The organism is Streptomyces sp. NPDC017890 (assembly GCF_044328675.1).
Taxonomy (GTDB): Bacteria; Actinomycetota; Actinomycetes; order Streptomycetales; family Streptomycetaceae; genus Streptomyces.
Genome location: NZ_JBIRHU010000014.1, coordinates 1 through 112,312, shown reverse-complemented (window position 1 = coordinate 112,312; position 112,312 = coordinate 1). Strand labels below are relative to the sequence as shown.

At 71.6% G+C, this 112,312-nt stretch carries 103 protein-coding genes and 5 pseudogenes (1 of these 108 cut by a window edge); 71 read left to right on the top strand and 37 right to left on the bottom strand.

The annotated features are described in order from the left end of the window. The 3 genes from ACH4F2_RS19905 to ACH4F2_RS19895 all read left to right on the top strand — a co-directional run. Window positions 1-46, top strand: the final stretch of a protein-coding gene (locus tag ACH4F2_RS19905) for a PPOX class F420-dependent oxidoreductase (protein ID WP_398134021.1). It extends 380 nt beyond the left edge of the window; 46 of the gene's 426 nt are visible here — the last part of the coding sequence; the start codon falls outside the window, past its left edge; the stop codon is at window positions 44-46. Window positions 47-330: 284 nt separating this feature from the next. After that, window positions 331-759 (top strand): VOC family protein, encoded by a 429-nt coding sequence (locus ACH4F2_RS19900; protein WP_398134020.1) that lies wholly within the window; start codon window positions 331-333, stop codon window positions 757-759. 79 nt (window positions 760-838) lie between these two features. Beyond that, window positions 839-1,969 carry a hypothetical protein gene (locus ACH4F2_RS19895; protein ID WP_398134019.1) on the top strand — a complete coding sequence of 377 codons (1,131 nt, stop codon included), beginning with the start codon at window positions 839-841 and terminating at the stop codon, window positions 1,967-1,969. Here the strand turns inward: ACH4F2_RS19895 and ACH4F2_RS19890 are convergent. Together ACH4F2_RS19890 and ACH4F2_RS19885 are read right to left on the bottom strand one after the other, a co-directional pair. Continuing rightward, window positions 1,966-3,204, bottom strand: coding sequence for an MFS transporter (locus tag ACH4F2_RS19890; protein WP_398134018.1), 1,239 nt, complete (start codon window positions 3,202-3,204; stop codon window positions 1,966-1,968). The genes ACH4F2_RS19895 and ACH4F2_RS19890 overlap by 4 nt on opposite strands. 110 nt (window positions 3,205-3,314) lie before the next feature. Further along, window positions 3,315-4,193 (bottom strand): alpha/beta fold hydrolase, encoded by an 879-nt coding sequence (locus ACH4F2_RS19885; protein ID WP_398134017.1) that lies wholly within the window; start codon window positions 4,191-4,193, stop codon window positions 3,315-3,317. 236 nt (window positions 4,194-4,429) lie between these two features. Here ACH4F2_RS19885 and ACH4F2_RS19880 point away from each other — a divergent pair, with 236 nt between their 5' ends. The 5 genes from ACH4F2_RS19880 to ACH4F2_RS19860 all read left to right on the top strand — a co-directional run bounded on the left by ACH4F2_RS19880 (window position 4,430) and on the right by ACH4F2_RS19860 (window position 8,978). Then, entirely contained in the window at window positions 4,430-6,400 is a 1,971-nt protein-coding gene (locus ACH4F2_RS19880; RefSeq protein WP_398134016.1) for a BTAD domain-containing putative transcriptional regulator, read from the top strand. A gap of 203 nt (window positions 6,401-6,603) precedes the next feature. Continuing rightward, a complete protein-coding gene (locus ACH4F2_RS19875; protein ID WP_398134015.1) occupies window positions 6,604-7,038 on the top strand; it encodes a PPC domain-containing DNA-binding protein in 435 nt (144 codons plus the stop codon). Between the two features lie 87 nt (window positions 7,039-7,125). Further along, complete coding sequence (locus ACH4F2_RS19870) at window positions 7,126-7,551, top strand: CBS domain-containing protein (RefSeq protein WP_398134014.1); 426 nt, start codon at window positions 7,126-7,128, stop codon at window positions 7,549-7,551. Between the two features lie 27 nt (window positions 7,552-7,578). Then, window positions 7,579-7,923: a DUF6343 family protein gene (locus ACH4F2_RS19865; RefSeq protein WP_398134013.1), complete on the top strand. Its 345-nt coding sequence runs from the start codon at window positions 7,579-7,581 to the stop codon at window positions 7,921-7,923. Between the two features lie 35 nt (window positions 7,924-7,958). Next, complete coding sequence (locus ACH4F2_RS19860) at window positions 7,959-8,978, top strand: RNA polymerase sigma factor RpoD/SigA (protein WP_398134012.1); 1,020 nt, start codon at window positions 7,959-7,961, stop codon at window positions 8,976-8,978. A gap of 20 nt (window positions 8,979-8,998) precedes the next feature. Here the strand turns inward: ACH4F2_RS19860 and ACH4F2_RS19855 are convergent, their stop codons facing one another. Further along, on the bottom strand, window positions 8,999-10,450 hold the full coding sequence (locus ACH4F2_RS19855; protein WP_398134011.1) for an FAD-dependent oxidoreductase: 1,452 nt from the start codon (window positions 10,448-10,450) through the stop codon (window positions 8,999-9,001). A gap of 29 nt (window positions 10,451-10,479) precedes the next feature. Next, entirely contained in the window at window positions 10,480-11,712 is a 1,233-nt protein-coding gene (locus ACH4F2_RS19850; protein ID WP_398134010.1) for a polysaccharide pyruvyl transferase family protein, read from the bottom strand. 149 nt (window positions 11,713-11,861) lie between these two features. Here ACH4F2_RS19850 and ACH4F2_RS19845 point away from each other — a divergent pair, with 149 nt between their 5' ends. After that, window positions 11,862-12,833 (top strand): TerC family protein, encoded by a 972-nt coding sequence (locus tag ACH4F2_RS19845; RefSeq protein WP_398134009.1) that lies wholly within the window; start codon window positions 11,862-11,864, stop codon window positions 12,831-12,833. A 19-nt stretch (window positions 12,834-12,852) separates the two neighbouring features. Here the strand turns inward: ACH4F2_RS19845 and ACH4F2_RS19840 are convergent, their stop codons facing one another. Next, window positions 12,853-13,056 carry a hypothetical protein gene (locus ACH4F2_RS19840; protein ID WP_398134008.1) on the bottom strand — a complete coding sequence of 68 codons (204 nt, stop codon included), beginning with the start codon at window positions 13,054-13,056 and terminating at the stop codon, window positions 12,853-12,855. Between the two features lie 142 nt (window positions 13,057-13,198). Here ACH4F2_RS19840 and ACH4F2_RS19835 point away from each other — a divergent pair, with 142 nt between their 5' ends. Then, complete coding sequence (locus tag ACH4F2_RS19835; RefSeq protein ID WP_398134007.1) at window positions 13,199-14,104, top strand: LysR family transcriptional regulator; 906 nt, start codon at window positions 13,199-13,201, stop codon at window positions 14,102-14,104. A gap of 57 nt (window positions 14,105-14,161) precedes the next feature. Here the strand turns inward: ACH4F2_RS19835 and ACH4F2_RS19830 are convergent, their stop codons facing one another. Then, the gene (locus tag ACH4F2_RS19830; protein WP_310869774.1) at window positions 14,162-14,725 is read right to left on the bottom strand and encodes an NAD(P)H-dependent oxidoreductase; all 564 of its coding nucleotides are present in this window, start codon (window positions 14,723-14,725) and stop codon (window positions 14,162-14,164) included. 146 nt (window positions 14,726-14,871) lie between these two features. On the opposite strand from ACH4F2_RS19830, the gene ACH4F2_RS19825 reads away from it, so the two are divergent. Next, window positions 14,872-15,567 (top strand): TetR/AcrR family transcriptional regulator, encoded by a 696-nt coding sequence (locus ACH4F2_RS19825; RefSeq protein ID WP_398134006.1) that lies wholly within the window; start codon window positions 14,872-14,874, stop codon window positions 15,565-15,567. Between the two features lie 73 nt (window positions 15,568-15,640). Next, window positions 15,641-16,675 (top strand): LacI family DNA-binding transcriptional regulator, encoded by a 1,035-nt coding sequence (locus tag ACH4F2_RS19820; protein WP_398134005.1) that lies wholly within the window; start codon window positions 15,641-15,643, stop codon window positions 16,673-16,675. A 16-nt stretch (window positions 16,676-16,691) separates the two neighbouring features. Here ACH4F2_RS19820 and trxA read toward each other — a convergent pair whose 3' ends face one another. After that, entirely contained in the window at window positions 16,692-17,090 is a 399-nt protein-coding gene (gene trxA, locus ACH4F2_RS19815; protein WP_398134004.1) for a thioredoxin, read from the bottom strand. A 121-nt stretch (window positions 17,091-17,211) separates the two neighbouring features. Here trxA and ACH4F2_RS19810 point away from each other — a divergent pair, with 121 nt between their 5' ends. Beyond that, window positions 17,212-18,648: a dihydrolipoyl dehydrogenase family protein gene (locus ACH4F2_RS19810; RefSeq protein WP_398134003.1), complete on the top strand. Its 1,437-nt coding sequence runs from the start codon at window positions 17,212-17,214 to the stop codon at window positions 18,646-18,648. Window positions 18,649-18,936: 288 nt separating this feature from the next. Here ACH4F2_RS19810 and ACH4F2_RS19805 read toward each other — a convergent pair whose 3' ends face one another. Then, the gene (locus ACH4F2_RS19805; protein ID WP_398134002.1) at window positions 18,937-19,593 is read right to left on the bottom strand and encodes a peptide deformylase; all 657 of its coding nucleotides are present in this window, start codon (window positions 19,591-19,593) and stop codon (window positions 18,937-18,939) included. 139 nt (window positions 19,594-19,732) lie between these two features. Between ACH4F2_RS19805 and ACH4F2_RS19800 the strand changes: the two genes are divergently transcribed. After that, window positions 19,733-21,157, top strand: a complete 1,425-nt coding sequence (locus ACH4F2_RS19800) for a PepSY-associated TM helix domain-containing protein (RefSeq protein WP_398134001.1) — start codon at window positions 19,733-19,735, stop codon at window positions 21,155-21,157. Between the two features lie 128 nt (window positions 21,158-21,285). On the opposite strand, the gene ACH4F2_RS19795 is transcribed toward ACH4F2_RS19800, so the two are convergent. Next, window positions 21,286-21,633 (bottom strand): tetratricopeptide repeat protein, encoded by a 348-nt coding sequence (locus tag ACH4F2_RS19795; RefSeq protein ID WP_398134000.1) that lies wholly within the window; start codon window positions 21,631-21,633, stop codon window positions 21,286-21,288. Window positions 21,634-21,782: 149 nt separating this feature from the next. On the opposite strand from ACH4F2_RS19795, the gene ACH4F2_RS19790 reads away from it, so the two are divergent. Then, a complete protein-coding gene (locus ACH4F2_RS19790) occupies window positions 21,783-22,748 on the top strand; it encodes a pirin family protein (protein ID WP_398133999.1) in 966 nt (321 codons plus the stop codon). Window positions 22,749-22,943: 195 nt separating this feature from the next. Here ACH4F2_RS19790 and ACH4F2_RS19785 read toward each other — a convergent pair. Further along, a pseudogene (locus tag ACH4F2_RS19785) lies at window positions 22,944-23,189 on the bottom strand (integrase core domain-containing protein); the annotation flags it as partial. A 109-nt stretch (window positions 23,190-23,298) separates the two neighbouring features. Between ACH4F2_RS19785 and ACH4F2_RS19780 the strand changes: the two are divergent. From ACH4F2_RS19780 to ACH4F2_RS19745, 8 genes and pseudogenes are all read left to right on the top strand, one after another. Next, window positions 23,299-23,727, top strand: a complete 429-nt coding sequence (locus tag ACH4F2_RS19780; RefSeq protein ID WP_398133998.1) for a hypothetical protein — start codon at window positions 23,299-23,301, stop codon at window positions 23,725-23,727. Between the two features lie 467 nt (window positions 23,728-24,194). Continuing rightward, window positions 24,195-26,108 (top strand): GMC family oxidoreductase, encoded by a 1,914-nt coding sequence (locus ACH4F2_RS19775; protein ID WP_398133997.1) that lies wholly within the window; start codon window positions 24,195-24,197, stop codon window positions 26,106-26,108. 71 nt (window positions 26,109-26,179) lie between these two features. Beyond that, complete coding sequence (locus tag ACH4F2_RS19770) at window positions 26,180-27,322, top strand: ferritin-like protein (RefSeq protein WP_398133996.1); 1,143 nt, start codon at window positions 26,180-26,182, stop codon at window positions 27,320-27,322. Between the two features lie 21 nt (window positions 27,323-27,343). Beyond that, the gene (locus ACH4F2_RS19765) at window positions 27,344-27,868 is read left to right on the top strand and encodes a hypothetical protein (RefSeq protein WP_398133995.1); all 525 of its coding nucleotides are present in this window, start codon (window positions 27,344-27,346) and stop codon (window positions 27,866-27,868) included. A gap of 183 nt (window positions 27,869-28,051) precedes the next feature. Then, window positions 28,052-28,159: pseudogene (locus ACH4F2_RS19760) on the top strand (transposase family protein); the annotation flags it as partial. Window positions 28,160-28,380: 221 nt separating this feature from the next. Continuing rightward, window positions 28,381-29,193, top strand: coding sequence for a hypothetical protein (locus tag ACH4F2_RS19755; protein ID WP_398133994.1), 813 nt, complete (start codon window positions 28,381-28,383; stop codon window positions 29,191-29,193). Between the two features lie 26 nt (window positions 29,194-29,219). Continuing rightward, window positions 29,220-30,350, top strand: a complete 1,131-nt coding sequence (locus tag ACH4F2_RS19750; protein WP_398133993.1) for a sensor histidine kinase — start codon at window positions 29,220-29,222, stop codon at window positions 30,348-30,350. After that, window positions 30,347-31,018, top strand: coding sequence for a response regulator transcription factor (locus ACH4F2_RS19745; protein ID WP_351400824.1), 672 nt, complete (start codon window positions 30,347-30,349; stop codon window positions 31,016-31,018). Before ACH4F2_RS19750 ends, ACH4F2_RS19745 begins: the two co-directional genes overlap by 4 nt. A gap of 2 nt (window positions 31,019-31,020) precedes the next feature. On the opposite strand, the pseudogene ACH4F2_RS19740 reads toward ACH4F2_RS19745, so the two are convergent. After that, a pseudogene (locus tag ACH4F2_RS19740) lies at window positions 31,021-31,315 on the bottom strand (hypothetical protein); the annotation flags it as partial. 29 nt (window positions 31,316-31,344) lie between these two features. Then, complete coding sequence (locus ACH4F2_RS19735) at window positions 31,345-32,250, bottom strand: SDR family NAD(P)-dependent oxidoreductase (RefSeq protein ID WP_398133992.1); 906 nt, start codon at window positions 32,248-32,250, stop codon at window positions 31,345-31,347. 52 nt (window positions 32,251-32,302) lie between these two features. Here ACH4F2_RS19735 and ACH4F2_RS19730 point away from each other — a divergent pair, with 52 nt between their 5' ends. Further along, window positions 32,303-32,896 (top strand): TetR family transcriptional regulator, encoded by a 594-nt coding sequence (locus ACH4F2_RS19730; RefSeq protein WP_398133991.1) that lies wholly within the window; start codon window positions 32,303-32,305, stop codon window positions 32,894-32,896. A 106-nt stretch (window positions 32,897-33,002) separates the two neighbouring features. On the opposite strand, the pseudogene ACH4F2_RS19725 reads toward ACH4F2_RS19730, so the two are convergent. Then, a pseudogene (locus tag ACH4F2_RS19725) lies at window positions 33,003-33,515 on the bottom strand (methyltransferase type 11); the annotation flags it as partial. 375 nt (window positions 33,516-33,890) lie between these two features. Between ACH4F2_RS19725 and ACH4F2_RS19720 the strand changes: the two are divergent. The 3 genes from ACH4F2_RS19720 to ACH4F2_RS19710 all read left to right on the top strand — a co-directional run bounded on the left by ACH4F2_RS19720 (window position 33,891) and on the right by ACH4F2_RS19710 (window position 37,178). Then, the gene (locus tag ACH4F2_RS19720) at window positions 33,891-35,549 is read left to right on the top strand and encodes a multicopper oxidase family protein (protein ID WP_398133990.1); all 1,659 of its coding nucleotides are present in this window, start codon (window positions 33,891-33,893) and stop codon (window positions 35,547-35,549) included. A gap of 338 nt (window positions 35,550-35,887) precedes the next feature. Then, complete coding sequence (locus ACH4F2_RS19715; RefSeq protein WP_398133989.1) at window positions 35,888-36,196, top strand: hypothetical protein; 309 nt, start codon at window positions 35,888-35,890, stop codon at window positions 36,194-36,196. 16 nt (window positions 36,197-36,212) lie between these two features. Further along, window positions 36,213-37,178, top strand: coding sequence for a hypothetical protein (locus ACH4F2_RS19710; protein WP_398133988.1), 966 nt, complete (start codon window positions 36,213-36,215; stop codon window positions 37,176-37,178). 201 nt (window positions 37,179-37,379) lie between these two features. Here ACH4F2_RS19710 and ACH4F2_RS19705 read toward each other — a convergent pair whose 3' ends face one another. Continuing rightward, window positions 37,380-38,342: an LLM class flavin-dependent oxidoreductase gene (locus tag ACH4F2_RS19705; protein ID WP_398133987.1), complete on the bottom strand. Its 963-nt coding sequence runs from the start codon at window positions 38,340-38,342 to the stop codon at window positions 37,380-37,382. Between the two features lie 77 nt (window positions 38,343-38,419). Then, window positions 38,420-39,616 carry an MFS transporter gene (locus ACH4F2_RS19700; protein ID WP_398133986.1) on the bottom strand — a complete coding sequence of 399 codons (1,197 nt, stop codon included), beginning with the start codon at window positions 39,614-39,616 and terminating at the stop codon, window positions 38,420-38,422. Window positions 39,617-39,736: 120 nt separating this feature from the next. On the opposite strand from ACH4F2_RS19700, the gene ACH4F2_RS19695 reads away from it, so the two are divergent. Then, window positions 39,737-40,294, top strand: a complete 558-nt coding sequence (locus ACH4F2_RS19695) for a TetR/AcrR family transcriptional regulator (RefSeq protein WP_398133985.1) — start codon at window positions 39,737-39,739, stop codon at window positions 40,292-40,294. A 39-nt stretch (window positions 40,295-40,333) separates the two neighbouring features. Here ACH4F2_RS19695 and ACH4F2_RS19690 read toward each other — a convergent pair. After that, a pseudogene (locus ACH4F2_RS19690) lies at window positions 40,334-40,429 on the bottom strand (RICIN domain-containing protein); the annotation flags it as partial. 208 nt (window positions 40,430-40,637) lie between these two features. Then, a complete protein-coding gene (locus ACH4F2_RS19685; RefSeq protein WP_398134101.1) occupies window positions 40,638-42,362 on the bottom strand; it encodes a discoidin domain-containing protein in 1,725 nt (574 codons plus the stop codon). A gap of 442 nt (window positions 42,363-42,804) precedes the next feature. Between ACH4F2_RS19685 and ACH4F2_RS19680 the strand changes: the two genes are divergently transcribed. From ACH4F2_RS19680 to ACH4F2_RS19655, 6 genes are all read left to right on the top strand, one after another. Further along, window positions 42,805-45,660: a PQQ-dependent sugar dehydrogenase gene (locus ACH4F2_RS19680; RefSeq protein ID WP_398133984.1), complete on the top strand. Its 2,856-nt coding sequence runs from the start codon at window positions 42,805-42,807 to the stop codon at window positions 45,658-45,660. A 16-nt stretch (window positions 45,661-45,676) separates the two neighbouring features. Continuing rightward, on the top strand, window positions 45,677-47,428 hold the full coding sequence (locus ACH4F2_RS19675) for a ThuA domain-containing protein (RefSeq protein WP_398133983.1): 1,752 nt from the start codon (window positions 45,677-45,679) through the stop codon (window positions 47,426-47,428). 353 nt (window positions 47,429-47,781) lie between these two features. Next, entirely contained in the window at window positions 47,782-49,977 is a 2,196-nt protein-coding gene (locus ACH4F2_RS19670) for a discoidin domain-containing protein (RefSeq protein WP_398133982.1), read from the top strand. Between the two features lie 340 nt (window positions 49,978-50,317). Continuing rightward, window positions 50,318-52,414, top strand: a complete 2,097-nt coding sequence (locus ACH4F2_RS19665) for a discoidin domain-containing protein (RefSeq protein ID WP_398134100.1) — start codon at window positions 50,318-50,320, stop codon at window positions 52,412-52,414. Between the two features lie 84 nt (window positions 52,415-52,498). Continuing rightward, entirely contained in the window at window positions 52,499-53,575 is a 1,077-nt protein-coding gene (locus ACH4F2_RS19660; RefSeq protein ID WP_398133981.1) for a DUF1996 domain-containing protein, read from the top strand. Between the two features lie 117 nt (window positions 53,576-53,692). Continuing rightward, window positions 53,693-56,140, top strand: coding sequence for a glycoside hydrolase family 3 protein (locus tag ACH4F2_RS19655; protein WP_398133980.1), 2,448 nt, complete (start codon window positions 53,693-53,695; stop codon window positions 56,138-56,140). Window positions 56,141-56,146: 6 nt separating this feature from the next. Here the strand turns inward: ACH4F2_RS19655 and ACH4F2_RS19650 are convergent, their stop codons facing one another. Beyond that, window positions 56,147-57,463, bottom strand: a complete 1,317-nt coding sequence (locus ACH4F2_RS19650; protein WP_398134099.1) for an ROK family protein — start codon at window positions 57,461-57,463, stop codon at window positions 56,147-56,149. 202 nt (window positions 57,464-57,665) lie between these two features. Here ACH4F2_RS19650 and ACH4F2_RS19645 point away from each other — a divergent pair, with 202 nt between their 5' ends. From ACH4F2_RS19645 to ACH4F2_RS19625, 5 genes are all read left to right on the top strand, one after another. Then, a complete protein-coding gene (locus ACH4F2_RS19645; RefSeq protein ID WP_398133979.1) occupies window positions 57,666-58,982 on the top strand; it encodes an ABC transporter substrate-binding protein in 1,317 nt (438 codons plus the stop codon). Window positions 58,983-58,996: 14 nt separating this feature from the next. After that, a complete protein-coding gene (locus tag ACH4F2_RS19640) occupies window positions 58,997-59,992 on the top strand; it encodes a carbohydrate ABC transporter permease (RefSeq protein WP_398133978.1) in 996 nt (331 codons plus the stop codon). Window positions 59,993-60,020: 28 nt separating this feature from the next. Next, the gene (locus ACH4F2_RS19635) at window positions 60,021-60,860 is read left to right on the top strand and encodes a carbohydrate ABC transporter permease (RefSeq protein ID WP_398134098.1); all 840 of its coding nucleotides are present in this window, start codon (window positions 60,021-60,023) and stop codon (window positions 60,858-60,860) included. A gap of 58 nt (window positions 60,861-60,918) precedes the next feature. Next, window positions 60,919-62,274 carry a GH1 family beta-glucosidase gene (locus tag ACH4F2_RS19630; protein ID WP_398133977.1) on the top strand — a complete coding sequence of 452 codons (1,356 nt, stop codon included), beginning with the start codon at window positions 60,919-60,921 and terminating at the stop codon, window positions 62,272-62,274. A 69-nt stretch (window positions 62,275-62,343) separates the two neighbouring features. Next, window positions 62,344-62,694 (top strand): hypothetical protein, encoded by a 351-nt coding sequence (locus ACH4F2_RS19625; protein WP_398133976.1) that lies wholly within the window; start codon window positions 62,344-62,346, stop codon window positions 62,692-62,694. Here the strand turns inward: ACH4F2_RS19625 and ACH4F2_RS19620 are convergent. After that, complete coding sequence (locus tag ACH4F2_RS19620; protein WP_398133975.1) at window positions 62,666-63,541, bottom strand: PhzF family phenazine biosynthesis isomerase; 876 nt, start codon at window positions 63,539-63,541, stop codon at window positions 62,666-62,668. The two genes, ACH4F2_RS19625 and ACH4F2_RS19620, sit on opposite strands and share 29 nt — an antisense overlap. Before the next feature lie 403 nt (window positions 63,542-63,944). On the opposite strand from ACH4F2_RS19620, the gene ACH4F2_RS19615 reads away from it, so the two are divergent. The 3 genes from ACH4F2_RS19615 to ACH4F2_RS19605 are packed head-to-tail and all read left to right on the top strand — an operon-like array spanning window position 63,945 to window position 66,494. Continuing rightward, a complete protein-coding gene (locus ACH4F2_RS19615) occupies window positions 63,945-64,511 on the top strand; it encodes a DM13 domain-containing protein (protein ID WP_398133974.1) in 567 nt (188 codons plus the stop codon). A 4-nt stretch (window positions 64,512-64,515) separates the two neighbouring features. Then, window positions 64,516-65,259, top strand: coding sequence for a response regulator transcription factor (locus tag ACH4F2_RS19610; RefSeq protein WP_398133973.1), 744 nt, complete (start codon window positions 64,516-64,518; stop codon window positions 65,257-65,259). Continuing rightward, on the top strand, window positions 65,256-66,494 hold the full coding sequence (locus tag ACH4F2_RS19605) for a sensor histidine kinase (RefSeq protein WP_398133972.1): 1,239 nt from the start codon (window positions 65,256-65,258) through the stop codon (window positions 66,492-66,494). Before ACH4F2_RS19610 ends, ACH4F2_RS19605 begins: the two co-directional genes overlap by 4 nt. Window positions 66,495-66,728: 234 nt before the next feature. On the opposite strand, the gene ACH4F2_RS19600 is transcribed toward ACH4F2_RS19605, so the two are convergent. Continuing rightward, complete coding sequence (locus tag ACH4F2_RS19600) at window positions 66,729-67,724, bottom strand: GlxA family transcriptional regulator (RefSeq protein ID WP_398133971.1); 996 nt, start codon at window positions 67,722-67,724, stop codon at window positions 66,729-66,731. Between the two features lie 53 nt (window positions 67,725-67,777). On the opposite strand from ACH4F2_RS19600, the gene ACH4F2_RS19595 reads away from it, so the two are divergent. The 4 genes from ACH4F2_RS19595 to ACH4F2_RS19580 all read left to right on the top strand — a co-directional run bounded on the left by ACH4F2_RS19595 (window position 67,778) and on the right by ACH4F2_RS19580 (window position 70,609). After that, complete coding sequence (locus ACH4F2_RS19595) at window positions 67,778-68,431, top strand: HD domain-containing protein (RefSeq protein ID WP_398133970.1); 654 nt, start codon at window positions 67,778-67,780, stop codon at window positions 68,429-68,431. 2 nt (window positions 68,432-68,433) lie between these two features. Then, window positions 68,434-69,045, top strand: coding sequence for a DJ-1/PfpI family protein (locus ACH4F2_RS19590; protein ID WP_398133969.1), 612 nt, complete (start codon window positions 68,434-68,436; stop codon window positions 69,043-69,045). Window positions 69,046-69,074: 29 nt separating this feature from the next. Further along, window positions 69,075-69,806: a DJ-1/PfpI family protein gene (locus ACH4F2_RS19585; protein WP_398133968.1), complete on the top strand. Its 732-nt coding sequence runs from the start codon at window positions 69,075-69,077 to the stop codon at window positions 69,804-69,806. A 209-nt stretch (window positions 69,807-70,015) separates the two neighbouring features. Beyond that, window positions 70,016-70,609, top strand: a complete 594-nt coding sequence (locus ACH4F2_RS19580; RefSeq protein WP_398133967.1) for a TetR family transcriptional regulator — start codon at window positions 70,016-70,018, stop codon at window positions 70,607-70,609. A gap of 31 nt (window positions 70,610-70,640) precedes the next feature. Here ACH4F2_RS19580 and ACH4F2_RS19575 read toward each other — a convergent pair whose 3' ends face one another. After that, window positions 70,641-71,666 (bottom strand): SMP-30/gluconolactonase/LRE family protein, encoded by a 1,026-nt coding sequence (locus ACH4F2_RS19575; protein WP_398133966.1) that lies wholly within the window; start codon window positions 71,664-71,666, stop codon window positions 70,641-70,643. 172 nt (window positions 71,667-71,838) lie between these two features. Between ACH4F2_RS19575 and ACH4F2_RS19570 the strand changes: the two genes are divergently transcribed. After that, window positions 71,839-73,647: a flavin-containing monooxygenase gene (locus ACH4F2_RS19570; RefSeq protein WP_398133965.1), complete on the top strand. Its 1,809-nt coding sequence runs from the start codon at window positions 71,839-71,841 to the stop codon at window positions 73,645-73,647. Between the two features lie 143 nt (window positions 73,648-73,790). Here the strand turns inward: ACH4F2_RS19570 and ACH4F2_RS19565 are convergent, their stop codons facing one another. Continuing rightward, window positions 73,791-74,552 (bottom strand): SDR family NAD(P)-dependent oxidoreductase, encoded by a 762-nt coding sequence (locus tag ACH4F2_RS19565; protein ID WP_398133964.1) that lies wholly within the window; start codon window positions 74,550-74,552, stop codon window positions 73,791-73,793. Window positions 74,553-74,691: 139 nt separating this feature from the next. Here ACH4F2_RS19565 and ACH4F2_RS19560 point away from each other — a divergent pair, with 139 nt between their 5' ends. Then, window positions 74,692-75,318, top strand: a complete 627-nt coding sequence (locus ACH4F2_RS19560; protein ID WP_398133963.1) for a TetR/AcrR family transcriptional regulator — start codon at window positions 74,692-74,694, stop codon at window positions 75,316-75,318. Between the two features lie 157 nt (window positions 75,319-75,475). Here ACH4F2_RS19560 and ACH4F2_RS19555 read toward each other — a convergent pair whose 3' ends face one another. Beyond that, the gene (locus ACH4F2_RS19555; protein ID WP_398133962.1) at window positions 75,476-75,877 is read right to left on the bottom strand and encodes a hypothetical protein; all 402 of its coding nucleotides are present in this window, start codon (window positions 75,875-75,877) and stop codon (window positions 75,476-75,478) included. Window positions 75,878-75,994: 117 nt separating this feature from the next. After that, a complete protein-coding gene (locus ACH4F2_RS19550; RefSeq protein WP_398133961.1) occupies window positions 75,995-76,429 on the bottom strand; it encodes a hypothetical protein in 435 nt (144 codons plus the stop codon). A 350-nt stretch (window positions 76,430-76,779) separates the two neighbouring features. On the opposite strand from ACH4F2_RS19550, the gene ACH4F2_RS19545 reads away from it, so the two are divergent. From ACH4F2_RS19545 to ACH4F2_RS19525, 5 genes are all read left to right on the top strand, one after another. Further along, the gene (locus ACH4F2_RS19545; protein WP_398133960.1) at window positions 76,780-77,781 is read left to right on the top strand and encodes an NADPH:quinone reductase; all 1,002 of its coding nucleotides are present in this window, start codon (window positions 76,780-76,782) and stop codon (window positions 77,779-77,781) included. Window positions 77,782-77,851: 70 nt separating this feature from the next. Continuing rightward, on the top strand, window positions 77,852-78,304 hold the full coding sequence (locus tag ACH4F2_RS19540) for a VOC family protein (protein WP_398133959.1): 453 nt from the start codon (window positions 77,852-77,854) through the stop codon (window positions 78,302-78,304). 282 nt (window positions 78,305-78,586) lie between these two features. Then, window positions 78,587-78,814 (top strand): DUF2945 domain-containing protein, encoded by a 228-nt coding sequence (locus ACH4F2_RS19535; protein ID WP_398133958.1) that lies wholly within the window; start codon window positions 78,587-78,589, stop codon window positions 78,812-78,814. A 6-nt stretch (window positions 78,815-78,820) separates the two neighbouring features. Beyond that, window positions 78,821-79,153, top strand: coding sequence for a DUF3140 domain-containing protein (locus ACH4F2_RS19530; protein WP_398133957.1), 333 nt, complete (start codon window positions 78,821-78,823; stop codon window positions 79,151-79,153). Window positions 79,154-79,190: 37 nt separating this feature from the next. After that, complete coding sequence (locus ACH4F2_RS19525) at window positions 79,191-79,646, top strand: hypothetical protein (RefSeq protein WP_398133956.1); 456 nt, start codon at window positions 79,191-79,193, stop codon at window positions 79,644-79,646. Between the two features lie 87 nt (window positions 79,647-79,733). Here the strand turns inward: ACH4F2_RS19525 and ACH4F2_RS19520 are convergent, their stop codons facing one another. Next, on the bottom strand, window positions 79,734-81,335 hold the full coding sequence (locus ACH4F2_RS19520) for an SDR family oxidoreductase (protein ID WP_398133955.1): 1,602 nt from the start codon (window positions 81,333-81,335) through the stop codon (window positions 79,734-79,736). Between the two features lie 106 nt (window positions 81,336-81,441). Here ACH4F2_RS19520 and ACH4F2_RS19515 point away from each other — a divergent pair, with 106 nt between their 5' ends. Next, window positions 81,442-81,948, top strand: coding sequence for a MarR family winged helix-turn-helix transcriptional regulator (locus ACH4F2_RS19515; RefSeq protein WP_398133954.1), 507 nt, complete (start codon window positions 81,442-81,444; stop codon window positions 81,946-81,948). Between the two features lie 142 nt (window positions 81,949-82,090). Next, window positions 82,091-84,217 carry an MMPL family transporter gene (locus ACH4F2_RS19510; protein ID WP_398133953.1) on the top strand — a complete coding sequence of 709 codons (2,127 nt, stop codon included), beginning with the start codon at window positions 82,091-82,093 and terminating at the stop codon, window positions 84,215-84,217. A gap of 76 nt (window positions 84,218-84,293) precedes the next feature. On the opposite strand, the gene ACH4F2_RS19505 is transcribed toward ACH4F2_RS19510, so the two are convergent. After that, a complete protein-coding gene (locus tag ACH4F2_RS19505; RefSeq protein WP_398133952.1) occupies window positions 84,294-84,737 on the bottom strand; it encodes a PPOX class F420-dependent oxidoreductase in 444 nt (147 codons plus the stop codon). 200 nt (window positions 84,738-84,937) lie between these two features. Here ACH4F2_RS19505 and ACH4F2_RS19500 point away from each other — a divergent pair, with 200 nt between their 5' ends. Beyond that, window positions 84,938-85,504 carry a DUF2243 domain-containing protein gene (locus ACH4F2_RS19500; protein ID WP_398133951.1) on the top strand — a complete coding sequence of 189 codons (567 nt, stop codon included), beginning with the start codon at window positions 84,938-84,940 and terminating at the stop codon, window positions 85,502-85,504. Beyond that, window positions 85,504-86,391 (top strand): cytochrome c oxidase assembly protein, encoded by an 888-nt coding sequence (locus ACH4F2_RS19495; RefSeq protein ID WP_398133950.1) that lies wholly within the window; start codon window positions 85,504-85,506, stop codon window positions 86,389-86,391. Before ACH4F2_RS19500 ends, ACH4F2_RS19495 begins: the two co-directional genes overlap by 1 nt. Here the strand turns inward: ACH4F2_RS19495 and ACH4F2_RS19490 are convergent. After that, window positions 86,368-86,589 (bottom strand): hypothetical protein, encoded by a 222-nt coding sequence (locus ACH4F2_RS19490; RefSeq protein ID WP_398133949.1) that lies wholly within the window; start codon window positions 86,587-86,589, stop codon window positions 86,368-86,370. The two genes, ACH4F2_RS19495 and ACH4F2_RS19490, sit on opposite strands and share 24 nt — an antisense overlap. A gap of 225 nt (window positions 86,590-86,814) precedes the next feature. On the opposite strand from ACH4F2_RS19490, the gene ACH4F2_RS19485 reads away from it, so the two are divergent. The 8 genes from ACH4F2_RS19485 to ACH4F2_RS19450 all read left to right on the top strand — a co-directional run bounded on the left by ACH4F2_RS19485 (window position 86,815) and on the right by ACH4F2_RS19450 (window position 94,420). Next, complete coding sequence (locus ACH4F2_RS19485) at window positions 86,815-87,816, top strand: mechanosensitive ion channel family protein (protein ID WP_398133948.1); 1,002 nt, start codon at window positions 86,815-86,817, stop codon at window positions 87,814-87,816. A 165-nt stretch (window positions 87,817-87,981) separates the two neighbouring features. After that, window positions 87,982-88,617 carry a class I SAM-dependent methyltransferase gene (locus ACH4F2_RS19480; protein ID WP_398133947.1) on the top strand — a complete coding sequence of 212 codons (636 nt, stop codon included), beginning with the start codon at window positions 87,982-87,984 and terminating at the stop codon, window positions 88,615-88,617. 129 nt (window positions 88,618-88,746) lie between these two features. Beyond that, the gene (locus tag ACH4F2_RS19475) at window positions 88,747-90,411 is read left to right on the top strand and encodes a RecQ family ATP-dependent DNA helicase (RefSeq protein ID WP_398133946.1); all 1,665 of its coding nucleotides are present in this window, start codon (window positions 88,747-88,749) and stop codon (window positions 90,409-90,411) included. A gap of 148 nt (window positions 90,412-90,559) precedes the next feature. Next, window positions 90,560-90,745 (top strand): hypothetical protein, encoded by a 186-nt coding sequence (locus ACH4F2_RS19470; protein WP_398133945.1) that lies wholly within the window; start codon window positions 90,560-90,562, stop codon window positions 90,743-90,745. Between the two features lie 21 nt (window positions 90,746-90,766). Next, entirely contained in the window at window positions 90,767-91,474 is a 708-nt protein-coding gene (locus ACH4F2_RS19465) for a hypothetical protein (RefSeq protein ID WP_398133944.1), read from the top strand. After that, window positions 91,471-92,421: a DUF6895 family protein gene (locus ACH4F2_RS19460; RefSeq protein ID WP_398133943.1), complete on the top strand. Its 951-nt coding sequence runs from the start codon at window positions 91,471-91,473 to the stop codon at window positions 92,419-92,421. The genes ACH4F2_RS19465 and ACH4F2_RS19460 overlap by 4 nt, the downstream gene beginning before the upstream one ends. Further along, complete coding sequence (locus ACH4F2_RS19455; RefSeq protein WP_398133942.1) at window positions 92,418-93,338, top strand: DUF6895 family protein; 921 nt, start codon at window positions 92,418-92,420, stop codon at window positions 93,336-93,338. The genes ACH4F2_RS19460 and ACH4F2_RS19455 overlap by 4 nt, the downstream gene beginning before the upstream one ends. Then, complete coding sequence (locus ACH4F2_RS19450; RefSeq protein ID WP_398133941.1) at window positions 93,335-94,420, top strand: serine hydrolase domain-containing protein; 1,086 nt, start codon at window positions 93,335-93,337, stop codon at window positions 94,418-94,420. Before ACH4F2_RS19455 ends, ACH4F2_RS19450 begins: the two co-directional genes overlap by 4 nt. A gap of 67 nt (window positions 94,421-94,487) precedes the next feature. Here ACH4F2_RS19450 and ACH4F2_RS19445 read toward each other — a convergent pair whose 3' ends face one another. Both ACH4F2_RS19445 and ACH4F2_RS19440 read right to left on the bottom strand, forming a co-directional pair. Further along, entirely contained in the window at window positions 94,488-95,864 is a 1,377-nt protein-coding gene (locus ACH4F2_RS19445) for an alpha-lytic protease prodomain-containing protein (protein ID WP_398133940.1), read from the bottom strand. Between the two features lie 193 nt (window positions 95,865-96,057). Beyond that, window positions 96,058-97,719, bottom strand: coding sequence for an alkaline phosphatase D family protein (locus ACH4F2_RS19440; protein WP_398134097.1), 1,662 nt, complete (start codon window positions 97,717-97,719; stop codon window positions 96,058-96,060). Window positions 97,720-98,049: 330 nt separating this feature from the next. Between ACH4F2_RS19440 and ACH4F2_RS19435 the strand changes: the two genes are divergently transcribed. Beyond that, window positions 98,050-98,355, top strand: a complete 306-nt coding sequence (locus ACH4F2_RS19435; protein ID WP_398133939.1) for a hypothetical protein — start codon at window positions 98,050-98,052, stop codon at window positions 98,353-98,355. A 51-nt stretch (window positions 98,356-98,406) separates the two neighbouring features. Here ACH4F2_RS19435 and ACH4F2_RS19430 read toward each other — a convergent pair whose 3' ends face one another. Beyond that, window positions 98,407-99,207, bottom strand: a complete 801-nt coding sequence (locus tag ACH4F2_RS19430) for a class I SAM-dependent DNA methyltransferase (protein ID WP_398133938.1) — start codon at window positions 99,205-99,207, stop codon at window positions 98,407-98,409. Between the two features lie 331 nt (window positions 99,208-99,538). Here ACH4F2_RS19430 and ACH4F2_RS19425 point away from each other — a divergent pair, with 331 nt between their 5' ends. The 3 genes from ACH4F2_RS19425 to ACH4F2_RS19415 all read left to right on the top strand — a co-directional run bounded on the left by ACH4F2_RS19425 (window position 99,539) and on the right by ACH4F2_RS19415 (window position 101,668). Continuing rightward, window positions 99,539-100,255: a transcriptional regulator gene (locus ACH4F2_RS19425; protein WP_398133937.1), complete on the top strand. Its 717-nt coding sequence runs from the start codon at window positions 99,539-99,541 to the stop codon at window positions 100,253-100,255. Then, window positions 100,252-101,229, top strand: coding sequence for a pyridoxal-phosphate dependent enzyme (locus ACH4F2_RS19420; RefSeq protein WP_398133936.1), 978 nt, complete (start codon window positions 100,252-100,254; stop codon window positions 101,227-101,229). The genes ACH4F2_RS19425 and ACH4F2_RS19420 overlap by 4 nt, the downstream gene beginning before the upstream one ends. 79 nt (window positions 101,230-101,308) lie before the next feature. After that, window positions 101,309-101,668 (top strand): cupin domain-containing protein, encoded by a 360-nt coding sequence (locus ACH4F2_RS19415; protein WP_398133935.1) that lies wholly within the window; start codon window positions 101,309-101,311, stop codon window positions 101,666-101,668. Between the two features lie 86 nt (window positions 101,669-101,754). Here ACH4F2_RS19415 and ACH4F2_RS19410 read toward each other — a convergent pair whose 3' ends face one another. Continuing rightward, complete coding sequence (locus tag ACH4F2_RS19410) at window positions 101,755-103,065, bottom strand: FtsX-like permease family protein (RefSeq protein WP_398133934.1); 1,311 nt, start codon at window positions 103,063-103,065, stop codon at window positions 101,755-101,757. A 3-nt stretch (window positions 103,066-103,068) separates the two neighbouring features. Continuing rightward, window positions 103,069-103,854, bottom strand: coding sequence for an ABC transporter ATP-binding protein (locus ACH4F2_RS19405; protein WP_398134096.1), 786 nt, complete (start codon window positions 103,852-103,854; stop codon window positions 103,069-103,071). A 146-nt stretch (window positions 103,855-104,000) separates the two neighbouring features. On the opposite strand from ACH4F2_RS19405, the gene ACH4F2_RS19400 reads away from it, so the two are divergent. After that, complete coding sequence (locus ACH4F2_RS19400; protein ID WP_398133933.1) at window positions 104,001-104,651, top strand: hypothetical protein; 651 nt, start codon at window positions 104,001-104,003, stop codon at window positions 104,649-104,651. 9 nt (window positions 104,652-104,660) lie between these two features. On the opposite strand, the gene ACH4F2_RS19395 is transcribed toward ACH4F2_RS19400, so the two are convergent. The 5 genes from ACH4F2_RS19395 to ACH4F2_RS19375 all read right to left on the bottom strand — a co-directional run bounded on the left by ACH4F2_RS19395 (window position 104,661) and on the right by ACH4F2_RS19375 (window position 111,113). Continuing rightward, a complete protein-coding gene (locus ACH4F2_RS19395; RefSeq protein ID WP_398133932.1) occupies window positions 104,661-105,305 on the bottom strand; it encodes a lactate utilization protein C in 645 nt (214 codons plus the stop codon). After that, window positions 105,302-106,780: a LutB/LldF family L-lactate oxidation iron-sulfur protein gene (locus ACH4F2_RS19390; RefSeq protein WP_398133931.1), complete on the bottom strand. Its 1,479-nt coding sequence runs from the start codon at window positions 106,778-106,780 to the stop codon at window positions 105,302-105,304. The genes ACH4F2_RS19395 and ACH4F2_RS19390 overlap by 4 nt, the downstream gene beginning before the upstream one ends. Continuing rightward, complete coding sequence (locus ACH4F2_RS19385; protein ID WP_398133930.1) at window positions 106,777-107,532, bottom strand: (Fe-S)-binding protein; 756 nt, start codon at window positions 107,530-107,532, stop codon at window positions 106,777-106,779. Before ACH4F2_RS19385 ends, ACH4F2_RS19390 begins: the two co-directional genes overlap by 4 nt. A gap of 90 nt (window positions 107,533-107,622) precedes the next feature. Then, entirely contained in the window at window positions 107,623-109,077 is a 1,455-nt protein-coding gene (locus tag ACH4F2_RS19380; RefSeq protein WP_398133929.1) for a rhamnulokinase family protein, read from the bottom strand. After that, window positions 109,074-111,113, bottom strand: a complete 2,040-nt coding sequence (locus ACH4F2_RS19375; protein WP_398133928.1) for a bifunctional aldolase/short-chain dehydrogenase — start codon at window positions 111,111-111,113, stop codon at window positions 109,074-109,076. The genes ACH4F2_RS19380 and ACH4F2_RS19375 overlap by 4 nt, the downstream gene beginning before the upstream one ends. Before the next feature lie 237 nt (window positions 111,114-111,350). Here ACH4F2_RS19375 and ACH4F2_RS19370 point away from each other — a divergent pair. Next, the coding region (locus ACH4F2_RS19370; protein ID WP_398133927.1) for an IS110 family transposase at window positions 111,351-112,312 on the top strand (962 nt) is incomplete at its 3' end.

Sequence of the window (112,312 nt, the reverse complement as noted above, 5' to 3'; positions counted from 1 at the left end):
GCACGGCTGGGGCGCCATGAAGGACAGCGACCAGGCGTCCACCTGAGGAACGACCACGGTCTCCGCGTCCGCTACCGCGGAGGGCCGGCCCGTGCGTCCGGTCGTGGCCGCGAGCAGCCCCCACACGCTGCCGCGGGCCGGCGCGATGGCGTTGAAGACCGACACCATGACGCCGTGCGAGCACGGGGCCGGCACCGCGTGCCAAGGGATTCGCCGGGTATCGACAGCTCGATCCGCCTCGTCTAAGATCCACGGCGCGGCATCGCGTGTCGGTCACCGTCCGGGTGAGGCATGGAGGCGCCGCGGAGATGCCCGTGGAGGCATTCACCCGTGTCAGTCGAGTTCAACCACACCATCGTTCTCTCCCGGGACCGGGAGAAGTCCGCTCACTTCCTCGCCGGAATCCTGGGGCTGGAGGTCGGTGAGCCGGCCGGAATGTTCCTGCCCGTGACGACCGCCAACGGCGTCACCCTCGATTTCGCCACCGTCGACATCGACATCCCGACGCAGCACTACGCGTTCCTCGTCTCCGAGGGCGAGTTCGACGCGATCCTCGCCCGGCTCGTCGAGGAGGGGATCCCCATCCAGGCCGACCCGCACGGCCGGCACCCGCGCCGGATCAACCGCAACGACGGCGGGCGGGGCGTGTACTTCAGCGACCCGTCCGGGCACGGCATGGAGGCCTTCACCCGTCCCTACGGCAGCGATCCGTCCTCGCCGCTGAACGGCGTCACCGAGGACGTCCCCGGGGCCCGCTGACGGGTCGTCGCCGGACCGTTGTCAGACCCCCTCCGCATACTGGTGGCCTCAGGGAGCCGGTCGTGAGGAGGGGGTCGCCGTGCGGACGGTGTACAGCGGTGAACTGCACGTCAGTCACGGGCAGTTCTACGTGGACAGCCGACGGGACGGGGGCGGCCCGGGCCGGCCGCCGGCCTGCGCCGGGCAGACCAACGGACTGTGCGGCGCGGCCGTCCCCGGGCACCTCTTACTCGTCACCGGCCTGCACACCGGCCGCGTCGGTCTGACCGTCGAGGTGCACGGTGCGGCGCCGCCGCTCGACGACGACTGGGAGGACGTGGTGGAGGCGTCCTTCCGGCCGGCTTCCGCCTCGACGGTCGTCCTGCCGTGGGGCGACGGTCCCCTGTGCGCACTGGACCTGGTCCCGTCCGACCACCGGGTGCGCTACTGCGGGCGCGGCATGGACCGGGGCCGGGAGGAGGAAGCCGCCGTGCTCGAAGGCGGCCCGCCGGTCGACCATTACCTGCTGCAGTTCTGGCCGGCGCCGCCCGCAGCGGACCTCGTCGTCCGGCAGACCTCGCACAGCGCAGCGTACTGGCACCGGCACGCCCGCACCCTGCCCTCGCCTCCCACGCCCGAGGAGCGGGCCGCGGCCGAGTGCCGCCGCCGGGCGGAGCGCCGGGCGACGGAGCGGGCGGCACAGGAGCGTGCCGAGGCCCTGTCCTGGGGCGGACGGCTGCCCAGCCGCCGCCTGCGCGAGGCCGGCGGCAACGCACGGGGACTCGTTCCGCTGGACCGCGACCTGCTCGACGCCGTCGACGCGGCGTGTCCGGCCACGCAGCGCAGTCTCGCCCGGTGGGCCGCCCACCGCGCCTTCACCGTGGCAGGGCTGGCCGACGTCGACTGGATCACGCCCGCGCTGGCCGCGCTGGACCGCGGGGAGCGCCTGCCTGCCCCGTTCGACGACCCCCAGCGGGCCTGGGACCGATTCTTCACCGATGCCCGTGTCTCCCCTACCGTGGTGGACTCGCCGGCCGGATGCCACGACAACCTGCTGCAACAGGCCATGGCCATGCCCGCACTGCTCGCCGCGGCCGGACCGGACCCGTTGTGTGCCGCCCTCGACGCCCTCTTCGCCGCCGCCGTCACCTACGGCACCGACTACCCCGCCCTGTTCGCGCAGGCCCGGCGCCGGTTCCCCGCACTGGGCCCGGTGGTGCCGCCGTCCTAGGCCGACGCGTGGTCGTGCCGGGGCAGCAGCAGCGGGGTCGCCAGGACGATCGCACCCGCCATCGCGATCGCCGTACGCGGTCCGGTCAGGGCCGCCAGCAGGCCCCACAGGGCGGTCAGGGCCGCGGTCGCCAGCTTGCCGCTGACGGCCCAGGCGGACAGGGTACGGACGACCCGGTCCGCCGGGGTCAGTTCGAGCCGGCGGGTGGCGAACACCGTGTTGAACACGCCGATGGAGGTGATCAGTCCGAACTCGACGGCCATCACGAGGACGAGCCCGCCGACGCCGGGGCCGACGAAGGCCAGCCCGACGGGCCAGCACGCGCGCAGCACCCCGCTGGTGATCAGTACCCGGTGCTCCCCGAACCGTGCCACCAGCGGGCGGGCCAGCCTGGAGCCGATCAGTCCGCCCACACACGGCAGGGCGAACGCGAGGCCGTACTGCCAGGGCGCGAAGCCCAGGCCGGCGAGCATGAGGACGGCGAGCAGCGGCGCGGTCGCCATGATCAGGCCGTTGACCAGGACCGTGTTGAGGAACAGCGGACGCAGTCCCGGGGAGGTGAGGAGATACCGCCACCCGTCCAGCAGGTCACCTGCTCGCAGCCGGGGAACGCCGGTGCGGTGGGGCCGAGGTTCCCCACCGCCGATCGCGCGGATTCCGAGCGCCGACAGGAGATGGCTGACCGCGTCGACCGCCACCGTCACCACCGGTCCCAGGACTCCGATCGCGGCCCCGCCGACCGGAGGCCCGAGCATGGTCGCGGTCCAGGTCGTCGCCTCGAACCGGCCGTTCGCGGTCAGCAGGTCCTCGGGCCGTACCAGCGCCTTGAGGCAGGAACCCGCGGCGGCCCTGAACGTGATGTCGGCCGCGGCCATGACCACCGACACGACCAGCAGCTGGACGAAGCCGAGCCGGCCGAACGCGTACGCGACGGGCACGCTCAGCAGCACCGCGCACCGGACGAGGTCCGTCGCGACCATCACCGGCCGCTTGCGCCGGAACTCCACCCACGGCCCCAGGGGCACCGCCACCACCGCGCCCACCGCGAGACCGGCCGCCGCGAGCAGCGCCACCTGCGCCGGCCCGGCGTCCAGCACCAGGACCGCGATCAGCGCAAAGGCGTCGAACGCGAGCCGTGTGCCGAACGTGCTGACGGCGTACGCGGCCCACAGCCACCCGAACCGCCGCCCCAGCGACCTGCTGCCCGCCCTCCCAGACATCAACACGCCGGACATCAAAGCGAACGGCGTCCCGGCGGATCAAACAACCGGCCGCGGACCACGCACAACGGGCCGTTGTACACCGTGCTCGGGTGGGCGCGGGGCGGGCGAAGGAGGCGGACTCCTTACCGCGTCAGCAGTTTCCGCAGCGCCCCGGCGACCTCGCCGGGCGCCTCCTCCGCCATGAAGTGGCCGCAGCCGACGGTGTCGTGCCGCAAATCCGGGGCCCAGGCCCGCCACAGCGCGGCGGCGTCGTAGCCGAGGGCGGCGCCCCAGTCCTGCTGGAGGACGGACACCGGCATCCTCAGCCGCTTGCCGCCGTCGCGGTCGGCCCGGTCGTGGGCGACGTCGATGCCGGCCGAGGCCCGGTAGTCGGCCACGATGGACGGCACCGCCTCGCGGGACGCCTTCAGATAGGCGGCGCGGACGTCTGCGGGAAGGGCGCCCGGGTCCCGCGTCCAGACGTCGAGGAAGTGACCGAAGAACGCGTCCGGCGCGGCGCCGATCAACCGCTCCGGCAGCCCCGGCGGCTGCGCCATCAGGTACAGGTGGAAGCCCACGGCCGCCGAGGTGCCGTGCAGGACGTCCCACATGTCGAGGGTCGGCAGCACGTCCAGCGCGGCCAGGTGCGTCACCGCGTCCGGACGGTCGAGCCCGGCCCGCACCGCGACGAGCGCGCCCCGGTCGTGCCCGGCCAGCGCGAACCGGTCGTGCCCGAGCGCCCGGGCGAGGGCGACGACGTCGGCGGCCATGGTGCGCTTGGCGTAGGCGGTGCCGTCCGGATCGGCCGGCTTGTCGCTGTCGCCGTAGCCGCGCAGGTCGGGGCAGATGACCGTGTGGTCGGCCGCCAGATCGGCGGCGACGTGCCGCCACATCAGATGGGTCTGCGGGAAGCCGTGCAGCAGCACCACCGGGCTGCCGGAGCCACCGACGGCCACGTGCAGGGCGACGCCGTCGGCGACCGTGACGCGGTCGTGGGTGAAGTCGGGGATGGTCGGTGCCATGGCAGGTCTGTGCCTCTCTGATCCACGTCGTGTCCGTTCCACGCCGTGTTCCGATCACGTCGTCTCTGTTCACGGCGCTCGGTACACGGAGTCTCGGTACACGCCGTCTCTGTTCCACGTCGTGTGCGACGTCGTGCCGGGGACGTCTTCGAGCCTCCCGCGCGCGAATCAGCAACCGATCAGCACGCGTACCGTGGTGACCGGCGGGCAGCGGTGCGGATCGGAGCGGACGGAACATGGAAGCGGTCACGTTCGGTGTGCTCGGACCGGTCACGGCCGAGCGCGACGGCGACGTGCTCGCCCTCAGGGGTCCCCGGCACCGCGCCGTGCTGGCCCGGCTCGTCCTGGCCCGGCGGCGGGTCGTCCCGCTCGCCCGACTGGTCGACGACCTGTGGGACGCGCCGCCGCCGCGGGCCGTGGGCGCGGTGCGCACCTTCGTCGGCGATCTGCGCCGCGCCCTGGAACCCGGCCGCCCGCCGCGCGCACCGGCCCGGCTGCTGGTCACCGAGGGCCCCGGATACGTCCTGCGCGCGGCACCGGACGCCGTGGACGCGTGGCGCTTCGAGGCGGCCGTCGCGGAGGCCGACCGACTGCCGGCCGACCGGGCCCCGGACCGGCTCCGGACGGCGCTGGGGGAGTGGCGGGGTCCCGCCTACACCGAGTTCAGCGAGGTGGGCTGGGCCCGCGGCGAGCGCTCCCGGCTCACCGAACTGCGGCTGCGCGCGGTCGAACGCCGGGCGGAACTCCTGGTGGACCTGGGCCGGGCCGCCGAGGCGGTCCCCGACCTGGACGCACACCTGACCGAGCACCCCTGGCGGGAGGAGGCCTGGCGCCTGCTCGCCCTGGCCCTGTACCGGACCGGACGCCAGGCGGACGCCCTCGCGGTGCTGCGCCGGGCCCGTACCCTGCTGGCCGGACACCTCGGCGTCGACCCGGGGCCCCGGCTGCGCCGCCTGGAGGCCGGCATCCTCGCCCAGGACCCGGACCTGGACCCGCCCGCCGAACCCGCCGAGGCGGCGGCACGGCTCTGGAACCGGGCGACCGAGGCGTACGACCGCACGGTAGCCGCCGGTGCCCACGCCCGCCTGGAGTCGACCGTCGGCCTGCTGCGCAACCTCGCGGTCACCGGCGGCGGTGGTCTCCAGGCTGCCCGGGAGCACCGTATGACCGCGGTCGCGGCGGCGGAGGACACGGGCGACACGGAACTGACGGCCCGGGTGATCGGCGCCTACGACGTCCCCGCCAACTGGACCCGCAGTGACGATCCCGAACTGGCCCGGCGGATCGTCGCGGCGGCCGAACGCACCCTCGCCATCCTGCCGGACGACGCCACCGCCGACGCGGCCCGCTGCCGCCTGCTGGCCACCGTCGCCCTGGAGTCCCGGGGTGTCCGCTCCCCGCGCGGTCCCCGGGCGGCGGAGCAGGCCGTCCGGATCGCCCGCCGCCTGGACGACCCCGCGCTGCTCGCCTTCGCCCTCAACGGCGCCTTCATGCAGTCCTGCACCACCGCAGGACTGGCCCCCGGCCGTGACGCGATCGGCGCCGAAATGGTCGTGCTCGCCACCCGGCACGGCCTGGTCAACTACGCGATCGCAGGCCACCTGATCCGCGTCCAGGCACGATCGGCCCTCGCCGGCTTCACGGCCGCCGACGAGCACGCCACCGTCGTGGACCGCCTGGCCGAACGGCACGAACGGCCGCTGGTGGCCGTCTTCACCGAGTGGTACCGGGCCCTGCGCCGGGCCGCCGCCGGCAGTCCGTACGACAGTGCCGCGGCCGCCTACCGGTCCGCCGCCGCACGGCTCGAGGACGCGGGGATGCCGGGGCTGGAACGCGGGCTGCTGTCCCTCGCCCTGCTCGGCCTGCGCCTGGCCCACGGGCGGCCGGCGGAGGTGGATCCGGGCGCGGACTGGGGGCCGTACCGGCCCTGGGCCGCACCGTTCGCCCTGCTGGCCGACGGCCGTGACGCCGACGCCCGGACGGCACTGCGTGCCCTCCCGGAGCCGCCGCCCGACCTCCTGTACGAGGCCCTGTGCTGCGCCGAAGCCGCGCTCGCTCTCGAACTGGGCGACCGTACGGCCCTGCGGCGGACATACGAACGGCTGCTGCCCGCAGCCGGGGAACTCGCGGGCGCGGGCAGCGGGTTGCTCACTTTCGGACCGGTCGACGGCTGGCTCGCGGCGATCCGCCGGGCACTCGGCCCGTGAAAACGCTCAGACCGTGACGGGCATCACCAGCCGCTCCCGCTGGCGGACCTGGCGGCGGGACGCTGACCCCGCCGGCCCGGGCCGACCTGGTAGAGGGTCCCGGCCCCGCGTCGAAGGGCGCCGGCACGGCGGTTGCCCGGCCCCGCGTCGGACGGCGCCCGGCACGGAGGTTGCCCCGACCCGTGCCGGGTACCCGGACGTGCATGAAGTGGCGACAGGTGCAGGACGGTCCTTCCGCGGTGTACGTGGTGGTCCTCGACCCCGGCGAGGACGCGCTCGCCGAACTCACCGCCTTCGCCCGTGACCGGTCGCTCGGGGCGTCCCAGGTGACCGCCGTGGGCGCCTTCTCGGAGGCGGTCGTCGGCTGGTTCGACCGGCAGGCCAAGGACTACCGGCGCATTCCGGTGGGGGAGCAGAGCGAGGTGCTGTCCCTGATCGGGGACATCGCAGTCGCCGACGACGGGCCGACCCCGCACCTGCACGCCGTACTGGGCCTGTCCGACGGCTCCACCCGCGGCGGCCACCTGCTGTCCGGCCGGGTCTGGCCGACGCTGGAGGTCGTCGTGCGGGACAGCCCGGCCGAACTCGCCAAGACCCACCGCCCCGACATCGGCCTGGCCCTGATCGACCTGGGCTGAGCCGGCCGCCGGAGAGCGGTTTACCGGCCCGGGTGCGGGCTACGCGGCCCGCACGGAGACTCCGCACCCACCCCGGGAGGCGCAACCATGACACGGCGCATCCGAGACGTGATGTCACCCGCCGCAGTGGCCGTCGAGCCCATGACCACGGTGGCGCGGGCCGCCCGGCTGATGCGCGAGGAGGACATCGGTGACGTCCTGGTGACCTACGACCGGGACCTGTTCGGTGTACTCACCGACCGCGACATCGTGCTCCGCAGCGTCGCCGACGGCCGTGATCCCGACGACACCACGGTCGGCTCGGTGTGCACGCCCCCGCCCGTCGTCACCCTCGAACCGGACGACAGCACCGACTACGCTGCCGAGCTGATGCGACGCCATGCCGTCCGGCGGCTGCCCGTCGTCGAGCACGGTGGCGTCCCGGTCGGCGTGGTCACCCTCGGCGACCTGGCCGCCACCGACGACCCGCACTCCGCCCTGGCGGACATCAGCGAGGCCCCGCCCGACCACTGACGTCCCCGACCGTCACGGAGGAACGGCATGAGTGACCGACGCCGCCCACCCGAGGCCGCGGAGCCGGCCCCTCGCGCCCGGTCCGGCGCGATCGGCCGCCGCCACCCGCGCACCGGCACGGAACCGGTCACGGCACAGAGCCCGCTGCGGATGCGGCTGCTGCTGTCGGCCGTGTTCCTGCCGCTGTTCGTCGCCGGGGCCGCGTTCTTCGGCGTGTGGGCCGCGGACGCCGGTTCCGGCGACAGTCCCGGACGGGGCAGCCTGGTGGCCCTCGCCGCCGTGTGCGCGGCGTTCGCCCTGTCGGCGGCGGCCGACCTGATGGTCGTGACCGGCCGGCTGCGGCGGGAACGGGGCACCCCCGTCCCGCACTGACCCGAGAATCCGATGAAGGCGACGGAGGAAGCGACATGGCTCCCCCGGCACGAACCACAACGGCAGGCGCCCGGGAGGACCGCCGCGCCGCCACCCGCACCGCGCGCCTGCGCAACCGGATCCCCGAACCCGACGAGGAACCCGACCTGCTCGGCCAGTACCTGGCCCAGATCGGCGCCACCCCGCTGCTGACCGCCGAGGACGAGGTGAGCCTGGCCCGGCGCATCGAGGCCGGTGTCCGGGCCATGGAGGAGCTGGAGTCGGCCGACACCGGCGAGCCCGCCCCGACGCCCGGCAGGCGCCGCGCGCTGGAGGAGACCGTCCACGACGGTCAGGCGGCCAAGGACCACATGGTGCGGGCCAACCTGCGGCTCGTGGTGTCGATGGCCAAGCGCCACGCCCACCGCGGGCTGCCCCTCCTGGACGTCATCCAGGAGGGCAACCTCGGACTGATCCGGGCCGTGGAGAAGTTCGACCACACCAAGGGCTTCAAGTTCTCCACGTACGCCACCTGGTGGATCCGCCAGGCCATCGAGCGGGGCCTGGCGACCCACGCGCGAACGGTTCGGCTGCCGGTGCACGTCGTGGAGCAGCTGCAGAAGCTCGCCAAGGTCGAGCGGCGGCTCCGTGGCAGCCTCGACCGTGAGCCGACCGCCGAGGAGGTGGCCGCCGAGAGCGGCATCGACGGCGACAAGGTCGTCTGGCTGCGCCGCGTCGGACGGGACGCCGTCAGCCTGGACACTCCGGTGGACGAGACAGGTGAGACGGTCGTCGGTGACCTCATTCCCGACACCGAGGTGCTCCAGGCCCCCGAGGTCGCCGAGTTCCAGGCGCTCGCGGCGGAACTGCGGGAGGCCGTCGGCACCCTCGCGCCCCGCGAGGCCCTGATCCTCAGCCTGCGCTACGGCCTGCACGACGGCCGCCCCCGCACCCTGCACCAGGTGGCACAGCACGTGGGCCTGACCCGGGAGCGCGTCCGCCAGCTGGAGAAGGCCTCCCTCGACCACCTGCGCGCCCCCGAGACCCGGGACCGCCTGCTGGACTGGGCGAGCTGACCTGCGAGCTGGCCTGGGGGTCACCCGTCCGCGGCGGCGGGGTCGCCCATCCGCAGCCGGGCCCCCTGCCGCAGCAGCTCGTGCTGGACCATCCGGTAGGGCAGGCCGCGCGGACCGCGCCCGTGCCGTACCGTCAGCGCCGCGCACACCCCGGCCGCCTGGCCGGTCGCCATGGCGATGGGCATCACCCGGTACGACGAGTGCGCCACGTGCGTACCGGAGATGCAGCGCCCGGCCACGAGCAGCCGCTCGGTGCCCCGGGGTACCAGGCAGCGCAGTGGGATGTCGTAGAAGCTGCCCCGCGGCACCCGCTTGAGGACGGTGCCGGAGCCGCGCGGGTTGTGGATGTCGACCGGGTAGGCGCCGTGCGCGACCACGTCCGGGAAGGTGCGCGCGGCCAGGATGTCGTGGCCGGTCAGCTGATAGTCGCCGAGCACGCGCCGGCTCTCCCGTACGCCGATGTGGGTGCCGCTCTGCACCACGTACGACTCCTCGAAGCCGGGGACGCGGGTGCGCAGGAAGCGGTCGATCTGGGAGAGCTGGCGCCGGGCCGTGTACTCGGCGCGGGTCAGGTCCCACACGCTGGTGCCGAGCACACGGGTGACCCGGGTGCTGTTGACGGCGATCTCGCGGGGGTGCGGGGTCGCGAAGAAGAGGATGTCCTCGCGCGGCAGCCGGAGCTCGCCGTTCGCCCTGGCCTCCTCGATCAGGTCCCACAGGCCGTGCACGCCGCGCCACTGGTCGGGGTGCGCGCGCACGTAGTCGGCGAAGTCCGGCCGGGCGAAGTCCGCGACGCGGAACATCAGCGTCATGGGCTGCACCAGCCCGTCCTCGGGCCGGCCGATCTCGTACGGCGCCCCGCAGGACGTCGCCACGTCGCCGTCGCCCGTACCGTCCACGACCACCCCGGCGTCGATCACCACCGGCCCCGACTTCGTCTCGAACACCACCCGCCAGCCGGAGCCGTCGTCGAGGGGCAGCGCGCCGGAGGCGAAGGCGTGGAACAGCATCCGCACCCCCGACTCGTCCATCATCTCGAGGAGGGAGAGCTTGAAGAGCTCCGGGTCGAAGGGGACCGTGTAGCCGGTCTTCGGAGAGGGCGGGAGACAGCCGCCGCGCCCCATGAGCCGGTCGAGCAGCTGCCACAGCACGCCGGCGACCACCGGCTCGCCCTCGCCGTGGTCGGTGGGCAGCAACCGCGAGGCGTCCCCGGACTCGGTGAACGCGGCCTGCTTGTGCTCGTTGTGGAACGACATCAGCGGCATCACCAGCGCCACCGTCGCGTTGCCGCCGAGGAACCCGTACCGCTCCACCAGGACGACGTCGGCCCCGGCGTCCGCCGCGCCGACCGCGGCGGCGAACCCGGCGGGACCACCGCCCACCACCAGCACGTCGCACCGGCCCCCGTGCCGGGCGGCCCGCGGGGGCAGGGTGACCGTGCGGGGTTCGCGGGGCTCTTCCAGGACCGGCATCGCTCTCCTCGGAGGTCGGGCGTCAGGCCTCAGGCATGCAGGGGGCGCGGCTCGGAGACGTACGGCTCCGGCTCCGGCCCCGCCGCCCGGGCCCGCGGCCCGTCGCCGGCCGCGCCGATCACGTCGAGCAGCGAGCCGCAGCGCACACAGGTCTCCCTGGCCGCCGCGGAAAGCTCCCGCATCCGGGACTTGAGGTCCTCCCGGCGCCGCGGATACTCGTCCCACATCCGGTCCACCTCCGCCAGCAGCAGCCCGGCCTGCTCCCGCGCCACGCCCACCAGGGCCGGGGCGCCCAGCCGGCGCGCGAAGTCGAAGACCTTGCCGGAGTAGGGCAGCGGCAGCACCGGCACACCGGTGAGCGCCGCGAAGATCACGAAGTGCAGCCGCATGCCGACGGCCACGTCCAGGTGGCGCATGAAGCCGAGGACCTGACCCGGGCTGTAGTCGCCGTGCAGGATCCGGCCCTTGTCCGGCGCGGTCATGTGGGACAGCACGGCGTGCGCGTGCCGTACGTCGTGCCGCTCCATCGGCAGGAACACCACGTGCGCGTCCAGCCGTCGCACGAGGAAGTCCGCGACGTCCGCGAGCAGCGCGTGGTAGTCGCCCTCGTCGAGCTTCTCGGCGGCCCGGCCCGGTTCGCGCACCGACATGCCCACCAGCCGGGCACCGGAGGGGATGCCCTCGTCGCGCATCATGGCCTCGGTGAAGGGTTCGGGCCCGAGCAGCAGGGCCGGGTCGGCGGTGACCGCGACCTCGCGTTCCAGGCCGACCTCCTCCAGGACCAGCCGGGACTCCTCGTCCCGCACCACGACGTCGTCCATGTCCGCCAGCACCGTGCGCACGGCGTCCCGGTCCTCGGCGTCCGTCAGGGGCCCCGCGCCGACGGCGTAGGCGAAGGTCGGCACGTGACGGGTCTGCGCGGCGCGCACCAGCCGCAGATAGCGCCGCGCCTCCCCGTCGTAGAGGATGCCGCCGCCGCCCAGTACCAGGAGGTCCAGGCCGGGCAGTACGTCGAGGACGTGGTTGCGGCTGACGCCCTCCCAGGGCACCACCTCGTCGGCGTCGGGGTGGTGGAGACGGGTGTGCTCCGCGTTCCGGCTCAGGACGACCAGGTGTGCGTCGGGCCGCTGGGCGCGCAGGCAGCTCAGGACGCAGGTCAGGATCGCCTCGTCGCCGATGTTGAAGCCGCCGTAGGAACCGAGCACGCCGATGCGCGGGCGCGGCGGGGCGGCGGGGGGCGGATGCGAGGGCGCAGTGGTCATCCAGGGGCTCCCGTCATGTCGGGGTCGGCCGGCCCGCCGGCCTCGGTGCGCGGACGCGCACGGTGCCGGGTTGCCTGCGCCGCATTACGGAAACACGCTGACCGAGAACCCGTACGCGGTCCCCGTCCCCACCCGTATCAGGAGCACCAGTGAACGTCTCACTCACGGTCTGGCTGCTGACCGTCGCGGGCCTGTGCGTACTCGTCGCCGCCGATTTCTTCATCGGCCGCAAACCGCACGACGTGTCGATCAGGGAAGCCGGGATCTGGACGGCCGTCTGGGTGGTCCTGGCCTGCCTGTTCGGTGTGGGGCTGCTGGTGTTCGCCGGTGGCGGGCCCGCCGGTGAGTTCTTCGCCGGCTACATCACCGAGAAGTCGCTGAGCGTCGACAACCTCTTCGTCTTCGTCCTGATCATGGCGAAGTTCGCGGTGCCCTCGCAGTACCAGCAGCGGGTGCTGATGGTCGGCGTCATCGTGGCACTGGTACTGCGCGCCGCGTTCATCGCGGCCGGCGCGGCGATCATCTCCGCCTTCTCCTGGGTCTTCTACATCTTCGGCGCCTTCTTGATCTGGACCGCCTGGAAGCTCATCCAGGACGCCCGCAAGGGCGGGCACGACGAGGAGTACGAGGAGAACAAGCTGCTGAAAACGGTCGAACGCCGCTTCGGAGTGGCCGACCGCTACCACGGCACCAAGCTGTGGATCGAGGAGAACGGCAAGCGGGTCATGACCCCGATGCTGGTCGTGATGCTCGCGATCGGCTCCACCGACGTCCTGTTCGCCCTCGACTCCATCCCCGCCATCTACGGCCTGACCCAGGACCCGTACATCGTGTTCACTGCCAACGCGTTCGCCCTGATGGGCCTGCGCCAGCTGTACTTCCTCATCGGCGGCCTGCTGAAGAAGCTGGTGCACCTCTCCTACGGCCTGTCGGTCATCCTGGGCTTCATCGGCGTCAAACTGATCCTGCACGCCCTGCACGAGTCCGGGGTCCACGTCCCCGAGATCGGCATCCCTTTCTCACTGGGCTTCATCGTGCTCGTCCTCGCGGTCACCACGGCGACGAGCCTGTGGGCCGCGAGGAAGCAGGAGCAGGACCGCGGCGGGCCCGCTGCCCCGTAGGCAGCAGGTCCGCCGGCCCTCAGCAGCCCGCCGGCGACGGCCTGCCGCGCGAGACGACGCGAGTGCCGTGGTCGTCGACGACACGGGCCTGCAGCGAGCCGCAGGCGCAACGGGTCCACAGGGTGCCGCCCGCCGCGGTGGAGTGCGCGGACAGCACCTCGAAGGGCTCGGCACCGTCGGGCCACCCACAGTGCGGGCAGGTGACACCGGTCGTGCTGGGCATGGCGACTCCTCTTGTGTCGGTGGGGCACTGGAAGGCCGGCGTGTGGCGCTTGAACGGACCTTCGCGTCACAGACAGGGTGCGGCCGTACGTCCGTTCACGTCCAGGTTGACTTTGCGGACCTCACCGTGAAGCGTGGACTTCATGATTGACCTGCGCAGGCTGCACGTCCTCAGGGCCGTCTCCCACTACGGCACGGTCACCGCGGCGGCCCGCGCCCTGCACTTCACCCCGTCCGCGGCCTCCCAGCAGATCCGGCAGCTCGCCCGCGACCTGGGCGTCGACCTCCTGGAGCCGCAGGGCCGGGGCGTGCGGCTCACCCCGGCCGCCGAGAGCCTGCTCGCGCACGCCGACGCCATCGAGTCCCGCTGGGACGAGGCCGAACTCGATCTGCGCGCGGGGGAGGGGATGCCTGCCGGACCACTGCGGGTGACGGGCTTTCCGGTGGCCGTCGCGGTGCTGCTGGCCCCGATGGCGGCCCGGTTGCGGGAGCTGCACCCCCGGCTGTCGGTGCGCATCCGGGAGGTGGAGGTGGCGGAGAGCTTCGACCTGCTCTTCGAGGGGGAGGCCGATCTGGCGGTCGTGGAGGCGACACCGGCCAGCCCGCCGTCGGCCGACGCGCGCTTCGACCAGCGACCGCTGCTGGACGAACCGTTCGACCTGGTCGTCCCCGAGGAGCACCCGCTGGCCGGACGGGGCCGGGCCGACCTCGCCGATGTCGCGCACGAGCAGTGGATCTCCCCGCTGCCCGAGAGTCCGTGCCGGACGCACATCATGTCGGCGTGCGGCGCCGCCGGGTTCACCCCCGACGTGGTCCACCACGCCGTGGACTGGAACGTGACCGCCCACCTGGTCGCCCACGGACTCGGCGTCGCGCTGATACCCAGGCTGGCCCGGCTGACCCCGGAGCTGCCGATCGTACGGGTGCCCTGCGTCGGCCGGCCGCACCGCAAGCTCCTGACCTGCACCCGCGGCGGCGGCCACCGGCGTCCGGCGGTCGCGGCGGCGCTGGAGGAGCTGCGCACGCTGGCCGCGACGGCGGTGGCCTGATACACGTCGGGACCGGAGCCGCGTACGGCTCCGGTCCCGACGTGTACCAGGCGAGGGTCAGGCGGCGACGGCCTCGTCGGCGTGGCCGTGCAGCCGGGCGACGACCTCGGTCAGCTGGGCGGCGACCTCGGCGTCGTCGGCCGGGTGGGTCTCGGCGAAACGGGTCACCGAACCGGGGATGGACAGCTTGATGTCCTCGATCACCTTGCCGCCGGCGATGCCCACGGCCTTGCGGGTGTCGTCCTGCGCCCACACGCCGCCGTACTGGCCGAAGGCAGTGCCGACGACGGCGGCGGGCTTGCCGGAGAGGGCGCCGGCGCCGTACGGACGGGACAGCCAGTCGATGGCGTTCTTCAGGACGGCCGGGATGGTGCCGTTGTACTCGGGCGAGAAGTACAGGAAGGCGTCGGCGGCCTGGGCGGCCTCGCGCAGCTTGGCGGCGGCGGCCGGGACGCTGCCCTCGACGTCGATGTCCTCGTTGTAGAAGGGGATCTCGGCCAGCCCCTCGAACAGCTGCACCTCGGCGCCCTCCGGCGCGAACTTGGCGGCCGCCTCGGCGAGCTGGCGGTTGTGCGAACCGGCGCGAAGGCTGCCGACGAGCGCAAGGATGCGGACAGACATGAGTACTCCCACTGACGGAGCAGACGCTGAGGGGACAGACGCTGCTGAAACACTGCCGTAAAGGATACGGACCGGGGTCCGTTTAATTTCTAACACCTCAAACGGACCGCGGTCCAGTTTTCTTCCCGATGCTTTACGCTGGCGTCATGTCCGCCTCCCTGCCGCCCTTCCCGAAGCCCGAGGAGACCGCCGGCCCGCCCGAGTTGCTGCAACTCGGCACGGGGACCGAGGAGGACGAGCCCTGCCTGCGCGCCGACGCCGCGCGCAACCGGGCCCGGCTGCTGGAGGCCGCCGCCCGGCTGGTCGCCGAGCACGGCGCGGCCGGCGTCACGATGGAGGCGGTGGCCGCGGCGGCCTCGGTGGGCAAGGGCACGGTCTTCCGCCGCTTCGGCGACCGCACCGGCCTGCTCATGGCACTCCTGGACCACTCCGAGAAGAAGTTCCAGGCCGCGCTCCTCGGCGGCCCGCCGCCCCTGGGGCCCGGGGCGCCGCCCGTCGAGCGGCTGCGCGCCTTCGGCTGCGCCATGCTGCGCCGCTCCATCGACGAACTCGAACTGCAACTGGCCGCCGAGCCGAGCGCGGAACGCCGCTACACCGCCGCCCCGCGCCGCTTCCTGCGCGGCCACGTCGCCCTGCTGCTGCGGCAGGCGGTCCCGGACGGGGACAGCGAACTCCTCTCCCACACGCTGCTGGCGTATCTCGACGCCGCACTGGTCCACCACCTCACCGAACAGTGCGGAGTGCCCCCGGCCCGGCTGCAGGCGGGCTGGCTGGACCTGGTCGCACGGGTGACCCGCACCGAGACTCAGGCCGGGCCCGCGACCCCCGTGCCCACGGGCTGAGTTCTCGTCCGGTCCGGACGACGTTCCCCCGCCCGGCACCCCCCGCCGGGCTTCTGCCAGGATGCCGTACGTCATGGTGCAGATACCGAAACCGCCCGCCCCCGAGTCCCTCGCACCGCGCTCCGTCCCCACGAGTGCCGATGTGGCCCGCCTGGCCGGAGTCTCGCGCGCGACCGTCTCCTACGTCCTCAACAACACCAGCACCGTCCGGATCAGCGAACCCACCCGCCGCCGCGTCCACGAGGCCGCCAGGGAACTCGGATACGTCCCGCACGCCGCGGCCCGCTCCCTGCGCGCCGGACACAGCCGTACGGTGCTGATGCCCGCGCCGTCCTTCCCCGCAGGCCCGCTCTACAGCAGGTTCCTCGGCGAACTCCAATGGGCCCTCGGCCGTCTCGACTACACCGTCGTCCAGTACGGCGCCGTCGGCCCGCACGGCGACGATGCCGCCCGTGCCTGGGCCGAGTTACGCCCGGTCGCCGTCCTCGTCCCCGGATCGGGTATCGGCCCGCGTGGTGTGGAGATCCTCAAACGCTCGGGCGCCCGCGCGGTCGTCACCCTCGGCCCCGAGGCTGTCGAGGGAGCGCACGCCCTGCTCATGGACCACGAGACCGTCGGCCACAGCGCGGCCCGTCACCTGTACGAGCGCGGACGCCGCGGGATCGGCGTCGTCGTGCCGGCGGAGGACGGACTGGAGGTCTTCTCGGCACCGCGCCTGGTCGGCGCCCGCCGAGCCGTCCGGGACACCGACGCCACCGTCACCGAACTGCCCCTCGCCTACGAGGAACGGGACGCCGCCCGGCTGGCCGCCCGCTGGGGCTCCCTCGGTCTGGACGCCGTGTTCGCGTACAACGACGAGTACGCGATGCTGCTGATGCGGGCCCTGCAGGACGAGGGCCTCGGCATCCCCGGTGACACGGCCGTGATCGGCGCCGACGACCTGATGCTGGGACGCCTGCTGCGGCCTCGGCTGAGCACCGTCCACCTGGAACTGCCCGCCGGCCGTGACCTGGCCGCCCTGGTCGACCGCGCGGTCCACGACCCCGGCGCCGCGCCCGAGCGGCACAAGGTGCTGGGCGCGGCGGTGGTGCACCGGGAGTCGAGCTGACCGAAGGCAGGTCCGCCTACTGACCGTCCTGCCCGGCCTGGCCCTCGGCCTGCGCCTGCTGCGCGGCGACCGACTTGCGGACCTCGTCCATGTCCAGCTTCCGGGCCTGGCCGATGACGTCCGTCAGCGCCTCCTCGGGCAGCGCGCCCGGCTGCGCGAACACGGCCACCTGGTCACGGACGATCATCAGCGTCGGAATCGACTGGATACCGAAGGCCTGGGCCAGCTCCGGCTGCGCCTCGGTGTCCACCTTGCCGAACACGAGGTCGGGGTTGGCCTCGGCCGCCTTCTCGTAGACCGGGGCGAACTGACGGCACGGACCGCACCACGACGCCCAGAAGTCGATCAGGACGAACTCGTTGTCCGTGACCGTCTCGTCGAAGTTCTCCTTGGTGAGCTCCACAGTGCTGGTCATGCGTGATCCCTCTTCCCGGGTTCGATGGCGTAAGCCGTCGGCACAACACTGCCGACCTGCTGGGTATTCCAGCGCTCGTACCCATGTGGCCACGCCGCACACCACCCACCAGACTGGCCCCATGACGCAAACGGATTCCATCGCGTACGACGTCGTGGTGATCGGCGCGGGCCCCGTGGGGGAGAACGTCGCCGACCGTACCCGCGCGGCCGGGCTGTCCACGGCGATCGTGGAGAGCGAACTGGTCGGCGGCGAATGCTCCTACTGGGCGTGCATGCCCAGCAAGGCCCTGCTGCGCCCGGTCCTCGCCCGCGCGGACGCCCGCCGCCTGCCCGGCCTCGGCCGGTCGGTGCGAGACCCCCTCGACGCGGCGGCGGTCCTCGCCCGCCGCGACGAGTACACCTCCCACTGGAAGGACGACGGCCAGGTCCAGTGGGTGGAGGGCATCGGCGCCGACCTCTACCGCGGACAGGGACGCCTCGCCGGGCCGCGCACGGTCGAGGTGGCCGCGCCCGACGGCACGCGCCGGGTGCTGACCGCCCGGCAGGCCGTCGCGGTCTGCACCGGCAGCGGCGCCGCCCTGCCCGGCCTGCCCGGACTCGCCGAGGTGCGCCCCTGGACCAGTCGCGAGGCCACCAGCGCCAAGAGCGCCCCCGGCCGGCTGATCGTGGTCGGCGGCGGAGTCGTCGCCGTGGAGATGGCCACCGCCTGGCAGGCCCTCGGCTCCCGGGTGACGCTCCTGGTCCGCGGCGACGGCGGCCTGCTCGCCCGTATGGAGCCGTTCGCCGGCGAACTCGTCGCCGAGGCGCTCACCGAGGCGGGCGCCGACATCCGCACCGGCACGTCCGTCGAGTCCGTCACCCGCAAGGGCGGCACCGTCGTCGCCGTCACCGACACCGGCGACCGCCTCGAAGCCGACGAGATCCTCTTCGCCACCGGCCGCGTCCCGCGCACCGACGACATCGGCCTGGAGACCGTCGGTCTGGAACCGGGCTCCTGGCTTCCGGTCGACGACAGCCTGCGGGTGGAGGGCCACGACTGGCTCTACGCCGTCGGCGACGTCAACCACCGTGCCCTCCTCACCCACCAGGGCAAGTACCAGGCACGCATCGCGGGCGCCGCCATCGCCGCCCGCGCCTGTGGCGTGCCGGACCTGGACTCCGGCCCGTGGGGCGCGCACGCCGCGACCGCCGACCACGACGCGGTCCCCCAGGTGGTGTTCACCGACCCCGAGGCGGCGTCCGTCGGTCTCACCCTGGCCGAGGCCGAGCAGGCCGGCCACCGCGTCCGCGCCGTCGACGTCGACCTCGCGACGGTGGCCGGCGCGAGTCTGTACGGCGACGGCTACAAGGGGCGCGCCCGCATGGTCGTCGATCTGGAGGACGAGATCGTCCGCGGCGTCACCTTCGTCGGCCCCGGCGTCGGCGAGATGCTCCACTCCGCGACCGTCGCCGTCGCCGGCCGGGTCCCGATCAGCCGCCTGTGGCACGCGGTCCCGTCGTACCCGACGATCAGCGAGGTGTGGCTGCGCCTGCTGGAGGCGTACCGGGACCACTGACCCCCTCACGCGACTGAGGGCAGCCGCCCCGGCACCCCAGCTGCGGGCAGTCGTGCCCTCCCCGGTGCCTGAACGGCTGGGAGTCACCTTCCGGGGGGTGGCACGGGCGGGCCCGGCGGAGCCCCGCAACACGTAGGCTGCGCACCTCCCGGCGCCCGGCCCCGGCGCCCGGCCCCGGCGGCCGGCCCCGGCGCCCGGCCCCGGCGCTCGGCCCCGGCCCCGGCGCCCGGCCCCGGCCCCGGCGCCCGGCCCCGGCGCCCGGCCCCGGCGCCCGGCCCCGGCGGCCGGTCAGACCGCCGGCCCGGGCAGCCCGAATCCCAGCCCCTCCGCCGCCCGCTCAGGCGTCGCCTGCCCCCACAACTCGACCATCGCCCGATTCGACGCGAGCGACCGCAGCTCGGCCCGGTCCAGATACAGCGTGCCGTCGAGATGGTCCGTCTCGTGCTGCACGATCCGGGCCGGCCAGCCCGAGAACACCTCGTCCACCGCCCGCCCGTGCTCGTCCCGCGCCAGCATTCGTACCTCGGCATGCCGTGCCACCACCGCCTGCCAGCCCGGCACGCTCAGACAGCCCTCGAAGAACGCGGCGCGCCCGGGGCCGACGGGCTCGTACGACGGATTGACCAGCACCCGGAACGGCTGCGGCACCCGCCCCCGTGCCACCCGTACCTCGTCCGGCACCGGCGCCGGGTCCTCGATGACCGCGATCCGCAGCCCGACACCCACTTGCGGCGCGGCCAGGCCGACACCCGGCGCCGCGTGCATGGTGAGGCGCAGCGCCTCGACGAACCGTGCCAGCAGCGACGGCTCCAACTGCCCGTCGAAGGGCTCGGCCGGGCGCCGCAGCACCGGATCACCGGCCGCGACGATCGGCAACGGTCCGCCGGCGGCGAGCAGTTCCTCGACCCGCTCGGCAAAGGACGCGCGATCACTCGGAGTTCCCATCGCGCCAGGATGCCACGGCGTACTGCACCCGCCGGCACCATCGATGTGACGCACACCACCGAAAGGCCGGGGAACCCGGCGCGCTCCCGCCCCGACCACTGGGAGCACCCCGCCCACGACGTCCCCGGAGCGCCCACCGATGACCACCACCTCCGCAGCCCCCACGGACGAGGCCCCAGGGCCCGCGACCCCGCCGTCCCCACCCCGCAGATGGTCCACGCTGCGCCCGCTCGTCCTGCGCCTGCACTTCTACGCCGGGCTGTTCGTGGCCCCGTTCCTGCTGATCGCGGCGGCCACCGGCCTCCTCTACGCCGCCTCCTTCCAGGCCGAGAAGATGGTCTACGCCCACGAGCTGACCGTTCCCGACGCGGGCGGGAGCAAGCTGCCGGTCTCCGAACAGGTCGCCGCCGCCCGGCAGGCCCACCCCGAGGGCACCGTGTCGGCCGTACGCCCCTCGCCCGAGGCGGACGCCACCACCAGGGTGCTGCTGTCCGGCGTCGAGGGCGTCGACCCCGACCACACGCTCGCGGTCTTCGTCGACCCGTACACCGCGAAGGTGCGCGGCGCCCTCGAACAGTACGGCTCGTCCGGCGCGCTGCCGCTGCGCACCTGGATCGACGAGTTCCACCGCGACCTGCACCTCGGCGAACCGGGCCGCCTGTACAGCGAGTTCGCCGCCAGCTGGCTGTGGGTGATCGCGGGCGGCGGCCTGGTGCTGTGGTTCTCCCGCCGCCGGGCCCGGCGCAAGCTGCGCGGCAACAGCGGCCGGCGCCGCACCCTGGGCGTCCACGGCACGGTCGGCGCCTGGGCCGCGGCCGGGTTCGTCTTCCTCTCGGCCACCGGTCTGACCTGGTCGACGTATGCCGGAGCGAACATCGAGGACCTGCGCGTCTCGCTGGGCCAGACCACCCCCTCCGTGTCGGCGTCGGCGGGCGCGTCGGGCGGCGAGCACGCGGGCCACGGCGCGGCGGCGGGCACCGGCGGGGAGGCCGGGCACGGGGTCGGCCTCGACAAGGTCCTGGCCGCGGCGCGTGCCGAGGGCCTGGGCGACCCCGTGGAGATCGTCCCGCCCGCTGACGCGTCCTCCGCCTACGTCGTCAAGCAGGTGCAGCGGAGCTGGCCCGAAAAGCAGGACTCGGTCGCCGTGGACCCGGCGACGGGCGAGGTGACCGACGTACTCCGCTTCGCCGACTACCCGGTGCTCGCCAAGCTCAGCCGCTGGGGCATCGACCTGCACACCGGCAGCCTGTTCGGCCTGCCCAACCAGATCGCCCTGATGCTGCTGGCGGCCTCACTGATCCTGCTCATCGTCTGGGGCTACCGCATGTGGTGGCAGCGCGGCCGGGGCTCCGCGTTCGGCCGCCCGATCCCGCGCGGCGCGTGGCAGCAGGTGCCGCCGCTGCTCCTCGTCCCGCTGGCGGCCGCCGTCGCCGTCCTCGGCTACTTCGTGCCGCTGCTCGGCATACCCCTGGCCGCGTTCGCCGTGCTCGACGTCGTGCTCGGCGAGATCGCTCACCGGCGGGGCCGCCGGACGTACGCGGGCGGTGCGACGGCGAAACGGTGAGCCCCGGGGCCGAGCGCCGGGTCATGACGGCGGGGACGCCCAGTCGTGACGGGGACCGGTGAGCAGGGTGCCGGCGGAGCGGTGAGAACGGCACCGCCGCACCCACCGCTCCGTCGTGGCACCGCCGTTCAGCGGCCGTCGAAGTCCCCCGCCAGAGCAGCGGCGATCCGCAGTTGCACGTCGGCCTCCTCCTGCCGCCCCTGCCGTTCGAGCGTGCGTCCCAGCAACAGCCGGGCGTACTGCTCGACGGGATCGCGCTCGACGACGACCCGCAGCTCCGCTTCCGCACGCCGCAGCTGGGCCGAGTGGTAGTAGGCGCGCGCCAGCAGCAGCCGCGGTCCGGTCTGCTCGGGCACCTCACCGACCAGCCCGCTCAGGACGCGGGCCGCGGCCGCGTAGTCCTTCGCGTCGAAGAACATCCGCGCACGCTCCCAGCGCTCCGCCGGTGTTCCGTGGTCGTAGTACGTCGTGTCCACTCGTGACCTCCTTCGACGCACTCAACCACGCGATATGGTTGAAAATTCCACAACCGGTGGGGGTGTTAGCGGCGGCGTCCGCGTCCGGCCACGGTGACGGCAGCGTGACGGTCTGACGCGGCAGGTCGTCCGGGACTAGGTTGGGCGGCATGAGCAATCTTGATCGTGAGGCGGTTCCCAGCCTGTGCGGCGGACGCGGCTTCGTGGTGGCGGAGCCCGTGCGGGAACTCCTCAGCCCTCGCCACGTCAGGCTCGGCGAGTCCACCGAGGTCCGCCGACTGCTGCCCAACCTGGGACGGCGCATGGTCGGCGCCTGGTGTTTCGTCGATCACTACGGTCCCGACGACATCGCCGAAGAGCCCGGCATGCAGGTGCCGCCGCACCCGCACATGGGCCTGCAGACGGTCAGCTGGCTGCACGAGGGCGAGGTACTGCACCGCGACTCCACCGGCAGCCTGCAGACCATCCGTCCGCGCCAGCTGGGCCTGATGACCTCCGGCCGGGCGATCAGCCACTCCGAGGAGAGCCCGCGCTCGCACGCCCGCTACCTGCACGGCGCGCAGCTGTGGGTCGCCCTCCCGGACACCCACCGCCACACCGACCCGCACTTCGAGTTCCACGCCGAGCTGCCGCTCGTCACGGCCCCGGGCCTGACGGCCACCCTGCTCCTCGGCACCCTCGACGGCACCACCTCGCCGGGCACGACGTACACCCCCCTCGTCGGCGCCGACCTGGCCCTCACGGGCGGCACGGACGTACGTCTCCCGCTGGAACGGGACTTCGAGTACGCCGTGCTGTCCATGGCCGGCGAGGCCCACGTCGACGGCGTGCCGCTGGTACCGGGCTCGATGCTCTACCTCGGCTGCGGCCGCGACGAACTCCCCCTGCGCGCCGACTCCGACGCGGGGCTGATGCTCCTGGGGGGCGAGCCGTTCGAGGAGGAACTGCTCATGTTCTGGAACTGGATCGGGCGCTCCCAGGAGGAGATCGTACAGGCGCGCCGGGACTGGATGGAAGGGTCGCGATTCGGGGAGGTCAAGGGGTACGACGGCGCCCCGCTGCCCGCGCCCGCGCTACCGGCAGTCCCGCTGAAGCCTCGTGGAAGGGCCCGTTGACCTGCGAGAACGGCTGACAGGCTGGTGACGGCCAGTCAGGCAGCCGTCCTATGTCGTCCCTGAAGGGGTCCTCGCGGGTGCAGTGTGGCTGGGTGTGCGGCAAGCTCGAAGTGCTGTGCCGTGCCCGGCGAGGATGTGTCCGTCTGTGGGTGGCTGTGGCAGGTGAGGTTGATCCCCGGGAGTGGACACCGGGTTTCATGCGGCGAGTGACAGAGTATGTGATGCGATCAGATGCTGTTCGAACTCGACCGGTGTGAGGTAGCCGAGTGCGGAGTGCCGACGGCGTCGGTTGTAGTACGACATCCAGCGGTACAGTTCCAGGCGGGCCTGCGCCTTCGACGTCCAGCGCCGTCCGTGCAGCAGCCCCCGCTTGAGGCCCTGGAAGAACGACTCGGCGAGGGCATTGTCATAGCTGGCCCCACCGCGGTACGGAGACTGGCGTCCCACCTGGACGTCCCTCCCTGGACCATCAAGATCCATTGTCAGGGTGTCCACTCCAAGGGATCAGCCTCACAAGGCCGTCTACCCCGAAGAGGCGATCCAGGCGCACATGGCCTTCCTCGCCCGCTGCAGGTCCCTCCGCCCGCGCGAGGAATACCGTGTCCCCACCGACGATGAATGGCAGGAGTTCCTCGGCCACTTCGAGCGGCGAAAAGTCTCCATCGGAGCATGCGGCCGCGCGTTCGGGACCCCCTGCATCCACGAACACGCCTGTGTTCGCTGCCCGATGTTCTGGCCCGATCCCGCACAACGTGACCGGCTCGTCGAGATCCGCGACAACCTCCTCGCCCGCATCGCCGAGGCCGAACGCGAAGGATGGCTCGGCGAGACGGAAGGGCTGCAGGTGAGCCTTGCCGGAGCAGAGGAGAAGCTCACCCAACTCGACCGGCGGCCATCCCGCGTTGTCGTCGACCTCGGCGTTCCCGCGGTCACCGCTCGAAGCGTTCCCCGCCAGCACCGGCCGGAGGGAAGTACGTAAACCCTGGGCTCACTGATTACGTCCGAACGGTGGGTTTGCCGACAAGATCCCCGCTGCGGTGAGAGGGATGACAGCGACATATGCAATCCTCGTGCCGAGGTCTTTCCCGAAATCCCCAATGGAAATAACGAGCGGCGTCAGATGTGGTCAATCGGAACGGAGGGCCGTCCTCGTACGCGACGTACGCGGACGGGCCACCAACGCAGCGAGTGGCCGCAGCTGACGGCGGAGCCGCTGGGGATTGCGGGAAGCGCTTACCGATTCATCGGGGGGAGCCGCGATGCTTGCTTGCCTTGGTTCTCCAGCTTGAACTCGGTTTCTGAGCTGGCACTCTTTTGCCAGTGGCAGTGGCGGGCCTCCGACAGTCATTCGATCACCATCCGTTCTGACGGCTGGTGGGATCCGTCACCGGGCTGTTCTGCCCGTAATCGGGGTGAGGTCACCCCCAGACGCGACAAGGGGAATCAATGACGTCTTACGACGATGCAGACCCGGTGATCTTCCCAGCCGGCGCCGCGACGCAGACCAGCGCCGCAGAGGCCGCGACAGGCGAGTGGGATGCCGTGATCGTCGGCGGCGGCATGGCAGGTTCCATCGTCGCCGAGCAGCTGAGCCAGGCAGGCCAGAGGGTGCTGATTGTCGAAGCCGGCCCCGGCAAGGACCTGGACCTCGCCGAGTACGAGTCGTACCTGTCGCGGTTCTACGGCGCAGTCGTCAAGGACAACCAGTCACCGTATCCGTTCAACCCGAATGCCCGGATGCCCAGAAGCACCGACACCATGCCGGTGCATCCGGACACGCCCCGGGACGACTTCTACCTCGCACAAGAGGACAAGTACTGCACGGACACCACCTTCACCCGAGTCCTCGGGGGTACCTCCATGCACTGGGAGGGGAAGGCGCTGCGCATGCTTCCCGAGGACTTCAACCTGCAAACCAAGTACGGGCAGGGCCTGAACTGGCCGCTCAGCTATGACGACCTGGAACCCTACTACCGGCAGGCCGAGGCCGAACTGGGCGTAGCCGCCGAAGTCGAGGACCAGGCATACCTGGGAATGTATTTCCCCAAGGGATACGTGTTCCCGATGCACCGCATGCCGCCGTCCTATCTCGACCAGACCGTCGCCCAAGGCGTGGACGGCATGCGGGTCAACCTGGCGGACGACGATTACACCCTCCGGGTACGCAGCTTTCCGCAGGCCCGTAACGGCGTGCCGAACGCCGCGTACGACGGCGGCAAGGGCTTCGTCCCGGTCGGCGCGGTGAGCACGAACCAGGTGGAAGAGGGCGAACGCTGTCAGGGCAACACCAACTGCGTCCCGATCTGCCCCGTGCAGGCCAAATACCACGCGGGAAAGACGCTGGCCAAGGCGCTCCGCAAGGGCAACGTCAAGATCGTGACGCAGGCTGTCGCGTCCAAGATCGAGATCAACGAGCAGGACCAACGGGTGACCGGGATCACCATCAAGAACTACCAGTCGCTCGACTCCAACAGTTACGAGACGTACACGGTGAAGGGCACCGTCTACGTTCTCTGCGCTCACGCCATCGAGAACGCCCGGCTCATGCTGGCCTCCGACATGCAGCGTATGAGCCGCAGCAAGCTGATCGGCCGCAACCTGATGGACCACGCGTACCTGCTGGCCTGGGGCCTGCTGCCCAAGCCGGCCGGCACGATGCGAGGCACATCCTGCACGAGCGGAATCACCGACCTGCGCGGCGGGCGATTCCGCGGAACCCAGGCCGGATTCGGCGTGGACATCCACAACGACGGCTGGGGGTGGGCCACCGGCTCGCCCTACACGGACCTGGTCGAACTCGTCGACAAACGCGGCATGTACGGGCCGGAATTGCGCAGCACCCTCGGGAACCAGATCTCCCGACAGCTTCTGCTGGCCTTCATGATCGACCTGCTGCCCGACAAGAACAACACGGTCACTGTGGACGACCGATACAAGGACGCCCTCGGCAACTTGAAACCGGTCGTGTCGCTCAAGATCCCGCCCTACACCATGCGGGGGGCCGCATTCGCCCGCAAGCTCGCCACCGACATCTTCGAGAAGCTCGGCGCTGAGGATCGAACGACCTACGACAAGGACCGCTACAGCGCCGTCGAGCACGACGGCCAGTGGTACAACATCGTGGGCGGCAACCACCTTGCGGGCACCCACATCATGGGGACCGACCCGGCGAACTCCGTGGTCGACCACACCCAGCAGTCGTGGGACCACGACAATCTCTACCTTGTCGGGCCCGGCAGCCTGCCCTCGATCGGGACTTCCAACATCAGCCTGACCATGGCGGCGCTCGCCATCCGCAGTTCGACCCACATTGTCAAGCGCCTGCGTGCCGCGAAGGCGCCGGCCACCGTCCGCAGCTAGACGGCCAACAGCTCGGCGGGTCGAACGCCACGCCGGCCATCGCCATCGTCACCGCCCACGATTGGGGGAACATGTCCGTTTCAGAATCGGAGCCGTCCCAGGGCTCCAAGATCCAGACCGTCGAGGAGCTACACGAGTACCTCTACAAGGGGCTCCAGCTGGAGCATGCAACGCTCCCGCCCTACCTGACGGCCCTCTACTCGCTCCAGCCGGGGAAGAACTCGGATGCCTGGCACGTCATCAGGGTCGTGGCCGTCGAGGAGATGCTGCACCTCACCCTGGTCGCGAACGTCATGAACGCCGTGGGCGGGACGCCGGACCTCACCAAGCCCGGCTTCGTGCCGAACTATCCAACGCGCCTGCCGTGTGGTCCCGATGACTTCGAAGTGCACCTCCGACCGTTCTCGCACGAGGCTCTCAGCACGTTCCTGAAGATCGAGAAGCCCGCGCAGGCAGCTACCGAGGAAGACAGGTTCGTACCGATGGACTGGGCGGCCCTTGGCCTGACGTCCAACGGCACGGCGCCGCCCCCGGAGAAACTGGCGGAACTCGAGGAGTCCGGTACCGTCCTCGGCCTCGTTCCCGGAGACCCCACCCTGCGTTTCCTGAGCATCGGTGAGTTCTACGAGGAGATCATCCGGGGAATCAACCACCTGGAGGACCAGGCCCGTAGGGCAGGGACGACAATTTTCACCGGCGATCCCGCTCGCCAGGTGACCCCCGAGTACTTCTACTCGGGTGGCGGCGACGTGATCAAGGTGACGGGGCGCGACACCGCAGTCGCGGCGCTCACCCTCGTCGCGGAGCAGGGCGAAGGACTGTACGGCGGCATTTTCGACAGCCAGGACGAAATCGCCCACTACTACAGGTTCCAGCAACTGGAGAAGGGGCGGTACTACCAGAAGGGCGACGATCCAGGTGAGCCTTCCGGCCCGGATCTGAACGTCGACTGGAGTGCCGTCTATCCGGTGAAGCCGGACATCAAGCTGGCGGACCTCGCGGGAGACCCGGAAATCCTGGCGGCGGCCAAGGAATTCAACCAGTCCTACGCCACCTTCCTGACCAATGTCAATCTCGCCTACAACGGTCAGCCCGACCTGCTTCTCAAGGCGGTTTGGGAGATGTTCCGCATTCGCGACACCATGAACCGGCTCATCCGCAACCCGCTCACAGGGCATCCAGGGGCGAACGCCGGCCCGACATTCGAGCTCTAGACCGTCGAAGGAGGCGGCATCATGACGCAAGGAACGACCACAGAAGAGAAGCTACGCGAATTCGTGAAGTTCTCTGCCACTGTGACCGGGTTCAGCGAGTTCGACCTATGGGGAACCGGTCAGGCGGAGGTTTACTACGAAACGGTCGTGAATCAGGAAGGGCCGGATGCGATCCAGAAGGTGATCTCTGCCGATCCCTCTGCCGTCCCCGCCGATCCAGTCGTGAAAAGCATCATCAAGCTCTGGTACGTCGGCGTCTGGTACGGCCCGGAACTGGCGGGACGCATGGACGTGGCGGCCTGGACGGCGCCCGGACGGAGCGGAGCGAAGCCCGCCGTCCCGGATGACAGCCAGCCTGAGGGTAGCCAGGCCGGAGAAGGTCGCGCGCACGGCGGAAGCGGACGGACACCCCCGTTCGTCGTCTCCTCCGACGCTTACACCGAGGGTCTGCTGTGGCGGGCGATCGGTGCCCACCCATCCGGCGCGAAGGCGCCGGGCTACGGGTCGTGGGCCAATCCGCCCGTATTCGAGAATTACCAAAAGTAGGAAGTGTAGTGACCAGCACTGTCCCGAACCTGGGCCGCGACAAGGTATCACTCGGCGTGACGCCGACGCTGTGGTGGAACGACGACTTTCCACTGATCGACATCGGAATCCCGTTCGAGTAATGCGTGAGCGAGATGGCGCTTGCCGGTGTCGAAGTGTCCAGCTCTGCCCTGCGCCGCCACCAGGTGCCTGAGCCAGGGCCGACAGACCTTGCTCACACTCGCCCACCTCCGCAACGGCAACCGGCACGCCCAGCTCGCAGCCGGGCTTGGCGTCAATCAGTCTCACGCCAAGATCCAGACCCTGCCCCGATGCCAGGTTCCGCTTCGAGCCAGGAGATGAACTGCCTTCGGAGCTGAGGTGCAACACCGGCCCCCGAAGCCTTCCTCGGCCTCGCCACCTGCCTCATCACCCATCGCCACGTCCAACGCCTTTGTGAGGAGTCCTAAAGAGACGGAGGAGCGTAACCATTGGCGGATGTGAGGGTGCTGGCGGGCGGCGAGGCTGCTGGCATGTCCCTACACCACACGCCCGCCCCCGAGGGCGGCGCGCAAGAAGAAACTGTCCGGCTCCCCCGCAGAATCTGGTTCCCCGGGCGCTTCATCGGTGGGACGGCTTGCATCCTTGCTCCCGTCGTCTGGTGCGTCGGGCTGCTCCTGCGCTACCTAGCCGTGCGCACGGCGGGTTTCACGCCGGAGCAGTTGGCGTGGTACGACAGCCAGCCGTTCCCGGCCTACGGCCAGCTCGCTGCCTTCCAGGCCAGCCCCGGCCTGACCGTCGCGGGCTACGGATGCTTCGCCGCAGGCGCCGTCCTGCTGTGTATCGCCTTCGTCGTCCTCGCCGGGATCGTCGCCGTGCGCGCCCCGAGACTCGCCTGCACCGGCGGCACGCTCGTCGTGATCGGCCTGTTCTGCCGCCTGTACTGGGCCGGGGTGGACCACACCGCCTTCCAGTTGATCGAACCGCTGGGGCTGGAGCGGGCCACCCAGTTGGTGATGGCCGACTACACGGACATGTCCTACGGGCCCCTGCGGGTGCCCATCACGGCCGCTTTCGCCCTGTACGCCGGCACGGCGGTGCTCGCCATCGGGGCTTTCCGGTCGGGAACCTTCGGTACGGGGCGGCTGGTGCTGTTCCTCCTCGCGGGATCGCTGTGGACCGGCGCGCTCAAGGAGAGCGGGCTTCTCGACGTCGTCCTGTCCGTTGGTCTGTGCGCGGTGTTCGTCCCCCTCGGCATCCGAGTGCTCCGGGACACCGTGCCTGAGCTGCGCAGCCAGGGGGTGCTCGCGGCCGGACGCAGGCCGTTGAGGATCCTGAGCTGGTGACACAACCATCATGCATGGCAGGGGCGTTGGCGAGACCGAGTAATCCGGTCCGTCGTCGGCTGCGAGCCTGGCTGCTTCCCGTCGTCGCGTTCGGCAGCGCGTTCTTTCCGGCCGCGCTGCCCGGTCCGTACGGGCCCGCATGGCCGGTGCTCGCCTCGGTGCCCGGCCCGGTCGTGGCCGCGGTGGCTGGGCTGCTGGCGGCGGTGGCGGTCCGGACCGCGTCGGAGCGGCCGTGGCTGCTGTTTCTGCTCGCAGGCGTCGACTCTGTGGTCAGGCCGCCGGGACTACTGGTATCGGTGGCCTCCTATGTGGCCGCGACCTCGTACCGGCGGCCTCGTCACCTGGTGCTCTTCACGGTGGCCGCGAGCCTGCTGGTGGCGGTGCCCCGGCCGGGAGTCGAGGCGGTGTCGGCGCTTGGCGGTGTGGCGCTGTTCGTCTGGCTGCCCGTCGTGGGCGGGTTGTGGCGGGGCGCCCGGGCGCAGGTGGTGGCCGGGCTGCGCGAGCGGGCTGAACGGCTGGAGCGGGAGCAGGCCGTACGGACCGAGCAGGCCCGCGCGCAGGAACGTGCCCGCATCGCCCGCGACATGCACGACGTCGTGGCCCACCGTGTCTCCCTGATGGTGCTGCGCGCCGGAGCCCTGGAGATCAGCACCACCGACGAGAGGGCCGCGCAGGAGGCGGAGCTCATTCGCACCACGGGAAGGGAGGCGCTCGCTCAACTCCGCTCCGTCCTGGGTGTCTTGACGGAAGTGGAGACAGCCGAGCCGTTCCTGCCGCAGCCGACGCTCGCCGACCTCGAACGGCTGCTGGAGCAGTCCAGGTCGGCGGGTATCCCCGTCGAGCGGCAGGACGAGGGCACTGTGCGCGACGTCCCCGCAATGGTCGAGCACACCGCCTACCGGGTCGTTCAGGAAGCGCTCACCAATGCCCACAAGCACGCCGTCCGGCCCACGGTCCGGGTGGCGGTACGGCACCTGCCGTCGGCGTTGGAGGTCACCGTCACGAATACCACAGTGCACGTTCCCGCTCCTCCGCTGCCCGGCAGCGGCCTGGGGCTCGTGGGGCTGCGGGAGCGCGTCGAACTCCTCGGCGGGCAGTTCGCGGCTGCCCCCGAACCCGCTGGAGGGTTCGCTGTCACTGCGAGACTGCCGACATGACCCGGACCTCCCGCCCCATCCGCACTCTGGTAGTCGACGACGAAGCCCTTGTCCGGACCGGCCTGCGCATGATCCTCGAAGCCGCCGGGAACATCGAGGTGGTCGCCGAGGCCGACTCCGGAACCGCTGCAGTCGACGCGGTAGCGCGCCACCGGCCGCACGTCGTCCTGATGGATGTACGTATGCCCGGCATCGACGGCGTGGGCGCGCTAACGGAGATCAACCGGCTGCCCGACCCGCCGGCCGTGATCATGCTGACGACCTTCGACCGTGACGAGTACGTCCACGGCGCCCTCCGCGCCAGGGCCGCCGGGTTCCTGTTGAAGGACACCGCACCGCGCGACCTCATCGCCGCCGTCCGCGCGGTCGCCGAGGGCAGCGCGATGCTCGCGCCGACGGTCACGAGACGTCTGATCGATGCCTACGCCGGACAGCACTCCGCCGACTTCGTCGCAGCCAGGCAGCGTCTGTCGGTCCTGACTGACCGCGAGCGAAGGGTCGTCGGCGCGGTTGCCCGCGGGCTGGCCAACGCGGAGGTCGCCCGTGAGCTAGGGATGGCAGAGACCACCGTCAAAGTCCACGTGAGCCGGTCGCTCACCAAACTCGGCCTGTCCAACCGGGTGCAGATCGCCCTCCTCGTCCGCGACGCGGGCAGCCCGGGGGGCTGAGTCGCGGGGTTCGCCCGCGTCGTCGCCTTGGCCTGGTCGCTGTTTCGGCCGTGGATCCGCCGGCCTCCGCCGTCGGGGATCCGGCCCACCTTCTTCACGGGTGGACCACGTGCGACGGGCCAGCGGGCAATGATCTTGCCGGGTCTGCGGTTGATGCCGCCGCTGAGGTCGATGAACCGTCGTCGGCCCACGCGAGTTTCCCATCTCGGCTGCTACGTGAGCGATCGGTCGGGTCCGACACCGAGCGATCAGGCGGCGCCGCCTCTCGGGGCTCAGCGGGGCGTTGCGATGCACCATGAGCACATCCATTCTCGTCGGTGACAGCGTTACGCCGTGGTCGGACGGTCGCGCTGCATCTCGCACAGCTCCCAGATGGTGTTGCGGGTGGTGTCGTCCAGGACGGCATCGGGCCACGGGGTCCGCTTGGCCTTGCTGTTGAAGTAGGCGCCGTTCGTTGTGCGCTCCTCAGGGCTGGAGGCGAGGTACACGCTGGAGCGCGTGGCCCTCAGCAGCGCCCGGCGGCCGTAGACGACGGGCATCGCCAGCCGCAGCAACGGGACGATCGGGCGAGCCAATGGCGGATAGGTGCCGACGGTGAGGTTCTTGTTCATCGAGGTGTAGGCGTGTCCGGGGTAGGCGACGTTCAGCGTTACCGGTGTGGCCGCCAGTTCCTGGGCGAAGCGGTAGCTCATCGCCATCTGCGCGAGCTTGGTCTGGTTGTAGAACGACAGCCCGATATAGGACTTCTCGCCCTGCAGGTTGTTGAGGTCGATCTGCCCCCGGGGGATGCCGCCGGTGATGTTGATGACCCGGGCCTGCCCGGACGCGGTCAGGGCCGGCATCAGCCAGTGGGTGAGGCAGAACGGCGCGACCACGTTGACCGCGAACGCGGTCTCGATGCCGTCCTCGGTCACCTCGCGGTGGGATCGGGTCGCTCCGGCGTTGTTGATCAGCACGTCCACCACGCCGCCGGCCCGGCCGCCGGCCTCCTGGGCGAGGCGACGGACGTCGCGCAGCCGGGACATGTCGGCCGTGATCGCCGTGACGTCGTCGTTCCCGCTGGTGTGACGAAGATCCGCCACGGCAGCGTCGGCGCGGCACTTGTCCCGTCCGACGAGGATCACGCTCGCGCCGAGCGCGGTCAACTGCCGTGCGGTCTCCTTGCCGATGCCACCCGTGCTGCCGGTCACCAGGACGGTCTTGCCCTCCACTGACACCACCCCATTCGCCATCTGACACTTGGTGACATGATAGTCATCGAATGATGCAAAGTAGACTGGGTGTATGAAAGAGGGACTGCGCGAACGCACCCGCCGAGCAGTGCGGGCGGAGCTCGCCAAGGTGGCCATCGACCTGTTCGCCCGCCAGGGCTTCGACGAGACGACCGTCGAGGACATCGCCCGAGCAGCCGGCATGACCAAGCGCAGCTTCTTCCGTTACTTCCCGACCAAGGAAGACGTTGTCTTCGACGGCATCGACTTCACTGGAGAGAGCGTCGTCGCCGACATCGCAATGCGACCAGCGGGCGAAGGGCCGTGGGAGTGCCTGCATCAGGTCCTGCGGGCTTGGCAGGAAGAGATTCACGCCAGTGAGCAGGCGCTCGCAACCATCCGCCTGATCGAGGCAACGCCCGCACTGGCCGGGCGACTCCACCAACGCAGAACCGAATGGCGCAGGCGAGTCAGCGACGCGCTCCAAGATCGGCCAGGGACCGACCTCGACCCGTACACCGCGGATCTGCTCACCAACGCCGCCACGGCTGTGCTCGACGCTGTATCCAGCCAGTGGGCTCGATCGGACGGGAACGCGGACCGCCCAGCCCTGCTGGACCAGGGGTTCAATCAGGTCCACGTTGATCCCAGCCAGCGGCAGGTGTGACCCGCCTCCCCGTCACCGACGTCCTGCCCTCCCGCAGCGCGGGGAAGGCAGGGCGCCGGGCGTGCCCATTGCTCATCGGTCAGCAGGTGTATGCGCCCGCTCGTGGTCACCGAGGCTGGTAGGCGGTGGCCAGCGCGGAGACAGTGACCTGATCAGGCAGGAGGCCGCCGTCGTTCATGTCTGCACGACTCACGTGTCGTGCGCTCGGTGTCATTGCCACCAGGTCCAGGACGTCCAGCCTGCTCAAGGACGCGGAGTACTCCACCTGTTCAGTGACGACGGCCTCGAAGAAGGGGTTGAGCGCCCGGTGCAGACGTTGTTCCTTGGCCGGGTCGATCGTGGCCATCGCAGGCACCTGGCCACGCAGCTCGGCCAGGTGCCGCCCGGTGGGCCGGACCACGATCAGCCGACCGGTCGGGCGCAGTACGCGGCGGGACTCGGCCGGGTCGCGTGGGGCGAACACGTCCAGCACGACATCGGTCGCCCCGTCGACCAGCGGGAAGTGACGGAAGGCATCCCAGGTGACCGCGGCGGCGCGGTCGTGGGCGCGGGCTGCCGAGCGCAGCGCGCGCACCGATGTGTCCAGCCCCAGGCCACGGGCGCCGGGCAGCTGGTCGAGGGGGAGGGCGGACCGACCACACGATCGCGCCGATAATCGCTATATGTCCCGAATTTATATCCTGTTGGGATAGTGTGCTCATGTGATTACCGACCCGGGGGTCGAACGTGGGCGCGGTCTGCACGGACGGCACGCGCCGTCCGGTGCCCTGCCGGTCGGGATATCCGCACGGCCACTCTGAGCGGCGTTCCGGGCATCGGTGAGGGAAGCGCGCCGATATCCGGAACAGTCGATTCCGCCGTCTGTCGGATCGTGCTCATCGCTCTGTTGGCACCTGTTCGGGAGGAGTGTCGCCGGCCGTCCGGTCCCCTCCGGGCGGTGCCGGCAGACCCACGCTTTCACCTGTCTTCCCCCACCAGTGAGGTGCACCCAGTCATGCGCACGGACCACACCAGTCAGATCTCTCCCACGCGTCGCGCCGTACTCGGCGCCGGGATCGCGGCCGCGGGTTCCGGGCTGCTCGCCGCCTGCTCCTCCGCCCGCTCGCGTGACCGCGGCAATCCCGGCGCGCCCGCGCCGGACACCCCCGCCGGATCCACGCCGAACGGCAGGGGGGTCGACGAGACACATCCGGCCCCCGCCGAACCGGACCGCAAGCACATCCTCAGGGCCGCCCTGACGCCGGTCGAACTGGGCGCCGGACGCACCTTCAGATCATGGACGTACGAGGGACTGCTGCCGGGCCGGGAGGTGCGGGTCACCGCGGGCGACACCCTGGCGCTGACCCTGGCCAACCAGCTGCCTGAGGCAACGACCGTGCACTGGCACGGCATCGCGCTGCGCAACGACATGGACGGCGTGCCCGGGGTGACCCAGTCGCCGGTCGAACCAGGCGAGACGTTCGACTACCGCTTCACCGCGCCGCACCCCGGCACCTACTGGTTCCACCCTCACATGGGCGTGCAGAACGACCGCGGTATGTACGCGCCGCTGATCGTCGACGACCCGAGAGAACCACTCAGGTACGACCACGAGTGGATCGTCATGCTGGACGACTGGATCGACGGCGTGGACGGCTCCACGCCCGACGACGTTCTCTCCCAACTCCGCAAGGGCAAGCCGCCGGTGGGCCACGGCAGCAGGCCGGAGGGACCCATGGGGGCCGGCGGCGGGGCGTTGGCGGACGCCGCGTCCGAGAGAAGGGGCGACGGGAAGGGACCCGGACGGGAACCGTCGCCGTACCGCCGGAAGGGGCCCAGGCGACTGATGTCGGGCGCCACCAGCATGCTGCTCGGCGGCCACGCGGGGGACGTCGCCTACCCCTATTACCTGATCAACGGGCGCACGGCGGACGACCCCACGCAATTCAGGGCCAAGCCCGGCGACCGGATCAGGCTGCGCATCATCAACGCCGGCGGGGAATCGGCCTTCCGGGTGGCTCTCGGCGGGCACCGGATGACCGTCACCCACAGCGACGGCTTCCCGGTGCAGCCCTACCGGACCGACGCCCTGGTCATCGGCATGGCCGAGCGGTACGACGTGCTGATCACCGCGCAGTCCGGGGTCTTCCCGCTCGTCGCGCTCGCCGAGGGCAAGCGGGGCCGGGCCATGGCCGTCCTGCGCACGGGCGCCGGAGCGATCCCCAAGCCGTCCGCGTATCCGGTGGAGCTGGACCGTGAGGTGCTGGCGTCCGCCCGCCGGCTGCGGCCGGACGAGTCGGTCGCGATGCCCCGACGCGGCTACGACCGCCTGCTCAGGCTGAAGCTGACCGGTGGCATGGAGGAGTACGACTGGGGGATCGATCACAAGCCCTATGACCCGGACACGCTGCAGGGGATCGGGCGGGGTGAGAGGGTGCGGCTGGTCATCACCAACGCCACCCACATGTGGCACCCCGTGCATCTGCACGGCCACACGTTCTCGCTCGCCGGCCTGGACTCGAACGGCGCCCGCAAGGACACGTCGATCGTGCTGCCCCACGACGAACTGGTGGCGGACTTCGACGCGGAGAACCCCGGATTGTGGATGCTGCACTGCCACAACATTTACCATTCGGAGTCCGGGATGATGACAACCCTCGCGTACCACGGGTAAGGCGTCCCTGAGCGAGCGGCACGATGATGCGAACCGCCCCGGGTTGGGTGAGATCTCTACCGAACCCGGGGCGGTTCGCCCCGGTCATTTCGTAAGATCGGCGGACCCTGGGGTTCTGGGTATGGCTGTGAGCTTGTCGCCGTTGGATGGCTCAAAGAACTTGGCCGCCCGGAGCCCCACGACGACTCGACCGCTGATTGGGATACGCGACTCGATCGCTCTGTAGGACAATGTCGGCGAGGTCGTCTGCGGGATCGATGTGTGACGACGAGCAGGCGGGGGCGACCGTGCCCCAGGTCTGAGCCGGCCTGGACACCGGCAAGGAACACCACCACTGCGTGGTGGTCAACGAGCGCGGCGAACACCTCCTTTCACGCCGAGTCTCCAACGACGAACCGGCCCTGCTGGAGCTGATCGCAGATGTACTCGCGCGCTCCGAGGACACCCTGTGGGCGGTGGGCATCAACCACGGGTGGTGCCGCCCTGCTCATCGGTCTCCTGCCCGGCCACGAGCAGCCGACGGTCTACATCACCGGCCTGGCCGTGCACCAGGCGTCGACGGCCTGCTCCCCCGGATGGGGGAGACGGATACGTCCGGCGTGGGACGTATCGGGGCGGGTAAGGCCGGAGGCTGGGATTCCTGCTGATGGAAGGGGAGTCCGGGTGGAACGCTGGGATCGGATCGGGCGGAACGCAGCGTACGGGGCGGCTCTGGCGCTGTCGCCGTACTTGCTCATCAAAGTCTCGTGGGTGGCCGGCTCCCTCGTGGGGGTGCTGCCGGTCGGCAATGGGTTCAGCTTGGCGGAATGGGTGGTACTCAACACCGTCACGGTCGGTATGGCGGTGATCGGGATCGCTCTGGCGCTCGCACTGGTGCGGCCATGGGGGATGCGGATACCGGGGCCACTCGTCGCGTTCTGTTCCTGGGTGGGGTCGGGGTTTCTCGTCTCGATACTGCCGTTCGTTCTCTTCAGTGCGCTCCTGGGCGTGGGCGGTGACTCGCAGGACAGCGCCGGTGACGACCCGGCCATGCCGGTCTGGGAGGGCGTACTCGTCCAGTTCAGCTTCGTGGGGACGGGGCTGGGGCTGGCTCTCGCCGTCCCGGCGTATCTGCGACGCCGCTGGCCGCATGCGTTCATCGGGCGCGTCGGTGACGGTCCGCGTACGGCGCCGCCGTGGGCGGCTGTCGCCGGTGCCGCGGTCGGCCTGGCCTGGCTCTACTGGGCGGCCGGAGGCACCCTGGGAATCCACCACCCGGGCGAGCGGAACACCGAGGGGTACGTGCTGGCCGCTGTATGGGGGTTCTGGGCGTTCGTCGGATCCGCCGCCGTCTGGACGGTCGCCCGGGCGCGTCCTGCCGGGGTGCCGCGCTGGCTCCCGATGGTGTTCGGGTGGGTCGGATCGGGCTCACTGTTCGCATGGAGCGCCTGGAAGGTGCCCCTCATGCTGTATGTAGCGGTGACGGAACCGGCCGATGTCACGCCGCCGGAGAACCCCACCGTCGCGGTGGTGCTGCATCTCTGCGGTGTCGTGGCAGGCGCGGCGATGGTGCGGGCACTCGTCCGCACGCGCATCCGCGTCGCCGAGTCCCACGCCCGGCCCGAGGTTGCCATTCGGCTGGAGAGGTGAGTGCCTCAGACGGGCGAAGGCCGCCTCCTGAAGGAGAGGGCCGAGTCGCTCGGTCGGCCGACGCGGGCTGGCCACAAGGTCCTTCCTGGTGCCGTGACTCGGCGATTCCACGACGGGTTCATGGGGCGATGCCGACACTGCTCGTCCGAAGACTGTCCGGGAGGGGTGTCGGCCGCAGTGGCGTGTCGTGCGGTATGCCGGTCACAGGAGCGTGGCCAGGGCTTCCAGCGCGGACCGGTAGTCGGGTCCGACCGGGGCGAGGACAGCGCTGGTGACGCCTGCCTCGAAGAGGTGCTGGATACGGGCGCGGACCTGCTCGGGCGTGCCTGCCAAGGCCAGCCGGCCGACCCACTCCCGGGGCATTGACTGTGCGAACTCCTGCGGGCTTGCGCAGGTGCGGCGCAGCTCGGCGAGTTCGGGCTGGAAGCCGAGGGGGGTGAGGTGGGGTTTCCAGTCGGGGTCGCCCAGGGCTTGGAGGGCGGGACGGGCGGCGGTGATGGCCGCGTCGGGGTCGTCGTCGACGACAGCGACGTTGTAGGCGGTGAGCCGGTGGGGTCGTTGCGGGCTGATGGACCTGAGGGCCTGGCGCGCGTACTCGGGTGCGACAGGTTCCGCGAGGAGGGTCCCGTCGGCCACTTCGCCGGAGACGGCAAGGGACTTGGGGCCGCGGACGCCGGCGAAGATGTCGGGGGCGTGGTGGGGGAGTGCGGACTGGTCCAGGCGCAGTCCGTCGAGCCGGACGTAGTGGCCGTCGAGGTCTGCCGGTCGGCCGGCCAGCAGGGTCCTGAGCGTGTGGATGTACTCGCGCAGCAGAGTCAGAGGACTCCGGGGCCAGATGCCGACGCTGCGCATCCAGTCGGGCATGCCGTGGCCGATGGCGACGTCGATGCGACCGGGGTGGAGCTGGGCGAGTGTGGCGGTTTCCATCGCGGTGAAGGCGACATTGCGGGCGGCGGCGGGCAGTAGTCCGACGCCGACTCGGATGCGGTGGGTGTGGGCCAGCACGGTGGCGGCCTGCGCGAGTCCCCCGCGGTAGCCGAGGTCTTCGACGACCCACAGCTCGTCGAAGCCGTGGGCGTCTGCTTCGCGCGCGAAGGCGATGACGTCGGTGGGACGGAGGTCGCGGGGGAGGAGGACGCCGATCTTGCCGTGTGCGTGCTTCATGGATGATCTCCGGATCTCACTGAGTACCGAGTGGGCCGTGTCGGACATGAGCCCGGGGGCGGGGCGCCGGAGACGGTTCAGACGCCCACGGAGTCAGGGACACGGGTGCGGGGACCGGCGGCAGGGGCCATGAAGACGGCTGTGGCGACGAACGCCAGCACCACCACCATCGCCGGACGCAGTCCGTAGTGATCGCCCAGGAAGCCGAGAGCGGGCGGCCCCACCAGGAAGGCGACGTAACCGATCGTTGCCACGAGACTGACGCGGGCGGTCTCGTCGGGCCCCGAATCCCCCGCGGCGGACAAGGCCACCGGGAAGCCCAGGGACGCGCCGAGTCCCCAGAACAGGACGGCGGCAGCGGCCACGGCGGCGCTGTCGGAGAAGATGACCAGGGTCAGGCCGACGGCTCCGGAGATCGCGCTGGCCCGCACAACGGCCGCACGGCCGTAACGGTTGAGGAAGAACGTGCCGCTGAAGCGCCCCAGGGTCATCGCCGCGGCGAACCCCACGTAGACGAGTGAGCCGGCCGCGGCGCCGAGCCCGTGGCCGTCGACCATGAGCAGCGGCAGCCAGTCGTTGGCGGCCCCCTCGGCGAGAGCCATGGCCAGGACGATGGCCCCGATCAGCAGAAGTCTGCGGTCCCTCCACACCTGCGGCCTCGAAGGCTGTGCCCCCTCGGAGGCGGGCGGTGCGGCGCGGATTCCGATCCTGGCGGGGACGGCGCCGATGGCGTACGCGAAGATCGCGGCCGTCACCACGGCCACTGCCGCCAGGTGCCAGTGGGCGGGGAACGACGCGGCGGTGGCCGCCATGCCGGCCAGGCCGCCGATGACGGTGCCCAGACTGAAGCATCCGTGCAGCGTGGGCAGAACCGGCGTGCCGGTGAGTCGTTCCACGTCGGCGCCGTCCACGTTGATGGCTACCTCACCCGATCCGATCCCCGTGCCGAACACACACAGTCCCGCGGTGACCAGAGGCGCGGAGGCGAGGGCGCTGCCGACCCCGATGACGGCCACGCTCGCGACGACCAGCAGGGTGGCGCCTGCCGTTACGGGCCTGGTGCCGAACCTCGACACGAAGCGGCCGGAGCACAGGATGCCGGCCATGGAGCCGACCGACAGGCCGAAGAGCACCAGCCCCATCTGCGCGGTGGACACTCCGAGGTGATCGCGGATGTCCGGTGTGCGCGTCACCCAGGAGGACATCGCGATGCCGTTGAGGAAGAAGAACAGGAACAGCGCACGACGGCGTCGGCGCACGGCGCGGTCTATCAAGGAGGGGCTCCGCTGGCATTCGACAGAATGGACAGGCAGGCAACGAGTCCGCGCACCCACCGAGTATGCACAAATGTACACACCGGGTGGATGTTCGAGAAGACAAGGCAGACAACGGCGATGACAGGCAGCACCCGCGGCCCCAACGACCCCCGGCGCCGCGAACGCATCCTCGACGCCGCGCTCGACGTCATCGCCGAGCACGGCGCCATCAAAGTGACCTTCCGCAGGATCGCCGACGCGGCCGGGGTACCGCTCGGCTCCCTCACCTACTACTTCGACGACATGCAGCACCTGCTCACCGACGCCTTCACCCGGCACGCGGAGTCCGTCTCCACGCGCTACGGCGCCCTCCTGGAGGCCGCGCAGTCACCCAAGGAGGCGCAGGAGGCGGTCGTCGAGATCATCTGCGGCAAGGTCTGGGGAACCGACCACAATCTCCTGCTCAGCTACGAGCTCTACGCGTTCGCCACTCGCCACCCCGAGGTGCGGACCGTCATGCGGTCCTGGATGCAGGCCAGCCGGGACTCGCTGGCCAGACACTTCGACCCGCTCACCGCCCGGGCCCTCGACGCCCTGATCGAAGGACTCTCCATCCACAACTCCGTCGACCTCCGGCCCACCGACCGCGCGGAAGTGGCCGCCGTCGTCGACGCCGTCGTCGACCGGCACCGCTGAACCGGGCAGGAACCTCGAGAGGCAAGCGGCCGATGGCGACAGGTGGTCGTCAGTGCCACTGTCGGCGAACTGGACGACCGGCGCGCTGCCGGCGGTCGACGTGCCGGCGACCGCGAGGACCTTGCCGCTGCGCCGGGCTTCGGCGGTGATGCCGGGGTGACGGAGTGAGGCCGCAGTTCCACACGGAGGTCGCGTGCACCTCGTACTCGGGGCAGGTGTCGTCACCCCCGAGATGCGCAGTGGCCGGGACCGGCGATCCCGGCCACATGGTTCACTGCCCCCCGACGGCGGGCCCGTGACCGCCGTCGGGGGCCGTCCGGTGACGGTCATGATGGACGACGTGTCACTGGTGGACCCGCACGTAGTCCACCACCATCTTCGCCGGGAACGGGGTCGAGGCGTCGGGAGGCCCGGGCCAGTCGCCGCCGACCGCGAGGTTGAGGATCAGGTAGAAGGGGTGGTCGAAGACCCATGGACCGCGGGTCTGTTCGATCTGGGCCTTGTCGAGCGTGAGGACGGTGCGGCCGTCGATGCTGTACACGATGCCCTTGCTGTCCCAGTGTGCGGCCCAGACGTGGAAGTCGTCCGAGTAGTCGGCGTCTCCCGGAAGTCTGTAGGGACCACCGATCCCGCCGCCGCCGTTGTACGCCGGCGCGTGGACGGTGGAGTACGAGGTCTTCACGTCCTTTCCGAGGACTTCCATGATGTCGACCTCGCCGTTGTACGGCCACGGACGGCCGTCGAGGAAGTCGGCGCCCATCATCCAGAAGGCGGGCCACAGGCCGTTGCCCTTGGGCACCTTGATCCGTGCCTCGACCCGGCCGTACGTGAACTCGAACTTGTTCCCGGTGTTGATCCGGGCCGATGTGTACTGGCAGGTGCCGCTCCCGGTGAGCGGGTCGGCCGGGCACGAGGTGCCGGGGGTGGCCTGCTTGCGTGCCTCGATGACGAGGTGCCCCGCGCCGTCCATGCTCACGTTGTCGTTGTTCGTGTAGTACTGCAGCTCGTTGTTGTTGCCGGTGCCGGGGTCCGCGCTCCATTTGGCCGGGTCGGGCTTGGTGCCCGCCGGGGAGTCGAACTCGTCCTGCCAGACGATCCGGGGCGGGTCCGCGGGGTCGGAGGGCAGCGGAGGCGGGGTGATCGGGTCTCCGCCGGTGCCGTACACCTGGAACTCCCACAGCGAGTAGCCGTACTGGGTGGCCCGCTCGGTGCCGTACAGGCGGACGTACCGGCCGGTGCCGGACACGGTCAGGGTCTGCTTGAATCCGGTGGCGGCCGTGGTCGAGTGGATCGGGGTCCAGTTCGTGTTGTCGGGTGAGACCTGGATCTGGAACGCCTTGGCGTGGGCCGGGTCCCACTGGAGCACCACCCTGCTGATCTGCGCTGTCGCGCCCAGATCGACGGAGATCCAGCCAGGGTCGGTCCAGCCGTTGGCCGGGCTGGTCGCCCAGCGGGTGGCGGGGTCGCGGTCGAAGGCGCGGGCCGGGGTGCACTCCCAGCAGTGACCGTCGTTCTGCGAGCTGGACGCCGCGCCGGCCCTGCCGTAGGACAGGAGCTTCTCACCGGGAGCGGGATCCGGGTCCCCGCCGGTGTCCTTGGTGCCGTACACCTGGAACTCCCACAGCGAGTAGCCGTACTGGGTGGCCCGCTCGGTGCCGTACAGGCGGACGTACCGGCCGGTTCCCGAGACGGTCAGCCGCTGATCGCCACCGGTGCCCGCGGTGGTCTCGTGGACCGTGGACCAGGTACGGGCGTCGGCGGACACCTGGATCTGGAACGCCTTGGCGTAGGCGGCTTCCCAGTTCAGGGCGACCTCGCTGATCTCGGCGGAAGCGCCCAGGTCGACCTGGATCCACTGGGGGTCGGCGAAGGAACTGGACCAGCGAGTGCCCGGGTCGCCGTCGACGGCGTCGGCACCGACGAACGGGTCCTGCGTGGACGAGACCGTCACTGGCCTGCCCCGGGAGAGCAGGGTGTCGGCGGCGTGGGCGGGCGGGGGGCCCGGAAGGCCGGCGAACGACAGCAGGATGACCGCGAGGGCTATGAACAGGCCCATGCGGCGGCGCATCGGACTCACGGCGGCTCCTTGAAGCAATCGAGTGGGGCGAGAGGGGTGGGGAGCGCTCTCTGGAGGGGGAGCCTGCTGCTGCCGGAGGAGGGTGTCAAGGGTTTACGTTTGCCTTGAGAAAACAGGTGATGCGCACCTGATGGCCCATCAACTCGCTTCGGGAGGGCGCAGTTCCGTCCGCCGGGCTCATCATGCCGACCGGTAGGCAGCCCCTGGCGTGCGGGTGACCAGGAGGTTCGCCGGCATGCTTTGTCCCGTCAGTGGAAGAAGTGCTGGAATCTTGTGCGGAACGGGTTACGGAGTTCAGGAAAGCTCGCTAGCTTCCTTGAAATGAACCGGTCATGGAGCGTGACCGGTCGACGGCGCGACGACGCGCGCCTGTGCATCTCGTGGCAGTCCGGTGAGGCCTGTCGTCATCCCACCCCACTCATGGGAGACCTCTGTGCGCACGAAACCGCTCAGACACAGACGTGTCCGATACCTACTGACCGCCGCGGCCTGTGCCGTCGGCTGCCTGCTGCCCGTGTCCCCGGCCACCGCCCATCACCAGGGTCCTGAGCACGCAGCTGCCGAACCGGCCGCGGCCGGGGAGTTCCAGCAGGTCACGCTCGCCAAGGGCGTGGCCGAGACGGGCGAGCCCATGACGCTGGCGGTGCTGCCGGACCGCTCGGTCCTGCACACCTCGCGGGACGGCACCGTCCGGCTGACGAACGCGGCGGGGACGACCACCGTCGCGGGCAGGCTCGACGTCTACAGCCACGACGAGGAGGGTCTGCAAGGCGTCGCCGTGGATCCCGGCTTCTCGTCCAACCGGCACGTCTACCTCTACTACGCCCCCGAGCTGAGCACGCCCGTCGGTGACGTCCCGGCCGACGGCACCCCCGCCGACTTCGCCCCCTTCGACGGGGTCAACCGGCTGTCCCGGTTCGTCCTGAGGACCGACGGCACCCTGGACCTCGCCGGCGAGAAGAAGATCCTCGACGTGCCCGCCTCACGGGGCACGTGCTGCCACGTCGGCGGCGACATCGACTTCGACGCGGCCGGAAACCTGTACCTGTCCACCGGCGACGACACCAACCCGTTCGCCTCGGACGGCTTCACCCCGACCGACGAGCGTGCGAACCGCAACCCCGCTTACGACGCCCAGCGTTCCTCGGGCAACACCGACGACCTGCGCGGCAAAGTCCTGCGGATCAAAGTCGCCGCCGATGGCTCGTACTCGATCCCGAGCGGCAACCTCTTCCCGCCCGGCACCGCGAAGACCCGCCCCGAGATCTACGCGATGGGCTTCCGCAACCCCTTCCGGATGAGCGTCGACAAGGCAACGGGCATCGTCCACCTCGGCGACTACGGACCCGACTCCGGCACCGCCGACCCCTCACGCGGCCCCGCCGGACAGGTGGAGTTCAACCGGATCACCAAGGCGGGCAACTACGGCTGGCCGTACTGCACCGGTGACAACGACGCCTACGTCGCCTACGACTTCGCCACCGGAGCATCGGGACCTGCGTTCAACTGCGCGGCCCCCAGGAACGATTCACCGCACAACACCGGCCTGACCGACCTGCCTCCCGCCCAGCCCGCCTGGATTCCCTACGACGGCGGCTCCGTGCCCGAGTTCGGCAACGGCTCCGAGTCCCCGATGGGCGGCCCGGTCTACCGTTACGACGCCGCCTCGACCTCCGACGTGAAGTTCCCCGAGGAGTACGACGGCGACTTCTTCGCCGGCGAATTCGGCCGCCGCTGGATCAAGCGGATCGAGGCCGGCGGCGACGGCACCGTGCAGGCCGTCAACCCCTTCCCCTGGAGCGGTACCCAGGTGATGGACATGGCCTTCGGCCCGGACGGCGCCCTCTACGTCCTCGACTACGGCACCGGCTACTTCAGCGGCGACGAGAACTCCGCCCTGTACCGCATCGAGCACGTCACCGGCGGTCGCGCCCCGACCGCGCAGGCCAAGGCCGACGTCACCTCCGGCAAGGCGCCCCTGGCCGTCTCCTTCTCCTCGGCCGGGACCTCCGACCCCGACGGCGACGCTCTCACGTACGCGTGGACCTTCGGTGACGGCGCCACCTCGACCGCCGCCAACCCCTCCCACACCTACACCGCCGACGGCCAGTACGCCGCCACCCTGAAGGTCACGGACTCGACCGGCAAATCCGCGACGGCTTCCGCGCACATCACCGTCGGCAACACCGCCCCGACGGTCACGCTGGACCTGCCCGTGGACGGAGCGATCTACGACTTCGGCGCCGCCATCCCCTTCAAGGTGACGGTCACCGACGCCGAGGACGGCACGATCGACTGCTCCAGGGTGAAGGTCACCTTCATCATCGGCCACGACAGCCACGGCCACCCGCAGACCTCGGCCACCGGCTGCACCGGCACCCTCCGGACCCTGGCCGACGGCGAGCACGACCCCAACGCCAACATCTTCGGCGTGATCGACGCCGAGTACACCGACAACGGCGCGAACGGCCAGCCGGCGCTGACCACGCACGACCAGCACGTCACCCAGCCCACCCACCGCCAGGCCGAACACCACGGGGCCTCCTCGGGCGTCCAGGTCGTCTCCCACGGCCCCGCACACGGTGGCAGGACCGTCGGCCACATCGAGAACGGTGACTGGATCTCCTTCACGCCGTACGCCCTCGGCAACGCGACGACGTTCACCGCCCGGGTCTCCTCGGCGGGCGCGGGAGGCACCCTCGAGGTGCGCGCCGGATCGCCCACCGGCACCCTGCTCGGTGCGGCGACCGTGCCGGTGACCGGCGGCTGGGAGACCTTCCAGGACGTGACCGCCCCGCTCGCAGGCCGGCCGACCGGAACGACGTCCCTCTACCTCGTCTTCAAGGGCGGCAGCGGCTCGCTGTTCGATGTCGACGACTTCTCCTTCACCACCTCCGGCGGCGGTAACCGCTCGGGTGCGGTGAAGGGGGTCAACGCCAAGTGTCTGGACGTGGACGGTGCCGGCACCGCCGACGGTACGCGGGTGCAGGTGTGGACGTGCAACGGGTCCGGCGCGCAGACGTGGACGGTCTCGGGCGACGGCACGCTGAAGGCGCTGGGCAAGTGCCTCGACGTCTCCGGCGGGGGCGGCGCGGACGGTACGCGGATCCAGTTGTGGACGTGCAACGGCACGGGCGCGCAGCAGTGGGCGCAGCAGTCCGACGGCACGGTCCGCAACCCGCAGTCCGGCAAGTGCCTGGACGCGTCCGGCGGAACCTGGAACGACGGAACCCCCGTCCACCTGTGGACCTGCACCACCGGACCCAACCAGAAATGGACCCTGCCGTAGAAAGGAGGCGACCGTCATGCGCACACCTCTCAAAGCGGCCCTCGGCCTGTTCGCCGGCGCCGCGCTCTGTCTGGCCCCGCAGGCCGCGGCCCTGCCCGCAGCGGGGAGCCCTTCCGTCACCGCGGAGACCCGCGCGGTGGCCGACCCGGCGTACGAGATCCTCGTCTTCTCCAAGACGGCCGGCTTCCGGCACTCCTCGATCGACGACGGCATCGCGGCCCTGCGCGACCTGGGCACGGCGAACAACTTCACCGTCGACGCGACCGAGGACGCCCAGGCCTTCACAACCGCCGACCTCGCCCGGTACAAGGCGGTCGTCTTCCTGTCGACGACGGGCGACGTGCTGAACGCCACCCAGCAGACGGCCTTCGAGGAGTACGTCCAGGGCGGCGGCGGATACGTCGGCATCCACGCCGCCGCCGACACCGAATACGACTGGCCCTTCTACGAAGGCCTTGCCGGGGCACTCTTCCACTCCCACCCGGCCATCCAGTCCGCCACCGTGCAGGTGGAGGACCGGGCGCACGACGCCACCGCCCACCTGGGCGGCACCTGGCAGCGCACCGACGAGTGGTACAACTACCGCACCAACCCGCGCACCAGCGCCCGCGTCCTGGCCTCGCTCGACGAGTCCAGTTACTCGGGCGGGAACATGTCCGGAGACCATCCGATCGCCTGGTGCAAGGACTACCAGGGCGGCCGGGCCTTCTACACCGGCGGCGGACACACCGACGAGTCCTACTCCGAGCCGGCCTTCCGCCGGCACCTCCTCGGCGGCATCCGCTGGGCCGCGGGCATGACCGACGCCGACTGCCGTCCCGAGACCGGCTACACGTCCCTGTTCGACGGCTCGTCCACCACCGGATGGAAGCAGGCCGGTCCGGGGAGCTTCACCCTCGCGGACGGCACCCTCACCTCCGTGGGCGGGCTGGGCATGCTCTGGTACTCCGCCAAGGAATTCACCGGCGACTACTCCCTCAAGCTCGACTGGAAGGCGGCCGGGGACGACAACTCCGGGATCTTCATCGGCTTCCCCGCCTCCGACGACCCGTGGTCCGCAGTGAACAACGGCTACGAGATCCAGATCGACGCCACCGACTCGGCCGAGCACACCACGGGCGCCGTCTACGGGTTCGAGTCCGCCGACATCGCCACGCGCGACGCCGCGCTCAATCCGCCGGGGGAGTGGAACACCTACGAACTCCGCGTCACCGGCGAACGGCTGGAGATCTTCCTCAACGGACGCAAGATCAACGACTTCACCAACACCGACCCGGCACGCAGCCTCACGCAGGGACACATCGGCATCCAGAACCACGGCGACGGCGACGACGTGTCCTTCCGCGACATCCGCGTCAAGCAGGGTGGGGCCCAGGGGCCGGGCCCTCGCTCGGGTGCGGTGAAGGGGGTCAACGCCAAGTGTCTGGACGTGGACGGTGCCGGCACCGCCGACGGTGCGCGGGTGCAGGTGTGGACGTGCAACGGGTCCGGCGCGCAGACGTGGACGGTCTCGGGCGACGGCACGCTGAAGGCGCTGGGCAAGTGCCTCGACGTCTCCGGCGGGGGCGGCGCGGACGGTACGCGGATCCAGTTGTGGACGTGCAACGGCACGGGCGCGCAGCAGTGGGCGCCGCAGTCCGACGGCACGGTCCGCAACCCGCAGTCCGGCAAGTGCCTGGACGCGTCCGGCGGAACCTGGAACGACGGAACCCCCGTCCACCTGTGGACCTGCCACAGCGGACCCAACCAGAAGTGGACCCTGCCCTGACAGACACCGACCGGTGAAGCGATGCCCCGCCGTGAAGGAGGGCGGGGCAGTGCTGTGTGCCGCTGTCCTGGGCGGCGGCACACGGCGGGTGCCGGTCAGGAAGCTTCCTGACTTCGGCGATCGTCGCGCGATGCGCGACACCACCGGTGGCAGGCTCCTGCTCGACGAGCCGGATGCGACGTGGCCGCAGCCGACGGCCGGGAGATATGTCCAGTCGTCGGCCGGGCGCTCAACTGTCACTTAATGAAAGATGAAAGATAAGTGCTGACAGATCCCTTGACCGCCCGTGCCGTTGCGGGCAAGGTTCCGGAGAGCGCTCTCCCGTTTCCACCTCGTTTCCAAGGAGACTCCGCATGCCCAGAACTGACGTAGCGTCAGTTGTGCCCCCACCACCCCGCAGATCCGTTCGCCGAGGAGTCGTCGGCGCGGTGGTCACTGCTCTCGCCGCCGCCCTTCTCACCTTCGCTCCCGCTCAGAAGGCCGAGGCCGCGCCCGTACTGCTGTCCCAGGGCAAGTCGGTCACCGCCTCCAGTCAGGAGAACTACGGCACGCCGGCGACCGCGGCGGTCGACGGTGACAACGGCACCCGTTGGTCCAGCGCCGCCTCCGACCCGCAGTGGCTCCGTGTCGACCTCGGCGCGACGGCCACGATCAGCCAGGTCGAGCTGCGCTGGGAGGCCGCGTACGCCAAGTCCTACCGGATCGAGACCTCCCAGAACGGCACGGACTGGTCCACCGCGTACTCGACCACCACGGGCGCCGGCGGCACGGAGACGCTGAACGTCTCCGAAACGGCCCGCTACGTCCGGATGCTCGGCACCGCCCGGGCGACCGGGTACGGGTACTCGCTGTGGGAGTTCAAGGTGTTCGGCACCACGGGCGACGGCGGTCCCACCCTGCCCGGCGGCGGTGATCTCGGCCCGAACGTCCACATCATCGACCCGTCGACCCCCGACATCCAGGGCAAGCTCGACACGGTCTTCAGGCAGCAGGAGTCGGCACAGTTCGGCAGCGGCCGGCACGCGTTCCTGTTCAAGCCGGGCACGTACAACAACCTCAACGCGCAGATCGGCTTCTACACCCAGATCGCGGGCCTCGGCCTGAAGCCCGACGACACCACCATCAACGGCGACGTGACGGTCGACGCGGGCTGGTTCAACGGCAACGCCACCCAGAACTTCTGGCGGGGAGCCGAGAACCTGGCCCTGAACCCGGTGAACGGGACCAACCGGTGGGCGGTCTCCCAGGCGGCCTCGTTCCGGCGTATGCACGTCAAGGGCGGGCTGAACCTCGCGCCGAACGGCTACGGCTGGGCGAGCGGCGGCTACATCGCCGACTCGAAGATCGACGGCCAGGTCGGCAACTACTCGCAGCAGCAGTGGTACACCCGGGACAGCTCCATCGGCGGCTGGTCCAACAGCGTCTGGAACCAGGTCTTCTCCGGCGTCCAGGGCGCCCCGGCGACCGGCTTCCCCGAGCCCCGCTACACGACCCTGGACACCACCCCCATCTCCCGCGAGAAGCCGTTCCTCTACCTGGACGGCAACGAGTACAAGGTGTTCGCGCCGGCCAAGCGCACCAACGCGCGCGGCACGACCTGGGAGAGCGGCACCCCGCAGGGTGAGTCGATCCCCCTGAACCGGTTCTACGTGGTCAAGCCCGGCGCCACCGCCGAGACCATCAACGCCGCCGTCGACCAAGGGCTGCACCTGCTGTTCACCCCGGGCATCTACCACGTCGACCGGACCATCGACATCGACCGGGCGAACACCGTCGTGCTGGGCCTCGGTCTGGCCACGATCATCCCCGACAACGGCGTGACCGCGATGAAGGTCGCCGACGTCGACGGCGTGCGACTCGCCGGCTTCCTCATCGACGCCGGACCGGTCAACTCCCCCACCCTGCTGGAAGTCGGCCCGCAGGGCGCGTCCACCGACCACGCGGCCAACCCCACCACCGTGCAGGACGTCTACATCCGCATCGGCGGCGCGGGCGCGGGCAAGGCGACCACCAGCATGGTCGTCAACAGCCACGACACGATCATCGACCACACCTGGGTGTGGCGTGCCGACCACGGCGAGGGCTGGGGCTGGGAGACCAACCGCGCCGACTACGGCGTCCGCGTCAACGGCGACGACGTCCTGGCCACGGGACTGTTCGTCGAGCACTTCAACAAGTACGACGTCGAGTGGTACGGCGAGCGCGGCCGGACGATCTTCTACCAGAACGAGAAGGCGTACGACGCCCCGAACCAGGCGGCCATCCAGAACGGCGACACCCAGGGCTACGCCGCCTACCGCGTCGACGACTCCGTCGACACCCACGAAGCATGGGGCCTGGGCAGCTACTGCAACTACAACGTGGACCCGTCCATCCGCCAGCACCACGGCTTCAAGACCCCGGTCAAGCCAGGAATCAAGTTCCACAGTCTGCTGGTGGTGTCCCTCGGCGGTATGGGTCACTACAACCACGTCATCAACGACACCGGAGCGTCCACGGTACCCGCGGGAACCACGACCGTGCCGTCCACTCTCGTGTCCTTCCCCTGACAGCCCCTGCCGCCGGCTGCCGGATGACCCGGCAGCGCCGGCACCGACTCCCCTCCGGCCCGGGTGACATACCGCGCCCCGGCCCGGAGGGGCCCCGCGGCCAGGTGCCCGCACCGGGCGCCCGGGACCGTCCCCCCGTAACGCCCCCCATATGACCGAGCCGTTCCGATCCGGGCGGCACACCGCGGCCATGCGCCGAACGGCGACCGGGGACCCACCCCGGAGAGCGCTCCCCACCCGGCACTCCGACCTGCCAGGAGCAGATGTGTTCAGACCCCCCTCACCGCTCGCCCTGACCCGCCGCCGCGCCGGCCTCTCCGTGCTGGTTCTCGGCGCGCTGATGATGTCCTCGCTCACCCTCGCCGCCCCGCCCGCTCACGCGGCCGACACCCTGCTGTCGCAGGGCAGGCCCGCCACCGCCTCCTCGCAGGAGGGCGACGCGTACGCCGCGTCGGCGGCCGTCGACGGCGATCCCACCGGCACCCGCTGGTCCAGCCAGTGGAGCGACCCGCAGTGGTTCCAGGTCGACCTGGGACAGAAGGCCGACCTCAGCCGGACCGTGCTGACCTGGGAAGGCGCGTACGGCAAGAGCTATCAGATCCAGGCGTCCGACAACGGCACGGACTGGCGGAACCTGAAGACCGTGACCGGCGGTGACGGCGGCACGGACGACGTGGCCGTCTCCGGCTCCGGCCGCTACGTCCGCATGCTGGGCACCGAGCGTTCCGGCGGCTACGGCTACTCCCTGTGGGAGTTCCAGGTGTACGGGAGCACGGACGGCACATCTCCCGTCGGAGGAGGAGCGGTCGAGGTGACCGGCTCCCAGGGGAACTGGCAGCTCACCGTCGGCGGGCAGCCGTACACGGTCAAGGGCCTGACCTGGGGCCCGGCCATCGCTGACGCCCCGAAGTACATGCCCGACGTGAAGTCGATGGGCGTCAACACGATCCGCACCTGGGGGACCGACGGCGGCACCGAGCCGCTGCTGGACTCCGCGGCGGCCAACGGCATCCGTGTGATCAACGGCTTCTGGCTCCAGCCGGGCGGCGGTCCGGGCAGCGGCGGCTGCGTGAACTACGTGACCGACACGACGTACAAGAACAACATGCTGACCGAGTTCGCCAAGTGGGTGGAGACCTACAAGTCGCACCCCGCCACACTGATGTGGAACGTCGGCAACGAGTCGGTGCTCGGCCTGCAGAACTGCTACAGCGGCACCGAGCTCGAGGACCAGCGCAACGCCTACACCTCCTTCGTCAACGACGTCGCCAAGAAGATCCACTCGATCGACCCGGACCATCCGGTCACCTCCACCGACGCCTGGACCGGCGCCTGGCCGTACTACAAGCGCAACGCGCCCGACCTCGACCTGTACTCGATGAACTCCTACGGCGACATCTGCAACGTGCAGGAGGACTGGGAGGAGGGCGGCTACACCAAGCCGTACATCATCACCGAGGGCGGCCCGGCCGGTGAGTGGGAGGTCGCGGACGATGCCAACGGCGTCCCCGACGAGCCGACCGACGTGCAGAAGGCGGACGGCTACACCCAGGCGTGGAACTGCATCACCGGCCACCGGGGCGTCGCGCTCGGGGCCACCCTGTTCCACTACGGCATCGAGCACGACTTCGGCGGAGTCTGGTTCAACCTCCTGCCCGACGGCCTGAAGAGGCTCTCGTACTACTCCGTCAAGAGGGCCTACACCGGGTCGACGAGCGGCGACAACACGCCCCCGGTCATCTCGAACATGGCCGTCAGCGCCGCCTCCCCGGCACCGGCGGGCAGTGAGTTCACCGTGCGTGCCGACGTGCGCGATCCCGACGGCGACCCGATCACGTACAAGATCTACCTCAGCGGCAACTACGCCAACGGCGACAAGCGCCTGGTCGAGGCCGAGTGGCGGTCCACCGGCAACGGCACCTTCGCCGTCACCGCGCCCGAGAAGCTCGGCGTGTGGAAGGTGTACATCCAGGCCGAGGACGGCCGCGGCAACGCCGGCATCGAGACCAAGTCGGTCAAGGTCGTCGCCCCACCGGTCACCGGTACCAACGTGGCGCTGAACAAGCCGACCACCGCCTCCTCGTTCCAGGAGTCGTACGGCGACTGTCCCTGCGAGCCCGCCAAGGCCACGGACGGCAAGACCGACACCCGCTGGGCCAGCGACTGGAGCGACCCCCAGTGGATCAGCGTCGACCTCGGCGCCCCCACCACCGTCCGCAAGCTCCAGCTCGTCTGGGACCCCGCCTACGCCAAGTCCTACGAGGTCCAGGTGTCCGACGACGGAAACACCTGGCGCACGGTTCACACCACCACCGCGGGCAACGGCGACATCGACACCATCGACATCGCGGCGACCGCACGGCACGTACGACTGCACCTGACGGCCCGCGGGACGGGCTGGGGCTACTCGCTCCACGAGTTCGGCGTCTACAGCTGACGTACCACGCCATACCCCCGGCAGGGGGCAGCGCTCAGCCCCCTGCCGGGTCATCACCCCCCCACCATGGGCTGGAGGCCCTCCATGAGATGGCGTTCGAAACAACTCCCCGCGCTCCTTCTCGGCAGCGCTCTCGTCGCGTCGGTCCTCGGTCTCGGCACGGTCGCCACTGCGGCCGATCCGGGAAGTCCCGCCCCGGCCGGCCATCACGCGGGGCACACCACGGCGGTGTCGGTCCAGGCGTCCGGCGACGACCCCGACGGGGACGGCTACATACCGGCTGTCCCTCCGGTCACCGGCGTCACACCGTCCACGCATACTCCGCCGCCCCGCTACCACAAGGAGTTCCAGGCCAACTGTGCCGTCACGCACACCGCGCCGGACGACCCGATCGTGTACCCGGGGCAGCCGGGCAAGTCCCACGACCACACGTTCATGGGCAACACGACGACGAACGCCGCCAGCACCACGGCGAGCCTCTACGGCGGTGACACCGCCTGTCTCGCACCGGCCGACGCCTCCGCGTACTGGATGCCGTCCCTGTACGAGGGGGACAGGAAGATCCTGCCGGTCGGCCCTCAGGTCATCTACTACAAGGCCGGCGTCACCGACTACACCAGCGTGCGGCCCTTCCCCAAGGGGCTGCGGTTCGTCGTCGGCGACCCCATGCAGAGCGCCCAGGAGTTCCGGGGCCACAAGGGTTTCGTCGAGGGCTGGGAGTGCGGTGACAGTTTCTTCAACGTCGACATCCCGGCGAGCTGCCCGGAGCGGCCCGACGTCCAGCTCAACCTGCGCATGCAGGCGCCCAGTTGCTGGGACGGCAAGTACCTCGACACCCCCGACCACAAGAGCCACATGGCCTACCCGGTCGTGAAGCCGGGCACGAACGACAACATGTGTCCGGCGTCCCACCCGGTCGCCGTGCCGATGATCGAGTTCAAGATGGCCTGGCCGGTCAACGGCGACATGAGCGACGTCCGCCTGGCCAGTGGTCGCGGCCACTCCTTCCACTACGACTTCTTCAACGCCTGGGAGGAGCGGACCCTCGGGGCGCTGGTCGACGGATGCATCGTGGGCGGCTTCCAGTGCGACGCGCGCGGCTACGACCTGTACCACCCGGAGCGGGACGCGGTCCTGAACGCGGACTACCGACTGCCCTGACCAGCGGGAGTACCCGGGCCCGGCCACTCCCGCACACGCGGCAGCGGCCGGGCCCTGTGCCCTGCCCCGCGGCTCCCGGCAGGGCCTTGACCGAGCAGTTGTGAAAGAAGGACGGGAATGAACGACAGGTCGCTCGACCGGCACATCGGCAAGCTGACCCTGGAGCAGAAGGTACGTCTGCTCACCGGTGCCACGACGTGGCGCACGGCGGGGGAGGACGGCATCGCGCTGGGGGAGATCGTGATGTCCGACGGGCCGGCCGGCGTCCGCGGGGAGGCGTGGGACGAGCGACGTCCCTCCGCGCTGCTGCCCTCCGCCTCGGCCCTGGGAGCCTTGTGGGACGAGGCACTGGTGGAGGAACTCGGTGGGCTGCTGGCCGCGGAGGCCGCCCACAAGGGCGTCGACGTGGTGCTGGCTCCGACCCTCAACCTCCACCGGACCCCGCTCGGCGGCCGGCACTTCGAGTGCTTCTCCGAGGATCCGGAACTGACGGGCCGCACCGGCGCGGCCTTGATCCGGGGCGTCCAGGCCCACGGTGTGGCTGCCACGGCCAAGCACTATGTCGCGAACGACTCCGAGACCGACCGGCTGACCGTCGACGTCCGGGCGTCCGAGCGCACCTTGCGCGAGGTGTACCTCGCCCCCTTCGAGGCGGCCGTCGAGGCGGGCGTGTGGCTCGTCATGGCGGGCTACAACTCCGTCAACGGCGTGACGATGACGTCCCATCCCCTTCTCGACGAGCCCCTCAAGGGGGAGTGGGGGTTCGACGGAGTCGTCGTGTCCGACTGGGCCGCGGTGCGGTCCACCGAGGGGCCGGCCCGCGCCGCCCTCGACCTGGCGATGCCCGGGCCGCAGAGCCCCTGGGGAGCGGCGCTGGTCCAGGCGGTCGAGGAGGGACGGGTTCCGGAGAAGGCCGTCGACGACAAGGTGCGTCGACTGCTCCGGCTCGCCGACCGGGTGGGCGCCTTCGCGCCCCGCCGCCGACGACACCTGCCGGTTCGGGGCTCCCGGGACACCCGGGCGCTGCTGCGCCGGGCCGCCGCGGCCGGTTCGGTCCTCCTCAGCAACCAGGGGGTGCTTCCCCTCGATCCGGCGGAGCTCTCCACCGTCGCGGTCATCGGCGCGCATGCCGCGTCACCCCGCACGCAGGGCGGCGGCAGTGCCGGTGTCTTCCCGTCTGCGGTGGTGACCCCCCTGGCCGGTGTCCGGGCCCGGCTGCGAGGCCGCGCCCGGGTGGTGCACGCTCCCGGTCCGACGCCGGGCGTCGCTGCCGCCCCCCTCGGCACCGACCGGTGCGACGACCCGAGGTCGGGCGTCCCCGGGGTGCTGCTGCGCGTTCTGGACGAGTCGGGGAGAGAACTGCGCGCCGAGCATCGCCTCTCGGGCCGTCAGCTGGAGCCGGATCTGCCTCCTGGAGCCCACACGGTGGAGATCAGCGCCCTGCTGCGGCCGCGGCGGACGGGGGAGTGGACCTTCGGTGTCGGCGGATTCGGCCGGATGACGCTGACCGTCGACGGAGTCACGATCCTGGACGGCGTGTTCCCCCGCGAGACCGACGATCCGGCGGTCGTCCACGTCAATCCACCTGTCCAGCAGGCACGGACGGAGCTGACCTCGAAGCGGCGGCCGGTCCACGTCGTGGCGCGGCGCGAGCTGGTCCCCGGCTGCGGGCGCGCCACCGTCGTCACCGCGGCGCCGCCGGAGCCCGACGCCGAGAGCGCGGTGGCGGCCGCGGTGGAGGCGGCCCGCGGGGCGGACGTCGCGATCGTGGTCGTCGGCACCACCGAGCAGGACGAGACAGAGGGACACGACCGCGGCGACCTGTCCCTCGGCGGGCGCCAGGACGACCTCGTGCGGGCGGTGGCCGCGGCCGGTCCGCGTACGGTCGTGGTCGTCAACAGCGGCGGTCCGGTCGAGATGCCGTGGCGGGACGAGGTGGGCGCGGTGCTGCTCGCCTGGTTCCCGGGGCAGGAGGCGGGTGCGGGTCTCGCCGACGTACTGTTCGGACTCGCGGAGCCCGGCGGCAGGCTTCCCACGACGTGGGGTGCCTCTCTGGCGGACACGCCGGTGACGCGTACGCGACCCGCGAAGGGCCGTCTCGACTACGCCGAGGGGCTTCACGTCGGCCATCGGGCGTGGCTGCGGGCCGGCCGCGCACCGGCCTTCTGGTTCGGACACGGACTCGGGTACACCACCTGGGAGTACGAGGCCGTCGACGCGCCGGCCAGGGTCACGACGGGCGAAGCGTTCACCGTCCGGGTACGCCTGCGCAACACCGGGACCCGCGCAGGGCGGGAGGTCGTCCAGGTCTACGTGGCCCGGCCGGGGTCTGCCGTGGAGCGGCCCGTACGCTGGTTCGCCGGCTACGCGGCGGTCCGGGCGGAGGCGGGCCGGACGGTGACGGCCGAGGTGGAGGTGGCGCCCCGCGCACTGCGCCACTGGTCAAAGGAGGAGCGCGCCTGGTCCACGGAGCCCGGTCCGTACCGGCTCACGGTGGGCAGGTCGGCGGGGGACCCGCGGTGGGAAGGGGAGGTGACGGTCGAGCGACGGGCGTGCACCGGCTGAGCCCTCTCACTGCGCCGCCCGTTCCCGCAGGCTGGTCTGCCAGACGGGGCTCTGCTGTTCCGGATCCGTCTCGGGGCGGCGGCCGCCACGGGCGAAGAAGTCGGCGAGCGGCAGGATCGCCGCCCCGACGGTGACGGCGTCCGGGCCGAGCGTGCCGAGGTCGATCTCGACGTGCGCGGCCGGGTACTTCAGCGAGTAGGAAGCGGCGTACGTCCGCACCGTGTCGAGGAACCGCCGGCCGAGCTGGAGCCCTGCCCAGCCCCCCACGAGGATCCGTTCGGGCTGGAAGAGGTTGATCAGGTCGGAGAAGCCCGCGCCGAGGTACTCGGCGGTCTCCTCCAGGACGGCCAGCGCGGTCGCGTCGGCCGTCGGGGTCACTCCCTTGCCGTCGGGGACGGGGTACGCGGCGGCGAGCATCGCGGTCAGCGCCGTTTCCTCGTCCGCGCCCCCCGGCGGCCGCCCGCCCGCCTCCGCCCACCGGTCCAGGAGCGCTTCTGACCCGGCATACGCCTCCAGGCAGCCCTTCGCCCCGCAGCGGCACTGCCGGCCCCGCACCCGTACGGTCAGATGCCCCCACTCCAGGGCCTTGCCGGACCGCATGTCGTCGGTGACCACGCAGGCGCCGACACCGGAGCCGAAGAGGACCACCACGGCGTTCTGCGCGCCCCGCCCGGCACCGAACCACATCTCCGCCTGGCCGAGCGTCTTGGCGCCGTTGTCGATGTAGTACGGCACGGTCTCGGGCAGCAACCGGGACTCGCGCAGCAGCCGCTCCAGCGGGACGGCGTCCCAGCCGATGGTCTGGCCGTGCACCACGGCGCCGTCCTCCGCGTCCCCCGCGACGATACCCGGCACGCCGATACCGACGCCCAGCAGCCGCTCCGCCGGGATACCGGCCTGGCTCAGCACCTCGGGGATGCCTTCGCGGAGATGACCGACCACCACATCGACGTCGTAACGGTCCACGCGTCGCGGGCTCTCGGACGTCAACGGACGCTCCACCCGGGCGCGTTCGTTGAGAGCCAGATCGAACAGCTCGATCCGCACCCGCGTCTCTCCGACGTCCACGCCGATCAAGTAGCCACTGTTCGCGCTGACGCGCAGGAGCGTACGGGGACGGCCGCCGGCCGAGTCCACGCTGCCGGCCTCCTCGACCAAGCCCTCGGCGACCAGTTCGGACACCACGTTGCTCACCGAGCCCGAACTCAGCCCGGTGACCGGGCCGAGCGAGAAACGGCTCAAAGGCCCGTCGAAATACAATCGTTGCAACACCGCCGTGCGATTCTCCCGCCGCAGGTCACGCACCGTACGGCCACTGCGCATCTTCACTGTGCCACCTCGTCTCCGACGTCCTGCATGCAACTTACATGGGCCCGAGGCCTTGACGCGACCTTCACTTGAGGTTTAACTCACACCGTGAATTAAGCAGCGGGACACTTCAGGGATCGAACGCGGGTCGCCACTCGTGTCGCACCCTCCCCGCAGGCGAAGTCCGTTCACCTTCCCGGAAGGGCCACCTGAAGTCATGCGCAGAATCCGAGCCGCAGCCGTCGGCGCCGTCACCCTCTCATTCGTTCTCACCGCGGCCGCCTGCGGCGGGGGCTCGTCCGGCTCGGAGGGTTCCAACGAGCAGCCGAAGACGCTCACCTACTGGGCTTCGAACCAGGGCGCGAACCTGGAGGTGGACAAGAAGGTCCTCCAGCCCGAACTCGACAAGTTCGAGAAGCAGACCGGCATCAAGGTGAAGCTGGAGGTCGTGCCCTGGGGGGACCTGCTGAACCGGATCCTCACCGCCACCACGTCGGGCCAGGGCCCGGACGTCCTCAACATCGGCAACACCTGGAGCGCTTCGCTCCAGGCCAGTGGCGCCCTGCTGCCCTGGGACGCGAAGAACTTCGAGGCGATCGGCGGCAAGGACCGCTTCATCGAGTCCGCCCTCGGCTCCACGGGTGTCCAGGGCCAGGATCCCGCCGCCGTTCCGCTGTACTCCATGGCCTACGCGCTCTACTACAACAAGAACCTGTTCGCCGAGGCCGGGATAGCGAAGCCGCCGGCCACCTGGGACGAGCTGGTCGCCGCCGGCAGGAAGCTCACCGCCAAGGGTCACAACGGCCTCGGCGCCGAGGGCTCCAACCTGTCCAACAACATCCACCAGGTATTCGTCCTCGCCAAGCAGCACGGCGCCGACTTCTTCACTGCCGACGGCAAGCCGGACTTCACCTCCGACGGCGCGGTCGCCGCGGTCAAGCAGTACGTCGACCTGATGGCCAAGGACAAGATCGTCGCGCCGGGCAGCGCCGAGTACGCGCAGAACCAGTCCCTGAGCGACTTCGCCAAGGACAAGACAGGCATGGTGCTGTGGCAGACCGCGTCCGCCACCTTCAAGACCCATGGCATGAACGAGGACGAATGGGGAGTGGCACCCGCTCCTGTGCAGTCCGGTGAACGCGGTCAGGGCAAGGCCACCAACTCCATGGTCGCCGGCATCAACATGGCCGTCTTCAAGAACACCAAGAACATCGACGGCGCCAAGAAGTTCGTCAAGTTCATGACCAGCGACGAAGAGCAGATCGTCCTCAACAAGGCCTACGGTTCCATCCCGCCGGTCAAGACCGCCCAACAGGACCCGGCCTTCAACACCCCGTCACTCGCCGTCCTGCGCGAGACCCTCACGAACAGCGCCACCGCGCTTCCGCAGGTCCCCGAGGAGTCCCAGTTCGAGACCCTCGTCGGCACCGCGATCAAGGAACTCTTCGCCGACGCCGCCGCGGGGCGGTCGGTGACCACCGAATCGGTGCGGGCCAAGCTCGACAAGGCCCAGCAGCAGATGCCCACGAAGTGAGTACGGACACCTCCATGACCACCTTCACCGCTACCCCTGCCTCAGGCGAGCGGAAGGCACGCAAGGAATCCCCCGGAGCGCCGCGCAGGCGCCGCTCCGGGCGGCTGCGTCACATCAGCCTGCCGTACCTCCTGCTGCTCCCCGCGCTCCTGCTCGAACTCCTGGTCCACCTGGTGCCGATGGTGATCGGCGTCGTCGTCAGCTTCAGGGAGCTGACCCAGTTCTACATCCGAGACTGGGGCACCGCTCCCTGGGCCGCGTTCGACAACTACTCCCTCGCCGTCGACTTCAACGCCCCTGTCGGCGAGGCGCTGCTGAACTCCTTCCTCACCACCTGCCTCTTCACCGTGCTCTCTGTCGGCCTGTGCTGGCTGCTCGGGGTGGCCGCGGCCGTCTTCATGCAGGAGAGCTTCCGCGGCCGTGGCTTCCTGCGCACGCTCTTCCTCGTCCCGTACGCGCTGCCCGTCTACGCCGCCGTGATCACCTGGGCGTTCATGTTCCAGCGCGACAACGGACTGATCAACCACGTCGTGCACGACCAGCTCGGCCTCACCGACAGTCCGCCGTTCTGGCTGATCGGCGACAACAGCTTCGTCGCCCTGCTCGTCGTCTCGGTGTGGAAGGGCTGGCCCTTCGCCTTCCTGATCGTCATGGCCGGGCTGCAGAACATCCCCCGGGAGATCTACGAAGCCGCCGCTCTCGACGGTGCCGGAATCTGGCAGCAGGTCCGCCGCATCACCCTGCCGGCGCTGGGCCCGGTGAACCAGGTCCTCGTCCTGGTGCTGTTCCTGTGGACGTTCAACGACTTCAACACGCCGTTCGTCCTCTTCGGCGAGGCGGCACCCGAGGCAGCCGACCTCATCTCCCTGCACATCTACCAGTCCTCGTTCCAGACCTGGAACTTCGGCACCGGATCCGCCATGTCGGTCCTCCTGCTGCTGTTCCTGCTCGTGGTGACGGGCGCCTACCTCTGGTTCACGTCCCGAGGAAAGAAGGCCACCGATGCCTAGCCAGTCCCGGCGTCAGGTCCGTTCCCCGATGGCTGCCCCGCAGTCCTTCCTGTGGAGCCGGCGGATCTTCCTGACCCTCCTCGCCGGCTTCGTACTGCTGCCGGTGTACGTCATGATCTCGAGTTCGCTCAAGCCGCTCCAGGACGTGTCCGGCAAGTTCCAGTGGATCCCCTCGGACCTCACCGTCAGCCCGTACTTCGACATCTGGGACACGGTCCCGCTGGCCGACTACTTCATGAACTCGCTGATCGTGGCCGGCGCGGCGACCGTCTGCTCCGTCACCATCGCGGTGTTCGCGGCCTACGCGGTCAGCCGCTACTCCTTCCGCGGCAAGCGCCTGTTCACGGTGACGGTGCTGTCGACCCAGATGTTCCCCGGCATCCTGTTCCTGCTGCCGCTGTTCCTCATCTACGTCAACATCGGCAACGCCACCGGCATCGCGCTCTTCGGCTCCCGAGGCGGCCTGATCCTCACCTACCTGACCTTCTCGCTGCCCTTCTCCATCTGGATGCTGATCGGGTACTTCGACTCGGTGCCCAGAGACCTCGACGAGGCCGCCAAGGTGGACGGCTGCGGACCACTCGGCGCCCTGTTCCGGGTCATCGTGCCCGCAGCGGTACCGGGCATCGTGGCGGTCGCGGTCTACGCGTTCATGACCGCGTGGGGCGAGGTCCTGTTCGCCTCGGTCATGACCAACGACGCCACCCGCACCCTCGCCGTCGGCCTGCAGGGCTACTCCACCCAGAACGACGTGTACTGGAACCAGATCATGGCCGCTTCCCTGGTCGTGAGCCTGCCCGTCGTCGCCGGCTTCCTGCTCCTGCAGCGCTACCTCGTCACCGGCCTCACCGCCGGTGCCGTCAAGTAGCGGCCGGCGTCCTCCTTCCTCACCTCACTTCTCCGATCACCCCAGAGAGGCACCCTCCGTGTCCGATTCGCCAGACCTCGCCGCCTTTCCCCCCGACTTCGTGTGGGGCACGGCCACATCCGCCTACCAGATCGAGGGCGCCGTCACGGAGGACGGCCGGGCACCGTCGATCTGGGACACCTTCTCCCACACCCCGGGAAAGATCGACAACGACGACCACGGCGACGAGGCCTGCGACCACTACCACCGGTGGCCCGAGGACATCGCCCTCATGAAGGAACTGGGCACCGACGCCTACCGCCTGTCCGTCGCCTGGCCCCGCGTGATGCCCGCCGGTGACGGACCGGTCAACGCGGCCGGTCTCGACTTCTACGACCGCCTCGTCGACGGCCTCCTCGACGCGGGCATCACCCCCAACATCACCCTCTACCACTGGGACCTCCCGCAGGCCCTCCAGGACCGCGGCGGCTGGACCGTACGCGACACGGCCGAACACCTCGCCGCCTACGCCTCCGCCGTCGCCGGACGGCTGGGCGACCGCGTCACCCGCTGGGCCACCCTGAACGAACCCCTGTGCTCCGGGTGGATCGGCCACCTGGAAGGCAGGATGGCTCCCGGCCTCACCGACCTCACCGCCGCTGTGCACGCCTCGTACCACCTGCTCCTCGGCCACGGACTGACCGCGCAGGCGATCCGCGCGGCGGCACCGGGCGCCCAGGTAGGGCTCGTGACCAACCACTCGACCGTGGAGGCTGCGTCGACCCGCCCGGAGGATCTCGCGGCGGCCACCCGTATGGACGGCCACACCAACCGCTGGTGGCTCGACCCGGTCTACGGGCGCGGCTTCCCCGCCGACATGCGCGAGCTGTACGGCGTGGAGCTGCCGGAACGACCGGGCGACCTGGACGCGATCGCCGCCCCGCTCGACTGGCACGGCCTCAACTACTACTTCCCGGTCACGGTCGCCGACGACCCGGCCGGCCCCGTCCCGTACGCCCGCGAGGTCCGCCTGCCCGACGTGCCCCGCACCGGCATGGACTGGCAGATCGACGCCGACGGCCTGGAGGCGTTCCTGATGCGGCTGACCGACGACTACGGCGTCCGCAAGCTGTACGTCACCGAGAACGGCTCAGCCTTCCCCGACACCGTCGGCCCCGACGGAACCGTCGACGACCCGGAACGGGCCCGCTACCTGGAGCAGCACGTCAGTGCCTGTGCCCGCGCCGTGCGCAAGGGCGCCCCGCTCGCCGGCTACTACGCCTGGTCCCTGCTCGACAACTTCGAGTGGGCCTACGGCTACGACAAGCGCTTCGGCCTCGTCCACGTGGACTACGCGACCCAGGCGCGCACCATCAAGTCGAGCGGCCGCCGGTACGCGGACATCATCCGCGCTCACCGGCAGATCCACGCCTGACCCGCGGCCCGGAGGGCGGGGGAGGCTCCTGCGGGCGGACGCGCGTGCGCCGGCGGGAGCTCCGCGGACGTGACGGGCGGCGGTGACCGGCGACCTGCCACCGGTCACCTGCTCGCCATGGCCTTGCTGGCCGCCCTCGCCGCCGACGCGACACCGGTCAGAACCGCACAGCCGAACCGGCCCGCCCGCAGCCCCGGCCCCATCGACCTGACCGTTCCCGAGGTCCGCCACCCGCTCGGCGTCCTGCCGAGCCCCCCGAACACGTCCCCGCACAGGCTGCTGCAGTGGTCGAACCGGCGCAGGAGCCACCAGGCCACAGCCCGGCGCAGCCACTACCGGCGACGACTGGCCGCCCCCGCGACCGGAAGGATCACGAAGTCCCACTGGAGTATCAGCCGATGCGGGTTCCTGTGCCGCTGACACGCACGCGCGGATCACCCGCGCGCAGCGTCACCGTGAGCTCGCCGGGGCGGCCCAGGTCCTCGCCCTGGTACAGGGTGAGAACGGCGTCCTCGGAAACCAGGCCGAGCTCACGGGCGTACGCACCGAACGCGGCGGCCGCGGCGCCTGTCGCCGGGTCCTCGACGACGCCGCCGACGGGGAACGGGTCACGGACATGGAAGACGGTGGCCGACTCCCGCCACACCAACTGGACCGTGGTCAGGTCCAAGCGGTGCATCAGGGCTTCGAGGCGCGCGAAGTCGTACGCCAGCTCTGCGAGGCGAGCGCGTGTCGCCGCCGCGAGAACGAGATGGCGGGCGCCGGCGAACGCGATACGGGGCGGGAAGGCCGGGTCGAGATCGGTGGCCGGCCAGCCGAGAGCGGCGAGTGCCTCCGCGAGGTCGGCGTCGGCGGTCTCCTCGATGTGCGGCTCGACACTGGTGAGCGTGGCCCTGAGCGTTCCGCCCTCCTCGGCCACCTCCACCGGCACGGTGCCGGCGTGCGTCGCGAACACCATCTCCCCGGGGCCCGTCCGCTCGGCAAGCGCGAGGGCGGTCGCGACGGTGGCGTGCCCGCAGAACGGCACCTCGGCCTTGGGACTGAAGTAACGGATGCTGTACGCCCGCCCCTCCTGGCCGCCGAGGCCCTCCGGGGGCGCGGTCAGGAACGCGGACTCCGAGTATCCGAGGTCGGCGGCGATGGCCAGCATGTCGCTGTCGTCCAGACCGGTGGCGTCCAGAACGACGCCGGCGGGGTTTCCTCCGTCGGGGGCGCTGGAGAAGGCGGTGTAGCGCAGCACCTCGGGCCGCGGCGTAATCGTCGTCATGCACGCGGCAACGCGGCCCGGGCCCGCGGCTATTCCTGGACGCGGGTGGAGGCGGGGGCCGGGGTGCCTGCGGCGGTGCCGCACATCGATACAGGTGCACCGTGATCTTGTCGGGCAGCGGTCCGAGATCTGCCGGGCGGTGCAGGGCCGGGCCCGGCAGTGGGCAGACGTGACGGTGGGCCCCGGCCAGGACAGAAGATGAACCGGTCGTCGATGCGGGGGCGGTGGAGCCCAGTGGATGGCCCGGGTCGTAGACCGGCCGTCGTTCGGGCAGTGTTATTACCGGAGTCTGACGGAGGAGCCCTGGCAGTACCGTGGCGGGCCGAGTGCGGCTTGGGTGGACGCATGATGGGACCGGCCGGCCGGCCGCGGCCGGTCCGCCCGTTGTCTTCCGGAGGTCCTGGTGTCTCGTTCGTCCCGCCGTACCGTTGTGCCCGTCCTGCTCGTCCTGACGGTCGTCGCCGGTGTCGGGCTCTTCTATTTCCAGCCGTGGAAGGCGTTCACGGACACCACCGTGGACGAGGCGCTGCCCGGCGTCATGGCCCCTGCGTCGAACGGTGAACCGGCGACGAGGGACACGGCCCGCGTGAGCGGCGGGGAGTCGTCGGCGAAGGACACGGGACCGGTGGACCTTGCCGAAGGCCGCTTCGTGTCCCATGAGCACGACACCAGCGGCACCGCTCGCACGGTCCGGCTCGCGGACGGCAGCCAGGTGCTGCGGATCGAGGACCTCAAGTCCTCGCAGGGGCCGGACGTTCGGGTCTATCTCTCGATGCGGGACCCCGCCGCGGTGGAAGCGGGGCTCGGGGACGGGGACGTCGAGCTCGGGAAGCTCAAGGGCAATCTGGGAAACCAGAACTACACCGTCCCCGCCGGCACCGACCTGTCCCGGTTCCGGAGCGCCGTCATCTGGTGCGAGCGGTTCGCGGTCTCCTTCGGCGCTGCCGGCCTTGCTCCGGCCAAGGGCTGAGCCCGTGACTGCCGGCCCTGCACCCGCCCGCCGAGTCCTCGTCGTCGAGGACGATCCGACGGTCGCCGAGGTCGTCACCGGATATCTCGCCCGCGCCGGCTACGAAGTCGAGCACGCCCATGACGGCCTCCTCGCCCTGGAGGCGTTCGCCTCCCTGCGACCGCAGTTGGTCGTCCTGGACCTGATGCTGCCCGGCCTGGACGGCCTGGAGGTGTGCCGCAGACTGCGTGCGTGCCAGGGACCTCCGGTACCCGTGGTGATGCTGACAGCCCGCGGTGCGGAGGCGGACCGGATCCTGGGGCTCGAGCTGGGTGCGGACGACTACATGACCAAGCCGTTCAGCCCCCGCGAACTGGTGCTGCGCGTGGCCTCTGTACTGCGCCGCGCCGAGGCCCCGCCGCCCTCCGCCGCCTCGGCCGTGCTGCGGGCCGGTGACATCGTCGCCAGCCCGGGTGCACGGCAAGCGCAACGCGGTGGCCGAGAACTTGCCCTGACGGTACGCGAGTTCGACCTGCTGGCTTTTCTGCTGCGCAATCCGGGACGCGTGTTCTCCCGCGAGGAACTGCTGCGGCACGTATGGGGGTGGGACTTCGGGGACGTGTCGACCGTGACCGTGCATGTCCGACGGCTGCGCGAGAAGATCGAGGACGATCCAGCCGTGCCGAAGCTCATCAGCACGGTGTGGAGCGCCGGATACCGCTTCGATCCGCCCGAGGACGAGGCCGGCCGCAAGGACCTCCAGCCGTGATCGACATGTTGATCATCGTCGGCCTGGCCGCTCTGGGCGCTCTGTTCGCGGGGCTGCTCGCGGCTCCCGTCGTCACCTGGCTGCGGGGCCGCTCCGTCGTCCTGTCGATGTTCGCGGTCGCCGCGCTCGCCGTCGTCGCGATGGCGGCCGGCACGGTCGCGGTGGCGCTGGAGATGTTCCTGTCGGGGCACGACTTCCGTGTAGTCCTCATCGTGGTCGCCGTGTCGGGGACGTTCTCCCTCGGAGCCGCACTGCTCTTCGGGCGTCGGATCGCCGCCGGCAGCCGTGAACTGGCGCTGGCTGCGACCACCGTCGGCGGCGAGCCCGGCTTCCTGGCCCCGGCGCACCCGCCCACCAGCGAGCTCGCCGCACTCGCCGCCGCCCTGGAGACGGCCGGAAACCGGCTGCGGGCCGCGCAGGACCGCGAGAGGTCGCTGGACACCTCACGAAGGGAGCTGATCGCCTGGATCTCACATGACCTGCGCACCCCGCTCGCCGGGCTGCGCGCGATGGCGGAAGCGCTGGAGGACGGTGTCGCTCCCGATCCCGCCCGCTTCCACACACGTATCCGTATCGAGGCGGACCGGCTCTCCGGCATGGTCGACGACCTCTTCGAACTCTCCCGCATCCAGGCACGCTCCCTGGAACTGGTCCTGACGCGGGTGTCGATCTACGACCTGGTGGACGACGCCCTCGCCTCGGCCCGGCCGCTGGCCGACGAACGCGGGGTTCGCCTGGTGGACGGCGGAATCGCGGCGCTCCCGGTCCGGGCCGACACCCAGGCGATCACGCGAGTGCTGGGCAACCTCCTGGTCAACGCCATCCGGGCGACACCGGCCGACGGAACCGTCGCGGTGAGCGCACACCTGAAGGACGGCAAGGTGGTGCTCGGTGTCGAGGACGGCTGTGGCGGTATCGCGGAGCAGGACCTGCCGCACGTCTTCGACACGGGGTGGCGCGGCGGCCAGGCACGTACACCGCCCAGCCTGACGGTCAAGGATCCGGGGACAGTTGCCGAGCACACGGCCGGCCGTGGCCCGACGACGGCCACTGCCGTGGGGCAGCGGCACGGAGACAGCGGGGCGGGTCTCGGACTCGCCATCGTCCGCGGCATCGTCGAAGCCCACACCGGCCACGCATCGGTCCGCAACACCGCGGTGGGATGCCGCTTCGAGGTCACCCTCCCCGCGGATGGGGCGGGCCGGCCCGTGCCCGGTGCAGGAACGGTCCGGTAGGCCGTGAGCGCTGCCCCTGGCCTGCCGCACCCCTCCCCGGCCATGGCCGAACGCAAAAGGCTGAAGGTCCTCATCAGGCCCGGACCCGGACCAAGCCCTGATCCGGGAACGCCGGGAGTGGTGTGCGGCCGGCCCGCACCCCACTCCTGGCTGTACCCGCGCCCGGTCAGCTGCGTCCCGCGCGCCCGACCACGGCCTCACGCCCGGCGGTCCCGTACCGGCGCCCTGCGGTGTTCACGGGCTGGATGCGGAGCTCGGCCGTGTCGTCGGGGCGAACGCCGCGCGGTAGGCGGTCGGTGTCGTCCCCAGGGTGCGGCGGAAGTGCAGTCGGAGGTTCGAGGGGCTGCCCAGGCCGCAGCGGTCGGCTATGTGGTCGACGGCGAGTTCGGTGCTCTCCAGGAGCTCTCGGGCGCGGTCGAGCCGGGTGGTGAGCAGCCACCGCAGGGGCGTCGTGCCGGTCTCGGCGACGAACCGCCGGGCGAAGGTCCGCGGGGCCATGTGCGCGTGAGCGGCGAGCAGTGGGACCGTCAGTGGTTCGTGCAGACGGGCCAGGGCCCAGGCCCGGGTGGCCGCCAGGGTGACGCCGGGCGTCTCGGGGGCCAGCGGCCGTTTGATGTACTGCGCCTGCCCACCGTCGCGGTGGGGGGCGGAGACCAGGGTGCGCGCCACCTGGTTCGCCGTCCGTGCGCCCAGGTCGCGTCGCACCAGGTGCAGGCACAGGTCGATGCCGGCGGCGACGCCCGCCGAGGTCAGCACCTGCCCCTCGTCCACGTAGAGCACGCGCGGATCCACCGTCACCTCCGGATACCGGACGGCCAGTTCCTCGGCGTACTTCCAGTGGGTGGTGGCCCTGCGGCCGTCCAGGATCCCGGCCGCCGCCAGCGCGAACGCCCCCGTGCAGATGGACACCAGCCGCCGGCCCCGGGCGTGCGCCTCGGCCAGTGCGGCGAGCACGTCCCGCGGCAGATCCCGTAGGTGCGGCGCGTACCCAGGGACCACCACGGTGTCCGCCTCGCCCACCGCCTCCAGTCCGGCCGCCACCGTCACGGCGAACCCCGCAGCGGTCGGGACCGACCCCGCGGTCCGTCCGCACAGCGTCAGCTCGTAGGGATCACCGGGCACGGCGATGAAGACCTGGGCCGGGATGCCGAGGTCCAGGGGCAGTACGTCGTCCATGACCAGTACCGCCACGCGGTGCGGTGCGACGGGGGTGGCAGTTTCCTCTCGCATGGAGGCAAGTCTGCCACTGTCGAAGGCCGTTGCCGCAGCCGATCATCAATGCCATGAACGACGAGACGACCACACGCGTCCCTCCGCTCCCCGACACTTCCGTCACTCGCCGCGCACTGGCCCTGGTGCGCGGGACGGAGTCCACCGCCACCGCCAACCACAGCGTCCGCAGCGCGTTGTTCGCCCGCCTCCGCGCCGACCACCAAGGCGCGGAGCCGGGGCGCGACTACGATCCGGAGCTGCTGTTCCTGGCCTGCGTCCTGCACGACATCGGCCTGACGGAGGCGGGCGACCGTCACCAGCGGTTCGAGGTGGACGGCGCGGACACGGCCGCGGAGTTCCTCACCGCGCAGGGCCTGCCCACCGCCGACGTCGACGCCGTGTGGGAGGCCATCGCCCTGCACACGACGCCGGGCATCGCCGAGCGCCGCGGCACCCTGTGCGCGCTGGTGCACCAGGGGACCGGAATGGACTTCGGCTTGGACGCGGACTGCGTCGACGATGCCACCGGGGCCGCGATCCACTCCGCCTATCCGCGGCTGTCCATGGCCACCACGCTCACCGACGAGATCGTCGCCCAGGCACGGCACCGTCCGGAGAAGGCCCCGCTCTTCTCCGTCGCGTCCGAACTGCTCAGGGAGAGGTCCGTGCCGCCGCACAGGACCCGGATGGAGACCATGGCCGACACCGCGCGCTGGGGCAACTGAGCATGGCCACGTACGGAATCCTGCTGTTCGACACGGCGCAGGAACTCGACTTCGCCGGCCCGTGGGAGGTGCTCACCACCTCCTCCGGGCTGCGGGACGGCGCGGACGACGTCGTGCTCGTCGCCGAGCGTTCCGCGCCCGTCCGGTGCTCCCAGGGCATGCGGGTACTGCCGGAACACACACTCGACGACCACCCGCCCCTGGACGTCGTCCTCGTGCCGGGCGGTTACGGCGCCCGGGAGGTCGAGCCGCACAACGCGCGGGTCACCGGCTGGCTCGCCGACACCGCCGCGCGCGCCGCGTGGGTGGTCGGCGTCTGCACCGGGGCCTTCCTGCTGCACGCCGCCGGCCCGGCCCGGGCCCGCCGGGTCGCCACGCACCGGCAGTACGAGGAGGCACTGGAAGAGCGCGGCGACGTCACCGTCGTACGGGACGCCCGCTATGTGGTCGACGGCAACCTGCTCACCAGTCAGGGCGTCTCCGCCGGCATCGACAGCACCCTGTGGCTCGTCGGCCACCTGCACGGGCGCGAACACGCCCGCGCCGTGCGCCGTGCCCTCCAGTACGACCCGGCACCCCCGTACCTGGCGGACGAGCCCCTCCCCGCCCCGTGACCGACCGAGAAACCGGAGTACCGACCGAGATGAAACGCCGTACCCTCCTGCAAGCCACCTCCGTGCTCGGCGCCGCGACGCTGACGGCCGGCACCGCCACCCCCGCCGACGCGGCGGCCTCCGAGACCCCCGGCCATGACCGGCCCTTACGCGTACACGTCGTCATGTTCGACGGTGTGGAGGAACTCGACTTCACCGCCCCGTACGAGGTGTTCTCCGCCTCCGGCTACTTCGCCGACCGCGCGGTGGAGGTCCGCTACGTCGCGCTCGACGGCCCCCGTACCGTCAAGGCCGCCTACGGCACCGGACTGCGCGTCGGCCACGGATGGGCGCCCGAGGACGCCGACCTCCTCGTCGTCCCCGGCGGCGGGTACGCGCGCCGCGAGGATCCCGGAGTGTGGGCGGAGATCCGGCGGGGCTCCCTGCCACGGGCCCTGGCCGCCGCGGCCCGCCCTGGCCTGACCGTCAGCGCGCTGTGCACGGGCGTGATGCTGCTCTCCGCCGCCGGGCTGACCACGGGGCGCCCCTGCACCACCCATCACCGAGCGCGGGCCGACCTGGAGCGGCAGGGCGGAGTGCTCAAGAACGCCCGCGTGGTCGACGACGGCGACCTGGTCACCGCCGGCGGCGTGACCTCCGGGCTGGACCTCGCCCTGTGGCTGGTGCGCCGGGAACTCGGCGCGGACGCCGCGGTCGGTCTGGAGGAGATGCTCGAGTACGAGGCCCGCGGCACGGTGTGGACACCGCGAAGCAACCGGTGAGTGTCCTTCGCGGTCGCCGTCTCGGCACGGCCCCGCACGCCCAGGAGACGGATTGACGGCTTGAACGGGACGGGCGGGGCGGTCTCGTGGAACGGGATGACGGCCGGCGGCAAGGCGGCACCACCGGTGCGGGCTTCCCGCTCGGCGTGCGGCCGGGACGGCGGCCGCGAAGACCGGGCGGTCACGGCGTCCGGAGTTACCCTCTCGGGGTGACCCAGCAACCCACATCCGACGAACGGCGGCCCGCGAACGAGGGACGCAAGGCCGCCGACCGCAACCGGGCCGCTCTCGTCACTGCCGCACGAGAGGTCTACGCGGAGTACGGCCTCGACGCTCCGTTGTCCGCGATCGCGCGCCGAGCCGGAGTGGGGCAGGGCGTCCTGTACCGGCACTTTCCCGACCGAGCCGCCGTCGCCACCGCGATTCTGGATGAGAACGTCGGTCAGATCGAGCGGGCAGCGGCAGCCCAGGGCGCGGACATCGCCGGCATCCTGGGTGTGCTGACCTGGCACCAGACCCAGTCGACGGCCTTCATCGACATCCTGCACGCCGATGGTGCGGCCGGCCGTTCCGGCATTCCCGCGTACGCTTCGACGCTCTCCGGGCGGGTCGAGCGGGCCCTGCGGGCGCATCTGCCGGACGGCCACCGGCTGGCTGCGGCGGAGGACGATCTCATGATCGCTGTCGCCATGGTCTCGGGGGCCGTCACCGGCCCCACTCGCGAGCAGCGGGAACACCGGGCACTGGCGGCGTGGCGGCTGCTGGGTGTCGAGGTGGGGCCGGTGCGGCCCTTCGACCGGTGAAGAGAGCCGTGTTGACCGGCGAAGAGGGCCGTCAGCCGCCGTTGGACTGACGGATACCCTTCGCCGGCGCGTCGAAGCTGTACAGGTACCCACCGGCCGGGCCGCTGACGGTCATGTACGCCCTGGTCCCGCCGGGCGTGATGGCCACGTTGGTCGCCGATTCGAGGCCCTCGGCGGCGCGGCCGGGAACCTCGACGGTCGCCAGGCGCTCACCGTGCCGGTCGTACACCGCCATGGCGGGCCGGCCGTGCAGGGCCTGATAGAGGTTGCCGTCCGCGTCCACGGCGATCGAGTCCGTCTGCGCGACACCGCCGTCCACGCGGATGGCGGTGTGCCGGGAAGCGACCTGGCCCTTGCCGTCGAGCAGGAGGTAGGAGACGCGGTTCTGCGTGAGCTCGCTGATCCACAGTCCGCGGTACTCCGCGTCGAACGAGATCCCGTTGGGCGCCGCCAGTTCGTCCGCCAGGACGGTGGCGTTCTTCCCGTCGCGGTCGATCCGCACCACGCGCCCCGTCGCCTCGCCCTCGGACATGCCGCGCGAGTCGCTGACGTACAGGTTGCCGTCCCGGTCGAAGGCGAGGTCGTCGGGGTTCATCGGGGCTCCGCCGACCTCGCCCGAGAAGAAGGTCCGCGGGTCACTGCCGTCCGGGGCCAGGCTGACGATCTCGCCGTGGGAGAAGTCGGTCAGGTAGACGCGCCCGTCGTAGGGGCTGAACTGGGCCGACGTGTAGGTGCCGCGGCTGTCGGTGTGGACCTGGCGCGATGTCTTCTTCCGCACATCGACGCGCAGCACCTTGGGCTCGCCGGCCGGTGCGGTGACATCGACGACGAGCAGCTTGCCGTCCGCGTCGAAGGTCGGGCCCTCCAGCAGGGTCATGCCGGTCTCGGGGTGCACCTTCGTCAGCCGCATGACCTTCTGGGCGCGGATGGTCCTGTCCGCGCCGGTGGCGGCCGCGGGGTCCGCGGCGGCGCCGCCCGTGTCCGTACCGCATCCGGTGAGGGCCAGCAGGCCGATCGCGGCGAGTCCGGTGAGGGATCGGAGCGGGAGTCGTTGCATGGGGGTCACTCTTCCTGTCCGAGGTGTGCGGAAGCTCTCTCCGCCTCAACCGGACAACGCTGTCCGGTTCTTGCTACGGTAATACATGCCCGCCCAAGTCCGTTGACCCCGGTACCACTTGGCGGACAGGGCGGCCTCCCGGCAGAGAAGCGGAAGAATCGAGGCCCCCCACATGACGAACTCGCAAGCACCTTCCCCGGAGGAACTGGCCGAGCTGAGGCGGCGCTACCGCCTCGAACGGGAGCGACGCGTGCGCCCCGACGGCACTCGGCAATACCTTGCCGCCGACGCCGAGTTCGGCTACTACGCCGACGACCCGTACGCGCGAGAGGCGGGCGATCGGGAGCCCCTGCGGGACAGGGTGGACGTGGCGGTCATCGGTGGCGGATTCGGTGGCATCCTGGCGGGCGCGCGGTTGCGTCAGCGGGGCATCGGGCGGGTCCGCGTCCTGGAGAAGGGCGGTGACTTCGGAGGGACCTGGTACTGGAACCGGTACCCGGGCATCCACTGCGACATCGAGTCGCACGTGTACCTGCCGATGCTCGACGAGACCGGGTACGTGCCGGAGTGGAAGTACGCTCCGGGCGAGGAGATCCGCCGCCACGCGGTACGGATCGCGGAGAAGTTCGACCTCTACGCGGACGCCCTGTTCTCCACGTCGGTCACGTCCCTGACCTGGGACGAGACCTCGCAGGCGTGGGTCGTCACGACCGACCGGGGTGACACGTTCCGCGCCACCTACGTCGTCACGGCGACCGGTACGCTCACCGAGCTCAAGCTCCCCGGCATCCCCGGTATCGAGAACTTCGAGGGCCACACCTTCCACACGTCGCGCTGGGACTACGCCTACACCGGCGGCACCCCGGACGGAGGCCTCACCGGCCTCGCGGACAAGCGCGTGGGTGTCGTCGGCACCGGCGCCACCGGCATCCAGGTCGTCCCGAAGCTGGCCGAGGACGCGGGACACCTCTACGTCTTCCAGCGCACCCCCTCCACCGTGGACGTGCGCGCCAACCGCCGCACCACCGCGCGGGACGTCTGCGCGGACCGCGACGGATGGGCGCGCGAGCGCCGCGACAACTTCCTGCGCATCGTCTCCGGCGAGACGGCGGAGGAGGACCTCGTGGCGGACCGGTGGACCTCCTCCGCCGGTCTTCTGGAGAAGCTGCTGCCGAGCTTTCGCCGTCCGGCGGACCGGCAGGCCTTCGAAGCGGCCTACGAGGTGGCGGACGCCGTCAAGATGAACGAGGTCCGCGCCCGTGTCGAGCAGGTCGTCGCCGACGCGGACACGGCGGAGAAGCTGAAGCCCTGGTACCGGTACGCGTGCAAGCGCCCCACGTTCTCCGACACCTACCTGCCGGCCTTCAACCGCGCCAACGTCACCCTGGTCGACACCGCGGACACGCACGGCATCGAGCGGATGACCGAACACGGTGTCGTGGTCGGCGGCACCGAGTACGCGCTCGACTGCCTCATCTTCGCCACCGGGTTCTCCGTCGGGGTCTCGGGCGTCCATTCCGGCAGACTGCCCGTCAACGGCCGGGGCGGCGTCCAGCTGTTGCACGCGTTGCGGCAGCGAGGACCGCGATCCCTGCACGGGTTCACCAGCAACGGCTTCCCGAACCTGATCCAGCTGGGAGCCACGCAGAGCGCCAGCAGCGTCAACTTCACTCACGTGCTCGACGAACACGCCGTGCACGCGGCGGCACTCGTCGCGGCCGCCGAAGCCGAGGGCGCCGTCATCGAACCGTCCCGCGAGGCCGAGGACGCCTGGCTCGCGGTCATGGCCGAGGGTGCGCCCGACCACGAGTGGTTCCACGCCGAGTGCACACCCGGGTACTACAACGGTGAGGGGCGTGGCCGGCCGAACGCGCCGATCGCCTATCCCCATGGCGCGGTCGCTTTCCACGATCTCCTGAAGCGCTGGCGCGAGGAGTCCATGGGCGACGTCCTCACGGCCAGGCAGGCTGCCGAGGCCTAGGGGTACGGGCCGCGAGGCGGTGCGGTGCGGGGCCCGGTCGCTGTCGGCCGGGCCCCGTCCGGCTCGTGGTCCCTCGACGAGTGAGGTGCCGCCCACCCCTGACGGGGCCGCGCGGCACCTCGTCACGTGTGGCCGACGCCCTGTCAGACGGCGGACCAGCCGTCGTCGACGGGCAGGATCGCACCGTTGATGTTGCTCGCGGCGTCCGAGGCGAGGAACAGGATCACGGCCGCCTGCTCCTTTGGCTGCGACACGCGGCCGAGGTTGACGAAGTGCGGGCCGATCGCCGCCGGGCCGTGCGCCGTGCGGTCGGGTTCCACCGCGATGGCGGTCGCGGTGCCACCCGGGCAGATCGCGTTGGCGCGGATGCCGCTCTTGCGGTACATCACCGCCAGCGACTTCGTCAGCCCCACCACGCCGTGCTTGGAAGCCGTGTAGGAGGCGCCGGCCGCGCTGCCGCGCAGGGCGGCCTCGGAGGCGGTGTTCACGATGGCGCCGCGGCCCGCGGCCAGCATGTGCGGCAGTACCGCGCGGGCGAGCATGAACGGCGCGGTCAGATTGACCCGGATGACCCGCTCCCACTCGGCGTCACTCACGTCCGCCAGGGCCGACATGCTGTCCATGATCCCGGCGTTGTTCACCAGGACGTCCACGCCGCCGAAACGATCCACCGCCGTCGACACCACCCGGTCCACGACGGCCTGCTCGCTCAGGTCACCCGTGACGGCCACCGCCGTGCCGCCCGCCTGCTCGATCTCCTTGACGACCGCGTCGGCCCCGTCGGCGTTGAGGTCCGCCACCACGACGCGGTCCCCCTGCGCGGCGAAGGCGAGGGCGGTCGCGCGCCCGATGCCCGATCCCGCTCCGGTGACGATCACGCTGCGTCCGTTCAGATCGGCGGTCATGAAGTGCTCCATCCAAGACGTGCTGGCGCGGCGGACTCGTGTCACACCGCGCCAGCACTCTAACCTTTTATGTCTCTGAGTGACATAAAGTCTTGGTGGAGAATGCTCATGGCATTGATCACCGGCGCCGGAGGGGCAGATGACCGCAGCTCGTGGACGGACGGGACGGCCGCCCCTGACCGAGGAGCGCAAGACCGCCATCAGGCTGGAGATCGCCCGGGCCGCGGTCGACCTGTTCATCGCCCAGGGCGTCGCCGCGACGACGGGGGAGCAGATCGGGCAGGCGGTCGGGGTCTCGGCGCGCACGGTGTGGCGTTACTTCCCGACCAAGGAGAGCTGCGTACAGCCGCTGTTCTCGACCGGCATCGACACGATCGCCGCCGCGCTGCGGCAGTGGCCCCCCGGCCGGCCCCTCCAGGAGGCCTTCGAGCACCTGTGGACCACCGACGCGGTCCTGCCCGGTCCGGACGTCGGCGCCCTCCTGCGGCTGACCCGGACCGAACCGGGGCTGCGCGCGGTCTGGCTGCAGACCCACGACGAGGCGGAGCCCGCCTTCGCGCGCGCCCTCGCCGAACGGGCCGGATCGCCCCCCGACGACGTACGGCCGGCCATCTGGGCCGCCATGCTCAACGCCGCGCTGCGCGCGGCCGTCGAACACCACGCCTACCGGTCGGCCGAGCCGGACACCGACCCCGCGGCGGCCCGGGCCGACCTCTCGGCGACCCTGCGCACCGCTCTGGCCGTCACGGCCGCCGGCCTGACCTGAACCCCGGGCGCGCCCGTACCTCGGCGAATACCCGACCACGGGTGTTGTGCTTCGTTGGAAGGCTCGTGAGCACCGACTCGTCGATGGCGGCTGCCGCCGCGATGGATGTGCGTACTTGCGCCCGATGAATCGAAGGGAGCTGTTGTGGCAGTGCCGGTCAGTGATGCAGGCGGAGCCGGTGTGGCCGGTGGGCGGCCGGGCGGCGGTCTCCCGCCGTCTCGTCCGATGCGCCGGCGCTGCCCTCCGCGCCGCCCCCGCCCAGGCGGCCGGCCAGTTGGTCGCGCTCCGCGGCGGCCCGCCGGGCGGCCTCCCGTTCCCCGCGACGCTTCTTGCTGCGATGGCGCGCCAGCACTGTTCCGGCCAGCAGCATCCACATGCCCAGGCCGAAGATCAAAGTCAGGGCGATACCGCCGAGAAACGCCCCGAGGGTGCTGATCGTGAAGGGTTCACTCCCCAGCAGGGTCACGGTGTAGTCCGGACCGCCGGACAGGTTGTACGCGATCAGCAGACCTGCGAAGGCGGCCGCGCCCGCCATCAGCAGGAGGCCCAGTACCAGCATGGTTCTCACCTCGTCACAAGTGGACGTGCTCCACCCGGGTCACCCGGACGAATGAGGCAAAACGTCACTCCCGGATCGCTGCGCCGTGCGACTCCCGCGCGTCGAGGGCCTCGGCGGTCACCGGGACCCGCACGTGTCGCGCGTGAGCCCGTCGACGACGAATCCGACCCCGACACCGAGCATCCAGGTGTCCTTCGCCAGGGCGGTGCCCTCCTGGGTCGGGCGCAGACTGCCCTCCTCGCGCATACCGGGCGTACGCAGGTACAGGCCCACCAGCCCGGCCGAGAACGCGGTCAGGCCGATCCCCGCCACGGCCGTCGGTACGACCGGCAGGAGCAGCGCGGCGCCGAGCGCCATCTCACCGGCGGACAGCAGGCGGACGAAGGTCGCCGGCCGCACTTTGCCGAGGAACGGATAGGTGGTCTTCGCCATCGCGTGCAGCATGACGGCGGTCTGCTCGTCGGCCCCGCGCTTCGCCAGGCCGGAGTTGAGGATGAAAGCCCCGGTGGCCAGTCGTGGGGCGACATGCCTTGGTTGGATGGGCAGACGCATGGGAACTCCTTGCGGCTTTTCCGGGAGATGGCCGTCAGCCTATGGCGGGCGACGGCTCCTCGCAGGGCGGGCCCCGGAGGGCTGCGCCGATCGGGTCACGGCTGCCTCCCACCACGCAGGCCCGGGACGGTGCACGCGGTCACTCCCGTCGCCGGACGCCTTCGCGGTCCGTGCCCGGCAGGGTGGACGGGGTGAAACGCGGCCGCCCCGCGCGCCGGGCCGTCCTCGTCGTCCTGTCATCGCCCCGCCGTCCGGCCGGGCCGCGCGACCACCGGCAGCCGGACGCCGAACCGGCAGGACCCGGTACCTCGCGGGCTGCGCCGGGCCCGGCCGGTTCGTAGCATGAGGGCATGACCGGCACAGTCCCCGGCGTGATGCGGGCGGCGTACATCGACTCCCTCGGCCCTGCCGACCACATTCACTACGGGGAGCTTCCCGTGCCGACGGTCGGGCCCACGGACGTGCTCGTGCGGGTCGGGGCCGTGGCCGTCAACCCCGTGGACACCTTCGTACGGTCCGGGGCGTACGCCACACCGCTGCCGTTCCCCTTCGTCGTCGGCCGTGACCTGGTGGGCGAGGTCGCCGCGGCCGGCCCCGGCGCGGCGGGCTTCACCCCCGGGCAGCGGGTGTGGTGCAACAGCCTGGGCCACGCGGGCCGGCAGGGATCCTGCGCCCAGTACGCGACGGTCGCCGCCGAACGCCTCTACGCGGCGCCGCCCGACATCGACGCGGACCATCTCGTGGCTGCCGTACACCCGGCGGCGTCGGCCTGGCTGGCGCTGTTCCGGCACGGCCGGCTGAGGCCCGGGGAGACCGTGTACATCGGGGGCGGTGCCGGCAACGTGGGCGGCGCCGCCGTGGCCCTGGCCTCCCGGGCCGGGGCGCGGGTGGTCGCCACGGCGCGTGCCGAGGACGCCACGGCGCTGCGCGGGCTGGGAGCCGCCGAGGTCGTCGACCACCGGTCACCCGACGTCGGAGAGCGGGTGCGCCGGGCCGCCCCCGACGGCTACGACCTGCACCTGGACACGTCCGGGCAGGGGGTGCTCGCCGACGCGGTGGATCTGCTGGCGCGGGGCGGTCGCCTGGTCGCGATGGCCGGACTGGGGAAAGGGCCCGCCGAGCTGCCGGTGACCCGGCTCTACACCAGGGACGCGAGCGTCGTGGGCTTCGCCATCAGCAACGCCACGACCGCCGACCTCGCCGACGCCGCGCAGGGCGTCGTGGGCGTCCTGAGGGACACGCCGTGGCGTCCGCGCATCGCCGACCGCCTGCCCCTGTCGATGACGGCACAGGCGCACCGGAGGCTGGAGACCGGTCAGGTGCGGGGGCGTCTGGTCCTCGCACCCTCTTGATCGTATTTCCGGCCGGGCGATCGCGGTCCAGCATGGAGGAGACCCGTCACTCGAACGTGGGGAGCGAAGGATGCGCCGCGAAGACCTGCCGGCCCCGGAGTCGGGACTGCTGCTCACACACTTCCTCACCGTGGCCGACGTGCCGCGCTCGCGTGCCTTCTACTCCGACGTCCTCGGCGGCGAGGTGGTGCTCGCGGAGAACCCGTGCATCGTCAGGCTCGCGAACGGCTGGCTCATCATGAACCCGGGCGGCGGTCCGACCCCCGACAAGCCCGACGTCACCCTGCGCCCGCCGGCCGACCCGGGGACGGCCGCCTGCTTCCTCAACATCCGGGTGGCCGACATCGAACGCTGCTATCGCGAGTGGAGCGCGCTGGGCGCCGAGTTCCTCACGCCGCCGATCGACCGGAAGGCCGAGCTCCGCTGCTACCTGCGCGACCCGGACGGCTACCTCATCGAAGTCGGTCAGGCCACCGGGATGCTGAACGGCGTCCTCGCCGATCCGCCCGCCGGCGACGGCTGACGTGCCGGCGGGGCCACGACGCCGGCCGCTCACGGCTGCGGACGGACGGTGAGCATCTAAGCATCTGCCGCGCGTGTCCGACGGCGCCGCTGTACCGGCGTTCGACGGTGCTGCTCCTGGAACGACGGCGGTGGCGGGTGAGGCCGTGCGGGCGGCGCCGCGGCCGCGTTCAGGATAGTTCGGTGCCGGATACAGCGATGGTCCCCACGGACGGGGACCCGCGTCGAGTGGTGGGACCTCCGTACGCGGTACACGCTGGTCAGGAACGGAAGGAGAGGCGAGATGGCGAAGAACCGCGACGGGGACGAGAAGCTCAGGAAGGGCGACAAGGTCGCCTGGAGCAGCCACGGCAGCGAGGCCGAGGGCGAGGTGGAGAAGAAGATCACCGAACGCACCGAGGCCGCGGGCCGCACGGTGGACGCCTCGTCGGACGACCCGCAGTACCAGGTCCGCAGCGACAAGTCCGGCAAGCCGGCGGTGCACAAGCCGTCCGCGCTCAGGAAGAAGTGAGACGGCGTGGACGACGAGGACAGCGAGGAGACCTGGGACCGGTTCCGCGAACTGGTGAACATGACGCCTGCCGAACTGGACAAGTGGCTGGCCTCCGACCGGTCGCGGGACGCCGGACAGCACAAGGACGGGGGAGAGTCCACCGGGCACGCGTCCGGCCGCCGGATCGTGGACATCCTGCGGACGAAGAAGGGCGACCTCTCGGACGACGACTACCAGCACATGCGCAAGGTCGTCGGCTACATCCGCCGGCATCTGGCCCAGCGGCCCTCGGGTGACGTCCGGGACACCCGGTGGCGGCACTCACTCATGAACTGGGGCCACGATCCGCTGACCTGACACCGTTCTCACGTTCACCGAAGGGACCGACCACGGCATGGAAGACCCGCACCGGCGCCCCGAGGGCGTCAGCGACGAGACGGTGGCAGCCCTCGGCTCCCTGTCCAAGGCGCTGGAGACGACCGACCGTGCCCGCGGGCACCTGTTCGCCTTCCACCAGCTCACCGGCACGGCGGACTTCGAACTGGACCGCTCGGTCGAGCTGCTGCGCGAGGCGGGCCACGCGGAATGGGCGGAGCGCGTCCGGACGGAGATCCTGGGGCGCAACGTCATTCCCGGACACTGGACGTTCCAGATCGTCGAGGCGTACGACCGGACGTACTACCAGGCGTTCCGGGACCTGGAGCGCGCGGCGGTGGACCGGCTCGCCGAGGGCCGTGACCATCTGTACGAGGCGGAGCTGAAGGAGGCCCGCCGGACCCGCGGCCATCCTGACCACACGGCCCGCCCCGACAGCCCCGGCACCCGGATCGCGGACAGCCCTCTCACCTGACGCCCGCGCGGGGCGGGCCCACGCGCCCCGACGGGCCGTCAGTCGCGCACTGGGTCCGGTGGCCGGAGGAGACGCGGCGGGCCCGCGTCAGGAGGCGGACGCGTCGTGAACCGGGCCGGACGGCCGGTGGTCGCGGGCGGCGGCCCGGGCGATGTTGCGGGCCATACCGCCGAACACCACGGCGTGGAAGGGCCACACGCTCCACCAGTAGGCGTGGCCCGCCAGCCCGTGGGGGTGGAACAGGGCCCGCTGACGGTACCGGGTGCGGCCGGCCTCGTCCGTCTCGGCGTACATCTCCAGCCAGGCGAGACCCGGCAGCCGCATCTCCGCGCGCAGCCGGAGCAGACGGCCGGGGATGATCTCCTCCACCCGCCAGAAGTCGAGCGAGTCGCCGGCCCGCAGCCGCGCGGCGTCGCGGCGGCCGCGGCGCAGGCCGACCCCGCCGGCCAGCCGGTCCAGCCGGCCCCGCACGGCCCAGGCGAGCGGAAAGGAGTACCAGCCGTTGTCGCCGCCGATCCCCTCGATGACCCGCCACAGCGCATCGGACGATGCGGCGACGGTCAGGGTGCGGTCGTCGGTGTAGAGGCTGCCGCCGGCCCAGTCGGGGTCGGTGGGCAGCGGGTCGCTGGGCGCGCCGGGCACGGACGCGGACGACCAGCGGGTGGTGACCCGGGCTTCCCGCACGCGTTGCAGGGCCAGCCGGACGGCGTCGTCGAAGCCGAGCGGATACCCCGGCGGGGCGGGCACGTACCGGACGATGTCGTTCTCGCCGCACACCACCTCGTGCCGCAGCGACTCGGTGAGCGGGCGCGCGATGGACGCCGGCACCGGGGTGACCAGGCCGACCCAGTGGCTGGACAGGCCGGGTGTCAGCATCGGCACCGGCAGGATCAGCCGCCGCGGCAGCTCCGCGATCCGGGCGTACCGGAGCATCATGTCCCGGTAGGTGAGGACGTCGGGTCCGCCGACGTCGAAGGCGCGGGAGACGTCGTCCGGCATGCGCGCGCTGCCGACGAGGGCGCGCAGCACGTCCCGGACGGCGACCGGCTGGATGCGGGTGTGCACCCAGCTCGGCGTGACCATCACCGGCAGCCGTTCGGTGAGGTAGCGCAGCATCTCGAAGGAGGCGGACCCGGAACCGATGACGACCGCGGCGCGCAGGACGGTCGCGGGGACACCGGAGGCAAGGAAGACGCGGCCGACCTCGGCGCGCGAACGCAGGTGCGGCGACAGGTCCCGCTCCGGTACGCCCGGCGGCGTCAGGCCGCCGAGGTAGACGATGCGCCGTACACCGGCCGCCTCGGCCCGCTCCGCGAAGTTGTGCGCCGCCCGCCGGTCGGTCTCCTCGAAGTTGCCGCCGCCGCCCAGCGCGTGCACCAGGTAGTAGGCGACGTCGATGCCCTCCATCGCCCCGGCCACCGAGCCGGCTTCCGTGACGTCTCCCCGCACCACCTCGGCGTCCGCGGCCCAGGGGTGGTCGCGCAGCTTGTGCGGGGAGCGGGCCAGGCAGCGCACCCGGTGTCCGGCGGCGAGGAGTTCCGGTACGAGCCGGCCGCCGATGTACCCCGTGGCACCGGTGACCAGGCAGCGCAGTTCCGCGCTGTTGCTGTTGCTGTTGCTGTTGCTGTTGCTGTCGGTGCTGTCGGTGCTGTCGTTGCTGTCGCGCACGCGGCCGTGTGCTTCGTCCATGGGGCAGGCTCCGTCTCGCACGGAAGGTGGTCGCGGGATCACTTCCCGCGCCGGGGCCGTGGCGGGTGCGGGGTGGCCCAGGTTGACCCTTCTATACGCTGATCACGTGGCGACAGCGAACCAGCGCGGACAGCACGCGCACGAGCGGGGGACCGGAGCCGGGTCCGAGGAGAGCGACCTGCACGTCCTCGCGGCGCAGCTCCGGCGGATGAACGGCGAGATCAACCGCCTCGTGCAGAGCTTCGCCGGCACGCACGGACTGCACGCCACCGACGTGCAGGCACTCGCGGCGATCCTGGACGCACAGGAGCCCATGACGCCGGGGCGGCTGCGCGAGCACCTGGGGCTCACCTCGGGCGCGGTGACGGCGTGTGTGGACCGGCTGGAGCGCGCGGGGCACGTGCGGCGGGTGCGGGAGAGCCCCGACCGCAGGGTCGTCCATCTGCACTACGTGCCCGACGCCCGGGCGGCGGCCCGGACGTACTTCCGTCCGCTGGCCGAAGCGGCCGCCGTCACCTGCACGCGCTTCGACGAGGCCGAACTGGCGGTCGTGGTCCGCTTCATGGCGGCGATGAACGAGGATCTGCGGCACGTGCGGTCGGACGAGCGCTGACTTTCCGGCCGCGTGCCGCATCCGGGGGACGCGGCCGGGCACAAGTGGGTGTGTCGCGACGACCCGATGTAACTCAATCATTGAGATTGTTTATGATCGAGTCACCTTCCGTCCCGCTGGAGACCTGGAGACCTGAAGAACGATGCCCATCACCTCCCGACGAGCCCGCTGGCTCGTCCCTGTGGTCCTGCTCCTGGTCTGGCTCGGCATCGGCGGAGCGCTCGGCCCGTACGCCGGAAAGCTCGGCGACGTCGCCACCAACGACCAGGCCGCCTTCCTGCCCCGCAGTGCCGAGTCCACCCGGGTCGTCGACGCGCAGAAGGCCTTCCAGCAGGGCGAGACCCTCCCCGTGATCGTCGTGTGGACCGCGGACGGCGGCGGCGCCGTCACCGAACACCGGCCGGCGGCGACCCGGTCGGTCGCGGGCCTCGAAGGGGAGCCCGGAATCGTCGGCCCCGCGACGCCCGCCCTGCCCTCCGACGACGGCGAAGCGCTCCAAGCCGTCGTCCAGGTCGAGCCCGGCCTCGGCGACCGCCTGCCCGAGGTCCTGGAGCACATCGGCGACGCCGCCGGGCAGGTCCCCGGCACCCGGGCGCAACTCGCCGGACCCGCCGCCTCCCAGGCCGATCTCTCCGACGCCTTCGCGGGCATCGACGGGCTGCTGCTCGGCGTCGCACTCGTCACGGTGCTGGTGATCCTGCTGCTCGTCTACCGCAGCGTCCTGCTGCCCCTGGTCATCATCCTCGGCGCCGTCTTCGCGCTGGGCCTGGCCTGCGCGATCGTCTACGCGCTCGCCGGCCGGGACGTCGTACGCGTGGACGGGCAGGTCCAGGGCATCCTCTCCATCCTGGTCATCGGCGCCGCCACCGACTACGCGCTCCTGCTCACCGCCCGCTACCGCGAGGAGATCGCCCGGCACCCGGACCGTTTCGGTGCCATGCGCGTCGCGCTGCGCGCCTCCTGGGGAACCGTCGTCGCCAGCGCGGCGACCGTCGCCCTGGGCCTGCTGGCGCTCCTGCTCAGCGACCTGACCAACAACCGGGCGCTCGGACCCGTCGGCGCCATCGGTATCGTCTGCGCGGTACTGAGCACGCTCACCTTCCTGCCCGCCGTCCTGGTGGTGCTCGGCCGGGCCGCCTACTGGCCGGCCAAGCCCGTCCGGACCGGCGACCCGGAGGGCGGGCACCGCCTGTGGCACCGTGTCGCCGTACTCGTGGACCGGGCCCCGCGCCGCATCTGGACGGTCTCCCTCGCCGCGCTGCTGGCCTGCGCCGCCTTCTCGCCGACCCTGACCTCCAAGGGCGTGCCGCTGGACGAGATCTTCGTGAACGACACTCCGTCCGTCTCCGCCCAGCAGACCCTGGCACGGCACTTCCCGGGCGGCTCCGGCAACCCCGCCGTGATCATCGCGGACGCCGACCGGCTCGACCCCGTCCTCGCGGCGGCCCGTGACACCCGCGGCGTCGCCTCCGCCGCCGCGGTGACCGCCTCCGGCCGGCCGGGCGGCGGCGAACCGAAGGTGGTCGACGGGCGGGTGCGCGTCGACGCGACGCTGCAGGCGCCCGCGGACAGTGACGCCGCCAAGAGCACGGTGGCCCGGCTCAGGACCGCCGTCCACGACGTGTCGGGCGCCAACGCCCTCGTCGGCGGCTACACCGCGCAGCAGTACGACACCCAGCGCACCGCCGAGCACGACCGCACGGTCATCGTGCCCGTGGTCCTCGTCATCATCCTGGTCATCCTGATCGCCCTGCTGCGTTCCCTGCTGATGCCCGTGCTGCTCGTGGCGACGGTGGCGCTGAACTTCCTGGCCACGCTCGGCGTCTCGGCCCTCGTCTTCACCCACGTGTTCGGTTTCAGCGGCACCGACGCGTCCGTCCCGCTGTACGGGTTCGTGTTCCTGGTCGCCCTCGGCGTGGACTACAACATCTTCCTCATGTCCCGCGTACGGCAGGAGTCGCTGGACCACGGCGTACGGGAGGGCATCCTGCGGGGCCTGACCGCCACCGGTGGAGTGATCACCTCGGCCGGTGTCGTACTGGCGGCCACGTTCGCCGCGCTCGGTGTGATCCCGCTGGCCTTCCTGTTGCAGATCGCCTTCATCGTGGCCTTCGGTGTCCTGCTGGACACACTCGTGGTGCGCTCGCTGCTGGTCCCGGCGCTCGCCCGCGACATCGGCGCCGTCGCGTGGTGGCCCGGACGCCTCGGCCGCCGGACACCGGCCGGAGCGGCCGGGTCCCCCGCTTCCCGCCCCCAGAGCGGCGACTGATCCGCAGTGGACTGATCCGCGGAGGCGACTTGTCCGCGGAGGCGACTCATGCGCGGAGGCGACCGACCCGGGCGGCTCACCCTCCAGGGGTGTCGACCCCGGAGGGCACGAGGGGGCGCACCGTGCCGAGGAAGCGCCGGACGGCGATCTCGATGACGACCCGTTCCGGATTCGCCCGGGGCTGCCGGTAGCGGGCCGCGTACCGGGCCTCCGCGTCGCGGACCGCCTCGGCGTCGTCCCGCACGGTCGCGACGCCCTCCAGGGTGGACCAGCGTCTGCCGTCCACCTGGCTCACGGCGACGACGGGACGCCCGGCCCGCCGGACGTTGCGCGCCTTCGCGGTGTCCCCGCTCGTGATGACGCGTGCCGTACGGGTGACGTGGTCGTACGTCACCCCGACCGGGACCAGGTGCGGGGTTCCGTCGGCGCGCGCCGTCGACAGGAAGCACACCCGCCGCTCCTGCCAGAAGCTCACGAACTCCGCGTCCGCGTCCGCGTCGTGCCGTTCCTCGGTGTCCATCGGATCTCCTCGCGTGAGCCCCGGGTGACCCCGCGGGCGCGCTCCCACCCTACGAGGCACATGCGCCGCGACGTGCCCGCCCCCCGAGTCCGATCGCCCGGCTGAAAAAACCCGTCAGTGGGTGACGCCGGCCCTCCAGCCGGGAAACCGTGTCCCGCAGGTCCGCGCACACCGCCGGCCGACGGGACGGAGTACAGGCGATGGCGACCACGACAGGTGAGACCCGAGCGGCCACGACGGCGCCGAACAGTATCCGGCTTCCCGGCATCGTCCTCGGGATCGGACTCGGCGGCTTCGTCGACGGCATCCTCCTCCACCAGCTCCTCCAGTGGCATCACATGCTCACCAGCACCGACCACGACCGCATCGGCGTGAAGTACTACGACCCCGGCACCGTCTCCGGGCTGGAGATGAACACCGTGTGGGACGGCGTCTTCCACACCGTGTGCTGGCTCTCCGTCCTGCTCGGCCTGGCCCTCCTGTACTCCCGGGTCACGCACAACCGGCGGGCGGTGTGGACCTCACGGGTGCTGTGGGGCTGGATCCTGGCCGGATGGGGCCTGTTCAACCTGGTCGAAGGCGTCCTCGACCACCACGTCCTGGGCATCCACCACGTCTACGCCGGCCCCCACCAGGCATGGTGGGACGCCGCATTCCTCGTCCTCGGAGCCCTGTTCCTGATCGGCGGCTACCTTCTCCAGCGCGGCGGACGGCCCTTCGACCCCGGTGCCCCCCGCGGCGCCGCGCGGGCCGGGGACCCGTCCTGATGGACGGCGCCCACGACGCCGTTCACCACACGCACCCCCATGACCCGGGCGGCAGCCCCGGCGACGGCGTGCTGGAGGCTGCGCCCACCGTCCTGGTCCTGACGGCTCTGCTGGCCGCTGCCGGGGGCTACCTGCTCGCCGTACGCCGCGCCCGTCGCCGCAACCCCGTCCAGGGCTGGAGCGGCCGGCGCTCGGCCTCGTTCCTCGGCGGGCTGGCGGTACTGGCCGTCGCGCTGCTGCCCCCGTTGGGGCCGGCCGCGCACACCGACTTCCGCGGGCACATGGCCCAGCACATGCTCATCGGCATGTACGTCCCACTGGCTCTGGTGCTGGCCGCGCCGGTCACCCTGGCGCTCCGCACCCTGCCGGCGACCGGCGCCCGCCGGGTGAAGGCGCTGCTGCACAGCCGTCCCGCGCGCCTGTCGGCCCACCCGGCGGTGGCGCTCGCGCTGAGCACCGGCACCCTGGGACTGCTGTACTTCACCCCGCTGTACGACATGGCGATGGCCCACCCCGCCGGGCACTGGCTGATGAACGCCCACTTCCTGGCCTCCGGATGCCTCTTCGCCCACGCCGTCGCCGGCCCCGATCCGGCACCCGCGCGGCCCGGCGTGCCGGCCAGGCTGGTGTACCTGGGCATCGCGATCGCCGCCCACGCCCTGATCGCCCAGGCGATGTACGGCGGCTTCTTCGTCCACATCCACGCGCCCGTCGACCAGGTCCGGCAGGGCGCGGAGATCATGTACTACGCGGGTGACGTCGCCGAACTCCTGCTCGCCGCGGCCCTGGTGGCCACCTGGCGGCCCGGTCGTCGCAGCAGACGCCCGAGGACCGGCCCGGGAGCCGTGCCGGCGCGCCCGACTTCAGGCGGCGTCCCGGTCGCGTGACCGCTGTCCGGCCGGTTCCGGATTCCGGGCCGGGGGCGCTTCCCGGGTTCTGCCGCCCGGAACGAGACGCAGATGGCGGCGCCGGGCATGCCGGGCGGGAGCCGGAGCCGGATCGCCGAAGAGCCGGTCCTCCAGGTACGTCATGGTGAACAGCAGCAGCCCCAGCCCGGGCAGCAGTAGGACGGCAACGATAGCCATGCCGCAGGTCCCCCTCCGCTGTGGACGACTCCTCACGAGTGCCCGGACGGGAGCCGGTGATGGGCCGGTCCCGAGTGAAGGTGACGCGACCGTCGGACATAACAGTTAAACGGCGACAAAGGCGGTGAACGCGTCGAAGCGTGCCGGGCGTCATGCCCGGGCCGTCCGTGGGTAGGCGGGCCCGACGGCACAGACGTCGTCCCCAGGAACGGAGCACCCCAGCCGATGTCGCACACCTCCCCACCCACCGGCCCGGCCCCCGATGCGCGGTTGGCGGCCTCGTGGCCGGACTGGATCGGCGACCACACCACGGCACTGATCGGGATACCGCTGCGCATCGCGCTCATCGTCGTCATCCTGCTGGTGGTGCGCGCGGTGGCCAAGCGGGCCATCACCCGCGTCGTCCAGCGGGTACTGGAACCACCGGCGGGCGAGTCCGAGCGCGGCCGGCCCCGACGGACGGGACGCGGAGCCGCCGTACTGCACCGCGACCGGTCCCGGGCCCGGCAGCGCCGTGAACAGCGGGCGCGCACCATCGGCTCGGTACTCAGCAGCGCCGTGACCATCGTGCTGTTCATGGTCGGCGTGGCCATGGTGCTCGACCAGGTCGGCATCGCGCTCGGCCCGCTGCTGGCCAGCGCCGGAGTGGTCGGCCTGGCGATCGGGTTCGGCGCCCAGAGCCTGGTCGCCGACTATCTGTCCGGCCTGCTCATCATGGTCGAGGACCAGTACGGCGTCGGCGACTCGGTCGACCTCGGCGAGGCCGTCGGCGAGGTGGAGCACGTCGGCCTGCGGCTGACGCACGTACGCGACCTCAACGGCGGCCTGTGGCACATCCGCAACGGTGAGATCCTGCGGGTCCGCAACGACAGCCAGGAATGGGCGCGTGCCGTCCTGGACGTGGCCGTGGCCTACGACGCGAACCTCGACACGGTCCACCGCGTACTGGAGGACACCGGCCGCGCCCTGCGCCAGGACCCGGACTTCACGGACCTCCTGCTCGAGGATCCCGCGGTGTGGGGCGTGCAGTCCCTGGACGCCGACGGTGTCCTCGTACGCCTCGCCGTCAAGACCGTGCCGCTCCAGCAGTGGGGCGTCACCCGCGAGCTGCGCCGCCGGGTCAAGGACGCCCTGGACGAGGCGGGCATCGACATTCCCTTCCCGCAGCGGACGGTGTGGGTGCGTACCGACTCCCCGGAGCCCGAGTCAGGCGCGATGACGCGCTGACCCGGCCGGGGGAAAGCGGGCGTGCCGGACTGCGCCGATCAGCGTGTTTGCCGGACCGGCAAAGGACTTTGTCGTCCGGTTCCGGCAGGTGCAGGCTGCACACAGGTCGCGCCGTCGTCGCGCGCCCTGCCGAGCAGACGATCAGTCCGCCCCCAGGAGGCACCCATGACCGACACGCCCGCGCAGGCTCCCGCAGCGGAGTTCTGGGAAGCCCGCTACCGCGACACCGACCGCGTCTGGAGCGGCCGCCCCAACGACCTGCTGGTCCGCGAGGCGAGCGACCTCACCCCCGGCACCGCCCTGGACCTCGGCTGCGGCGAAGGGGCGGACGCCGTGTGGCTGGCCTCGCGCGGCTGGCGGGTCACCGGCGTGGACATCTCCGGCACCGCGCTCGAACGCGCCGCCGGGCACGCCGCCGACGCCGGGGTCGGCGAACGCGTCGCCTGGGAACGTCACGAACTGGGCAAGTCGTTCCCCGAGGGCTCGTTCGACCTGGTGAGCGCCCACTACCTGCAGTCCCCGGTCGCTCTCGACCAGCAGACGGTACTGCGTGACGCCGCGCGGGCCGTGGCGGACGGCGGCAGCCTGCTGCTCGTTCTGCACGCAGGGTGGCCGTCCTGGCAGACCGAACCGCCCTTCGACGCCGTCTTCCCCACGCTGGACGGAGCCCTCGCCGAACTCGCCCTGCCGGACGGTGAATGGACCGTCGTGACCAAGGAGACCGTCCGCCGGCCCAGCGCCTCGCCCGAGGGCGTCGAAGGCTTCCGCGAAGACCACGTGTGGCGCCTGCGGCGGGTCTGAGACCCCGGTCCCGCCGACGCTCCCGGCGCCCCCGGGTACCGGTTCCGCACGGCCGCCCCGGGTACCCGGATGACGGACGCGACCGCCACGGCGCGTTCCCACCGGAAGCCAGGGACCGAGGGAGTCGCCATGGGTGGGAAGAGGCCGTCGGGCACGGAGCGGCGGGCGGCGCGCCTGCGCCGTACCGCCGCCGAGGTGTTCGGCTGGGACAGCCTGCTGCCCGAGCAATTGGAGGCCATGGAAGCGGTCCTGGCCGGACGGGACACCCTCGTCGTCATGCCGACCGGCTCCGGCAAGTCGGCGGTCTACCAGGTCCCCGGCGTACTGCTGTCCGGCCCGGTCGTGGTCGTCTCACCGCTGCTCGCCCTCCAGCGCGACCAGATCGCCGGCCTGCCCGACGGCGCACGGGGCCCGGGCGCCGTGGCGGTGAACTCCGACCTCACCGCCGCCGGGGCCGAGGCCGCCTGGGAGGCGGTGCGGCGGGGCGACGCCCGGTTCGTGTACCTGTCGCCGGAACAGCTGGCCAAGGACGAGGTCCTGGAACGGCTGGCCGGCACCCGGCCCGCCCTCTTCGTGGTGGACGAGGCCCAGTGCGTGGCCTCATGGGGCCACGACTTCCGGCCCGACTACCTCCGGCTGGAGCAGGCCGTACGACGCGTGGGCCGGCCCCCGGTGCTCGCCCTCACCGCGACGGCGGCCCCACCGGTGCGCAGGGAGATCACCGAGCGGCTGGGCATGGACCGCCCCCGGGTGACGGTCACGAGTTTCGACCGCCCGAACATCCGGCTGGAGGTCCGCCGCTGCCGGGAGGAGGACGAGCGGCGCCAGGCACTCGTCGAACGGGCCGCCGCCGAGCCGAAACCCGGCATCGTCTACGCGGCGACCCGCAAGGACACCGAGTACTACGCCGCGGAGCTGGCCCGCCTGGGACTGGCGTCCGAGGCGTACCACGCGGGACTGCGCGCCGCCGAACGATCCCGGATCCACGACGCCTTCCTCGCCGGGGACACCGACGTCGTCGTGGCCACCTCCGCGTTCGGGATGGGCATCGACAAGGAGGACGTACGGTTCGTGCTGCACGCCTCGCTGCCGGGCTCGCCGGACGCCTATTACCAGGAGATCGGCCGCTGCGGCCGGGACGGCGAGCCCGCCCTCGCCGTCCTCCACTACCGGCCCGAGGACACCGGCATGCGGACGTACTTCGCCGCCCGCGCGCCCGGCCGCGGTGCTCTGTCCGAGGTCGCCGACGCCGTCCACGACCACGGGGCCGATCCCGAGGGCCTGGACGGGCTGCGCCGGGACACCGGAATGTCCCGCAACCGGGTCACCGCCGCGGTGAACCTGCTGGAGGAGTCGGGCGCCGTGGCCACGGGGGAGGACGGCGCGATCCGCCCGGACCCCGGCACCCCGCCCGACGCGGCGGCGGACCTGGCCGAGGACGCGGCCGACGCCCACCGGCGCACCGACCGGACGCGGGTCGAGATGGCCCGAGCGTACGCCGAGACCACCGGCTGCAGGCGCCGGTTCCTGCTCGGCTACTTCGGAGAGGAGTACGAGCCCCCGTGCGGCGCCTGCGACGTGTGCGAGGCCGAGGGAACCGGGCCCGCGCCGCGGGAGCATCCCAGCGCCCGCGCCTACCCGGTCGGCGCGCAGGTACGGCACGCGGAGTGGGGCGAGGGGACGGTGCTGAGCGAGGACGGCGACCGCATCACCGTCCTGTTCGACCGGGCCGGATACCGGGTCCTGTCCCTGGAGTCCCTGGCCGGCCGCGAGGACCTGCTCACAAAGGAGTAGGGGAACACCCGTCCGGCCCAGCCCGTCATGCAATGTCTGATTTGTTGAAAAAAGTACCTGCTGGGAATTGTGTGAAGAAATGCATGCTTTGGGACTTCTCGGACACCTGTCATGTGAAGGCCTTTGGCTACCAGAGGGAGATGGTGAAATGCCTTCCAAGGACAAGGTGCTCGAGGAAGTCCGCACCGAGAACATCGACATCGAAGCGGCACTGGACCCCGCCGAGCCCGAGGGGGTCTTCCGCGACAGCCGCGAGTGCGCCGCGCTCGCCCTCCAGGCCGGAGGTGGCAAGCTGCTGCTCTCGCCGCCGACCCCGCGCCCGAAGAAGGGCTGACGGACCGACGGGAGCATTGAGATGGAGCAGTCGAGCACGTCAGCCCTTCTTCAGGGGGCGGTGCTGGACCTCGCTTCCGACGTGGTCTCCGCTCTTCGGGGCGGAGACCACGTGCGAGCGGGGGGCGCCCCGGCGGGAAGCGGCGAGGGCGAAGGCGTCGCCGTCGCGGCGGTACGCGTACTGGGCGCCGACACGCTGTTGCCCACCACCCTCCTGCGCCTTCCGCCCGAACCCGGGCGGCTCGCGGCGTTCAAGGACGCCGTAACGGCTCATCCGCCGCGCGGCGACGCGGCCCCCACCGTCGTATGGAGCCACTGGGCCATGGCCCGCGCCCTGCGTCGGCTCGAAGAACCCCTGACCCACCCGCTCGACGACGACCCGGGCACCGAACCCGGCGCGGGCTGGCTCGACGACGCCGGCTGGCAGTACCTGACCCACCAACTCGCCGTACTCGCACCGCTCGCGCTGCCCGGCGAGGAGTGCGCGGTTGCCCGCGCGGCCCGGCGCCGTCCGGTGGACGTCGCCCGCGGCTTCGTACGCGCGGTACGCCGCCGCGACTGGCAGCAGGCCGCCGGAGCCGGGCGCTGGCTCACCCTCCTGGACGGCGTGCCCGACACCCTCGGCCTCGAGGCCGGACTCGACTTCGTACGGCTCATGGGCGGCAGCGACCCGCGGGTGGCCCTGCAACTGGAGGCGGCCCGGCTGATGCCGGCCGCGGTACTCCTGTGAGCGTCCGGGCGGTCGAGGAGGCCGCCCTGGACTGGGTGTGGACCCACCGCGACCGCTTCGCGCTCGGCGACGACGCCCTGGCCGCCGACGGCCAGGTGAACCGCACCTGGAAGCCGCTGGGCGAACTGGCGCAGGTCTGCGCGTCCGTGTCCGCGTGCACCCCGCCGTCGGACCCGCTCCACACCCGCGTGTCCGACCTGCTGGACTTCGCCTGGCAGCAGACCCGCCGGGGCGAACTGTTCCTGCTGATGCAGTCGCTGGAGCCCTTCGCCACCTACCCGCTGGAGGTGTACGCGGCCTTCGCCTCGGCCGGACACCGGCACACCGGATACGAGGCGTCCGCCACCGTGGTGGCCCGCACCCGCGGCTGGCGGCTGACCGAGCAGTACCCCACCCGCCGGCTCGGTGTCATCGAGGCCGAGCGGCGCAGCGGCCTGAGTCCGCACGACCGGGTACCGCAGGCACTCGGCCGCACCTGGCTGGGCGGCCTGCCGGAACCCTGGACCTTCGAACGCGCGGCCGGCTACGCGCTCACCCACGTCGTCTTCCACCTCACCGAATGGGGACGCACCGCCCGAGGGCTACCGCCGCACCTGGCGGACTACCTGCTGCACTGGCTGCCGCCCTGGCTCGACACCTGCCTGGAGGCACGCATGTGGGACCTGAGCTGCGAGTTGCTGGCGGTGGCGGCGAGCCTGCCGCGTCCGCCCGAACCGGTCGTCCTGGAGGACGCCTGGCAGCGCGTCGCGGCGGCACAGCACCCGTCCGGCGCGATCCCCGAGGAGGGTGCCGTCCAGGACGCCGCCGGGTCCACCGACGGTGCCGGCGCCGCCCCCTACGCCTTCGCCGACTGCTACCACTCCACCCTGATGGCGGCGTTCGCGGCGTCCCTCACCACGACACGGGCGCGGGACGTGGACCCCGCCGGACAAGGAGTGCCGGGATGACGGACACCCGACTGATCCACCGGGTCGGAGCCGGTGCCCTGGAGTGGCTGTGGGCCCACCGCGACGGCTTCCGGCTGGAGCCGGAGGTGGACCCCGAGATCGGCTTCCTGGAACGCTTCAAGCCGGTCGGTGAACTCGCCCTCATCTGCAAGGTGCTCTTCCGCGAGGGCGTCGCCGGGTCCCGGCAGGCGCAGCTGGCGCGCCAACTGCTCGACCACGCCTGGCGCGACACTTTGGACGGGGGCCGCATGCTGGTGCGCGGGCAGCGCATCGAGCCGTTCTCACCCATCCCGTTCGAGGTGTACCTGGCGTTCAAGGAGCTCGGCTACAGCCAGCCCGAGGTGGAGCGGGCGACGGTCCTCAACCACCGGCTGGCGAACTGGACGCGGTTGCCGGTGACGCCGACCCGGCGCCTGGGCCTCTCCGCCTTCCAGCGCCGCTTCGGCCTGCCGCCCCGGCCTCCGGAGGCCGGCCTGGTGGGCACCACCTGGCTGGCCGGCACCCCCGAACCATGGACGGTCGAGGGCCATACCGCCTACGACATCACCCACACCGTCTTCCACCTCACCGACTGGGGAGAGAACCCCGACGGCCTGCCGGCCCCGATCGCCGGCTACCTCGCCACCTGGCTCCCGGTCTGGATCGACGACTGGCTGGACCTGGAACGCTGGGACCTGCTCGGCGAACTCCTCGTCGTCGACGCCTGCCTGCCCCGTCCCACCCTCGACGAGCCCGCCTGGCGGGGCTTCGCCGCGGCGCAGCAGCCCGACGGCGCCATGCCCGCCGTACGGACGATGCCCGAGGGCGACCCCGAGGCGGTGTTCGACATCGTCTACCACCCGACCCTGGTCGCCGCCTTCGCCTCCCTGCTGGCCACCTCACGCGCCCTCAGCGAGCTGGCGCACACCGGCACGTGACCAGCCGTCCCACGCCGTGGCCCGGCGACGCCGCCGCCGACGACGTCACACCAAAGTCCGCGCTCCCCGGACCCGCCGACGAGGCGGCCCTGCGCGGCCGGCTGGCCGACGCCGTCGACGCCGCCGACGCACCCGACGTCGTCTTCGCCGTCTCCCGGCACGGCCTGCGCACCCTCCACAGCGGAGGCACCGCCCCGCCCCCCGCGGTCCCCCGCGAGGACCTGCGCTACGAGATCGGGTCGGCCTCCAAGACGCTCGCCGGACTGCTGCTCACCCGGCTGATCCGGCGCGGTGTCCTCACCGGGGGCGAACCGGCCGCAGCCTGCCTGGACCCCGCCCGGCCGGCCGGTCCCCACCCCGTGACGCTCGCCCACCTCATCACGCACACGTCGGGACTGCCCGCCCTGCCGGCCGACTTCGCCCCCCGCGCCCTGCCCGCCTGGCGCACCAACCCCTACGCCCGCTACCCGGCCGAGCGGCTGACCGCCACCTTCCTGCGCCACCGACCCAGACACCGTCCCGGAACCCGCTGGCACTACTCCAACTACGGCGTCTCCGTGCTCGGCCACGCCGTCGCCGCGGCCACCGGCACGGCATGGGAGGACCTGCTCACCGGCCACGTCCTGCGCCCGCTCGGCCTGAGCGGTACGGCCCTGCGCGCGGAGGACGAGAAGACCGACGCCATCGGTCACCGCAAGGACGGACGCACCCCCGTCCCGGCCTTCGACGCGGGCGGCTTCCAGGCGGCCGGGGCCGTCCGGTCCACCCCGCACGACCTGCTCGCCTTCCTCGAGGCCCACCTCGACCCGGCCGGCTCACCGGCCGCCGGCGCCCTGCGGGCCGTACGGGTGCCGGTGCTCAGGCGCGGGCTCGGGCACCGGCACGTGCACACGGTGACGTGGTTCCGGCACCCCACCGACGGCGGGCCGATGTACTTCCACAGCGGCGCCACCCTCGGCCAGCAGGCGTTCCTCGGGTTCAGGCCCGACACCGGAACGGCCCTGGCCGCGGTGTGCACCCGGCGCTTTCGCGCCCACGACCCGTTCATGGCCGCCGCCTACGCGTTCCTGGCCGGGGAATGACGAGGGCGCGGGGCCGCCGCCGGCGGCGGCCCCGTGCCCGGTCCGCCGTACGGCGGCTCACCGTCCGTCAGACACGCTGCCACAGGGCCGGCGTGTTCTCGGGCGACCAGACACCCTGCGCCTGGTGGTTCTGCAGGCACCGGTACCGCAGGCCCGCGTGGGACACCGTGGCCCCGACCTCGTAGACCCGGCCCGCGGCCCACGCGTCCGCCGCCGCGTTGTCCTGCGGCGCGGGCGTTCCCGCCGAGGCGGACGTGGTCGTCAGAGTGAGGCCGAAGTCGCTCAGCAGCGGATTGACCGGCTGGTAGAAGGTGGTCCCGCCGACCGCGCAGTCACCGGAGCCGCCGGACGTGACACCCTGCGCCTGGGTGCCCGCGACGAAGGGACCGCCGGAGTCCCCGCCTTCTGCGCACGCCGTCGTCTCGGTCACCCCGTCGACGATGCCCTCCGGGTAGCTGACGCTCGTGTCGTGCTGCCGGATCACGCCGCAGCGCCATCCGGTGGTGGAGCCGGAACGGCACACCGAGGCGCCGACGAGCGCCTCCACCGAGCCGGCGATCTGCACCGTCTGGCCGTTCTGCGCCCTGACGTCGGGGGTGGCGGTCCAGTCGGCGTTCACGCCCACCCAGGCCATGTCCTTGCCGGGGAAGGTCGAGGCCCGGAAGGTGCCCTGGGCGGCCTCGTTGAACCCGGTGGTGGTGTCGCCCGGGTCGCCGCAGTGACCGGCCGTGGCGAAACCCTGCTGATCGTCCTGGGTGACGGAGAACCCGACCGAACAGCGGGCCTGACCGTTGATGTAGTAGGCGTCGCCGCCGACGAGGTCCTCCAGCACCCGCGGCCGGTGCGGCGAGATGCGGACGCCCACGTCCTGCCCCTCCACCCCGGCGGCCTCGACGAAGGCCGACGCGGCCGACTCGCTGGTGGCCTGGACCATGACCCGGTTGGTCCGCACGTCGACGTACCAGACCGGCGTCCGAGGCGTCTGCCTCCGGACGGCGGCGGCGTCCAGCTTCTCCTTGACCGCGCGGAGTTCGCCCAGCCCCTTCCTGACGACCGCCGCCTTGGCGCCCTGTGCCTCGATGGCGGCCGTGTCCGCGGCGTCGGTGGTGGCTACGGTGAGCTCGGCGGAGGTCGCTCCGCCCACCCAGGCCCCGGCGAAGCGGTCACCCAGCGTGTTGCGCAGCATGCCCGCCCGGGTGCCCGCCTCCGCCTCGTTGACCAGCCGCGCCGCCGCCTGCTCCGGCGTCAGCCTCAGGTCGCGCTCCATCGCGCGCAGTACGTGCGTCGGCGCCTTGTCGGCGCCGAGCGTCCGGGCGCTGACGCGCTGCGGCTCCGGGGTGGTCGGGGGCGCGGCCGAGACAGCCGAGGGGAGAGCGGTCAGGACCAGGGCGCCGAGCGCGGTCAGGGCGGCGCGGCGGCTGCGCGCGGCATGTCTGCCGACCATGCGATGTGCCTCCTTCGAGGGCTGTGCGAGACAGCGGGGATCGGTGAGCGACCGTGGGTCACGGTGCGACTGCGGCGAAGTCACAGTCCTTGCCGGAAAGCTCCCCGGCGATGCCGGGCCCGGGCGTCTTTCGCGCTATGGGGGACGCGGTGGGTGCCAAGTGCAGTACGCGGACGCGCACACGGGCCCGGGATCAGGCGGGTTCCAGCCCCGGGGCGCCCGCCTCGGTGACGAAGGACGCGGCCGTGCTGATGGGAGCGCCGGGCGTGCTGACCGCCGAGACCGTCCTGAAGTCCAGACGGGCGGCCTCGCGGTCGAGTCCGACCCGGACGTAGCCGCGCTTGCCGTTGTAGAACTTCATGTGCGGGTTGGCCCGCATGTACAGGTCCCAGTTGGCGGGCTGCTCCACGCCGTCCCGGCCGCTGGCCACCGACGTGCAGGTGACCTCCGTGCCGAGGGTGGCGGACGCGGGGTCGTCGAAGTCGTCCTTGACGTCGAGGGCGTAGCCCACGTGCACGTCGCCGGTGAGGATCAGCCAGTTCTCGACCCCGGCGGCCTTCGCCCCGGCGACGACCCTCTCGCGTGAGGCGCGGTAGCCGTCCCAGGCGTCCATCGAGACCGCGGCGTCGGCGGTCACGTCGAACTTGCGCTGGGAGAAGCAGACCTGCTGGGGCATGATGTTCCACAGAGCGGCAGAGCTCTGCCAGCCGTCGAGCAGCCACCGCTCCTGCGCGGCGCCGGTGATGGTGCGTGCCGGGTCGTCCGACTCGGGCCCGGGGGCGTGCGGCCGGTCGTCGTAGGCCTGGTCGGAGCGGTACTGCCGGGTGTCGAGGATGTCGAACTGGGCGAGCGTGCCCCAGTGCAGCCGGCGGTACAGCTGTGCGTCCGGCCCCTGGGGCAGTTGGGCGGCGCGCAGCGGCTGGTTCTCCCAGTACGCCCGGTAGGCGGACGCCCGCCGAAGCAGGAACTGGTCCGGCGGGATGTCGTTCTCCGGGATGCTGTCGGCGTAGTTGTTCTCGGTCTCGTGGTCGTCCCAGGTGACGACGAACGGGTGCGCGGCGTGCGCGGCCCGCAGGTCCTCGTCGCTCTTGTAGAGCGCGTAGCGCATCCGGTAGTCCGCGAGGGTCATGGTCTCGCGGTTGAACACGTCGGGCAGTGTGATGTCGGTGTAGCGGCGCTCCCCGCCGGCCGGGTTCACCGCGTACTCGTACAGGTAGTCGCCGAGGTGGAAGACCACGTCGACGTCGTCCTCGGCGAGGTGCCGGTGCACCGTGTAGTAGCCGTCCTGGTAGGCCTGGCAGGCCACCGCCGCCAGTCTCAGCGCCGACGTGGCGCTGCCCGCCGGCGGTGCGGTGCGGGTGCGGCCCGTCGGGCTGATCCAGGCACCGGTACGGAAGCGGTAGTAGTACACCGAGCCCGGCGCCAGGCCCAGGACGTCGACGTGCACGCTGTGGGCGTACTCGGCGTGTGCCTCGGCGGCCCCCCGGAACAGGACGGTCGCGAAGTTCTCGTCCAGGGCCACCTCCCACTCGACCGTGACCCGCTCCGTGCCCATCCCGCCGTCCTCCAGGAACGGCTCCGGCGCCAGCCGGGTCCACAGCAGAACCGAGTCCGGCAGGGGATCACCGGAGGCGACGCCGAGGGTGAACGGGTCGCTGCTGATCCGGGCGGTCCGCAGGGGCGCGGCGACCGCCCCGCGGGCCGGCAGGTTGGTGGAGAAGGCGAGCGCGGCGGCGGCCGCGGTGACGGTGAGGAAACGCCGGCGGCCGAGGTGCCGGGCGGCGGCGCCCATCACGGCGTCGTGCGGGGAGAAGGCGTGCTCGGCCAGTGCGCGGTGACGGCCCGTGGGCGCCATCTGCTGTCCTCTCGTACGGGGCGGGCGGTCCATGGGCGAACGGCACGGGGAACCGGGTGGGCCCCGGGCGGTCGCCCCACGCACGCCGGCACGGGGTACTCGCTGCGGGCGAGCCGGTGTGCGCCGTCCATGCCGGGGTTCCGTCGCGCGATGGCGCCGACCCGCGATGCGCGGACCCCGCATGCTAAGCAGACGAAACGGTAGAAACCGTCAGGACTTGCGGAGTGATCACACAGGAGGAGGTACGCGCGTGTGGGCGCCTTTCCGCCGGGGCACCCGGGACGGGTGAGGAGTGGGGGACACGGGAGAGGAAGGCGGCGGGCGGAGCCGATGGCCAGGACACGGCGCTACGACGTGGCGGCCTCCGGCCGCTGGTGGGACGAGGACGACAACCGCTGGCTGCCGGCGGGCGAGGTGCACGCCTGGGAACAGGGCACGAACCAGACCGTGTGCGGTCTCGCCCTCCACCGTTCGCAGCTGTCCCGCTTCCCGGCCGTCACCTGGGCCGACGTACTGCCCGAGTCCGGCGGCGCGGCCGACGCCGTCCGCCGGGTCTGCCCCCGCTGCGCGGCCGCGGCCGGCCGCCGGGGCGCGGACGCCCGCCCCGGCTGGCGGCGCACCGATCCGCGGCCGTAGGGCCGGACGGACGGTCCGGCCCCGGGTCGTCGCGGCTGTTCGGCGCGCCGTCTACGACGGCAGCGGCGAGCGGCTGACGCGGATCTTGGACTGGCCGTGCGGCCGCGTCTCCCAGTCCTCCATGAACCGCGCGTGCAGACCGTGCCTGCGGGCCAGCGCGAGCAGGGTGTCGGTGCGGTAGTAGAAGTCCTCGCGGAGCACCTGGTGTTCGGTGCCCTCGGTGCGGTCGAAGGTGAAGTCGAAGAACCCGGTGTCGGTGAGGACGCGGCCGACGTGGGCGAGACACTCGTCGATGACACTCAGCGGCGAGTGCGAGAAGACGCTGTGCGCGTGGATGACGTCGAAGTGGCCGTCGGGCAGGAAGTCCAGTGTGAGGTCCCCGGTGATGGTCAGGTGGGGGAGCTTGGCCTGGAGCCCGCGCTCGCTCAGGGTCTTCCCGGCGGCGATCAGCGTGTCCGGCGAGATGTCGATGCCGTAGTAGTGGCCGGTGTCGAGGTGGTCGATGAAGCGCCAGCCGCCGCGCAGGTTGCCGCAGCCGATGTCGAGCATGCGGTGCTCGGGGCGCAGCCCGTGCTCGACGAGGTACTCGAACTGCATCTGCCCGAGCGCCAGCCACCGGTCGTGGGTCTGGCTGCCGACCGCGGCCTCGGGGTTGCGGCGGGTGTCGGAGGCCATCACGGCCCGGTAGTAACCGACGTGGTCCGGGTGCTTGATCCGCAGCCACGCGTCCCGGCCGGCCCGGCGGACGTAGGGGCCCACGCGTTCGGGGTGGCGCAGCGCGTACCCGACCTTGTGGGTGAGAGCGGCGCGGTTGCTGCGCAGTTTCTTCGGGGACTCGGCGTCCTTGGGCATGAGCGGACCGACCTCCGTGTGAGGGGTGGGGCGGTGAGGAGGATGCCGAGAGGGTGTCAGACCCGGCGGCGCGGCAGGAGGACCGTGACGGACGGTGAGTCGGAGGGCGGGGCCCCCGAGGAGGGCCGTGCGGGTCCGAGCCGGCGGCGCAGCCGTGCCGGTCCATGCACTCCTTCGGCTCGCGCCCGGACGGTCGGGGCGGCCCGGTCCGTGGCACACCCGTCCGGGCGCGAGCTCGGCCTGCCGCGCTCAAGGAATCCAAATGGACTGACAGTCCAAAAGTTGGACGTGTAGTCTAGGATCACTGGCAGGCCCGACAAGGAGACACCTGGTGAGCGAACCGACCCCGGACGCCGAACGGAACGCCGAACGGGACGCCGAACGGGACGCCGTCCTCGCCGCGTTGCGCCCCGTCGTCGACGGCATCGCGGCGACGTTCGGCCCGGTCTGCGAGGTGGTCCTGCACGACTACCGGCGCCCCGAGCGGTCGGTCGTGGCCGTCGCCGGCTCGGTGACCGGACGGACGGTGGGCGGGGCGATGAGCGAGATCGGCATGCGCGTCCTGGCCCGCGGCGACGAGGCCCGGGACGAGCTGAACTACGTCACCCGGACTGGCGACGGCATCCTGCTGAAGTCCTCCACGATGGTGCTGCGTGACTCCACGGGGGCCGTGTTCGGCGCCCTGTGCGTCAACCTGGACGTGACCGCCGTCGACCGGGCCCAAGCCCTGCTCGGCGCCCTGGCCGGGGCCGCGGGCACCCCGGCCGATCCGCCCGCGACCGCCTTCGGTGACGACATCGACGCGGTGGTCGACGCCATCGTGGACGCCCACCCACTGCGCCGGGACAGCAGCTGGGCGGCACTGGACCGCGCGCGGCGCCTGGAACTCTTCCGCGACCTGGACGGGCGCGGAGTGTTCGCCGTACGCCGCTCGGTCGAGCAGGTCGCCGCCCGGCTCGGCATCTCCCGGGCCTCCGCCTACAGCTACCTCTCCCAGGCCCGCGCCGCGACCGGCCCGGCCGCCGACCCCGCTGGAGGAGACGCGTGACGACCACCACCCCACCGGTCACCCTCGACGACGTCCGTTCCGCCGCCGCCCGACTCCGAGGCGTCGCGCACCGCACCCCGGTGCTGCGCTCACGCACCCTGGACGCCCTCGTCGGCGCCGAGGTCCTCCTCAAGTGCGAGAACCTCCAGCGGGTGGGCGCCTTCAAGTTCCGCGGCGCCTACAACGCGGCCTCCCGGCTCACGCCGGAGCAGTTGTCCCGCGGCATCGCCGCCTATTCCTCCGGGAACCACGCCCAGGCGGTCGCCCTGGCCGCGCGCGAGCTGGGCACCACCGCCGTGATCGTCATGCCCGAGGACGCGCCGCCCTCCAAGCGGGCGGCCACCGCCGGCTACGGCGCCGAGATCGTCACCTACGACCGCTACACAGGCGACCGCGTCGCCCTCGCCGAGGCCCTGGCCGCCGAACGCGGGCTGAGCCTGATCCCGCCCTACGAGCACCCGCACGTCATCGCCGGACAGGGCACCGCCGCCCTCGAACTCGTCGAGGAGACGGGGCGGCTGGACGCGCTGATCACACCGGTCGGCGGCGGTGGACTGATCGCCGGGAGCGCCACCGCCGTCAAGGGCCTGCACGCCGGTACCCGGGTGCTCGGCGTCGAGCCGGAGGCCGGCGACGACACCAGGCGCTCCCTGGAGGCGGGGCGGCGCGTCACCGTCCCGGTCCCGCACACCATCGCCGACGGCCAGGCCCTGCCCACCCCCGGCGAGCTGACCTTCTCCCTCAACCGGCGACTGCTCGACGGGATCGTGCTGGTCTCCGACGACGAGATCAGGGACGCGATGCGGTTCGCCTTCGAGCGGCTGAAGACCGTACTCGAACCGAGCGGCGCCACCCCGCTGGCCGCCCTCCTCACCGGCCGTGCCGGCCCGCTGTCCGGCCGTGTCGGCGTGATCCTCTCCGGCGGCAACGTGGACGCCGGACGTTTCGCCCGACTGTGCGGCACGCCGGGCTGAGACCGCGCCGTCCCCGGATGGCGGTGCCGAGTTGACAGGTGGACGATGGGATGGTGGAGGCAGGGAAAGGAGGAGCGTCATGCTCGACGTCAAGACGCTGGACAAGCCGGACGAGCGGCGTGATTTTCCCCGGGGACACATCGAGGCCGTGCACATGGAGGGCCTCGACTTCGCCGTGGCCACCTTCGAGCCGGGCTGGCACTGGTCGGAGTCCGTGGCGCCGCTCGCGGGCACCGACAGCTGCCAGGTCCACCACAACGGCTACGTCGTCCGGGGCCGCATGCGCATCCGCATGGACGACGGCGCCGAGAGCGAGGTGGGCCCCGGCGACGTCTTCGTCTGCTCGCCCGGGCACGACGCCTGGGTGGTGAGCGACGAACAGTGTGTGGTCCACGACTTCGCCGGAGGTATGGCCAGGGACTACGCCAAGGCCGACTAGGCGGCGAACCGGCGCGTCACGCGAACAACCGTGCACGACGAGAGGAGGGGGCGACCGCAACGACGGCCGCCCCCTCCCACCAGCCCTCACGCCGCCAGGGCCACCGCTCCCACCGCCGGTGTCCGCAGCACCCGCCGGGCCGTCGCCAGACTCGTCCCCAGCGTCACCGCCGCCGACACCGCCACCATCGCGAGCCACACGCCGGCGAACTGGTCCGGCAGCACCGCGTCGGTACGGACGACCGTGAACGGAACGACTCCGGCCAGCGCGGCCACCGTGCCGAAGAACACCCCCGTGACCGTCAGGATCGCCCCTTCGGCGCCGACCACGCCCAGCACCTGCGCGGGAGTCGCCCCCGCGAGCCGCTGCTGCCCGAACTCACGGGAGCGGTACGTCGTCGCCGCGTACAGCGAGTTGACCAGCATCACACAGACGAACACCGCGATGATGCCGACGACCGTCAGGTTGAGCGTCTCCAGGTTCTTGGCGTCGACGGACTTGACCAGACCGGAGGCCTTCACCGCGTCGCTCTCCACCGCCTGCATGGTCAGCGTCGCCGTCGACACCGCCGTGAACATGATCAGCGACATCAGGATCCCGGCGAGGTGATCGGCCCGCTCGCGCAGGTTGCACACGGCCAGCCAGCCGCTCGCGCCGCTCAGCGGCAGCCGGGCGAGCACGCCCCGCAGCAGTCGCGGCGACAGCAGCGCGAAGCCCACCGACAGCAGGATCGCCCCGTAGGCCGGCGGTGCCATCAGCGCCTCGTCCGTCGCGGAGAACAGGAAGGAGGCGCAGGCTCCCGCCGCGCCGGTGGCCAGCGCGGCGCAGGCCAGGAACCGCTTGGCACCGGTCCGCTGCCGGCCGCCCCGCGTCAGGCGCCGCACCGCCAGGAAAGCGGCGCCCGCCGACGCGGTCAGCGTGATGCCCATGCCGCTCAGCAGCGCGATCGGGCCGAAGGAGTACTCGACGGACTCCGCCACCTGGCCGCCGTCCTGGAACATCCCCAGCAGTGCCCGCCCGCCGGGCATCGCCGGGCCGGCGGCCAGCGCCGCGCCCAGCAGGGCCACGGCCACCGCCTCGCCCACGACCATCCGCCTGATCTGCGCCGGGGTCGCCCCCGAGCAGCGCAGCAGTTCCAGCTCGGCGCTGCGCTGCCGCACGTTGACCGTCAGCGTCGAGGCCACCGCGAAGAACACCAGCAGGGTCCCGTAACCGCCGACGACCCCCGCCGCCGTACCCAGCGTCTCCGAGCTGACCGGGTCCACCCCGCCCTGCCCGGCCGTGTCGTGCATCGAGTTGAACACCATGATGATCGCCGCTCCCAGGAAGGCGGACAGCAGCGTCGCGAGGAACCGTCCGGGACGGTGCCGGATCGACCGCAGGGCCAGTACGAACATCGCTCACACCCCCGCCGGCACGTCGTCGCCCAGGTGCGCCAGCCGCTCCGCGACCGCGTCCGGGGTCGGGGTGTCCATCCGCCCCGCCAGCCGTCCGTCGGCGAGGAAGACGACCGAGTCGGCGTACGAGGCGGCGACCGGATCGTGCGTCACCATGACCACGGTCCGTCCGTGCACCCGCACCGCCTCCCGCAACAGCAGCATCACCTGCCGTGCGCTGCGCGTGTCCAGCGCGCCCGTCGGCTCGTCCGCGAAGATCACCCGGGGCTCGGTGACCAGGGCACGGGCGATCGCCACCCGCTGCCGCTGACCTCCGGAAAGCTGGTCGGGACGGTGTCCGAGCCGGTCTCCCAGGCCGACCGCGGTCAGGATCTCGCGGGCCCGCCTGCGGTCGACGCGGCGTCCGGCGAGCTTGAGCGGCAGCACCGTGTTCTGCGCGACCGTCAGCGTCTCCAGCAGGTTGTACTGCTGGAAGACGAACCCGACCCGGCCGCGCCGGAACCGCGTCAGCTCCGCCTCGCCGCCTCCCGTCAGCTCGGTGCCGTCCACGCACACGATGCCGCTGTCCGGCCGGTCCAGACCCGCCGCGCACTGCAGCAGCGTGGACTTGCCCGAACCCGACGGTCCCATCACCGCGGTGAACGTGCCCCGCCCCAGGCTCAGCGTCACCCCGTCCAGCGCGGTCACGGCGTTGCCTGCGGTGCCGTAGGTCCGGGTCACCCCGACGAGCCGGAGCGCTTCGGGGGCGGGGCCCTGGTCGTGGCCGCCTCGTGCGCCGGTGCGAAACATCGTCATCACCCTCCGTGCGGCACGCCCTGTGCGGTGCCTCGCCGACGACGCTACGGAGTCCGGCGCCGGGCCACACTGGGCGCAGAACCCGTATCGAGGGGTGTACTCAGTGACACCCCGGCCCCGCGTGCGCCACGATGGCCGCCATGACGGACGCAATAACGTGGCTCGCCGAACCCCAGTGCATCGACTTCAGTGGTCACAGCGTGCTGATGTCCCGGGAACTGGCCGCCGAGGAACTGGTGTCGCGCATCGCCGAGAGCGCCTTCCGGACGCGGCGGACGGCCTGCCCTGCCGGCGAGCTGACCGGGCAGCAGGTCAACGAGACGCTGGAGGAGGACTTCGGTGACGTCCGGGAAGGGATCGCCCTGCGGTTCGGACGGGACGGCGACTGGTCGTTCGTGGTCTGCTACGGCGGCTGGCCGGGCGCGCTGGAGAACCTGTCGGCGGTCTCACGCGGTGGCGCCCGCCTCTTCCACCTCGAGTACGAGGAGGAGAACGGCAAACCGGTGCCGCCCCAGTTCGCGTACTACCGCGACGAGACGTTCGGGTGCGGTTTCAACCTGCACCTGGACCACTCCTGGGGCTACGACGGCGTCGACGGGGACCCCGAGCTGTCGCGCCGGATCGAGGCGATGCTCGCGGCCGTCGGACTCCCGGAGGAGGACGCCGACGACCTGGAGGCCGTACACCGCTCCTCGCTGGACGTCCTCGGTCAGGTCTTCGGACTGTCGCTGCCCCGGCATCGGATCGTGGAAGGCACGCTCGACTCGGTGGTCCTGGAAGAGGCCGACTGAGTGCTTCGCTCACCCCTCCACCAGCACCACCTCCAGGGTGCGCGGACCGTGCACCCCCTCGACCCGGTCCAGCTCGATGTCACTGGTCGCCGACGGACCGGAGATCCAGGTCGACGGACGGGCCGGATCCAGGCGTTCGAGGGCCTGTGGCACGGCGGACACCACCTGGTCCGGCACCCGTACCACGCAGATGTGGTGGTCCGGGACGAGGGTGATGCGGCGGCGGCCCTGGTCGGGGGAGCCGTCCAGCACGATCGTTCCCGTCTCGGCGACGGCGACCGCGCAGCCCGTGACCACGCTGTCGACCCGGTCGAGTTCGTGCGGGGTGCTAGCCGCCCTGTCCTGGACGAGGGGCACGCCGACCCCCCGCAGCCAGCCCGGCGGCAACCCGGGCGGAACCACCACGCTCCGCGAGCCGCGTGCGGCCAGGAGCCGCGTCAGCAGCCCGGGCAACTGCTCGTCCGCGCACCGGTGCACGATCGCCCGGTAGTCCGCCAGGTTCTCGGCGAGCAGATCCACCCTCTGGGCGACGGTCCGCTGCCCGTGCTCGCGCAGGTAGTCCCGCGGGACGGCCCGCTCGTACGCCGGGTCGTCCCGCGGTACGTCCGCGAGGGCGCGTCGCACCCGGCCGAGGATGCGTTCCCTGCTGCTCACTTCGCCCCGTCCTTTCCGCCGTGCGTGCGCTGCCACCAGTCCCGGAACGGCTCCGCGGGCACCTCGGGAAGGTCCCGGCTGCCGCTCCACGCGCGGCCCGGTCCCGGGAGCGTGCGCGGATGGAGGCGGCGGGTGCGCGAGGCCAGCCGCTGGCCGGCCCGCAGCGCGCCCGGACGCGTGAACGCCCACTGCGCCGCGCGCATCGCCGCCCGCTCGGCGGCATGCCCCTTCGCCGGTTTCAGGACGACCCTGTTGCCCTGCCGCACGGCCGGCCCGCCCTGCACCACCCGCTCCCGCAGGTGCACCAGTACCTCGGGGATGTCGATGGCGACCGGGCACACCTCGTAGCAGGCGCCGCACAGCGACGACGCGTACGGCAGGCTGGCGTCGATCGCGCTGCCCGTGCCCCGCAGTTGAGGGCTGAGGATGGCGCCGATCGGACCCGGGTACACCGAGCCGTAGGCGTGCCCGCCCGCCCGCTCGTACACCGGGCAGACGTTCAGGCACGCCGAGCAGCGGATGCAGCGCAGCGCCTGCCGGCCGACCTCGTCGGCGAGGGTGTCGGTGCGGCCGTTGTCCAGCAGGACGAGGTGGAACGTGCGCGGGCCGTCCTCGTCGGTGGTGCCGGTCCACATGGACGTGTACGGGTTCATGCGCTCGGCCGTCGAGGAGCGGGGGAGTGTCTGGAGGAAGACCTCCAGGTCCTGCCACCTCGGCACGATCTTCTCGATGCCGACGACCGAGATCAGCGTCTCGGGCAGGGTCAGGCACATCCGCCCGTTGCCCTCGGACTCCACGACCACGAGCGTGCCGGTCTCGGCGACCATGAAGTTGGCGCCGGAGACGCCGACCTTGGCCCGCAGGAACTTCTCCCGCAGGTGCAGCCGTGCCGCCTCCGCGAGCTCGGCGGGCGTGTCGGTGAGTCCCTCGGGTGCGGGGCGGCCCCACTCGCTCATCTCGGAGCGGAAGATGTCCCGGATCTCGCCGCGGTTGCGGTGGATCGCGGGCACCAGGATGTGCGAGGGCCGGTCCTTGCCCAACTGCACGATCAGTTCGGCGAGGTCCGTCTCGTAGGCGTGGATGCCCTCCGCCTCGAGAGCCTCGTTGAGACCGATCTCCTGCGTCGCCATCGACTTGACCTTGACGACCTCACGCTCGGCGGTCTCCTTGACCAGCCGGACGACGATCTCGTTGGCCTCGTCGGCGTCGGCGGCCCAGTGCACGGTCCCGCCGGCCGCCGTGACCGCCTCCTCCACCTGCACCAGGTACCGGTCCAGGTGGCGCAGCGTGTGGTCCTTGATGCGCTTCCCGGCCTCGCGCAGCGCCGCCCAGTCGTCCAGCTCCGCGACCGCGCGGGCCCGCTTGTCCCGGATGGTGTGCGTGGCGTGGCGCAGATTCCCGCGCAGCGTCGGATTGCGCACGGCCGCGCGCGCCGCCTCGGGGAAGGCAGGCATCCCCAGATACGTGCCGCTCATACGGTCACCGCCTCCTCCGTGCCCGCCAGGATCTCCGCGATGTGCACCGGCCGCATGCCCGTCCGCAGCCGCGTCATGGTCCCGCCGATGTGCATCAGACAGGAGTTGTCGGCCGCGCAGAGCACTTCGGCGCCGGTGGACTCGGCGTTGCGCACCTTGTCCGCGCCCATCGCCGCCGACACGTCGGAGTTCTTCACGGCGAAGGTGCCGCCGAAGCCGCAGCACTCCTGCGCGCCCGGCAACTCGACCAGCTCCAGCCCCTTCACCGCCTCCAGCAGCCGCCGGGGCCGGTCGCCGAGACCGAGGCTCCGCAGCCCGTGGCAGGTAGGGTGGTACGTCACGGTGTGCGGGTAGTACGCCCCCACGTCCGTCACCCCCAGCACGTCCACGAGGAACTCCGTCAGCTCGTACGTCTTCGGCACCACGGGCGCCAGGGCGGCCGCGAGCGTGTCCCCGCGCCCCTCCGCCCGCGCCCGTTCGCCCATGCGGGGATACAGCTCCCGCACCATCGCGCCGCACGAGCCCGACGGCGTCACGATCGCCTCGTAGTCCCCGAAGACCTCTGAGAAGTGCCGGGCCAGCGGCTCCGCCTCGTGGCGGTAACCGGTGTTGTAGTGCGCCTGCCCGCAGCAGGTCTGGGCCATCGGGAAGTCGACCTCGACGCCCAGTCTGGTCAGCAGCTTCACCACGGCACGGCCGGTGTCCGGATAGAGCGTGTCGTTGACGCAGGTCAGGAACAGGGCGACACGCATCGCGGCTCCTTGTGATCGGTCGGCTCGAACATCTTGATCATCGGATGAAACGCAGGGTAGTCGGCATACCGGAGCCGGGGGAGACCCTGTTCACCGGTCGGCGAGTCGGGCCTCGGCCGCCCGCCAGCGCGCCGTGTCGCCGCGCGGCTCGTACCGGGTCAACGACTGGGTGCGCACCAGCAGTCGGCGCATTGCGGGCAGGTCGCCGACCAGCCCGTGGGAGCGGGCCTGCACGAGGACGTTGCCGAGAGCGGCGGCCTCCGTCGGCCCCGCCACCACCGGCATCCCGCAGGCGTCGGCGGTCAGCTGGCACAGCAGTGCGTTGCGGGTGCCGCCGCCGACGACGTGGACGACGTCGACCGGGTGCCCGGCGAGCCGCTGGGCGTCCTCGACGGCCCTGCGGTGGGCCAGCGCCAGCGAGTCGAGGATGCAGCGGGTCACCTCGGCGGGCGTCTCGGGCACCGGCTGCCCCGAGGCACGGCACGCCTCGGTGATCCGTTCCGGCATCCGGCCCGGCGCCAGGAACGCCGCGTCACCCGCGTCCACCACCGACCGCAGCGCCGGCACCCGGGCCGCCGCGAGCAGCAGCCCGCCCAGGTCCGGCTCACCCCAGGCCCGTACGCACTCCTGGAGCAGCCACAGCCCCATGATGTTGCGCAGGTACCGGACCGTGCCGTCCAGACCGAGTTCGTTGGTGAAGTTGGCGGCGCGGCTCTCCTCGGTCAGCACCGGAGCGGTCAGCTCCAGACCGGCCAGTGACCAGGTGCCGGTGCAGATGTACGCGAACCGCTCGCCCGAGGCCGGGACGGCGGCCACCGCGGAGGCGGTGTCGTGCGAACCGACCGCCGTCACCGCCACGGGCCCCGCCAGCCCCGTCTCCTCCAGCACGGCCGGCCGCAGCACACCTGCCGGGTCACCGGGCCGGCGCAGCGGCGCGAACAGGCCCAGGTCGATCCCGAGCCGGTCCGCGACGTCGTGCGACCAGTCGCGGGTTCGGGGGTCGATCAGCTGGGTGGTGGAGGCGTTGGTCAGCTCCGTGCCCTGCTCGCCCGTCAGCCAGTACGTCAGCAGGTCCGGTATCAGCAACAGCCGCCGGGCCTGGGCGAACTGGGCCGTGCCGCGGGCGGCGACGAGCTGGTACAGGGTGTTGAAGGGCGCGTGCTGCAACCCGGTCGTCGCGTACAGCTCCCCGGCGGGCAGCGTGGCCCACACCTTCTCCGCGACGCCCTCGGTGCGGGCGTCGCGGTAGTGCACGGGGTTGCCGAGCAGTGCCCCGTCGGCGTCCAGGAGGCCGTGGTCGACGGCCCAGCTGTCGACGCCGACCGAGTCCACCGGGCCCGCCGCGCGCAGCCCCTCCAGGACACCGGCGTACAGGGCCAGGATGTCCCAGCGCAGCCCCTCGGGCGTACGGACCGGCCGGTTGGGGAAGCGGTGCGCCTCGGTCAGCTCCAGGCTGTCCGGGTCGACGCGGCCGACCATGACGCGCCCGCTGGACGCGCCGAGGTCGACCGCGGCGTACGACTTGACGTCCACGGCGGCGCTCATCGCAGGAACGCGGCGGCGACGCCGGCGTCGACCGGGATGTGCAGGCCGGTGGTGTGGGTCAGGTCGCCGCCGGTCAGCGCGAACACGGCGTTCGCGACGTGCTCGGGCAGCACCTCGCGCTTGAGCAGCGTCCGCTGCGCGTAGAACTCGCCCAGCTTCTCCTCCGGCACCCCGTACACGGCCGCGCGCTTGGCGCCCCAGCCGCCCGCGAAGATGCCCGAACCGCGCACCACACCGTCCGGGTTGACGCCGTTGACGCGGATGCCGTGCTCACCCAGCTCGGCGGCGAGGAGGCGCACCTGGTGGGCCTGGTCGGCCTTGGTGGCGGAGTAGGCGATGTTGTTCGGGCCGGCGAAGACGGCGTTCTTCGAGGCGATGTAGACGATGTCGCCACCCAGTTCCTGCGCGGTCATCACCCGTGCCGCCTCGCGCGAGACGAGGAACGAGCCGCGGGCCATGATGTCGTGCTGGAGGTCCCAGTCCCCGGCCGTCGTCTCCAGCAGCGGCTTGGAGATGGAGATGCCCGCGTTGTTGACGACCAGGTCGACGCCGCCGAAGGCGAGGACGGCCGCCCGGAAGGCCTCGGCGATCTGCTCCTCGGACGTGACGTCGACGGTCACGGCGACGGCCTTGTCCGCCCCGCCCAGCTCCTCGGCCACCCGCGCCGCGTTCTCGGCGTTCAGGTCGGCCACGACCACGCACGCGCCCTCGGCGGCCAGCCGCCGCGCGATGGCCTTCCCGATCCCGCTGCCCGCGCCGGTGACCAGGGCGACGCGCGTCGCCAGCGGCTTGGGCTTCGGCATCCGCTGGAGCTTGGCCTCCTCCAGCGCCCAGTACTCGATGCGGAACTTCTCCGACTCCTCGATCGGCGCGTACGTCGACACCGCCTCCGCCCCGCGCATCACGTTGATCGCGTTGACGTAGAACTCGCCGGCCACCCGGGCGGTCTGCTTGTCCTTGCCGAAGCTGAACATGCCCACGCCCGGCACCAGCACGATCGCCGGGTCGGCGCCGCGCATCGCGGGCGAGTCGGGCACCGCGTGCCGGTGGTAGTAGGCGGCGTACTCCTCGCGGTAGGCGGCGTGCAGTTCCTTCAGCCGGGTGACCGTCTCCTCCAGGGGCGCGGTCGGCGGCAGGTCCAGGACCAGGGGCCGCACCTTGGTGCGCAGGAAGTGGTCGGGGCAGGAGGTGCCGAGCGCGGCGAGCCGCGGATGCTCCGCACGCGCGAGGAAGTCCAGCACCACGTCGGCGTCGGTGAAGTGCCCGACCTGCGGCCGGTCCTGGGAGGCGAGGCCGCGGACGTACGGTGCCAGCGCCGCGGCCCGCTCCCGCCGCTCGGCCTCGGGGAGCGCCCCGTACCCGTCCAGCACCGCGCCGAACGGCTCCGGCCGCCCGCGCTCGGCGAGGAAGGCCTCGGCGGTGCGGATGATGTGCAGCGAGTTGCGCTCGCACTCCTCGGAGGTGTCGCCCCACGCCGTGATGCCGTGCCCGCCGAGCACGCACCCGACGGCCTGCGGGTTGGCCTCCTTCACCGCCGCGATGTCCAGCCCCAGCTGGAAACCGGGCCGCCGCCACGGCACCCACACCACCGTGTCGCCGAAGCACTCGGCGGTCAGCTTCTCGCCGTCCGCCGCACAGGCCAGCGCGATGCCGGAATCGGGGTGGAGGTGGTCGACGTGCGCGGCCTCGACGAGCCCGTGCATCGCCGTGTCGATCGAGGGCGCCGCACCGCCCTTGCCGTGCAGGCAGTAGTCGAAGGCGGCGACCATCTCGTCCTCGCGCTCGACGCCCGGATAGACGTCCTTGAGCGCCCGCATCCGGTCCAGCCGCAACACGGCCAGCCCAGCCCCGGTGAGGGTGCCCAGGTCGCCGCCGGAGCCCTTGACCCACATCAGCTCCACATCACCTCCGGTGACGGGGTCGGTCTCGGTGCCTTTGGCGGAGGCGTTGCCGCCGGCGTAGTTGGTGTTGCGGGGGTCGGCGCCGAGCCGGTGGGAACGGGCGAGGAGGGCGTCGGCTTCGGGGTGGGATGTCATGACAGTCCTACCTTTCAAGGGTGGTTGCTCTGGTCATTCGTAAGATCGGAGGGCCCAGGGGTTCTGGGTATGGCTGTCATGGCGGCGCCGTTGGCAAGGCTCAAAGGACTTGGCCGCCCGGAACCCCGCGACGACTCGACCGCCAATTGGGAGACGCGACCCGATCGCTGCTGTAGGACGACGTCGGCGAGGTCGTCTGCGGGTGACAGGTGAGACGGCGAGCCGGCGGAGGTGACCGTGCCCGAGATTTGGGCCGGAGTGGACATCGGCAAGGAACATCACCACTGTGTGGTGATCAACGCGGACGGTGAACGGCTGCTGTCGCGCCGGGTCCTCAACGACGAGAGCGAGCTGCTCCAGCTCCTCGGTGACGTCCTGGCGATATCCACCGACGTGTTGTGGGCCGTCGACCTCAACCACGGTGGTGCCGCCCTGCTGATCGGCCTGCTCCTCAACCACGGCCAGCCCATGGCCTGTCTGACCGGCCTGGCAGTCCACCGAGCGTCGGCCACCTACAAGGGCGAGGGCAAGACGGACGCGAAGGACGCCTTCGTCATCGCCGACCAGGCACGCGTCCGCCGCGACGTCGGCCTGCTGCGGCCCGGTGACGAGGTCGCCGTCGACCTGCGCACGCTGAGCAACCGGCGCCTGGACGTGGTCTTCGACCGCACCCGACAGATCAACCGTCTCCGGGCCCAACTCCTCGAGATATTTCCTGCGTTGGAGCGATCCCTGGACCTGGTCAACAAGGGGCCGATCGTGCTGCTGACCGGCTACCAGACCCCGGCCGCAATCCGTCGCGCCGGCGTCAAGCGCATCGAGACCTGGCTGAAGAACCGCAAGGTCCGGAGTGCCGCCGCACTCGCGAAGACGGCCGTGGAGGCCGCCCAAGCCCAGCAGACCGCGCTGCCCGGCGAGAAGCTGGCTGCCGCCATGGTGGTCCGCCTCGCGAAGGGGGTGATGGCCCTCGATGAGGAGATCGCCGAGCTCGACGCCCTGATAGAGGCCAAGTTTCGCGAGCATCCTCACGCCGAGGTGATCCGCAGCCTGCCCGGCATGGGGGCCAAGCTCGGCGCCGAATTCATCGCCGCGACCGGCGGTGACATGGATGCCTTCGGCAGCGCCGACCGACTGGCCGGCTTCGCCGGCCTTGCCCCACGGCCTCGCGACTCCGGCCGCGTCAGCGGCAACCTGCGCAG

Excerpts from the sequence above, each read along its gene's own strand:
- ACH4F2_RS19435 (WP_398133939.1), top strand. The coding sequence starts at position 98,050 with ATGGCCAGGACACGGCGCTACGACGTGGCGGCCTCCGGCCGCTGGTGG.
- ACH4F2_RS19465 (WP_398133944.1), top strand. The coding sequence starts at position 90,767 with ATGGAGCAGTCGAGCACGTCAGCCCTTCTTCAGGGGGCGGTGCTGGAC.
- ACH4F2_RS19560 (WP_398133963.1), top strand. The coding sequence starts at position 74,692 with ATGACCGCAGCTCGTGGACGGACGGGACGGCCGCCCCTGACCGAGGAG.
- ACH4F2_RS19475 (WP_398133946.1), top strand. The coding sequence starts at position 88,747 with ATGGGTGGGAAGAGGCCGTCGGGCACGGAGCGGCGGGCGGCGCGCCTG.
- ACH4F2_RS19535 (WP_398133958.1), top strand. The coding sequence starts at position 78,587 with ATGGCGAAGAACCGCGACGGGGACGAGAAGCTCAGGAAGGGCGACAAG.
- ACH4F2_RS19635 (WP_398134098.1), top strand. The coding sequence starts at position 60,021 with ATGGCTGCCCCGCAGTCCTTCCTGTGGAGCCGGCGGATCTTCCTGACC.
- ACH4F2_RS19505 (WP_398133952.1), bottom strand. The coding sequence starts at position 84,737 with ATGGACACCGAGGAACGGCACGACGCGGACGCGGACGCGGAGTTCGTG.
- ACH4F2_RS19550 (WP_398133961.1), bottom strand. The coding sequence starts at position 76,429 with ATGCGTCTGCCCATCCAACCAAGGCATGTCGCCCCACGACTGGCCACC.
- ACH4F2_RS19590 (WP_398133969.1), top strand. The coding sequence starts at position 68,434 with ATGGCCACGTACGGAATCCTGCTGTTCGACACGGCGCAGGAACTCGAC.
- ACH4F2_RS19485 (WP_398133948.1), top strand. The coding sequence starts at position 86,815 with ATGTCGCACACCTCCCCACCCACCGGCCCGGCCCCCGATGCGCGGTTG.
- ACH4F2_RS19870 (WP_398134014.1), top strand. The coding sequence starts at position 7,126 with ATGACACGGCGCATCCGAGACGTGATGTCACCCGCCGCAGTGGCCGTC.
- ACH4F2_RS19755 (WP_398133994.1), top strand. The coding sequence starts at position 28,381 with ATGTCCCTACACCACACGCCCGCCCCCGAGGGCGGCGCGCAAGAAGAA.
- ACH4F2_RS19770 (WP_398133996.1), top strand. The coding sequence starts at position 26,180 with ATGTCCGTTTCAGAATCGGAGCCGTCCCAGGGCTCCAAGATCCAGACC.
- ACH4F2_RS19675 (WP_398133983.1), top strand. The coding sequence starts at position 45,677 with ATGCGCACACCTCTCAAAGCGGCCCTCGGCCTGTTCGCCGGCGCCGCG.
- ACH4F2_RS19890 (WP_398134018.1), bottom strand. The coding sequence starts at position 3,204 with ATGTCCGGCGTGTTGATGTCTGGGAGGGCGGGCAGCAGGTCGCTGGGG.
- ACH4F2_RS19660 (WP_398133981.1), top strand. The coding sequence starts at position 52,499 with ATGAGATGGCGTTCGAAACAACTCCCCGCGCTCCTTCTCGGCAGCGCT.
- ACH4F2_RS19555 (WP_398133962.1), bottom strand. The coding sequence starts at position 75,877 with ATGCTGGTACTGGGCCTCCTGCTGATGGCGGGCGCGGCCGCCTTCGCA.
- ACH4F2_RS19720 (WP_398133990.1), top strand. The coding sequence starts at position 33,891 with ATGCGCACGGACCACACCAGTCAGATCTCTCCCACGCGTCGCGCCGTA.
- ACH4F2_RS19790 (WP_398133999.1), top strand. The coding sequence starts at position 21,783 with ATGAGCAATCTTGATCGTGAGGCGGTTCCCAGCCTGTGCGGCGGACGC.
- ACH4F2_RS19670 (WP_398133982.1), top strand. The coding sequence starts at position 47,782 with ATGCCCAGAACTGACGTAGCGTCAGTTGTGCCCCCACCACCCCGCAGA.
- ACH4F2_RS19385 (WP_398133930.1), bottom strand. The coding sequence starts at position 107,532 with ATGCGTGTCGCCCTGTTCCTGACCTGCGTCAACGACACGCTCTATCCG.
- ACH4F2_RS19640 (WP_398133978.1), top strand. The coding sequence starts at position 58,997 with ATGACCACCTTCACCGCTACCCCTGCCTCAGGCGAGCGGAAGGCACGC.
- ACH4F2_RS19600 (WP_398133971.1), bottom strand. The coding sequence starts at position 67,724 with ATGCGAGAGGAAACTGCCACCCCCGTCGCACCGCACCGCGTGGCGGTA.
- ACH4F2_RS19410 (WP_398133934.1), bottom strand. The coding sequence starts at position 103,065 with ATGTTCGTACTGGCCCTGCGGTCGATCCGGCACCGTCCCGGACGGTTC.
- ACH4F2_RS19470 (WP_398133945.1), top strand. The coding sequence starts at position 90,560 with ATGCCTTCCAAGGACAAGGTGCTCGAGGAAGTCCGCACCGAGAACATC.
- ACH4F2_RS19455 (WP_398133942.1), top strand. The coding sequence starts at position 92,418 with ATGACGGACACCCGACTGATCCACCGGGTCGGAGCCGGTGCCCTGGAG.
- ACH4F2_RS19440 (WP_398134097.1), bottom strand. The coding sequence starts at position 97,719 with ATGGCGCCCACGGGCCGTCACCGCGCACTGGCCGAGCACGCCTTCTCC.
- ACH4F2_RS19735 (WP_398133992.1), bottom strand. The coding sequence starts at position 32,250 with ATGGCGAATGGGGTGGTGTCAGTGGAGGGCAAGACCGTCCTGGTGACC.
- ACH4F2_RS19430 (WP_398133938.1), bottom strand. The coding sequence starts at position 99,207 with ATGCCCAAGGACGCCGAGTCCCCGAAGAAACTGCGCAGCAACCGCGCC.
- ACH4F2_RS19780 (WP_398133998.1), top strand. The coding sequence starts at position 23,299 with ATGGCCTTCCTCGCCCGCTGCAGGTCCCTCCGCCCGCGCGAGGAATAC.
- ACH4F2_RS19655 (WP_398133980.1), top strand. The coding sequence starts at position 53,693 with ATGAACGACAGGTCGCTCGACCGGCACATCGGCAAGCTGACCCTGGAG.
- ACH4F2_RS19445 (WP_398133940.1), bottom strand. The coding sequence starts at position 95,864 with ATGGTCGGCAGACATGCCGCGCGCAGCCGCCGCGCCGCCCTGACCGCG.
- ACH4F2_RS19800 (WP_398134001.1), top strand. The coding sequence starts at position 19,733 with ATGACCACCACCTCCGCAGCCCCCACGGACGAGGCCCCAGGGCCCGCG.
- ACH4F2_RS19745 (WP_351400824.1), top strand. The coding sequence starts at position 30,347 with ATGACCCGGACCTCCCGCCCCATCCGCACTCTGGTAGTCGACGACGAA.
- ACH4F2_RS19685 (WP_398134101.1), bottom strand. The coding sequence starts at position 42,362 with ATGCGCCGCCGCATGGGCCTGTTCATAGCCCTCGCGGTCATCCTGCTG.
- ACH4F2_RS19765 (WP_398133995.1), top strand. The coding sequence starts at position 27,344 with ATGACGCAAGGAACGACCACAGAAGAGAAGCTACGCGAATTCGTGAAG.
- ACH4F2_RS19820 (WP_398134005.1), top strand. The coding sequence starts at position 15,641 with ATGGTGCAGATACCGAAACCGCCCGCCCCCGAGTCCCTCGCACCGCGC.
- ACH4F2_RS19875 (WP_398134015.1), top strand. The coding sequence starts at position 6,604 with ATGAAGTGGCGACAGGTGCAGGACGGTCCTTCCGCGGTGTACGTGGTG.
- ACH4F2_RS19565 (WP_398133964.1), bottom strand. The coding sequence starts at position 74,552 with ATGACCGCCGATCTGAACGGACGCAGCGTGATCGTCACCGGAGCGGGA.
- ACH4F2_RS19570 (WP_398133965.1), top strand. The coding sequence starts at position 71,839 with ATGACGAACTCGCAAGCACCTTCCCCGGAGGAACTGGCCGAGCTGAGG.
- ACH4F2_RS19805 (WP_398134002.1), bottom strand. The coding sequence starts at position 19,593 with ATGGGAACTCCGAGTGATCGCGCGTCCTTTGCCGAGCGGGTCGAGGAA.
- ACH4F2_RS19390 (WP_398133931.1), bottom strand. The coding sequence starts at position 106,780 with ATGAGCGGCACGTATCTGGGGATGCCTGCCTTCCCCGAGGCGGCGCGC.
- ACH4F2_RS19585 (WP_398133968.1), top strand. The coding sequence starts at position 69,075 with ATGAAACGCCGTACCCTCCTGCAAGCCACCTCCGTGCTCGGCGCCGCG.
- ACH4F2_RS19645 (WP_398133979.1), top strand. The coding sequence starts at position 57,666 with ATGCGCAGAATCCGAGCCGCAGCCGTCGGCGCCGTCACCCTCTCATTC.
- ACH4F2_RS19810 (WP_398134003.1), top strand. The coding sequence starts at position 17,212 with ATGACGCAAACGGATTCCATCGCGTACGACGTCGTGGTGATCGGCGCG.
- ACH4F2_RS19850 (WP_398134010.1), bottom strand. The coding sequence starts at position 11,712 with ATGACCACTGCGCCCTCGCATCCGCCCCCCGCCGCCCCGCCGCGCCCG.
- ACH4F2_RS19490 (WP_398133949.1), bottom strand. The coding sequence starts at position 86,589 with ATGGCTATCGTTGCCGTCCTACTGCTGCCCGGGCTGGGGCTGCTGCTG.
- ACH4F2_RS19595 (WP_398133970.1), top strand. The coding sequence starts at position 67,778 with ATGAACGACGAGACGACCACACGCGTCCCTCCGCTCCCCGACACTTCC.
- ACH4F2_RS19495 (WP_398133950.1), top strand. The coding sequence starts at position 85,504 with ATGGACGGCGCCCACGACGCCGTTCACCACACGCACCCCCATGACCCG.
- ACH4F2_RS19775 (WP_398133997.1), top strand. The coding sequence starts at position 24,195 with ATGACGTCTTACGACGATGCAGACCCGGTGATCTTCCCAGCCGGCGCC.
- ACH4F2_RS19575 (WP_398133966.1), bottom strand. The coding sequence starts at position 71,666 with ATGCAACGACTCCCGCTCCGATCCCTCACCGGACTCGCCGCGATCGGC.
- ACH4F2_RS19520 (WP_398133955.1), bottom strand. The coding sequence starts at position 81,335 with ATGGACGAAGCACACGGCCGCGTGCGCGACAGCAACGACAGCACCGAC.
- ACH4F2_RS19705 (WP_398133987.1), bottom strand. The coding sequence starts at position 38,342 with ATGAAGCACGCACACGGCAAGATCGGCGTCCTCCTCCCCCGCGACCTC.
- ACH4F2_RS19510 (WP_398133953.1), top strand. The coding sequence starts at position 82,091 with ATGCCCATCACCTCCCGACGAGCCCGCTGGCTCGTCCCTGTGGTCCTG.
- ACH4F2_RS19500 (WP_398133951.1), top strand. The coding sequence starts at position 84,938 with ATGGCGACCACGACAGGTGAGACCCGAGCGGCCACGACGGCGCCGAAC.
- ACH4F2_RS19415 (WP_398133935.1), top strand. The coding sequence starts at position 101,309 with ATGCTCGACGTCAAGACGCTGGACAAGCCGGACGAGCGGCGTGATTTT.
- ACH4F2_RS19480 (WP_398133947.1), top strand. The coding sequence starts at position 87,982 with ATGACCGACACGCCCGCGCAGGCTCCCGCAGCGGAGTTCTGGGAAGCC.
- ACH4F2_RS19545 (WP_398133960.1), top strand. The coding sequence starts at position 76,780 with ATGACCGGCACAGTCCCCGGCGTGATGCGGGCGGCGTACATCGACTCC.
- ACH4F2_RS19650 (WP_398134099.1), bottom strand. The coding sequence starts at position 57,463 with ATGCGCAGTGGCCGTACGGTGCGTGACCTGCGGCGGGAGAATCGCACG.
- ACH4F2_RS19835 (WP_398134007.1), top strand. The coding sequence starts at position 13,199 with ATGATTGACCTGCGCAGGCTGCACGTCCTCAGGGCCGTCTCCCACTAC.
- ACH4F2_RS19860 (WP_398134012.1), top strand. The coding sequence starts at position 7,959 with ATGGCTCCCCCGGCACGAACCACAACGGCAGGCGCCCGGGAGGACCGC.
- ACH4F2_RS19840 (WP_398134008.1), bottom strand. The coding sequence starts at position 13,056 with ATGCCCAGCACGACCGGTGTCACCTGCCCGCACTGTGGGTGGCCCGAC.
- ACH4F2_RS19825 (WP_398134006.1), top strand. The coding sequence starts at position 14,872 with ATGTCCGCCTCCCTGCCGCCCTTCCCGAAGCCCGAGGAGACCGCCGGC.
- ACH4F2_RS19380 (WP_398133929.1), bottom strand. The coding sequence starts at position 109,077 with ATGAGCGCCGCCGTGGACGTCAAGTCGTACGCCGCGGTCGACCTCGGC.
- trxA (WP_398134004.1), bottom strand. The coding sequence starts at position 17,090 with ATGACCAGCACTGTGGAGCTCACCAAGGAGAACTTCGACGAGACGGTC.
- ACH4F2_RS19865 (WP_398134013.1), top strand. The coding sequence starts at position 7,579 with ATGAGTGACCGACGCCGCCCACCCGAGGCCGCGGAGCCGGCCCCTCGC.
- ACH4F2_RS19665 (WP_398134100.1), top strand. The coding sequence starts at position 50,318 with ATGATGTCCTCGCTCACCCTCGCCGCCCCGCCCGCTCACGCGGCCGAC.
- ACH4F2_RS19375 (WP_398133928.1), bottom strand. The coding sequence starts at position 111,113 with ATGACATCCCACCCCGAAGCCGACGCCCTCCTCGCCCGTTCCCACCGG.
- ACH4F2_RS19885 (WP_398134017.1), bottom strand. The coding sequence starts at position 4,193 with ATGGCACCGACCATCCCCGACTTCACCCACGACCGCGTCACGGTCGCC.
- ACH4F2_RS19730 (WP_398133991.1), top strand. The coding sequence starts at position 32,303 with ATGAAAGAGGGACTGCGCGAACGCACCCGCCGAGCAGTGCGGGCGGAG.
- ACH4F2_RS19400 (WP_398133933.1), top strand. The coding sequence starts at position 104,001 with ATGACGGACGCAATAACGTGGCTCGCCGAACCCCAGTGCATCGACTTC.
- ACH4F2_RS19880 (WP_398134016.1), top strand. The coding sequence starts at position 4,430 with ATGGAAGCGGTCACGTTCGGTGTGCTCGGACCGGTCACGGCCGAGCGC.
- ACH4F2_RS19830 (WP_310869774.1), bottom strand. The coding sequence starts at position 14,725 with ATGTCTGTCCGCATCCTTGCGCTCGTCGGCAGCCTTCGCGCCGGTTCG.
- ACH4F2_RS19695 (WP_398133985.1), top strand. The coding sequence starts at position 39,737 with ATGACAGGCAGCACCCGCGGCCCCAACGACCCCCGGCGCCGCGAACGC.
- ACH4F2_RS19620 (WP_398133975.1), bottom strand. The coding sequence starts at position 63,541 with ATGACGACGATTACGCCGCGGCCCGAGGTGCTGCGCTACACCGCCTTC.
- ACH4F2_RS19525 (WP_398133956.1), top strand. The coding sequence starts at position 79,191 with ATGGAAGACCCGCACCGGCGCCCCGAGGGCGTCAGCGACGAGACGGTG.
- ACH4F2_RS19540 (WP_398133959.1), top strand. The coding sequence starts at position 77,852 with ATGCGCCGCGAAGACCTGCCGGCCCCGGAGTCGGGACTGCTGCTCACA.
- ACH4F2_RS19855 (WP_398134011.1), bottom strand. The coding sequence starts at position 10,450 with ATGCCGGTCCTGGAAGAGCCCCGCGAACCCCGCACGGTCACCCTGCCC.
- ACH4F2_RS19405 (WP_398134096.1), bottom strand. The coding sequence starts at position 103,854 with ATGTTTCGCACCGGCGCACGAGGCGGCCACGACCAGGGCCCCGCCCCC.